Origin of the sequence: Paraglaciecola sp. MB-3u-78, from assembly GCF_002835935.1 — a bacterium.
Taxonomy (GTDB): Bacteria; Pseudomonadota; Gammaproteobacteria; order Enterobacterales; family Alteromonadaceae; genus Paraglaciecola.
In genome coordinates this window covers 173015-288357 of the sequence record NZ_PJCF01000003.1, presented here as the reverse complement: position 1 = coordinate 288357, position 115343 = coordinate 173015, and the positions used below count along the sequence as shown (strand labels likewise).

Genomic DNA, 115343 nt, shown 5'->3' with positions numbered 1-115343 from the left:
GCTTCTATCCATGGCAATACTTTTAATAACAACAACGACAAAAATGAAGGAGACTCTCGTTCTGCAAATAAAGGTCCAGAGCCTGAAGCATTAACAGTAGGGCAAGTAGGCGACAAAACCTATGCGTTTATTGGTTTAGAGCGTATGGGCGGCATTTTTGTTTACGATGTCACCAACCCTTATGCTACTAAGTTTGTGGATTATGTGATTAACCGCGGTCTTACCGAAGGTGGCAACATAGAGGGTGACAGCGGCCCAGAAGGCATGACGTTTGTTGATGCTACCAATAGCCCAACAGGTAACGCTTTAGTTATTATCGGTAATGAAGTTAGCGGTACAGTGTCGGTTTGGCAGATTACTGAGAACTAAGCAGAAAGCAACAAAAATGGGCTTGGGTAGTTTCGCATGTATAGAAAAATGAAAGTGAAAACGCCCTAGCCTATAAAACTGCAAATTTTAGTTTTTAGTGCGACACATTGAATTTTGAGAGCCAGTTTACTGAGCTAGCAGACATAGGAATTGTAGTGGTCGAACTATAAGTTTATGCCACTTGCGGAACTTGAAATGGACTGGGTTGACTGGCAGCTATGTGCCTAAAAGCGGTCAGTCGAGTGTTAAGCCTGACTGGGAAGTTTGTGCCAAAAGCCGACATAAGGTTCTAGTCTAGAAAAGGCTTAAATCGACCTAAAGCCGACGTAAGAGAATTCGAACTATCAGACTATATTGAGCGCAAAATCATCATGCGATTAATCAAACTTGGCCTCAGATAAGTCTGTTTGAATAAAAGCAGTTCATCATCATAAACAAAACTGGTTTGCACAACAGTGGGAGGTGCTTGTCTTGAATTCTGAATTATGTAGAAACAGTTGATTAATAGACGAAAAATAGCCGACTTTCACTCCCTTAAGAATATAAAATAGATGTCAATATGGAAAATATGTCGCATCATGTATTGTCATTTTATAAAAAATGACGTTTTATTCTACCTATGCTCTTCTCTTTTTTTCCTACAGATTGTCGTGTAGGCTAAGTTAATCTGATAAATTGACATAGCAGTTTAGATGCAGGCACGTTACTTCATAACATTATCATCAGCATTGCTGGCTTGTGGCATATTAGTTTTCTTCTATTACCTGCTTCCTTTATCTGATACCAGCTCTACAACCGCAAGATTAGATACAACATACCAAAACATAAGTGTAGATGGCCCGATCCAACCTATACCCACATCACTCACGTATGATGTCAATTGGGCTATATTGGGTAAGGCTTTGTTTCACAGCCCTTTGTTGTCTGGAGATAACACGGTATCTTGCTCATCGTGCCATCTGGTGGATTTCGGTGGTGACGATGGATTTCCCGTTTCAACAGGTATCAATAATCAAACCGGCTCACGTAATTCCCCAACGGTACTCAATGCCACCTTTAATTTCCGACAATTTTGGGATGGCCGTAGTCCAACACTTGCTCATCAGGCGCTCGGACCAATAACAAACCCCCTTGAAATGGGTACGTCACTGCAGTCCATTATTCAAAAATTAAAGCAGTACGACGAATTTCGCGTGGCCTTTGACGAGCTTAGTAGCTCAGGTATCACGTCTGAAAATATTCTCCAAGCCTTGACCATTTATGAACAAACATTAATTACGCCGAATGCGCCCATTGATCAATACCTTTTAGGAGACAATTCAGCGCTGACCGAGCAACAGCAAAGAGGATGGCTGAAATTTCAACAGTTTGGGTGTGTCAGTTGTCACCAAGGCCGCAATATTGGTGGTAATTTATTTCAAAAGTTAGGACGGGTAGACTCGGTACCCAGTCACCTGTTATTAGACGAGGGGCGATATGAAATCACCCAACAAGAAAAAGACAGGAATGTATTCAAGGTACCTTCATTAAGAAACATCGCGTTAACTTCCCCTTACTTTCATGACGGCTCAATCGTGAGTCTGAAAGAGGCCGTAAAGATAATGGCCAGAGCGCAACTTGGCAGACAGCTCAGTGATGAGGATGTAGACGACTTGGTCGCATTACTCCATAGCTTCACCGGTATCAAACATGAGCTGGTTAGCAATGAGTAAGGCAAAGTACGCGATAGAATTACTATTTTTGGTACTATTTGTTTTATCTTCCATGGCATTCATTGATCTTCAACGAGAAAATAAACAATCGCAGCAACATCTGGATTCTGCAGTCAAACTTCAACATGTATTGTCAGACCTAATAGTTGAAACATTACTGGCCGATTACGCTATCACTCAACATTTTGATAATCATGCAAAGCTGCAAATGCAGACTGAGCGTTTGATACTACGTTCAAGCTTATCCGTCAGCCTGCAGAATCAACTAAATGGGCTCGATGAGCTCATATCTGAATATATGCAGCTTGTCACAATGCTAAAAACCTCAGGACGCCTAATTAACGAATTTCAAAAGAACTCGGCTTTAGGCACTGAACTCCAGCAATCACAAAGCAATCGCATCGTCGCTAGTACAATGGCTTTCATGAACGAACCCGATGTGGATAGTGCCAAAAACTTGCGCGGGTTAATCGACCAATATGACAACAACCTTCGCTTGTTGGAAAGCCCCGAAATTCAATGGAACATGCTGCGAAAGCATTTTGAATTTGTCATCGATAATGAGATGCCTGCTTATCATTTACTGAAAGAGATTCAGTCTCACCCAGCCGCAGGCCAATTACTTAGCCATGTGACTTTTTCCTATACAGAAATAAAAATAAGCGAAGGTAAATACAGTCTGTACTTAATGTTAAGTATTGTTTCAATTTTTTGTATCTTCCTGACGGCATTAATTCGCCTCACATTTGCGCTAAAGCAACAGTCATCACAAGTGTTACAAGCCACAAAAACCAAAGACCAGTTTTTGGCCAATATGTCACATGAAATTAGAACGCCTATGAACGGCATCATCGGCTTAGCTGACCTGTGTTTAAGTACTAAGCTTGACTCTGTTCAAAAACATTATATTGAAAATTTGCAATTTTCAGCCAAGTCATTGCTGACCATCATCAATGATATATTAGATTTTTCTAAGTTTGAGTCAAAAAACCTCACTTTGGAACAAGTGGACTTTGTCGTTCAAGAACTCTTTTCAAACATAAAAACCATACTCTCCAAGAGTGCCGCAGACAAAAATATTGAGCTGGTATTTGATATCTCAAGTGATTTTCCGTCTCACCTCAATGGTGACCCCATAAGAGTTGGACAGGTTCTTCTTAACTTGATGTCCAATGCAATAAAGTTCACTGACAAAGGCCATGTGGTGCTTAAGGCCAATCTAATTAAATCGGCAGGTGATACACAATGGGTTGAGTTTGCTGTCTCTGACACGGGGATTGGTCTGACTGACACTCAACAAACTCGCTTGTTTTCTCGTTTTACTCAGGCTGAGACCTCTACTACTCGAAAGTATGGAGGCACAGGATTAGGCTTAGCCATTTGTAAGCTATTGACTGAAATGATGGAAGGCCACATTAATGTTAAGAGTGCACTTGGCAAGGGATCGACATTTAGTATGCGGATCCCATATCGTCAGGCAATTAACATCAATTTGGAAAACGAAAACAAAGACTTAATTCTATTGCACGGAATGACATTGCTGATAGTAGAAGACAACTCACTTACCTTAGATATAACCCAAACCATGGCAAAGAACTTGGGGCTGAAGGTTGTTGCAGTCAGCCATGCAGCAGCAGCGATAAAAGAAGTGAAACAAACGACGTTTGACTTTGCTCTTGTGGATTGGAAACTGCCGAATGTTAGTGGTCTTGTTCTCATTCAAAGCATGAAAGCTAAGCCAAACAAGCCTCAACATATATTTGTATTCACTGCCTATGATTCTAAAGATTTACGTACAGACCTTGCGAACCACCCGGATTGTCTGTGTTTGCATAAACCTATTACCCAGCAAGAATTAGCGCTCGCTCTTTTAGATAGAATAAGATGTGGCATAGATTCAGGGCCTGATAAATTGCACAACCAAGAAAAATCGAGACCCAAATTGTCCGATACTCGTATCTTATTGGTTGAAGACAATGAAATTAACCGCATTGTTGCTACTGAAATGATGTCAGTGATGTCGGTACGCGTGGATATTGCAGAAGACGGTCAACAAGCAGTAGAACAAGTTCAAAAGAACAGATATGACATGGTCCTTATGGATGTGCAAATGCCAGTGATGGACGGGTTGGAGGCGACGCGTATTATCAGACAACATTTTACGATACAGGAACTGCCGATCGTCGCACTCACAGCCAACGTCATGCAAAAAGAAATAGATCACTATCATGAGATTGGAATGAATGCGCATTTAGGAAAACCTTACTCCAGAGAATCATTGGAAGAAATACTGCTGAAATTCTGTAAGAATATAACCGGCACCTAAAATAATTATTGGTTTTCAATAGTATTTAACATGCCACCCATAATTAAATATTTTTGAGTACAACAAAGCAAGTTTTCAGTGCATGGTTGAATTGTCTATCGCTGGCATGAGGTGTTCGGTTGTTTTGGTGAAATCTAGTTGAATAATTGGGGCGTGTCTGAATTTAGGGCACGGTTATGCAGTTTAGGTATTTGGCATGATGAATTTATGAGGTTATGGCAGCGTAACAAAAAAGCAGTTGCTGAGACATCATCCTAATTTGCTAAAAATTAGGCTTCTTGCTCCTGAATCGCTATGACCACGAACGGCCGTTATTGGCACATGGACGACGGATAGAGGAAGTTGATGTTGAAGGGGTTTAGTAGCAAAATGCACCAATATAACTCTAAGTGCTAATGACCGCTATGTCGGAATTCCCGTCCTTAAGATGATTAACTTGTTTGTCTGCTTTTCGCTCAAACCGGACGAAACCACAATAAATCGCTACGTCCGCTTTCTTGGGCATAGCAGCCGTTCGACTAAGATATCTTCTATGTCTCCTGATCGCTTAAATTTACCTTGCAATGAATTTTATCGACTGCCTGTAATCTGCTAGTCCACCTTCGAATATTGCTATATCAACATAAAAAAAGAACCAGCACTGTTAATAAAAAAACGGCGTTAATTCTTCAAATAACGCCGTTTTTTTTATGCAAACTAAAAGCTAGCTGCTGCACTTAGAGTGCATATTTGTCTTTCATCAGATAGGCAAAAGCGGTGTTAAAGGCGACTTCTTGAAACATCTTTAAACCTGTGTCGGGCATAGGCACAAGCACAGGGTTGCGCTTTAATGATTCTTTGATAGCTGTGGGAGACAACACTATGACTTCTACATCATCTAATAACTCTAACGCCGCTTCTAATTTAAAACCTATGGCACCACCAGCAAACTTACCTTTCATGGGGCGTTGGCGAATGACAATTTGGTCTATTTTGTAATCTTGTACTAATTGCGCAAAGGTTTTTTGAAAATAACGTAAGTCTTTAGCTATTGCGTTTTTAGGCAGTGATAGTTTGCGCGTATGGCAATCAGGAATTTGGAATACCTCTTCAGCCAAAGATAACAAACAAATATTTGCATCATTACCACTTAATTCAACACCGATTACCCGCATAACTCTTTACCTTTACTTTTGATTTTAACTTGAATTTTGTGGATTATAACTTAATTCCTAAAAATGAGTGATACCAATACATCAATAAAACGATGTTGAGTGAAATGCTACTTTATACCAACATACACCAGCCCCAAATTACCAATTAAAAGGTTCAAAAATGTTAACTCTGTATGGTTTCGACGTCAGTAACTACTTCAATATGATTAAACTTGCCTTGGCCGTTAAAGGTATTGAATATAAAACAGTCATTCTTTACCCCAATCAATCAGCTGAATATCTCAGCAAAAGTCCAATGGGTAAAGTACCGGCTTTAGAGACTGAGCAAGGTGTGTTGACTGAAACCAATGTCATTCTTGAATATCTTGACGACACCTATCCAGACAAACCTTTGTATCCCGGTAATACGTTTGAAAAAGCGAAGATTAGAGAATTAGTTAAAATGGCCGAGTTGTATTTGGAGTTGCCCGCTAGGCGTTGCCACCCTGAAGTGTTTTTTGGACAACAGGTCGACGCACTGACTAAAAAAGAAGCCAAACGTGCTTTATGCAAAGGCATCGAAGGCTTGGCCCGCTGTGCCCAATTCAATCCTTATTTGGCAGGTGAGCAACTAACTGCGGCAGACATAGTGTTTCTGTATAGTGCTGATTTAGCTGCAGCGGTTGCTGGTAAGTTGTTTGAACTTGATTTACTCGACATGGCACCGGGTGCGAAACAACTGATGACTACGTTAAATCAGCGAGAAGACGTCATTAAAATTGCAGAAGACAGAAAACTCGGCAATATAAAATTCAAAAAATATATTGCGAGCCTCTCTTAAAGATAAAGATTGTAATAAATGATCGCTTAATAAATTATTGGCGTAAGATTGGTTAATTCATTTTAATGTTTTTTAGGGAATAAAAAATGAGTCTAACCACAAACGCTGAATTCAGTTGCCCATATTGTATGGTCACAAATGACCTATTAATTGATGAAGAAAATGATTTAAATCAGCAACAAATAGTTGATTGTCAAATTTGTTGTTCACCTATTGAGGTTGTGGTTACGGCAGGTATCCACGACAAATTTAATATTGTCGCCACAACTGACAGTGAATAAATTGCCAATAGGTCTCTGAATGATAGATGTATTTAATGCCACACCTTGGTTACAACTAAAAATCCAACAAGCAGCAAATGAAAGGTCTTTGCTGCAGTTGGTCGTCAAGCATATCCGTAGTTATGAGTTTTCTACGAAAGTAGATATCGAGGAGATAGATATTGCTTTTGCTGCCACTGGAGGTATGACTCACTGGGTTAACAGCGACAACTTAAAAATCAAATGCGATCCTGTACCAAATAGGCAGACTACCTTTGGAGATATTTTAATTGAACAACCCCAAGGTTATGTCAATTTAGCCACACCAGCAGGTTTTATTCCATTAGTCGATGTTGTCTATTCACTGGGTCAACTTAGCTTAAAACAAATTAACTAACCCATATACATGATCCAGAACCGCCAATAACACCAGCAAATTACCGTTTACGTTAAGTTGGTGATAACGTAGGCGTGTTTATACTCCTATGAGTCAAAATCATATTTATGATCAAGGTATCTCGCAATACAATAAGATGGCTTACCATAGCTTTTATGAGCGTCCATCTGCCCAGCTTTGCACAGCAGTTATCCTTTAATAAATCCAAACAAAATAAGGAAATGCATTTCAACTACACTTGGTCTGATCATCAAGATCAAACAACAGACCTAGCGTTCACATTGCCGTTGCGTCAATTAAATACCCAAAATCATAAAAAATTCATTCCTGACTTAGCCCAGCAATATGTCTATATAGAATTGCATAAAGCGGCTCGTAAAATTGATCCCAAAGAAGCCCGAGTGCAGATCCAGCATCGAGGGCAAGATCTTCATATACAAGTCACCAGCAGATCCAACAATCTCTTAGATAAGTGGCAGCGTTCAATGAACCAAAGTCAGGAAAAAGCCCTCGACCAATATCTTAAAGATAATTATTACAGTCACTTTCGTTCTTATATGGGTCAAAAAGCCATAAAACCTGATCATTTACGTTATATTTCTGAAAATACAGCGGCTCTGTTGCCTATAGCCCAAGCCGTGTATGACAAATTACCCACAAATAGTGAAACCCGTGCTTATGTCAATTTAGTACTCAGCTGGGTACAAAGCATCCCCTACAATGAATTAAAGAATCGCTTAACGTCTAACGGTGCAGGCTATTTACCGCCACTATCTGTGGTAGCCAACAACCAAGGAGACTGTGATAGCAAAACAGTATTGATGGCAAGCTTAATACGTTCGTTAATACCGGATGTGAAAATGGCCATGGTGTTTCTGCCTAATCATGCATTGTTAGGTATCGTCCTGCCCTTTAGAACAAACGAGCAAACCCTAGATATAGACGGCATGGACTATTTGCTAATGGAACCAACTGGCCCTGCAAAAATTCCCCTAGGCGAGATTGCCAATCGCAGCGCCCGAGATATAGCGGGTAATATGTATAGCCTTGAGGAAGTGCTTTAGATAGCTAAAAAAGATATTGCCGGTGCTCGATGCCAATGTCAGATGAACAGTAATGTTATCCAACAGCTTTTAATGTTTATTCTTAAATCTTCATCAAATAAAGTGTTCTCAGTAGTAAACTGGGTATTAGGTAAATCATGAGTTAAGGTTCTTTAAAATCTGAGAGATTATTTCTTCTAAAGAGTTTTCAATTAAAATAGTGATAGCCTCTGTAGGTGGTTCTAAAGTTTGTAATTGACTATCTAGTAAGGCTTCTGGCATAAAATGTGATCCTCTATTGGTCAAGCGAGAATGTAATAGGTCCTTATCTCCTTTTAAATAAATAAACTTAACCGCACCTGCAGTTGTCGATGACAAGCAATCTCGATACATTTGTTTCAATGCTGAGCACGCTAATACTGCCCCACCTGATGATTCCCACAATTTAATTTTATCCGCTAATAATGTTAACCACGGTTTTCGTTGTTGATCTGTAAGTGGGCTCCCATTCTGCATTTTTTTTATATTTTCTGGAAAATGATAATCATCAGCGTCATAAAAAGGTAATGACAACTTTTCACCTAGAATTTTTCCTACCGTCGATTTACCACAACCAGATACACCCATTACGACATATATCATATTAATTCTCTTCCATTTCAGGGTGTGACTCATCACAGGAATATACGATATCCCATCCCCATCAACACCAAAGACATGGCCAGATAAAGGTCTTAATGGGTGAATAATTTGTCTAATTGATGTTGTTGCCAGCCCTCAACTTACAAATAATATCGAGAAAGTAAGTAGAGACCACAGGCTAATAAAGCTATTTGCCTGTGGTAACTAACCTCGCTTATTTATCTACAATTGTTCTTCAGCAAATTCTGCCAACCTACTACGCACGACACCGTCTAAGTTAATGGTGGCACTGCCAGAAAAATTCTTAAATTTCTCAACTATATAGGTTAAACCCGATGTGACTGCAGATAGGTAATTACTGTCAATTTGTGCCAAATTACCACTGCAAATTAACTTAGTACCTTCGCCGCAGCGGGTAATGATGGTTTTTAATTGAGCAGCAGTGAGATTTTGTGATTCGTCCAAAATGACAATGGCATTTTGAATACTCCGACCACGCATAAAATTCACTGATTTAAATTGAATATTGGCTTTTTCCATGATGTAGCTCATTGAGCCTTTTACGTTTTCATCATTTTTATGTAGCACTTCTAAACTGTCGGTAATAGCGGCAAGCCAAGGGGCCATTTTTTCTTCTTCGGTGCCGGGTAAAAAACCAATGGATTCGGCAATTTCAGGGGTACTTCTGGTCACTATTATTTTGTCGTACATGTTTTTCTCTACGACCATTTCAAGTGCTGCCGCCAGAGCCAATAAGGTTTTACCACTGCCAGCTGGTCCAGTGAGGATCACTAAATCAATATGCGGATCGAGTAAGGCATGTAAGCCCATCGCTTGACCAATATTTTTTGGTGTAATGCCCCAAGCTCTGCGTCCCATGAGTCGTTCGTATCCTAGGTCCAAGACGTCTAAATGATCACTACTAACAGACTCAACTAAACCCGCGAAGTGCTGGCTATCATCCAGTAAAAACTCATTCACATAAGCTTCTGGTAACACTTTACGTTCGATAGTGTGAATAGTATCTCGGCCTTCAGAACGGCTATCCACCGACTTAACTTCATCCCAAAAATTACCAGAAAACTGATGATAACCCTTAGTCAAATATTTAATATCGGTAACCATCTGATCAGTGCGGTAGTCCTCCACATGTGCCAAACCCGCTCCCTTGGCCTTCAAGCGCATATTGATGTCTTTGGTGACCAATACCACTTGTTTAATATGTTGAGATTTTTGTAAAAACAGTGCGCTATTAATAATACGATTATCGTTTTCGTTACTAGTGAACACCTGTTGTGAAACAGGCATGCCATGATCAACAAAAATCGATAGACTGCCAGTAGGCGCTGACTCTCCAGCACCCATGCCTAGCATTGACACACCTTGCATCAAATCTTCAGGTGAGGCGTCGTGAAGTAAATTTTCCATGGCTCGAATAGACACACGGGCATCTCTGGCAACATCTTTTTTACTGTCTTTAATATAATCCAGCTCTTCAAGTACTGTCATGGGCACAACAACATCGTTTTCTTTGAAGGATAAAAAAGCGAGGGGTTCATGAAGGAGAATATTAGTATCTAATACGTAAATTTTTGAACTTAGTGCTTTTTTTCTAGACATCCGGCGCTCCTGTAGGACTTAGATAAAGTGCCTGCCAGTTAAATCATATTCTTTGATCTGCGTAGGTGATACGAGTAAACACTTGCGCTCAAAACATACTTAACTACAGGCTTACCGTTGTACAATAAAACACTTTCTCTAGACAAGCATCTACTTTTAAACAGTTCAAGATTAAATTTTTGCTACAATGCGCGCCCGTCGCACGGCAAGTATCAAAAGTAGTAATTCCATAGGTGAGGACAGAACAATGGCTAAGCAACAATTTTTTGCATTAGGGCAACGCTGGCTCAGTGATACTGAGACTGATTTAGGTCTGGGTACTATTATACAAATTGAGTCACGCTCAGTCACAGTATTATTTCCAGCCACAGGTGAAAGCCGTGTTTATGCTGCCCAGACTGCTCCTTTAACCCGAATAGAGTTTGTCATTGGCGAGAAGGTAAAAAGTCACGAAGGCTGGGAGTTACTAGTTGAGCAAGTACAAGAAAAAGATAACCAACTTACCTATATTGGACATCGAATTGATAACAACGCTGCGGTTGTTCTAAAAGAAACCTTCATCGATCATCACTTCCAACTTAATCAACCAGAGCAGCGATTATTAAATGGCCAGTTCGACGATCCTAAGTGGTTTGATTTACGTGAACAATGCCTATTGCATCAATTCGAACATAACATCTCACCGTTACTGGGTTTTGTTGGCGCGAGAGTCGATCTGATCCCCCACCAATTACACATTGCATCTGAAGTAGGTAGGCGCCATGCCCCTAGAGTATTGCTGGCCGACGAAGTTGGTCTGGGCAAAACCATTGAAGCTGCATTCATTATTCACCAGCAGTTATTAACAGCCAGAGCTCAACGGGTGTTGATTGTTGTGCCTTCTAGTTTGGTACACCAATGGTTAGTCGAAATGTTACGCAGAGTAAACTTGGCTTTTTCAGTGTTTGATGAAGAACGCTGTGAAGCTATGTCTGAAGACGCCGGCAATCCATTTGAAGCAGAACAATTGATTATATGTAGCCTTGACTTTTTAACCCACAATAGTCGTTACTATCAACAAGCGCTGGAAGCTGAGTGGGACTTGATGGTGGTGGATGAAGCTCATCATTTAATTTGGTCACAGGGTCAGCCTTCTCAGCAATATCAAGTTATCGAAAGCCTCGCAAATGTCACTAAGGGTGTCTTGCTGCTCACTGCCACACCCGACCAACTTGGCCATGAAAGCCACTTTGCTAGACTCAGGCTACTCGACCCTGCGCGTTTTCATGACTATCAAAGTTTTGTGGCTGAGGAAAAACAATATAGTCGATTGGCGACTGCCATAGGCCCATTACTCAGCGGTGCGCAACTGAGCGACGACAATATTCAGGCTATCAGTCAATTTGCAGCCCCTGAAATGTTAAAAGACATCAATACATCTGACTTACAAACTAAAACTAAACTGCTGCACACTTTATTAGACCAGCATGGCACAGGACGATTGTTGTTTAGAAACAGTCGGGCCGGGGTGAGTGGCTTTCCAAAAAGAAAATTGTATGCCTACTCATTAGTTCAACCCATGGAATATTCTTTATTACAGTCAGAAGATCCAAGCAACTTACAGTTACAACTGACCCCGGAAAGACATCCAGACGTGGTGAATACTTGGGTGAATTTCGACCCTAGGGTTGCATGGTTTATTTCTCAGTTACAATCATTAAAGGGCGAAAAAGTCCTGACAATTTGTGCAAATGCCAGCACTGCACTGCAATTATCGGAAGCGTTGCGAGTTAAAGCGGGCACGCGTTCCACTGTTTTTCATGAAGGCATGGGCATTGTTGAGCGGGACAGAGCGGCTAATTACTTTGCGCAGTCGGAAGATGGCGCGCAAGTGCTAATTTGTAGTGAAATAGGCAGTGAAGGGCGTAATTTCCAATTTGCACACCATCTAATTTTGTTTGATTTACCTTTAGTACCTGACCTTTTAGAGCAACGCATAGGTCGTCTTGACCGCATTGGGCAAAAGCACAATGTGTGTATCCATGTGCCTTATTTTGATATGAGTGCACAACAGGTGTTGCTCGATTGGTATCACCAAGGATTAGGCGCATTCGAACACACCTGCCCCACAGGTATGACAGTGTATGAAGAAACCCAAGAAATGTTACATGCCTGTATTCAAGCACCTACAGATATTTCTAAGTCAGAACAACTGATTAATCAAACCGCTAGCCTGCACCATGCGCTCAAGTTAAAACTTGAGCAGGGTAGAGATAAATTGCTAGAACTCAATTCATCTGGTCAAGGCCGAATCGATGTGTTTTTAGAGCAAATTTTGCAGGCAGAACAGTCACCTAAGCTCGAACTATTTATGACTCGACTGTTTGATGCTATTGGTTTACTGCAAGAAGATCATGACGAAAGCTGTTATGTATTGCGACCTACCGAAACCATGATTAGCCCTCTTCCAGGTTTGGACGAAGAAGGTATGACCATTACTTATGAGCGCACAACTGCAACGTTATTGGAGCATGTCACTTTCCTAAGTTGGGATCACCCAATGATTCAGCATGCTATGGATATGTTGACCACAGACGTGATAGGCAAAAGCTCGATCGCGTTTTGTCGAGATAAAAGCAAGCCTGCCGGTGCGTATTGGTTAGAATGCCTATTTGTTCTCTCGGCAAAAGCGGCACATGGTCTACAATTGTCACGATTTTTACCACCAACACCGGTTAAAATCTGTATAGATGCCAACTCACAATCGATAGACAAACAATTTATTCAATTAGAAGCGGTGCTACCTAAAATGGGTAATCAACTTATCAGTGCGCTCAAATCTCAGGTGGAAAAGTGTTTGGACAATGCCCAACAGGAAGCCGAGCAAAAAGCCGAAAGGGTGAAAACAGAAAGAATAAGTCAGATGCAAGAATTGTTAGGGGGTGAGTTAGCTAGATTACAAAGTTTACAACAAGTGAACCCCGCCATTCGTGATGAGGAAATTGAACATGTGGCGAATCAGATCAATAGCCTTGTAAAAATCATGGGCGAAGCGAGACTCAATCTCGAAGCAGTCAGGCTGATTGTGAATAACCCGCAATAGGAACTGACAAATGGCAATTCCTATTGCGGGTTATTCACAGTCCGCCCATGGAATTATCTGGATAATTGTTTCTCAGGATGATGAAATATTAATAAACCTAGCGGCTTGTTGAGTGTTCCAGGCAAAGAGCATGCAGATTGTTTACAAGACCAAGCATTAGAGCGGGTGGACAGCCTTAACCTGCATGGGATGTTTCATAGCTTTCGTCATCCCGTTACAGAACGACCCTGAGTTTTGAGTCTCAGGTGCCTTTTTAATCTGATAATAAACGTCCCTTTATCAGTCAAAATCCCTATTACTGTTTAACTTGCTCATTGCGTAATATGCCAAACATATTCATGTCATGAAAATCATTGTTCCAGTAGCATTTGCCGCGCAAAGTTCCCTCTAAACGAAACCCTAAATTTTTGACTAATGTTTCTGAAGGCTTATTACTAGGTAAAATGAGTGCCTCAACACGGTGCACATAGAAATGAAAACTATCTGCAAAAATAAAATTAATAATAGTCCCCACCGCTTCAGTTGCATAACCTTTGCCCCAGTAGTCTTTAGATAACTCGTAACCTACAACTGCAGTGTGATCAAACTCGTTCCAATTAGTGAAACCACAAGTACCTAGAAATTCACCTGATGTTTTATGACGAATAGCCCAACGGATACCAGTGTTACTGTCAAATCGAGCGTCAAAATACGCGATCAAACGATCTGCTTCATCAATGGATTTGAAGCGCTCTACATCATAGTACTCGATGATTTTGGGATCGGAAAATATGGCGAATAGAGGTTCACGATCATGCTTTGTAAGTCTATTAAGTAACAATCGCGGAGTTTCAATGATCGGAAATGCTAGAGTAGACATGAAGTCCCTGATAAAAATATGAGTTAACCTATTATTAACGAAATAAACTCTGGTGCAAAATTAAAGAACTACCTAATACGTTCCGATAACCTATTCATATACATTTTCAGAGGCATTATCGTTATTAAAATCCTGTTTTTCTTACTGCTCGCTTCTGTGTGCAACCAAAGCTTAGCGGCTCCTGATAATCACTTGCTAAGACAATTAGATATTCAGCGTGGGCTCTTTGCCGATACCTACCAAAGTTTTGATATTGACAATCAGCCGATTATTTATGTGTTACAAGAAAACACTACCGCTATTACTCGTGGAGTAGCAGTCATGATTGCTGATAGCGGCATACCCATAGTAGGCCAAGAAGGCTTCGCAACTTTAGCCAATGAGATGAACAAAATTGGTTGGGTCACTATTTTGATACCCGCTCCAGACATAGGTTTTATACCGACCATCGACCCACAGGGCGAGTTAGAAGATGCTGGAAAAGCAACGACTGAAGAAGAAGAGACTAAAACCTCCGCAGATACACAAGAAACCAGTGCCAGTGCAGTACTATTAGATTTAGATATCAGTAAGTCTGCGGTAACCACTATAGATGAACAGGCATTTGTAAAACACGAACAACAGCTAGTCTCTCTTTTACAAGCCGTCATCGAAAAATCCCAAGAGTATCCAGGCTTCTTTTTGGTCATCAGTAAAGGCACAAGTGCCGCTTGGCTAAGTAAAATTTATGCCGAAAAGACATTAAACTCCCCTGACGCCCTTGTGGTAATCAGCCCTTATTGGCCAGACAGAAAACACAATCAACGTCTACCAGAATGGATAGCCAATACGCCAATGCCAGTATTGGATTTGTATAGCAGTGGGGATAATGGATGGGCACGAAAGACAGTGAGTCGTCGTCAAATAACTGCAGTCAAAGCACTAAAATTGCAATTCAGACAACGAGAATTGCTTGGGTTTAATATGCATCAGCAATATAGCGCCTATATTGGTAAAGAGATTTATGGCTGGATAAGCCACATGGGGTGGTAGTCAATCGAAGGTATAAAGCCTTAAAATAGTGACATTTCAGGAATGCACATCCCAAAAAAGACGCTATTCTCTGTGAAAATAAAAATTCTAGCTATACTAAGCACATGATTCTCCACAAATTAGACGGTCCTATTAGTGTCCACAGTTAGTGATTTCGTACACAGTAAATCCAAACAACTGGCATATTATGTCCGTTTCTTTTTGCAACAAAAAATCCCTTATTCAGAACTGGATTTGTTTTTTTGGGATACCATGGAAGAATGGACACAAGTCAAAAAAGGTAAACATCTGCCTTACGAAAACACCGAGCAAATATTTTGGCATGTATTACACCAAATACATTACTGGCCTCAGCGCACACTGATTGAAGATCCGTACTTAAGAGGTGAATTAGAAACCTGCCTATACTGCCTTGAAAATGAAGGGATTTATCCATTGCCATTGGACTGTATTGGAATAAGACCCTAGACTCCTTTAATTTCGACTATTAATGCAACATCTTGAGGATTTTATAAGTTTTCCCGGCTAAGGCATTCACCTTTTTTCAAGACGATGTATATCAAAGCGTTTATTGGCCCACACAATCAATACTAATACAGGGATCCCCATCAATGCAGTGCTTAAGAAAAAGTGTTGATACCCTATTGTTTCAACAATCGTGCCTGAATAGCCACCTAATATTTTTGGTAGTAAAGTCATTAATGAGCTGAAAATAGCATATTGCACGGCAGTAAATGAAATATTGGTCAGACTAGATAAAAAGGCAATAAAGGCAGCGCTAGCTAAACCTGCCGATAAATTATCTGCCGAAATAACCACATACAACAAAGTCATATCATAGCCGACTTGAGTAAGTAACATAAATAATAGATTGGTTATCGCAGACAATAATGCGCCTAAAAACAAAATTTTCAATACACCAAAGCGTATACTCAATAGGCCGCCTAAAAACCCACCTATAATGGTCATTATTAAACCAAAGGTTTTCACAACACTGGCAATTTCAGGTTTGGTAAAACCCAAATCGAGATAAAACACATTGGCTATTACGCCCATCACAATATCGGAGATCCGGTATAAACCAATCAAGGCTAATAATAACCACGCTAATGACCAGCCATATCTTTGGAAAAAATCGTTCACCGGTTCCACATAAGTGACAAGGATTGTTTTTTGTTGCACTAGGCCGCTAGCAATTACTATTTTAGCAATAAGACCAGCAACTATTAAGGCTAAGGCTAAGCGAGCAAACTCAATCACTGCACCGGCTAAATAGCTGTTAGCAATCAGCGTACTTAATGCTGCTTTTGCCGATACTGCATCAGATGCCGTCAAATAAAAACTAGCCACAAAGCCAATAACAGCAAATATAAACAACAAGAAAAAACCTAATTGGTGGTGCTTATCTTGAGCTTGAGTGAGATAATTTGATTGCGGCTCGCTGACCACTAAGGTGGTTATCACACCGATCGACATCATCGCAGCCATAATTAGATAGGTTGTTTGCCAAGCCAGATAATCATATTCACCCATGCTCGAGCCAAAATAACTGGCTAACACCAAGGAGCCAGCTCCTGCAATCAGCATACCGATTCGGTAACCGGCAATGTAGCTAGATGACATTAATGCTTGTAGCTGAGTATCGGCAGACTCAATTCGATAGGCATCAATCACTATATCTTGGGTCGCCGATGAAAAGCCTAATAATACCGCTGCCCATGCAATAACTACTAAGGGTTGCGTGGCCGGGTCAACAAAGGCCATAGCGACAATGGCTAGCATAATCATGACTTGTGACAAAAGCATCCAGGCTCGTCGGCGGCCCAAAAAACGAGTTAAAATTGGGATCGGTAAGCTATCTACCAAGGGTGCCCAAACAAATTTAAAAGAATAACCTAAGGCGGCCCAGCTAAAATAAGTGACGGCTGCACGATCTATTCCCGCCTCACGTAACCACAAGCTTAAAGATGAAAATATCAGTAACAAAGGTAATCCAGCTGAAATGCCAAAAAACAACATTGTGATAACCCGAGGATGTTTAAACGACTTTAGGGTATCTAACCAAGTTGCTTGCGAAGTCTTAGGGATATCATTCATTAACGGGTTATTCCGTAATCGTAATTAAGGTAACAGTCTTGGTATTGGAAATATCCCATCACTAGGGCACGACTTTTGGTCAGTCTATTCAGCAAGTAAGACTTGGTTTTTGCCCGCCGCTTTTGCTTGATACAAAGCTTTATCAGCCATGTCCAACCATTGGGTACTATCTTTATAGGTGTGCTTAAAACCTGAAATTCCGATACTGACGGTAAATGAAATATTTATCTCATCATATACCACAATATATTTCTCAACTAAACGACGAATACGCTCAGCTACAAACTCTACGTTAGCTACAGGTGTATCAGGTAATATGACCGAAAATTCTTCACCATCATAACGACCGGCGATATCTGTTTCTCGGATGGTTTTTTTGATGATACCAGCCAAAGCTTTAATGACCTCATCACCTGCAGGGTGGCCATAAGTATCATTCACTTTTTTTAAATTGTCGATATCCAACATGATAAGGGCTGAAGGGCTTTCACTGCGCATATCTCTTTTGTACTCCATCACAAACTGCTCTTCCCAAAAGCGTCTGTTGTAAAGTCCTGTCAAACCGTCTATTTGACTCACTTTTTGTAACTGGCGGTTAAGTGATTGCATCCCCAGTCGGCTTACGGCTTCATCTGTCACATCGTATATCACCAAACAGACCTGATCCACTTTACCCGTTAAAGATGCCAACGGAAAAATCGTGATATTTTGATACATATGATTAGCTTTTGAAGTAATGGGACGATTGCAGTTAAAATGAAATAAATACGGACGCTGCTCCCAAATAATAAACACAGGACTCTTCAACGAAAAAGCGGGTGCTGCTTTTCGAGTAAACCACTCCCTGTCTATTTCAGGAAAAAACTCAAATACATTTTTATTTTGGATCATTCCCGGCACAATACTGCTATGGTTTTCCATAAACTGGTTCCATACCTGCACATTAAACTCTTTATCTAACACCACAATTCCCACCTCAATAGAACCGAGGAGGTCGTGTTTCCAATGCATTTCCGCCAAACTGCTATCAACTGCCATAAAATTCGACCTTAAGGATAAGATGTGACAAGTTTATCGAATACTAAGTCGATAGATTTGTTCGGGAATAAGAGTAACAAGTCAAAGTTAATATTTTGGCTCTTAATGGAATAGGCAATTTCGATCGCCAACATATCTTCTTTTCTTTGAGTGGTGTTTTTGAGGATATCGTCCAAATCGCAGTGTCGACCCAAAATAATGGGGTGATTATGGCTAAAAACCGAGTGGAGTTGTTCTGAAAGTGCTCTTAAACAAGCGCCAATCAGAATATTTGATACGTCCATCAAGGCTTCAAGCTCCAAAGAGTGGCTACTTTTATCGTCACTATATTTGAGAAGCTTAACCATATTACCGAAGTTAGAGTCGTTAAAAATAACCAGTGCTTCCCCATTGATACCCGCGCTAATGAAACCTTGAGATACGGCAGAAACACTATCGTTACGTTGAATATCAGCCATAGCCATGTGTAATTCAGTATTAGTGATCAAATTCACATTCGGGATAGGTAAATCAATAAATTCACCTAATAACGTAGCTAAACTTTCGCCCGCCTGCCCCATCGCCACATTGGCCATTTCACGATAAGCATCTAATTTTTCTGTGTGGGAATCTTTTGCAGTGGGAGTAACTTCTTCTGCGCGCTTACTGGCTGAAGCTTCACCGGAATACAAACCAAATTGTGTAAGAATTTCTACAAGCTTAGCGTTGTCGGTTGGCTTGCGAATAAATTCTATTGCCCCCAATTCCAACATTCGTGCCCGCGCCTCAGGTTGCACATCACCCGACACCACAATTACCATGGTAGGTAAATCTTCATCCTTGATGACTTGCATGGTCTGGTAACCGTCCATGACAGGCATATTTAAATCTAGAAACATCACGTCCGCTTTACCAGCTCGGATCATCTCTAAGGCTTCCTGTCCATGTTCAGCGAAGCTTATATCTACATCCCATCCATCTGGAATAGATCTTTGCATTTGCTTACGAGCAAAACTCGAATCGTCACAAATAAGTACGGGGGTAGTCATATGGCCATTGTCACCTATTTTTGGTCTGTCTAGCGAATAAATTATATAGCCACTGGTGCTTTGATGTGGTCATGTGCTTGATAGTCCTTCAATTCAAAATCATTGATGTCAAAAGCAAAGATATCATCAATACTAGGGTTGATGATCATTTTCGGCAAGGGGTAGGGTTCGCGAGTGAGTTGTAATTTTGCTTGCTCAAGGTGATTAACATATAAGTGAGCGTCACCCAGCGTATGAATAAAATCGCCCAGCTCAAGATCACAGACTTGCGCTAACATCATAGTTAACAACGCATAACTAGCAATATTAAAAGGCACACCCAAAAAGATATCGCCGCTGCGTTGGTATAACTGACAAGATAACTTTCCTTCTAATACATAGAACTGAAACATGGTATGACAAGGTGGTAATGCTTGCCTGCCTTGTTGCGCGTTTTCTTTTGGTGAATAGGAGGTATCGGGCAATACAGCGGGATTCCAAGCACTGACAATTAAACGTCTTGAGTCTGGGTTTGTTTTGATTTGCTCAACAAGCTCACTGATTTGATCAATAACTTGTCCATCTGCACCTTCCCAACTACGCCACTGTTTTCCATAAACCGGTCCTAACTCGCCAGAATCGGTAGCCCATCCGTCCCATATCTTGACATTATTTTCGGTCAAATAAGCGATATTCGTTTCGCCTTTTAAAAACCATAAAAGTTCATGAATAATGGATCGCATGTGACACTTTTTAGTCGTGACCAGAGGGAACCCTGAATTCAAGTCAAAGCGCATCTGGTATCCGAACACACTAATTGTACCTGTACCGGTGCGATCTTCTTTTTTAACGCCTGTGTCTAATACGTGGCGCATTAATTGTAAATACTGTTGCATTCTTACTCGTCTCTCTGTACTTCATTGTACTTCAAAATTTATTTTGTCTTAAATGCCAGCACGAACCAAGCCGCCTAATCCCACTGATTCAAGATAGTTATTTATTTCTTCTCGCACATCCTGCGGATTGTTTAAGGTCAATACTTTGGCTAACAATTGTTCTGCGCTACCTCGATGAATATTGCGTATGACCCATTTCACTTTGAGCAAGTTATGGTTATTCATGCTGAGTTTCCGATAACCCATTGCAAGCAATAATACAACACCACCGGGCTCTCCAGCTAGCTCACCACAAACAGTAACCGGCACTTGCAACAATTCAGAATGTTTTGCAATACTACACAAAGCGCTTAATACCGCTGGGTGATAACTATCGTATAAATCAGCCACACGAGGGTTGTTGCGGTCTACTGCTAATAAATATTGGGTTAAATCGTTACTGCCTACCGAGAAAAAGTCGACGATTTTAGACAGCTGTGGTAATTGATAAAGAACGGCCGGAACTTCAAGCATCACCCCAATTTTAGGCATCCGTAGGCTTTCGCCATGTTCTTGGGCCTCTTCTTCAACCTCATAAAAAGCTTGCCTAATAAGACGTTTAGCTTCACTCACTTCACTTACCGACGTTATCATCGGCAACATAATACTTAAGTTGTCTAAACCAATACTGGCTCGCAGCATTGCACGAATTTGCACCAAAAATATTTCGGGGTGATCTAGTGTCATACGAATTCCACGCCAACCAAGAAATGGATTTTCTTCAGAAATAGGAAAATAAGGTAAAGGTTTATCTCCCCCCACGTCTAAAGTTCGCATAGTGAATGGCTTGTTAGGTTCCGCTTCAAGTAAAGATCGATATAACTCCACTTGTTCTTGTTCAGTAGGAAATCGTTCACGCATCATAAAAGGGATTTCAGTACGAAACAGCCCTACGCCATCAGAATATGGATTATCATTTTTTTCCGCTTCAAGTGACAAACCTGCGTTGGTAAACAGGCGTATTTCGCAGTTGTCTGTAGTGATAGCCGGTAAAGTATCTTCAGAATGAATACGTGCAGATAATAATTGCTCTTCTAGAACAAGCTGGTCGAACTCACGCCTAATAGTGACATTTGGTGAAACAATGACGTCACCGGTATAACCATCCAGTAAAATTTCTTTTTCGTTCAATAAAGCAATAGGGATATTGCTCAGCCCCATCACTGCAGGCACACCCATGGCCCTTGCCATGATCGCCGCGTGGGAGTTGGTTGAACCACGCATAGACACTATACCCATGAGTTTTTCACTAGGAAACTCAGCCAACATCACGGCTGTGACTTCTTCGGCAATCAAAATAGAGTGCTCTGGGATCACACGTGTTACTTGCTTATCAGCGGTTATCCCCAATATGTTTGCCAAGACCCGATTGCCCATATCTTCAACATCTACAGCACGCTCGCGCATGTAAGGGTCATTCATGGCTTGGAATTGACGAATATAATTCTCTACCACCATTTTTAAGGATGTAGGCGCATCCCAGCCAGACTTGATTTCTTTTTCAACGTCTCGGCCTAGACTGTTGGCATCGAGTAGGTGGTAATACAGCTGGAAAATGGCACGTACATCTTCAGGTACTTCACCTTGAATTCGCTCAGACAACACTGCCATGTCCGCCTGCGTTTGTTTCACTGCCTGACGGTAATTTTGAACTTGTATCTGCTGATTTTGACTGCGCTTAGGAACATGATTATGAATACTGACCATCATGTTTTGTAAATAACCCACACCACTGGCTAATCCTGAAGAGCCTGGCACACCCTTTAGGGATTTCTGCCAATCTTTAGGGATATTTTCTTGCAAAAGGTTAATCGAACCCCGTGCTTTAGCATTGGCAATTTCAACAGCCAATTGCATCGCAAGTGTCACCAAAAACGCTTCTTCGTCTTCACTAAAACGTCGCTTGTGTTGCTGTTGAAGCGTTAACACGCCTAGTACTTTGCGTTGATGGATTATCGGGGCACCCAAAAAAGCGTGGTAGTTATCTTCTTGTACTTCTGGGTAGTGTTTAAAGCGAGGATGTCTTTGAGCATCGCTAATATTGAGGGGCTCTTCTCGTTGACCGATTAAGCCAACTAAACCTTCAGAAAAACCAATAGACACTTGACCTACAGCGGCTTTTGCTAGACCTTCAGTGGCCACCAACATAAAATGCTGATGTTCGTAATCGGCCAAATAAATACTACATGAGTCAACTTTTAAAGCTTCTATTAACCTATTTGCCAAACAGCTTAACGCATCATCAAATACGGGGATTTGATTCACTTCTTGAACGATGCGTTTGAGCGTGGTTAGCATAAGACGTATTTATCTCTCATGTATATCTGGTTCGTTAATTAAGCCTTTCTGCGACGCTTAGATTTTTGATAGTTACCTTGATTTTGCCCTAAGATTTCTGGCATTGCAGTAGCTGCAAACTCCTTCATCACACGACGATACACATCCCGCTTGAAAGAAACCACATTACGCACCGGGTACCAAAAACTCACCCAGCGCCAGTCGTCAAATTCAGGATGACCTGATTGTAGTAAATCCACATCCCCTTCTTTACAGACAAGTTGCAGTAAAAACCACTTCTGCTTCTGTCCAATACAAACAGGACTGCTTCCCTGCCTAACCAATCGCTTAGGCAGTTTGTAACGCAACCAATTCTTGGTAACAGCCAAAATCTTTACATGTTCTGGCTTTAAACCTACTTCTTCATGGAGTTCGCGATACATTGTTTGTTCGGCAGTTTCACCTTCATCGATTCCGCCTTGCGGAAACTGCCAGGAATGTTGCCCATAGCGCCTTGCCCAAAAAACCTGGCCTAACTCATTGCAAATCACTATACCAACATTGGCGCGGAATCCTTCGGCATCAATCACTTAGACTCCCGAGAACTCAGTTCTTTTAATGTTACGCATTCTTCCATAAACTACTGCGCATTCAAAGTAATAAAAAAAGTATTCCCAAGCTAACGTGCCCAAATGAAAATATTTAGTATGCCAAAGTCAGAACCTAAATCTATCCAAGAGCTAATGAAAAGAGCAGAAGCGTTGGCAGGACTTACGCTAAGTGACGTCGCCGAAACGGCACGTGTGAAAGTGCCCGTAAATTTCAAACGCGAAAAGGGCTGGACGGGCCAACTTATTGAACTGTGTCTAGGCGCCAGCGCAGGCTCTAAAACCCAACAAGACTTTGCCAACTTAGGCATAGAGTTAAAAACCATTCCCATAGACAAACACGGCAGGCCTTTAGAAACTACCTATGTATGTTATGCACCGCTTACCAATATAGCGGGCATAGAATGGCAAACCAGCAGCGTCAAAAATAAAATTCAACAAGTACTTTGGGTCCCTATCGATGGTAGAAGAGAAGTCGCACCACGAGATAGATGCATCGCTACTCCCTTTTTATGGTCCCCCGATGTATCCCAAGACGAACAATTGCGCAGCGACTGGGAAGAGTTAATGGAAATGATAGCCCTTGGTCAAATAGAAAACATTACCGCGAGGCACGGTCAATATCTGCAACTTCGCCCTAAGGCGGCCAACGGCAATGTATTAACTGAAGCTGTTGGTAAAGATGGCCAGATGATTCACACCAGACCAAGAGGGTTTTATTTAAGAAAAGAGTTTACCGGAAAAATCCTACAAGCTTTTTTTAAAGATGAAGAAGGCTAACGTTAACGACAAGCCTGAGTATTACACTCAAACTTATCGTTAAATATTTGATTGGCATCAATTGTTAACTTGGGGTCCTTAACACCATCAATCTAATCTCAGTCATATCTTCCATGGCAAAAGTGATACCTTCACGGCCTAAACCTGACTCTTTGACGCCACCGTAAGGCATGTTATCTACTCGCCAGCTTGGCACGTCGCCTATCACCACTCCACCCACATCCAATTCGTTCCATGCTTTATGAGCTTTGTAGATATCTCTAGTGAATACTCCAGCTTGCAGACCAAATTGGCTATTGTTAACTTCTTTTAGCGCTTCATCAAAATCACTAAATGAGCTGATAATTGAAACGGGACCAAATGCTTCTTCAGTATTGATAGCCGAATCATTTGGAACGTTCTCCAATAAAGTGGCTTGCAACATGTTGCCGTCGCGTTTTCCGCCACATAATAAATTGGCCCCCGCTGCAACAGCCTCTTGTATCCAGTTATTTAGCCTTGAAGCTTCTGATTCTGAAATCATCGGGCCAATAAAGGTATCTTCATGCAATGGGTCGCCGTGGACTAAGTTCGCGACTTTATTCGTATAACGTTGTTTGAACTCAGCGTAGATTGACTCATGCACAATCACTCGTTGTACACTGATACAACTTTGACCAGACTGGTAATAAGCACCGAATACGATACGTTCAATCGCATCGTCTAAGTCTGAATCTGCATCAACGACACAAGCGGCATTACCACCTAATTCAAGGATCACAGGTTTTTTGCCTGCTTTGGCTTTTAGTGCCCACCCCACTTGGGGCGAACCGGTGAAGCTTAGTAACTTAAATCTTTCATCTGTGGTAAATAAATCTGCACCGTCTCGGCTACATGGCAGAATAGAAAAAGCGCCTTTAGGAAGGTCTGTTTCAGCTAAGACCTCGCCAATAATCAATGCACCTAGGGGCGTTCTGCTAGCGGGCTTAAGAACAAAAGCACAACCTGTGGCGATAGCCGGTGCTACCTTATGAGCAGCCAAATTTAACGGGAAATTAAAAGGAGAAATAAACGAGCATGGACCGATAGGTACGCGTTTGTACATGCCAGTATAACCTTTAGCACGGGGCGTAATTTCAAGGTTAATGACTTCGCCATGCATACGCACAGATTCTTCAGCAGCAATTCTAAAGGTATCAATTAGCCGTGTGACTTCTCCCCGGGAGTCTTTGATTGGTTTGCCTGCTTCGATACATAAAGCATGGGCCAATTCGTCAAACCTTTCTTCAAACCGTTTGACACAGTGATTAAGAATATTCTGGCGCTCATAAGGTGCCATTTTATTTAATAAAGGCTGACTTGCTGCTGCAGCGGCAATCGCTTGGTCAATGACCTTAGCATCGGCAAGGGCAGTGTAAGTCGCCACTTCATTAGTGTATTTATTTGTTACCGCCAAATCTTGATTGGCAAATACGGCTTCATTAGCCAGATAGTAGGGGTAAGCTTTTGCTAACATAAATTCTCCTAGGTAATTCTGGATTAAATAGCTTCACTACGCAGGCGCAGCGTTTGATTTAATGTTTTGTCATTTAATGAATAATCCACTGGCACGTCAATTAAATGCACACCAGGCTCAGCTAAACATTTTTGCACTTGGGGTAGCAACTCATCGGCCGCGGCAATACGCCAGCCTTGGCCACCATAACTTTCTACGTATTTAACAAAGTCAGGATTGCCATAATCTAAACCGTAGTTTTCAAATTCCATATTGGCTTGTTTCCATTTGATCATGCCATAAGCATCATCACGCAGAATGATCACAACTATATGTAATTTGAGACGCACAGCCGTTTCTAACTCTTGGCTGTTCATCATAAATCCACCGTCACCACATACTGAGATAACGGGTCTGTCTGGATACACTATTTTAGCTGCCATAGCCGAGGGTAAACCGGCACCCATGGTCGCCAAGGCATTGTCCAGTAATAAGGTATTAGGCAAGGCTGCCGGGTAATTACGTGCAAACCAAATTTTATACACACCGTTGTCGAGCGTAACTATGCCCTCATCTGGCATGGCCCTGCGAATGTCTCTAACAAAACGCTCAGGTAAGATTGGGAAACGATCATCATTTTCACTTTCAGCTTTATGTGCCAGGGAAGCGTTATGGGCTTTAATAAAGAAGCTAAAATCCCAGCTGGCTTTAGTAACTATCTGCTCTTTCATCTGCCAGATAGTATTGGCTATATCGCCAATCACTTCTAGTTGTGGAAAATACACCGGATCAACCGCTGCAGGCTCAAAGTTTATGTGTATAACCTGCTGACCATCATTGTTCATAAAGAAAGGCGGTTTTTCTACCACATCATGACCAACATTGATGATTAAATCGGCGCGGTCAATGATACGGTGCACAAAGTCACCCGCTGACAAGGCTGTGTTGCCCATAAATAAATCGTCACTTTCGTTAAGTACACCTTTACCCATTTGGGTGGTGACATAAGGGATGCCGGTTTTGCTTACCAACTCTTTAAGCATTTTAGAAGGTAATTTACGGTTAGCTGCAGCTCCTATAAGCAGCAATGGTGACTTAGCCGCTTCAATCATCTCTACGGCTTTATTAATTGCTTTATATTCGGCGATAGGACGTCGACTCACGCTAGGTGTCAATAAATAAGCACTGGTGTCTTCAGCCGCAATATCCTCTGGTAATTCAATATGCGTAGCACCCGGTCGTTCGTCATGAGCTAACCTAAATGCTTCACGTACCGCTGAAGGGATACGGTCGCCACTGACGAGTTGGGTGGTATATTTGGTAATAGGACGCATCATATCGACAACATCAATAACCTGAAAACGCCCTTGTTTACTGGTTTTAACCGGTTTTTGTCCCGTTATCATTAACATAGGCATTGCGCCTAATTGTGCATATGCAGCTGGCGTAACCAGATTAGTTGCTCCAGGGCCAAGTGTCGATAAACACACCCCGACTTTACCGGTTAATCGACCATAGGTGGCGGCCATAAACCCTGCGCCTTGCTCATGGCGAGTCAAAATAAGTTTGATGGGTGACTTTCGCAAAGATTCCAATAAATCGAGGTTTTCTTCCCCTGGAATGCCAAATATATATTCCACACCTTCTGCTTCGAGGGCTTTTACAAATAAATCAGACGCTTTCATGGGCGCTCCTATGGTTTTTGTAGGGTTAACAATCAATAAGGTCATAGCCTTAATTTGTGTTTCTACAGCCAAACTTCATAAATAATTAACCTTTAAAAATAAGCTATAAAACGAACTTTCACTTACTTAATTCAAATAGAACTAAATATTAGAAGACCAAGGCCGTTCAACTAAGCATTGCACAATGTCTAATTGCAATTGAGTTGTCTGCGCTCTTACCAATACATCATGAATAGCATTTTTATCATTTTGTTGCGTTACCAAAAACCAATCATCGACTAAGGTCTTCAGTTTCATATGAATAAGCTTTAAAGATGAGCATGGAAAATGATGACTGAAACCTTCGAAATTATCGACCAAAGCATTTAATATCTGTTTGATATTAGCAGCTAATTTCAGGCTATGGTGGCGTCTTATTTCAGCTGAAAACATTTGGAAATCTTGGAGCAGGAATGTCAACAAACGGACAAATTCCTCAGCTTCAATCTGCATGTTTTTAGGTAGAATTTGTTGATACTGCTCAAACTTTTTGACTGGCGAACCATCACACAAGTTGTATCCCAGAGCTGCCTTACTGTCATTGCCAATAGTGATTGGCAGTAAACAAACAATACGTTTAGCTATATTAAAAAGTGCTGCTGTAGAGCCTTTTTTGAGTTCCAGCTCAATTTCGCAAATCGGGACACTTTTGTTTCCTGATGTTACCTCACCTAGATCCCATACCAACTCTACAATGTTGCCATCTGAGAATGTAAGCAAATAGATTCGGCGCTCAAAGTGAGTGGTGAACAGCGTTTCTATTTTAGCTTGCAGATCATCAACATCAATAGTGTTGGGCCATGCTGACAAAGGAAACAATCTAAGTGTAGGAACATCTACATTTTGTTTTTTTGACCCATCGAGTTGTACGTTATATTCGGGACGTTGATGTAATCCACCCATGGATTTTCCAGCAGTTTTTAAGGTTTGCTCAAACTTTTGGTTGTTTCCTCGAATTCTCAAGCCAATATCGTGTTGTCTTAACGTTCTATCTGGTGTATCAAAATAATGATTGGTTAATCTTTGAGTTTCTTGCGTTACGCTAGCATTCAGCTGTGACAGCAACTTTTTTTCAATAACCTCACCAGCTTTTTCATTGGTGAGTAATTTAAGTTCAATTTCGTATTCCATAAAACCTTTTCGGCTGATAAAAGTGAATTTCGGCATATTTGCCTCACCTTAGCCTTTCAAATTCGACTATTCAATGAAGAACTGTCGCAAAAGCGCATCAGTACTGCAACTCGATTGGCTTAAACACAAATAGTCCCTTGCCTTTCTTTTAGCCAAGCAATACCATTTACAGCAATTTTTTTGGAGTAAGTTTTTTTGATTATGCGCAAGCAAATAGTTTTTCTTTTTTTATGCATCGCTAGCAGTCTTTTAAGTGTCCAGTCGCTGGCCCAAGAGCCGAATGATAGTGAAGGTGAAATTCGTTATATTTCTGATGATTTATTTACTTATTTACATGCAGGGCCTGGAAGAAATTTCCGAATTTTAGGCACGGTTGTCGCAGGTACCCGTATCACGTTGTTGCAAGAGGATACTGAGAAAAATTTTGTTGAAATCATTGATGATAAACAACGAACAGGTTGGGTTGATGCACAATTTATTAGTGCCAGTAAAAGTGATAGAGCATTGGTACCTGGTCTAAAACTACAAGTAGAAGAGACTGAAAAAGCCATCAACCAACAGCGGGAGAGTAATGATTTACTCAACCAACAAATAGCGGATCTTACTTCGCAAAACACCAACTTAAAAAAGAAACTGAGTGATGCTGAAAAAGAAAATGTAAAAATAACGCAAACCCTTGCCGATTATGACCAAACAGCACAAATGGAATGGTTCACCCGCGGGGGGATAGTGGCAGTTATTAGTTTGCTTTTAGGAATTATTCTTACCTACTTGCCTAAAAAAAGGCGTAGAAACGATAATTGGATGTAGTAAAATATCGTCTGACAGAGTCTAAATCGACCATCATATTTGACCAAAAAATTGGCTAAACAAGTGTCTCGATTTCTGTCACCGATGTGGTTATTCAAGATGTATTTTTTACCCGTAAATGGTTTTGATATATAACCTCAAAAAGGCATCAGAATGGACATGTTAGCCAAACTCTTTAAAGCTTTAAATTCAGATTCTTCCCCTTGGCAGTTAGCATATGGCTTTGCCCTTGGCATGGTAATGGGCCTCACTCCAATTTTAGGTTTGCACTCACTTTTATTGCTCTTCAGCGTATTGTTTTTTCGAGTGAATGTAACGGGCTTTCTTATTTCATGGGCTGCGTTTTCGATACTGACTATTCCACTGAGTATGATGCTATCGAATTTAGGAGAAGGATTATTACTCAATGAAAATATGCAATCGTTTTGGACAGCTCTGTATAGCTCGTACTTCGGCCAATTAAGCCAGTTTTACCATACTCTTACCTTAGGCAGTCTTCTGGTCTCAGTCATTGTATTTCCCTTCGTATTGATAGGTAGTAAAAAGTTAATTGAACAGTATCGTCAAAGATTTATGCAATGGGTCAATCAATGGCGCATAGTGCAATTTATTAAAGGCACTAACTTTTACCAACTTTATCAAGCAATAGGAGCATAAATATGAAGTCTATTATTCGTTTGCCCGGCTTGATTACATTTTTTGTTATTGTTGGGCTAATTGCCGCTATCAGCTTGGTATTTATGGATTACTGGATCAAACTCTTGGCTGAAAAAAGCCTAGCAAAAACAACTGGTGCAGAAGTAAATATTACCTCAGTTGAGCATACCTTTTCACCTTTTGGAATCACCCTCAATCATATACAACTTACCGATCCAAAAGCACCACATACTAATCAATTCGAAGCCCAGTCTGTTTCGGCTAAAATTGACTTGGCCCCATTGTTATTACGTAAACTAATTATCGATAGTCTAACCATTAGCGGCGTACAATTGGGTTCTTTAAGAGAATCCGAAGGTGACGTTTACCAAGACATTGCAGAACAACCAAGCCAAACTAAAAATATTTTTGCTGACCCTAAAGCATTACCAAGCGTGGATGTCATATTGGCCAAGTCGCCACTTAAAACCACCAAAGCCATTGAGGGAACGCGAGCAGTATACGCAAAACACAATGATACGCTGCAACTGCAATATGCAACATTACCTGAAAAAGACAAACTAGCTGATTACCAAAAGCAAATTAAAACCTTAACTGAGGCAGATTATAAAGATCCTATAAAGTTAGCTGCGGCCAAAAAAGAATTTGATAAACTCAAGCAAGAAATATTACAAGATAAAAAATTGTTAAGGGATTTTAAACAATCGATTACTGCAGCTAAAAATGCATTAGCACCTCAATTGGCGGCACTTAGATCTGCGCCTGGGCAAGATTATGAACAATTAAAATCTTTGGTCGCGGGTGATGCAGATGCCATCAATGATGTGACCACTTGGGTATTTGGAGAAAAAGCAGCTGAGTGGAGTCAATATGCTTTAGCCGTTTTTGATATTGTAGGTCCAATGTTAATCGCTCAGGGACAAGCTGAAGAAGCACAAATAGGTTACGCAGGCAAATGGATAAGCTTTGACGATACGTCTACATTACCAGATTTATGGATCAAAAAAGCGCAAATATCCCTGCAATGGCAACAAGAAACCATTATCAGTGATTGGCAAGACATTACCCATCAACATGATGTGTTAGGGATCCCGACTGTATTTTCTGTGAATTCAAGCAGCAGCTCATTATGGCAGTCCTTGATACTAAATGGCGATTTCTGGTTAAGTCCATCCGGTGCTAAAGCTAATCAAAACTGGGCATTATCGGGCTTAAAGTTATCTGAATTAAACTTAGTTTCACAGGAAAAACTAACTAGCCAATTAGACTCAGGTCTCTTATCAAGTACTGGCAAAGTAGCGTTAAATGGAGAGGCGGTTTCGGGTGCGGGTAACATTGATTTAAAGAACTTAATCATCAAAGCAACTGGTACCAATAAGATAACCAATATTGTGGCTGAAACGTTAAATCAACTTAACAAACTGATTATCAATACCGATATTAGCGGAACTATAGGTAATCTTGATGTGTCTTTGAGCTCTGATCTTAACAAACAAATTGGCGGTGCATTGTTAGCTAACGTTAGTACTGAACAACAAGCCAAGCTCGACGAATTAAAGCAAAAACTGAATAAAAAAACAGAAGGTATGTTGGGTGATAACAACAGCCATTTAGCTCAGTGGCTTGATTGGGAAAAGTTAGCTGATGCAGATTTAGGCAGTTTTAACGAACTACTAAATGCGCAATTTAGTAGTGTGTTCGACGAGAAAAAAGATGAGTTAAAAAAGAAACTTTTTGACAAATTATTGAATTAGAAGAAGCACCTGATCATCATTTATATGACATCTAACTCCTGAGTTAGACCGTTTTCTCTCACCAGACGATAACATATGGTTTTGATACCACTAGCCCTACCCTCAAAACCTCTGCATAATAGGCCAATGGCGACGAATTGGAGACAAAAACTATGAAATGGGTAGTGACAGTTTTATTCACACTATTTTGTCTGCTTCAATATCGTTTATGGTTTGGTAAAAATAGCGTACCTGACTTTATGATTATGAAAAAAGAAGTGGCGTTGCAAGTTACCCATAATGCCAATTTAAGGCAGCGCAATAGTTTGTTAAAAGCGGATATCCACGATTTGAAAATTGGTTTAGAAGCGGCAGAAGAAAGAGCTAGAAATGAATTAGGCCTCATAAAACAAGGCGAAACATTTTATCGTATTTTGCCAACTGAAGATTAGTATTAATGCCCACACTTTCTCAGTATTCAGTTGTTGTCCCTGCCGCCGGTATTGGCAAACGGATGAAAACAGATTGCCCTAAACAATACCTGCATATTGCCGGTAAAACGATTATTGAACACACCCTCACTAATTTACTTGAACACAGCCAAGTGCAACGAGTGATTGTAGTATTGAATCCTAACGATATATTATTCGCTCAATTACCCATTGCTAGTCATCCGTGTATTGAGGTGGTTGTGGGTGGCCAAGAGCGCTGTGATTCGGTGTTAGCAGGGCTGAATTATCTAACTGATGATGAAGAATGGGTCTTAGTACATGATGCAGCACGCCCTTGTTTCGCTGCAACAGATTTAACCGCCCTTTTGCAATTAGCAGAACAAGGCAGCACAGGTGGCATACTGGCAACACCGGTTCGCGATACGATGAAACGAGCCGTTAATGTCAAAGTGAACGGGCAAAATATCGTTAAACAAACCGAATCTAGAGAACATTTATGGCACGCATTAACACCACAGTTTTTTAAATTGGTCACGTTAAAAAAAGCGTTGAATACAGCAATCCAGCAACAAACAAAGATCACTGATGAAGCATCTGCCATGGAACTTTTAGGCGAAAAAGTGATGTTAGTAGAGGGATGTGCCTCGAATATCAAAATCACCCAACCTGAAGATTTGTTGTTAGCTGAGTTTTACTTGACTCAAAGCAAGCTAAGTAATGAAGGAGATTTGACTGAAGTATGAGTATTCGAATTGGCCATGGCTATGACGTGCATAAATTTGGCGGTACAGGCCCTATTATTATTGCCGGAGTAAAAATCGAACATGATATGGGATTGGTTGCCCACTCTGATGGTGATGTGGTATTACATGCATTATGTGACGCATTATTAGGCGCTTTAGCCTTAGGAGATATCGGTAAACATTTTCCAGATACTGACCCAACATTGGCAGGAGTAGACAGCCGCGAGTTACTTCGTCACGTATACAAACTCATCACAGATCAGCAATATCAACTTGGCAACTTGGATCTCACCATTGTTGCTCAGGCTCCGAAGATGGCCCCACATATTGCGTTAATGCGCGAAAATATTGCAGCAGACTTGAGCGCCGATATGAGTCAAGTAAACGTTAAAGCCACAACGACCGAAAAATTAGGTTTTGCCGGTCGTAAGGAAGGTATTGCCGCTTACGCTGTGGTTCTGCTGACTCAACAATCAGTTGATACCGAATGAAAATAGATCACTGGTTACACCAATACCCTAAATTGAATATTTTGGGGCAATTTAAGTCATTTGCAGAAGACTTCCAAGTCACCGAGATCTTAGGTTATGAGCCTATTGGCGAAGGTGAACATATCTACTTGTGGGTACGTAAAACGGGTTTAAATACGGCTTATTTAGCCGAGCAAATTGCTAAGTTTACTCGATTACCATTAAGAGCTGTGACTTACGCAGGGCGCAAAGACAAACATGCGCAAACCGAACAATGGTTTAGTGTACATCTGCCGGGTAAAGGTGAGTTTGATTGGTCTCAATTCAATGAGCCAGGAGCTGAAGTACTCAAATCAATACGCCACAATAAAAAACTAAGAACTGGGGTGTTAAAAGGCAATAAATTTAATATTACTCTTAGACAACTCAGCTCAACATCTGGCATTGATGAAAGACTGCAACAGATAAAACAAAGCGGTGTACCCAATTATTATGGATCCCAGCGATTTGGAAACACTCTTCATGATCCCCGTGGCGGCAACTTAGTGTTAGCTGACAAGATGATCAACGGCGAAACTATCCGTAATCGAAACAAACGTTCAATGGCTATATCAGCTCTACGTTCATGGTTATTTAATGAAATGTTACACAGTAGATTGCTAAATGGTTGTCACAACAAACCGCTGTCTGGTGATGTGATGCAACTAGCGGGTAGTAATAGCTTCTTCTGTGCACAGCAGATAGATAATTGTATTATTCAACGCATCCAACAACGGGACATATACTTGTCAGCTCCGTTGTGGGGTAAGGGTCACTTAGCAAGCGAATCCGATGCATTGCAGTTTGAGCACGATCTAGCACAGCAACACCTTATTATCGCCCATACACTTGAAAATTTAGGCCTAAATCAAGAAAGAAGAGCCATTAACTTATTTCCCAATGATCTTGAATGGTCTTGGTCAAATGATACATTAAATTTAATTTTTTCACTTCCAGCAGGCACCTTTGCTACCTCAGTATTACGGGAATTGCTAGATGTACAAGATAACAACTTAGCTAAGGCTTAACACCCTAGAGTGAAAATTACACCCAATAAGAATAAAAATAGGCATGACATGAGATTAACATCACGTAAGGGTGAAAGCCTTGCTCAACTTCTACATAAAGAAGGTATTAAGAATACCAAGGTGCTGAACGCTATAGCCAAAACGCCTAGAGAGATTTTTTTGCCTGATGCCCTGAAACACAAAGCTTATCAAAATACTGCCTTACCTATTGGTCAGGGTCAAACCATATCCCAGCCCTACATAGTAGCGCGAATGACAGAGTTATTATTAGAGACTGACAACCCAGCCCAAACCGTGTTGGAAATAGGCACAGGCTCGGGTTACCAAACAGCAGTACTGGCGCAATTGTTCGCGAATGTATATTCAGTCGAGAGAATCAAAACGCTGCAATTTCAAGCCAAACGACGAATGAACCAACTGGACTTACATAATGTGAAAATGAAACATGGTGACGGCTGGTTTGGCTGGAGCAGCAAAGGTCCATATGATGCCATTATAGTCACGGCCGCTGCTAGCTCGATGCCAGAAACCTTATATCAGCAACTGAATGATGGTGGCCGTTTAATTATCCCTGTTGGAGAAGAAAATCAGCAGTTACATTGTATTACCAAACGCGAAGATGAATTTGAATCAAAGATTATCGAAGCAGTTAGGTTTGTGCCTTTAGTGGCCGGAGATATTATTTGAAAACCTTAAGATCAAAGAGTGGTTATGCAGGTGTGGCCGCAAAGGGCATATTAATGGGCGCTGCGGATGCAGTGCCAGGCGTGTCTGGCGGCACCATTGCTTTTATAACGGGTATTTATGAAGAACTTATATTTTCCCTTAAACAATGTGGCGTCAGTGGATTGAGAATGCTGTTTCAAGATGGCTTGAAAGCCACTTGGCAGCATATCAACGGTGGCTTTTTACTGGCACTGTTCAGTGGGATTATCATCAGTATTTTAACCTTATCCAGAGTAGTGTTGTATCTTCTGACTAATCATCCAATCTTGCTATGGTCATTCTTTTTTGGACTGATATTAGCCGCAGTTTGGTCTCTCATACGGCATATCGAAAAATGGGAAATAAGCGTAGTTGCTACTTTCTTAATTGGCACGGTTAGTGCGTTTTTTATTACGACTATCACCCCGACAACCATCGAAACCTCTCCTATCATCGTATTTTTATCTGGCATGATTGCTATCTGTGCCATGATTTTACCGGGCATCTCTGGCAGTTTCATATTGCTGCTACTAGGTATGTATGCGCCGATGTTAATAGCGGTGAAGGAATTACAATTGGCGACTTTAAGCATATTTGCCAGCGGGTGTGTAGTAGGTTTATTGAGTTTTTCCCATGTACTAACTTGGATGTTTAAACATTATAAAACAATGACCTTGGCCTTATTAGGTGGTTTTATGCTGGGCTCTTTAAACAAAGTCTGGCCATGGAAACAAACCCTTGAGTCGGTGATCGATCGCCATGGTAAAGAGATACCTCTTCTACAAAACAATATATTGCCGCACACCTTTGAAACGTTAAACACTCAACCCTCCTATATGTGGTCCGCCATGATGTTAATGATATTTGGCATGTTAATGGTTATTGCTTTAGAGAAAATAGGCCAAAAACCAGCTAATCATTAATGACTATATCTAACCAAAAAACAGCAGTATCTAAAAACATATTTATTATTATAGGTTTTCTATTTTACTGTTTAATAAATACAAGCTGTTCAAACCGCAGTCAACCCGCTCCAGTATCTGAGCTGTATCAAGGTAAAACATTTAGAGATTTTGAACGACAGGCTTATTCAGCAAAGACATATCCAGTCAAAGCCGGTGATACCTTGTATTCTATTGCTTGGTATTCAGGTAATGATTATAGAGATTTAGCAAGAATAAATAAAATTTCATCTCCCTATCAGATACAACCTGGGCAAATTTTGACTCTAGTTGAGTTACCAAAGTCAATACCGCTAAAGTCCAACAATGCCACTGGCCAGACCTCTAAAATAATTATAAATCAATCTGTTGACCCCTCTAAAAAGCAGGCGTATGGTAAAAGTGTACAAAAAACAAACAAGGATCCAATTGGATCTGCTACCGGTCAATTTCCTGATCGAGTTAAGCGTTGGCATTGGCCCTCAAATAAAACTGTTTCAAGAGGTTTTTCGGCCAAAGAACAAGGCAACAAAGGCTTGGATTTTTCAGGGATACTTGGGTTACCAATTTTGGCAGCCGCCGATGGAAAAGTAGTCTACACGGGCGATGCATTACGTGGATTTGGAAGATTAGTCATTATCAAGCATTCCGACGCTTATTTAACGGCCTATGCACATAATGACAATATGTTAGTGAAAGAACAGCAGTGGGTAACGGCAGGCCAAAAAATTGCCACTATGGGTAGAAGTGGAACCGATAAGGTTAAGCTTCATTTTGAAGTAAGGTACAAAGGAAAATCCGTTAATCCTTTGCGCTATCTACCTAAAAGATAATAATAATACATAATAAAAACATATCAGGAGAAGTTGAAGAAACACTACCGTTAAGGAATAATGATTATGAGTCAAGAAAATACTGTTGTAGTGGAAGTTAATGCTTTTAGCGATATTGAAGATGCAGTAGAGCGAGAACTTGCCAAGGCCGAAAAAAAAGCCGAAGAACAGCTGGAAGATATTCTAGCCAATAAAGAAGATAAACCCAAAAATCTCGATGCAACCCAATTGTATTTAGGCGAAATTGGATTTTCCCCACTATTATCTGCAGAAGAAGAAGTATATTTTTCACGCCGCGCCTTAAAAGGTGATGTAGCATCAAGAAAACGAATGATCGTGAGTAACCTGCGTTTGGTAGTCAAAATAGCCAGACGCTACAATAACCGTGGTTTAGCATTACTTGATTTGATTGAAGAGGGAAATTTAGGCCTTATTCGAGCCGTTGAAAAATTTGATCCTGAGCGGGGCTTCAGATTCTCCACTTATGCCACTTGGTGGATTAGGCAAACCATTGAGCGGGCCATCATGAACCAAACCCGTACAATTCGATTACCCATTCATGTAGTTAAAGAATTAAATGTCTATCTCCGTGCAGCTAGAGAGCTTTCCCAAAAGCTCGATCATGAACCTACTGCTGAAGAAATTGCTGAGTCCCTAGACAAACCTGTTCATGACGTCACCAAAATGTTGCGTTTAAACGAAAGAATCACCTCGGTTGACACGCCTATAGGTGGTGAAAACGACAAGGTTTTGCTGGATATTATTGCTGATGACAAAGGCCATGGCCCTGAGGAAGATTTACAAGTCTCAGACATTAAACTAAATATCATAAAATGGTTAGAAGACCTTAATCCGAAACAACGTGAGGTGTTAGCAAGGCGCTTTGGACTGTTAGGTTACGAACCTTCAACCCTTGAAGATGTTGGGGTAGAAATTGGCCTTACCCGAGAAAGGGTTCGTCAGATTCAGGTTGAAGCCCTGCGTCGTTTGAAAGATATGTTGGGTCACAAAGGTTTAGGCTTAGACGCTTTATTTAATAAGCTTAGTTAGGTTATATGCAAGTCCCACTAAATTCCAAAAGCCTCATTTGAGGCTTTTTTAATGATAACTTAATTATTCTGAATATTTATAATGCAGCAGTAGCCGCTGCATAATCTGGCTCATCAGTAGTCTCAGCAACCTGTTCTGTGTAGACAACTAAGCCTTTTTCATCAATCACTACCACGCTACGAGACAATAACCCAGCCAGAGGGCCATCACTAAAACTCACACCATAATCAGCGCCAAAACTTCCTCTAAAGCTGGAGCCTGTGGCTACATTGTCAATGCCCTCTGCACCACAGAATCTTGCTGCAGCAAAAGGCAAGTCAGCTGACACACATAACACTTTAGTATTATCCAGATCGCTAGCTTTTTGATTGAAGGTGCGGATTGAAGTGGCACACACCCCTGTATCCACTGAAGGAAAAATATTCAGGATCAGTTTTGAACCTGCGTAATCTGCTAATGTAGTCTCTGATAAGTCGACTTCGACTAAAGTAAAGTTAGGCGCTTTCGAACCTACTTTAGGTAAATGACCTGTAGTCTTAAACGCGTTGCCTTGCAATGTTACTGTAGCCATTTTTCAATTCCTAATGAGTTAATTCTCTATTGTAGTTCAAAAAAATAGCATAATGAGATAACAGTCGCTAGATAGTATTTATGTGAGTACTATGATTAATGATATTCACCATCACAAAATGACATCATGAACTCTACAATCAGACTAATTATTTCAGCGGTTATCTCGTTTTGTTTTTACTTTGCTTGGTCATATTGGGCTAACTCAATGGCTACAGATGATCAGGGATTAGTGCTAAGATCTGCCTTAGTACAGGGCACCCTAAGTGCAACTATTACCATCTTGTTTACCTTCATTTTAGAAAAATCAGTGTCTAAATTCGGTGAAAGTTACTTATCCCTGATGTTTGTTGTGCCAATTATCTGCACCGTGCATTCTAGGACTTCACAAAATATTGCTATTTTTAAAACCTTTAAAAAAGCGCTCGATAATTCAGCAAAATATCTAAGTAACAATGTCATCCCTGGCAGTTTGTTGGCGCCTCTGTTGCCCATTGCATTCCAATCAAGCATTGCCATCAGTGTTAACTGGGTTAACCAAACACCTAACTTATGGTTGACCGTTACACCTAGTATTTTGATTACCGCTATTTATGGTTACGCGTATACCTATACTTTGCTGTCAAAACCTAAACAGCCTGTTTTACAAGAGTAATAAAACGGTAGGCATAAGGGTTTTGCGACTCTGACTGATGCGCTTCATTTTCTAATTCTTTCCAATCATATTTGGCTGCATAATCAGGAAAAAATGTATCACCAACGACTTTCAAATCAATGTGAGTTAAATAAAGTCGATTACAAAATGCTAGGAAGTGCTTATAAATGGTGCCCCCGCCTATTATCATCACTTCTGGGTCTGCGATTTTCTGTTGACTACAAAATTCTACTGCAATGTCTATGGCCTGTTCACAACCATGCACCACAGTTGCATCTGCTAGCTTAAAATGCATATCAGAACTGACCACTATGTTTAGTCGTCCAGGTAAAGCCTTACCAATAGACTCATAGGTTTTACGACCCATAATAATAGGTTTGCCGAGGGTGATTTTTTTAAAATGTTTTAGATCTGCAGGTAAGTGCCAAGGCATAGCATTATCAGCACCAATGACTCGGTCATTGGCCATAGCAGCAATCATTGATATCTTCATTTTTGAATATTTATATCGATTATAATGCATTTAATTTTACACAACTTAACTTACAGTTGACATGGGTAACCTATGTAATGTTGATAAAATATAGTGCAAACACTTTGTGCAATGCAATGTAAAATATAACGTTAGTTGCATATATTATGGAATTCGTTAACTTGTATAGGCTAGAAAAATGCGATTGATGGCCTAAAACTCGCTTTGTCATTATTGAATTTATTTTTTGGAGATAGAATGAAATACTTAAAGTCTTTATCTTGCGCGGCCATATTAGGTTTCGCTTTGTCAGGGGCATCACAAGCCGGAGTTTATACTTCTGAGCAAGTTATTCAGTTTCAACAGTTTAATTACAATAAACAACAAGTCCTAAATATGATAGATGATGCCACTGTGCAAACTAAATTAATTGCACTAGGCGTAAGCGCGGACGACGCGCTAAGAAGATTAGATGCTTTGACTCCGCAAGAGGTAAACGAGCTGAATAGGCAGTTAAACGAAGCGCCTGCTGGGGGAATTGTAGGCACAGTTGTGACGGTACTCGTTGTCGTAGCAGTGCTTGATTTAATGGGTATTACAGACGTTTATCCTTTTATCCGACCTATATAATTGGCTTAGCTTTAATGCTTAACAATAAGTGGTGGATCGGTGCGTTAACTGGTTCACTGCTATTATTACAAGGCTGTCAAAATACACCTCAAGCTGAAAGACTTAGCGGTTCTATTTTGAATAATGTCAGCTCTAGCAAGTTGATAAAAGATGTCCCTTTTTACCCACAACAAAAATTCTTTTGCGGTCCCACAACGCTATCTGAAGTATTGAATTTTTATGGTCATTCGACAACACCAGAAACTATAGCGAAAAGTTTATTTATCCCAGGTCGAGAAGGCAGTTTACAATTAGAAATGATATCAGCCGCCAGATCATATGGGCTGTTACCTTACTCCACACAATCTGACTTCGAGACTCTATTTTCACTTATTGACAATAATGTGCCCGTCATTGTTTTCCAAAATGTTGCGACATCCTGGTTTCCAATGTGGCATTACGCCTTAGTGATTGGTTATGACCAAATACAAAAAAAAATTATCTTACATACCGGTGAGACACAAGCACACGAGATGTCCTACGAATTGTTTGAAAGAGTGTGGCAAAGAGGAAACTATTGGGTATTGGCTTTGTTAAAGTCAGGGCAAACTCATAGGTACTTAGACCCATTTATTTACACTAAAGCGGCTCATGATATGCTCAAAGTTGGCAAAAATGAAGCGGCACTAAATCACTTAACCACAGCGACCAAAGATTGGCCTCAAGAATGGTTATCTTACTTTTTGCTGGGCAATCATTATCTGAATATTTCAGACGAAGCGGCAAGTTGGTTTAGCAAAGGATACAAGTATGCTGCTGACAAGCCAGAATACCTCAATAATTATGGCTATGCATTAGTGCAACAAGGCTGTATCGACGAGGCAAAAAAATTAATAAAAGCTGCGTTGAAATTAGCACCTAATGATCAAAACTTACTCTCAACACAGATTGAATTTGATTTAATCTCGGTACCCAGTGAAACATCGCTACAAGATCATTGCGCGTCATACACAATATAGTAATGACGCGTTTATTGGTTATCTCTTGGTGTAAACCACTTCTACGCCAGAGTCATCATCATCATCAAAGTCGTCATCATCATAAGCATCTTCGATTGTATCTTTATGATAGGTATCCCATTTGAACCCCGACTCTTCATCCTTAATTTCAGGTTCAACTTCTGGTGGCAGTGCCTCAATGAAGTCCAAGGATTTCATACACAATGAATGTGTACCAATTTTCTGGAATGCTGAAATTTGGAAATACTCACCTTGCCATTCAAGTGCATCTGCAATCTGCTTGCACAACTCGTTGGCTTCATCTTCGAGCATCAAATCGATTTTATTGAAGACTAACCAGCGTGGTTTAGCGGCCAATTTCGGGCTGTATTTTTCAAGTTCCGCAACAATGGCTTTAGCATTTACTACAGGGTCTGAACCATCTGCTGGCATTAAGTCAACCAAATGTAATAACACACGGCAGCGCTCTAAATGTTTTAAGAATTGAATGCCAAGACCTGCACCTTCAGCTGCTCCTTCAATCAACCCAGGAATGTCAGCAATAACAAAACTGCGCATTGCGTCTAAACGTACAACACCTAGATTCGGCACCAAGGTTGTAAAGGGATAATCGGCTACTTTAGGTTTAGCTGCTGAAACACTGCGGATAAAAGTAGATTTACCAGCATTGGGCATACCAAGTAAACCCACATCGGCAAGCAACATCAATTCTAATCTTAGGTGTCTGACTTCACCCGGCGTACCGTCGGATTTTTGTCGTGGCGCGCGATTAGTACTGGTTTTAAAACGAGCATTACCTAAGCCATGAAAACCACCTTGGGCCACTTTCATGCGTTGCATATGCTTGGTCAAATCGCCCAATACTTCACCCGTTTCACTGTCAGTTGCACGAGTTCCAACGGGCACTTTGACTTCTAAATCAACACCGCCTCTGCCAGTACAATTAGCACTTTGGCCTTTTTTACCATGCTCAGCACGATGAAATCGTTCAAAACGGTAATCTATCAAAGTGTTTAAGTTTTCATCTGCAACCAAATAGACGCTGCCGCCATCACCGCCATCACCGCCGTCTGGACCACCATCAGGCACATACTTCTCGCGGCGAAAACCGACCACACCATTACCACCATTACCTGCATCAACGCGGATATCAGCTTCATCTACAAATTTCATTACTTAACGACACCTTGAATGTTACTCAATTGAATCCAGTATAGTCTGTTGAATCCTAAAAAGGGATTCACTTTTTACCAGTTCAACAAAAAGCCCCGCATAAAGCGGGGCTTTTAAAAAATCTATGAGTTATTGCTAATTAAGCAATTATGCTCACAAATTTACGATTTTTAGGACCTTTTACTTCAAACTGAACTTTACCATCTGATAAAGCAAATAAAGTATGATCTTTACCGATACCCATATTGTTACCCGCGTGGAATTTAGTACCACGTTGACGAACAATAATGTTACCGGCTAAAACTGACTCACCACCGTAACGCTTAACACCTAGGCGTTTACTTTCTGAATCACGGCCGTTGTTAGTACTACCACCAGCTTTTTTATGTGCCATTTGTATATACTCCTATTAAGCGCTTATACCAGTGATTTTCACTTCTGTGAACCACTGACGATGACCCATTTGGGTACGTGAATGTTTACGACGACGGAACTTAACGATTTTAACTTTATCGCCACGTCCGTGCGTTACAACTTCAGCTGTAACCTTGCTACCACTTATAAAAGGGGTACCAATTTTAATATCGTCACCATTACTTACCATTAAGATGTCATCAAATTCGATTGACTCACCTGGAGCCACTTCGATTTTTTCTAGGCGAAGGGTCTGACCTTCAGCCACACGGTGTTGTTTGCCACCACTTTGGAAAACCGCGTACATAATTAAACTCCGCACTGTGTCTCTTGACACTTATATTCAAAAACAGGCGGCGAATTGTACGTGAACAGATAACGCCAATCAAGCACATTTCCGAATTAATTTGGTTAAATATCAAACGCTTTAATCTAAGCTTAGATTTTTCGCGGTATCAAACCAAAGTGCCACTGGATACCCTGATAAATTTCTGTAAAATCCCCTTGTGGATTTACATCGCGCAACTCAACTTCATTAAAAAATGGGTAAAAATGGCAGTATGAAATTAGAAACGATTAATCAACTCGCTTATAAAGATATGCTGGCGGTAAACGAGTTAATCCAACAACAGGTTGATTCAGAAGTATCTTTGATTAACCAGTTAGGCTTTTACATTGTCAATAGTGGTGGCAAGCGTTTAAGACCCCTTTTGACTGTACTTGCTGCAAGAGCCCTTAATATTCAAACAGATCAGCATCATACCTTAGCCGCCATAATCGAGTTTATTCACACTGCCACCTTACTGCACGATGACGTAGTTGATGAGTCCACTATGCGTCGCGGTCAAGAAACAGCCAATGCCGTGTTTGGTAATCAAGCCAGCGTATTAGTAGGAGACTTTCTCTACACCCGCTCATTTCAAATGATGGTTAGCTTAAAAAGTATGCGCGTAATGCAAATTTTGTCTGATGCGACCAATGTGATAGCTGAAGGTGAGGTTCTTCAATTAATGAACTGTAACGATCCAAAAACTAGCGAAGAAAGCTATATGCAGGTAATTTACAGCAAAACGGCGCGTTTATTTGAAGCCGCTACTTTACTTGCTGCTGTATTAACGGATCAAAATGAAGAAATCGAACTCGCTATGCAAGAGTATGGAAAATACTTGGGCACCGCCTTCCAATTAGTAGACGACATGCTTGACTATGCAGCAGATCCAGAAGCAATGGGTAAGAATGTGGGGGATGATTTAGCTGAGGGCAAACCAACATTACCTTTACTTTATGCTATGTGGAACGGCTCAAAAGAACAGACAGAGACCATTAAACGTGCGATTGAAACTGGTGATGGAATGGAAAATTTTGCCAAAATCATGTCATCAATGAAAGAAACAGGCGCATTAGAGTACACAAAAAAACAGGCAATTGACGCATCAGAAAAAGCCATTCAAGCTTTAGCCATTTTACCTATGTCACATTATAAAGACGCATTGATCGGATTAGCAACCATCGCAGTTGAGCGTGCAGCATGACATAAATTATGTTTAAGAAAGACTACTCGCCAAATCAAGACAACAAAATATCGTTTGTTCAATCCTTTGAATTTAGTGGCGCTTACAGAATTCAAGATTTTACTACCAACGTACCTGCTGGCTTCGATAACCGCACCACTGACGCTGATGTTTACCAAGCAAGTTTAAAATGGGGAGTTAATAACGATTTAGCGATACGAGCCACACTTGCATCGGCCTTCCGTAACCCGTCGATTAATGAATTGTTCCAACCTGAGCAACAATCATTTATTAATGGTGCTGATCCTTGTGATAGTCGTACTGTTGGTTTAGGGCCGAATCCATCGGTGCGTAAAGCAAACTGTGAATCACTTGGTATTGATACAACTACTTTTGTATCAGATATCCAAGACGGTACTATTTCTGGTGGTTTAATATCTGGGAATCCAGATTTGGAGCCTGAAACCAACGATTCGTATTCTATCGGATTAATATATACACCTGACTATGTTGAAGGTTTGCAGATTGCTGTAGATTACTACAACCTTGAAATTGAAGACTTTCTTGTGAGCCACAGAATGCGCTGGCAGGATGCTGTGAAAATTGATTCACTAGACCAGACTTTATATTCTGCTAACTATACTGAAGATGCTGACGGTGTATATTCAGGCAGCTTTGGCAATAAAACTGATGCTCGCTTCATTCATGACTTGAGTGTTAGTTACACTATAACTGAATCTGCTTCGGTTCAGGTGAATCTTCAAAATCTACTTGATCGTAAACCAGACGGTGCTGGCACTATTGGTTTTGCAGCAGGTCACTTTGGTCTTGATGAGAGATTAGGTCGAAGATTTAGTGTTCGTTTTAACGCGAAATTCTAAACATCAATAAACTTATTTGAAAGTAATAAGCTAAACCCACAAGTTAAATTTGTGGTTTTTTTTGCTTAGTTCTTTTTGCTTAATGATTTGTATAAATAGTAATGTGCTAATTCGAACACAATTCATGTCAGCCCTAAACCTTATATAGTGCTTCTGTCCACTACACTCCCAGTCAATAGCATCATCCCCCAAAAGAAAAGTCTTACCTATCCTACTAAATGTCAGCAAAGTGATATTGACTGATATGTGCACGATGATTGGCTTTTTCCAGAGCCATATTTTTTAGATATTTATTAACCAGCACAGTATTGATAACCTCTTGACGATAAGCCTAGGAGATATGATCTTGCTGCAACACAACATTGGGGAAGTTGCTATACCATTAGACTAGGAGCAGTATTTTTAATGGTGAGGTATTTACTTAGCTTTGACTGAACAGCCCGATATTAACTATCGGACTTTTTTATATCAAATGCTACTTCTTATCCAACTTCACCCTACCACTCACAGTTGACACATTCACTTTTGCACTGCCGCCATTTACAGAGAACTTTAACCAACGATTAGGGCCATACTTCGCTTTTTGCATTTTATCAGCAGATAAATTATTAGTAATATTGCCACCAGCATGACCTTCAATATCGAATCTGGCAGATACATCGCTTTGTAAATAAAGACGAATCGAGCCACCTACTGATGACGCTTCAATTTCACCATTTTCAGCAAGTTCCAACCTCACGTCTATCGTGCCATTTACGGTATCCATATTCAACTGATTGACCTTGCCAAGCTCTAAGCCAATATCACCATTAACGGTTTCTACATTGATATCGCCACTCTCACTAAAGACTTCAATATTGCCGTTCACCGACTCGTAGGAGTCTTCTTTTCCTTTTGAACTACGGGACTCAATTGTGCCGTTAACAGTATCTATCTTTACGTCTCCCTCTAAACTAGAGGCTGTTATTCGACCATTGACTGACTCGAGACGTATACGCCCAGCCAACTCTTTTACATCAATAGCGCCGTTCACTGTTTCAACTCTTGCGCCACCGCGCACTTGTACTAGTTCAACATCAGCATTGACTGCGCTGTAGTACACTTTGCTTTGACGAGGAACAAATATTTCTAAATCGTCGCCATTATCTGACCCCCAGTTGTTCCAACCACGGTTATTCTCTACTTTGACTTTGATAAGCACTTCATTGTCGTCTTTTTCAAAGATAAACTTTTCTGTTCTGTCGCCTAAAGTACCTGTTACTTTAACTTCGGATTTATCCCAAGCAATCACCTTGGCAGAACCATTTACATGCTCAATTTGCACATAAGGGGTTTTCGATACGTCCAGTGAACGGTTAATCTTTTCATCAGCCAAAGCAGTCCAGCTCAGGCATAGAAACCCAGCAAAAATTAATAACTTTTTCATTCTTTATACTCCTAAAAATTCAGCACTTTAAATTTGTGACAGTTGTTGCCACTTCGGTGAATGCACGCGCTGAATTAAATTAATTTGTTGTTGATGCACACTTTGTAGCATCTTTAATAGGGCCATATTGTTTGGCTCATTTTCTAACGCCCTTTTAATCGCGTCTGCAGCGTCATCTAATTCCATTAGTTGGTTTTGCCAATTTTGGGTCAGTGCAGGTTGATCTTGAAATCTGACCAATAAAGCATTTTTTTGTTTTAGATGCTGTGCACTTAATGATGCAACCAAATCATCACCTGTTAACGAAACAGCCTGCTGGTTAACCGATAACCAGCCAATCAATGCAAACATAGCCACCGTAGCTGCCACCAAGTACATTTTCTTTGCCACCACGACACGTGATGGCTCTAAAGTTTCACTCGACAATGCCAACTCGATGCCCGGCCATAAATCCCTATCTGGCTGTTGCTCTTTATTTAAGTCGGCTAGCTGGTCCGCTAAGGCCTGTTCAAAATTAGTTTTACTCATATGCCATCCACTCCTTCAACAACTGCTTGGCACGGTGAAATTGCGCTTTACTCGAGCCCACTGCCATATCGGTCATAGTGGCAATTTCTTCGTGTCGATAGCCCTCAATTGCATGCAGCACAAACACAATCCGTGCTCTGTCCGGCAGTCTTGCCACATAACTTTCGATATCAACACTACTGCTCGACTCTTCAGCATGCGCATTCATAGCCACAGAGTCCTCAATATTAAACATCTTTTGCAGCCAACCTTTTTGCTTACGTATATAAGAAATCGTAATGTTAGAGGTCACAGTGTGCAGCCAAGTTGAAAACTTACTATCACCTTTAAAATTGCCAATTTTTCTCCACAACTGAATAAACACTTCCTGTGCTGCATCCTCAGCCAACATCTTTTCGCCTGTCAGTCGATAACACAGCCCATACACTTGCCCAATGTATGCTTGATACAATCGGTTATAAGCTTGTTTATCTCCGCTCTGCACAGCTTTTATTAAGTCCCACTCACTTTTTGTGGCAAACTTATGCTGAGCATCGACAACGTTTCCTTGGATAGTCAATCTAACGTCTTACTCTTGTTGTGTTATAAGATTAGTCGCAGAGTAGATCATTAAAGTTTAAAGCACCAAAAAAATAATTATAATGAGTGAAAATAATCATGAAAATCATTGGTTTATATTTGGGAAAGTTATCTAACATTGGTGAAAAGCGCAGTCCAACGGGTATCTACAAGCAACCGGTAGAACAAGTATCTGTGGATGAATTAGGTATCATAGGCGACATTCAGGCTGATAAACGTTTCCATGGCGGCCCAGAGAAAGCCTTACATCAGTATGCCTTATGCAGCTATGAAAAAATCATCAAACGTTACCCTCTTCTGTATAGAAAAGCCAAGTCAGGAGCCATTGGCGAAAACCTGTCAGCCACTGATATGAATGAGCACAATGTGTGTATTGGTGATATCTACAAAGTGGGTAGCTGCGTTTTACAAGTTAGCTCGCCACGCATTCCCTGTTGGAAAATCGATGCAAAGTTGAAACAACCTGATTTAAATCAATTTATTAGCCAGCATAGACTCAACGGCTGGTATTACCGGGTTTTGCAGGCCGGTGACATCACGCTAAATGATAAATTCCTGTTGCAGCAAAGACCGAATACAAATGTCACTGTAGATACTATGCTTAAAGTGATTCATGGTAAGGCTGAATCGCACTTTGTTCAGCTTACAACTAATGCCACAGGCCTTGATCATGAATGGCAAAAACGGCTGCAAAACAAATATCAATTAACTTAGAACATGAGCCAAGTTATGGAACAAAATTTACTACAGAAAACCGGTAAAACACTGGATCAGTGGAAGTTATTATTGTCTCAACAGTCATTTAGCAAACAAGACAATTCGCGCTTATTCAACCGTCGACCAAAAAGCGAATCGATTTAGGTCTTAAATTGAATGACACACCTCACAGTGAAAGACTGGAGAAATCAGGACCATTCGGCACAATGTGCACACATAGAGTGCAACTCACAGAATTAGACCAAGTTGATAATGAACTAATAAAATGGATTAAAGAAGCCTATGAACAAGCGAAGTAACGGTTAAAAACACCAAACAATAGACATAAAAAAACACCGCTAAGTTAGCGGTGTTTTTAGATGCTCAAAAACAAGTAGCCATTACGCTTCTTGAATTATAACCAACTTGATAGTGGCAGTAACGTCTGAGTGAATTTGCAAATCGATTTCGAATTCGCCAGTTTCACGTAAAGTACCAACAGGTAATTTAACTTCAGATTTTGTCACTTCAACACCAGCAGCAGTAATTGCAGCAGCTATATCGCGTGTACCGACAGAACCAAACAATTTACCTTCATCACCAGCAGGAGAAGCGATAGTTACTTCACCCAACGCAGTGATTTTATCTGCACGAGCCTGTGCTGCAGCATGTTGTTCAGCAATTTTTGCTTCCAACTCAGCACGGCGCTGTTCAAATTTTTCTATATTAGCTTTAGTAGCCGGAACTGCTTTACCTTGCGGAAACAAGAAGTTGCGCCCATAACCTGATTTTACAGTGACTTTGTCACCCAAGCCGCCTAGGTTAGCGATCTTGTCTAATAGTATGATTTCCATCTTTGCTACCTATGATTACTTGTGAGAATCAGTATATGGAAGCAACGCCAAGAAGCGCGCACGCTTAATTGCAGTTGACAACTGACGCTGATATTTCGCGCTAGTCCCAGTGATACGGCTAGGTACAATTTTACCACTTTCAGTGATGTAATTTTTCAACATAGCGATATCTTTAAAATCTATCGCAGGAGCATCATCAGCAGAAAAACGACAGAACTTACGACGTCTAAAAAAACGAGCCATTATTTATCCCCTTCTTCTACAGGAGCTGGAGCGGCTGTTTCTTCAACGGCAGCAACAGCAGGCTTTTCGGCCGACTTCTCAGCAGGCTTTTCGGCCGGCTTCTCAGCAGACTTTTCAAAAGGTTTTTCATCACGCTTTTCACGACGTTCTTCTTTAGCCATAGGAGACTGTTCAGTAACAGCATCTTTGGTACGCATAACTAGGTTACGCAGAACAACATCATTAAAACGGAAAGCAGTTTCTAGCTCTTCAACAGCTTCAGCAGTCGCTTCAACGTTTACTAAAACATAGTGTGCTTTATGAAGTTTATTGATTGGGTAAGCCAATTGACGACGGCCCCAATCTTCCAAGCGGTGGATAGTGCCGCCATCTTGGGTAAGAATTCCAGTATAACGCTCGATCATACCTGGAACTTGTTCACTCTGGTCAGGGTGAACCATAAATACGATTTCATAATGACGCATATATGTTGCTCCTCACGGTTGTAGCCTCGATAGCACAGTCAAGCTATATAGAGACAAGGAACTAAAAGTAGTGACTGTTTTAAGCGGCGCGGATTGTATATAAACTGGGCTTTTTGTACAAGATTTATTTGGCTTATAGCCAGTAAAAAGTTTGTTTTTCAGTTATTTAGGGGGGATTGGGTAGATTGTTCGGCGATTCATGCCTTGATAGGAGTTTAAAAGCATGCGCTTACGCTTACTGCCATCCATGGCTTTTTTCACACAGAATCCCTTCTGAATGATTTACTTTTTGACTACAGTCACAAAAAGTAAACAAAAAGGTCCGCTCGAGGGCAAAGCTCTTCTTCCACTTTTCTACTCATTTTTGCAGGTCGTAATAATTCGTTCCCGACGAGCTATTACTCAATCGCCTTTCCATGGCGATTGACCTACAAAAATGAGTAGAAAAGTGGCGAGCTTTGAGTCGAGGGTAGGTCAAGAGCATCGGCTTTGCCGACTAAAATCCGATTTATGTTACAACACACAAATGCTGCGGTAGCTCAAATTCGTTCACTCTGGTTTCACCCCAAAATTTACTAAAATATGGATGATCTTTCGCTTATGGTCTGAATCATCAATATCTACAGTTGTAGAGCCTACTTTAATACTTAGTTTATCAGTAAAGCTATCAGTTATATCATCAATATTCTTGATATTAACCTGGTACCTTTTCCACAAACCTTCAAAATTTTTAACTTTAGCGTAGGTAACTAAAAAATCATATGGGTTACCCTGTGTATTGTAGTGATTCACCACCTTTTGATAGTGGTTTTGGATGGTGTCTTTTACTGCACTTTTCAGTATCATGGCCTCTATAATACTGGCTTGCTGTCCGAACTGATCCCGCACGACCAAATCTCTTTCACCGACTCCTTTCCCCGACCCACTGAAACCTCCTCGAGATTGATCAGCAATACTAAAACCACCCGAGCGCAAAGATTCGCGCAACCGATCATTAATATCATCTTCTTGCTCATCAATAATCTTGGCACGAAGTTCGGTTAAGTTAAGTAAAACGTTGATTAAAAATTTTGTGAAATTGATTGGTTCAAATTTCTTTTCATCTTTATCTTTATATAAACCAAGCAACTCCGCGACATTGAAATCTTTATCGTCAGCATCTCCTGTTTTTGAATCTTTTATTTCCAAATTTATAGTTTCCCTTCCTTTTTCATATGCTCTTTCTATTCGTTGGTAATTGGTATATCCAACAACTTCAGAATAACTCTCATTAAATAAAGCAATTTCTTCCAAATAAGGTAAGTTATTATCTCGGCTAGCTTTAGTTTGTGACTCTTCTACCTTAGCAAGGTTAGAACGTATCCACTGTAGTAAGGTTCGGGCATTTTCATTTCGTTGAGTGAGGAATATTTCAATACTTTGTTTAGGCTCATCAGCAATGATCACTCCGTGGCAGTCGTTTAGGCAAACAAACATTCCGTGACGCCAGTACCTGCTAGTTTTTTGATCAACATAATCATGCATCCGCACGATTAGTTGCGGTAAAACGTTAAACTTTAACAATCCTTGGCGATGATAATTAAACCTAATATTAAGACCTTTTTGGTATAAAGGTTTTGCGAAAACGGGCATATCAGAACGTAACCGCATAGGAATAAGAAGGTCATTTTTTTCTGGTAAACGGAAACCCAATTCAAACTTAATCAACAGGTCTACCAGCCATTGTTGGTGAGTATGACTATATTCGCCATTCAGTACTTCACCGATTGCCTGCTCTGAATAAATTCCTGGATTATCTGATACGCTCCGAACAATTTTATATACGGCGGTAGTTACCCATTCTGGCTTTAGTATTTGGGTCAGTTTTAAACGAAAATCATTTGGGTAGGCGACTACAGTCCCTATACTATTAAGTATTTTAAGCAATGCAGTTTGAAGTGGCTTTGCCGATATTCCAGCTTTTTGGCACTCCGATTCATATACATCTTTTTCAATCACATTTTGTGTTTGCTTGTAACCTTCCATTGCATTTTTGATTTGGTGCCAGCTTTCAGGAAGTCCACGGTCAATTCCGGGTAATCTTGGCAATTGTATCGTAATGGCATTTCGAAGTTTATCTATCGATTCCCCTAAATGGTTTTTCGCTTGTTCGCTAAGAGTATTTAAATTGCAGGCACTCGTATAAAGCACATCTACAATCTGAAAATCATCATTATAGCGTTGCATGTCAAAACGATAGTTAAGGTTTTGATCCGTATGATTTACAACTACTATAATTGGGGAATTTGCACTATAACTCTTAATCGTATTTAGCCAATGTAAATCACGAGCTTGGTTATCTTCTTTCTGAGCATCTAATACATAAACATATAGACTGCGTTCGGTTAAAAAAACTGATGTGTTTGATGAGTGAGTTCTTGCCCTGCAAAATCCCAAATATTAGCTGTAAAGTCTCCAAAATCGAGCTCTGATATATCGATACCTTGTGTAGTTGTTTGATTAACATTGTGTGAATTTCCAAGTAAACGATTAATAACAGATGTCTTGCCGACCCTCTCATCACCCACCACTAAAATTTTTGCCTGTTTAAGTGGTTTTAAAATACTATTTTGGATCGCGATAAGAGTCTGGATTTTCTCTTGAGGTGTCAACTCATGAAACAACGGATCCGGAAACTGGAGTGGGTTATCTATTAGAGACAATTGCTCCAATAATTTTAATTGCTTAATACTTTCGGGCACTGAAGTAAGCTTATTATTCCCTATTTCTAACATTCTCAATTGTTTCAATTCCCCAATAGAATTAGGTAAGCTTGTCAATTGATTATTGTCTAGAAGTAAGAATCTTAGCGATACCAACTTTTTAATATTATCGGGAAGAATATCCAACTGATTACCGTTTAGAATTAAGATATTTAAGCCAGTTAATTGTTTAATAGAATCAGGTATTTGGATAAGTTGGTTCTGCGCAATATATAAACCTTTCAGTGACTTCAATTGACAAACTATATCGGGGAGTTCTGTAAATTTATTTTCATTTAAAACTAACTCTTCAATACGTTGACATTTTTTGATGGTAACAGGAAGTTTGCTGAGAGAGTTATCAGTCAAACTCAAGAATTTCAGTTTAGTTAACTTAGCTATACGGCTAGGTATTGTAGTGAGATTATTACAATCTAAACTCAAATGTGTAATTGAGACCAATTCGAAAATTATGTTTGGAAATACCTTAAATTCATTATTCCGCAATACTAATTCTTTTAATTCAACTAACTGTGACATTGTTTCAGGGATATTAGTAAGTTGATTATCTGAATAATCCAAACGTTCTAATAAAGATAACTGAGATATAGAGTCAGGGATTTTTTTCAGTTGATTATGTGAAAAATTCAATGCCTTTAATAAAGGCATGTGGAATATAAATTCAGGAATCTCTGAAAGCTTTGAGCTTATAACGCGAAGGGATTCAAGATTTCGGCACTCCTCAAGCAATAACCATTCAATATTAGGCTGTTGCTCAAGCCATAAACTAATAAGTTCACCGTCTTCATTAACAGAATAAAAATTAGATTCTTCATGATGTAAAAAAGGTCTGAATTCGATTTTGTCTAATTGTTTTGCACCAGTTACAAGCGGTAAGAATTTATCTTTTATTTTGGGAAGCGTTGTGTCGATTTGCTTACGTCTATGGCGCACTTTTTTTTCAGTTAATTTCATGAACTTCAATTTCCCTATATGAAAGAGTCTTGGGTTTCTCAGTCTTGTTGCCACAAGTAAACCCTTTTGTAGAACTTGAAGCAACTCAATAAAGAGTCAATTTATTAAATTAACAGGACACGCATATTAATTGTTGGCAACAGGCTACTGAATATCTTCGCTGGTAACTCTAACCTTTATCGGGACACACACACGTTAATTTTGACGAAGAATTAGGGGTCAAGTTGCTTGATTAATACGACTTTCGAAGAATTAGGGGTCAAGTTGCTTGATTAATACGACTTTTAAAGAACCTCTATCGGGACAATCACAATAACACCGGTTTTGAATATTTTATTAATGCGGGTGCAAGGTAAGTATTTGTAACAGAGCCAGGAAAGAGTGGCGTGTAAGCAATCGCAGCAGGTAGCGAACCAACTTGTTATGGGTTAGTTTTTCCAGAGCTACCATTTTGAAAAATCATATAACTTAAACTCTGGAACAATTTCATTTTTAGGATGCTTTTGTAATTAACAGGACACGCACGATAATTATTGGCCATAATTAACAGGACACGCACGTTAATTTTAGCGAAGCCATTCAAAACTCTTAATCGGTAATGCGCCCGCCGCGCGGCCGATGCTCTTGTCTTTTGATGTACCCTCGCATGTATGTTCGCCAATTATCTGGTGAATTTCGTAGGGCAATTTACAGGACGTAAATTGAGTTTATCCACGTCGGGAGCGTGTAGATTATCGACTTCGCCGATTAGAATGTAGGCAACCTATTTAAGAAGAGATATCAAGGCTATCCTGTTTGTTTTTTGCTCACCCAAATTTGGGTGAGCAATTTACTCTCATAGCCCAGCTACAGGTTGGAAAAAGGCCCGGCCGCATAGAACCTAGAGCAGAATCAAGAGAAGCAATAAGAGAAAATGGCCACCCTAAAAAGCTTAAGTAAGTGTCATTCCACCCTGCCCCCTTGATACACTTTGTATATACATGTTTGTTTTTTAACCCCCATTTATCAACTCTTCATAACGTATTTACGAAGACATCCTTGATAATTCGTAACTACTCAGCACATAATCTAGTTTATTTTTAACGATCAAAAATTAAAAAATGATCGACTTGCTTGATCATTTCTAAGCGTTATTATACTGTTTTATTTCGATAATTACGTGGCTAAATGAAAGTAAGCGGCATTGATATTGAGTCGAATATCAATAACATTAAAGCACAAATTGAAGCGGACAATACATTGTCACCTTCAATGCGTACTGCTATGGATTTATTGCTTCTTATTGTCACGTTACTCTGTCAACGGCTTGGGCTTAACAGTAATAACAGCAGTATACCGCCCTCGTCCGATCAAAATAGAAAGAAAAATTCAAAAGGCAACAGTACTAAAAAATCAGGTGGACAAAAGGGGCATAAAGGCACAACGCTACCACTTGATGACAACCCTGACATCACACATAAATTAATCGTTGATAGCACACTTTTACCGCCCGGTAACTATACTGATATGGGTGAAGAGGTGCGGCAAGTGGTCGATATTGAGTTTAAGCGTGTCGTCACTGAATATCGCGCACAAATACTTGAGAATGAGTTAGGTCAACGCTTCGTTGCCCCATTTCCCCAAGACGTTAATAGCCGTATTCAATATGGTATTGGGTTAAAAGCTCATGCGGTTTACCTGTCCCAATATCAATTACTGCCTTATGAGCGCATTCGTGAGTATTTCACTGACCAGCTTAATATACCTTTGAGCAGCGGCAGTCTTTTCAACTTTATCAATACCGCTTTTACCAAACTGGAAGAGACGCAAGCATTAGATATTATCAAAGCGAACTTGAGAAAAGAAAAGACATTACATACCGATGAAACTGGCATCAATATCAACGGAAAAAGACAATGGCTACATAACGCTTCGTCTCTGGATTGGACGTATTTATCAGCCCATGAAAAACGAGGCCATGATGCCATGGATGAGATTGACATATTACCCCAGTTCAACGGTGTGATGTGCCATGACCATTGGAAACCTTATTATCGTTATGAGTGCCTACATTCATTATGCAATGCGCATCACCTGCGAGAATTAACTCGAGCGTATGAGCAAGATAATCAAGCTTGGGCTGAGGAAATACGGGTGTTTTTAGTTAAGCTCAATCAAGAGGTAGATAAGGCTGGCGGGTTACTCAGTGTTGAAAGACAAGACACCTTGCGACGTCACTATCAAGCGATTTTAAAGGCAGGAGAAAAAGAAAGTCCTGCGCCGATACCAGTGAAAGGTAAGCGAGGACGGCCTAAAAGAACTCAATCACGTAACCTACTTGAGCGATTACAAAACTATGAAAGCGATGTACTTAGATTCATGACGGATGAGGCAGTGCCATTCACTAATAATCAGGGCGAAAATGATTTGAGGATGGCAAAGGTTCAACAAAAGATATCGGGATGTTTTAGAAGTGCTAACGGAGCCAAAATGTTTTTTGGATTACGTAGCTATCTGTCGAGCTGCAAAAAACAAGGGATCAGTGGGTCCACGGCATTAACGTTATTATTAAATGGCATGCTGCCTAATATCTTTATACCCGCTGAGTAGTTACGATAATTCTTTAATGGCGAAGCCATCCAAAATTCTCTGTCGGCAAAGCCGGTGCTTTTTTCTTAGGTGGCTCCGCCACTGCTGTGGTTCCCGCATTTAAAGTTTCAGCACAAAAAGGCTTATTTTAGGGGCAAATGGCAAGCGGACGCAGCGCGGGATGCCATTTGAGCGAAAGTTGGATGGACACATTTGTAGCGACAACGCGGTTGGCGCCCATAAACTAAGCCTTTTTGTGCGGTTAAGAACTTTATTAGCGAGCGGCATTTTCTGGTTACTCTTTTTTGCTGTTGAAAAAGAGTAACTGGCTCGAAGGGATTCGAGTCAAAAACTGACAAGGATGTCAGTAAGCGCTAGCGCATGCCTTTGTGGCGAAGCCATTAAAAACTCATAGTCGACAACGCGGATGCTGTTTATTTTCCTCGACTTGATACTCCCTCAAAACCTCATGTATATGTTTGACATATGCCATAAGAACACTACACTTAGCATATACACAACATATGCGAGGTTTTATTTATGGCGACAGCATCACTATTTATCAATGGCAAAAGCCAAGCGGTACGTATTCCGAAAGAGTTAGAGTTCGATGGCATTAACGAGGTGGAAATCACACGTCAAGGTGACTCTATTGTATTAACCCCAAAACGTAAATCCTGGGGCAGTTTTGTCGATGTAAACAAAGTTGACGATGATTTTATGACGCAGCGCTCAGATGTTGTTGAAAGCGGTAGGGTTAAGCTTTGAAAAACACCTACATGTTAGATACGAATACTTGCTCTTTTATTATGCGTGAACGCCCATTGTATTTATTAAAAGTGTTACAAGCTCATGTAGAGAATAAAGATCGCATTGTGATTTCAGCGATCACTTATGCTGAAATGCGGTTTGGCGCCATCGGGAAGAAAGCCTCACCCAAACATAATATTATCGTTGATGAATTTATGTCTCGCATAGACAGTGTTTTTGCTTGGGACAAATATGCTGTCGAAGCTAGTACAGTCATAAAGAAAGATTTAAGTGACAAAGGCACCCCTATCGGTGCGAATGATACAGCTATAGCTGGTCACGCGATGGCAAGCGATTGCATTTTAGTTACTAACAATACTAGAGAGTTTAAACGCGTCATCGGTCTTCAGCTTGAAGACTGGACACAGAATTAACAGCACGAATTAACAGGACACGCATGATAATTATTGGCAAAGACAATCAAAACTCTTAGTCGGCAATGCGCCCGCCGCGCGGCCGATGCTTTTGATTTACCCTCGACTCAAGGCTCGCCGGTTATTTTTTGAATTCAGTGGGGTAATTGGCATGCGGACGCCGCGCGGGATGACAGTATGCGAAGCATATGTTTAATAAGCGCAGCGCATAAAATGAACGCTATCAAGACACTCACGTTAACTTTTCCATATGCGAAGGCCAGCAGGTTCTTGACGGATTTACTAAATGTTTTAGTGTAAATCAGCAAAAACTTCTGGATGCTGTTCTGCAATACGAAGCAGCGCTATTGCAGGACCTTGAGGGCTTCTACGTCCTTGCTCCCAGTCCTGTAATGTCCGCATGCTTACACCCAGCAAACCTGCAAATGCTGACTGTGATAATTTTAGTTTTGCTCTGATTATTTTAGGTTTAGATGGTTCAGACAATTCAGTTGTTTTTAGTTGGGCATTGCCACTTTTGAATTGTTTAATCTCATTTAATCCTTCAAGAATTTCTAATCCAATATCACGATTATTCATGATCGATTGCCTCCGCTATTTGTTTTAAGACATTACCAGAAATTGTCGCCCTTTCAGATTTGCTATACATCGTTAGCATCCAAATTTCATGTTCTGATTTTTTCCAATAATAGATTGCACGTATTCCACCACTTTTTCCTCTACCAGAAGGGGCCCAGCGAACTTTCCTTACTCCGCCAGAGCCACGAACAATATCACCAGCATCAGGTTTTTGTAGAAGATACGATTGCAACCTACGGTAATCATCATCAGAAAGGTAACTGGGTAAGATTTTTGTGAATATACTAGTTTCTATAAAAATCATACAACAAGTATACGGCAATGCCGGATTAATTCAAATGTGTCGCTTGACATGTGGCAAGGAATTAAAAGGACTCTTACATTAATTCCAGGCTAAAAACCCTCACACCAGTCAAGCTTATTGTGTACAGTGCCGAAAAATGGAGAAGGCACAGTCTTCACACGTTTATAATAATGGTAAAACAAGCATTACTTTAGCTTAGGAATTTGATGCGTTTATTTAAAATCGATGCGGTAGATTGGCTCGCCACATTACCGTCAGCTAGTGTGGATTTAGTCATCATAAATTAACAGGACACGCATGTTAATTGTTGGCAACAGGCTACTGATTATCTTCGCCAGTCAATCGAGAAGTAAGTAAACCACAATGTCTCTCGCTTCATGAATAACGCCAATAACAGTTGGTTTATCAACGCCCTCAACGATATAGAAAACATAATGATGTTGGCATTTTGTCACCAATAAATCCAAACGTTTAATTGAAAATTGACGCTGAATAACGTCGTTTCTACCAATAGCATTAAAGGTACTGTTTAGCGCTTGTCGGTATGCTTCTAATTGTTTGGGTCCAAATTTACTGAGGGTATAACGTGCAATCTTCCGTAAGTCTTGCTCTGCATCTTCCGTAATGTTGTATTGGCGCATAATGGTTACTTGGCTTTCGCTAATTCTTCGCCAAATATAGAGTCAACGGAGCTAGTCGAAATTTTACCAGCTTTGGCTTTGTCTACACGCGCTCCTAGAAATGCTTCCAATTTATTCAGTGCTTCTTGATCATTACCCTGCGGTAAGGCACGTTCTAACACATAATTTTTGATGGATTGGCCTTGTAGTGCCGCTGCTGCTTTTAAATGTTGATGCTGCTCTGGGGTAATGTCGATAGATAAACGCATAACAATCTCCTGAATGAAAAAACCTATTGCTTCATCATATAGATAGTAGCAACAAACTGTCAATTTTGAACAAATGTTGTATTTCTATAAAAGTAATCAAATTACTCGATACTAAGAACATGCTTTTGATTTCCCTCGACTCAATTCCTCCACTTACTTCAGATTTCCATAAATGACCATCAACAACCATTGGAACATTTTGTACATAATGGCTATTATGTACAAAATAGTCATATCAAACATAAAAGACTAAATTATGGATTCAATCAATTCTACCGATGCTAAAAAGTCATTTAGTGATGTGGTGCTAAAAGTGCAACAAGAGCCTGTTTGGATCACCAGACACGACAAACCCGTAGCGGTGGTGATGTCGGCTAAAGAATATCAAGAGATCCAAGCGTTAAAAGAAAGGGTCTTAAAAATGGAGCTGGAAAAAGGCTTTGATAGTCTAAAGTCAGGTAAGGTGATTGATGGGCAAGATGCGATTAACAAGCTGATGCAAACTATAGATAATGTCTAACTACGCCTTTACACCTGAAGCATTAGAAGATCTTAATAATATAGTGCTATACACCCTAACAAAGTGGGGTAAATCACAAGCTAAAAATTATGTTGATGGTCTTAATTTATTAGCTAGTCGTTTAGCTGAAACACCCCTAGTTGGCAGACCAAGAAGTGAGCTACACGATGTGTTGTATAGCTTTCCTTATGCAAGTCATATTATATATTACATCTCAAGTGCAAAAGGCATAACAATCATTAGAGTCCTACATAAAAACATGGGTACGACTAAACACCTCTAAAAATATAGATTGAATTGCATTTCTTTACATTCGGTATCAATTATCAACAGAAATACTTGTCTTGGATGACTACAATCTGGATTGTTAATTTACACTAGGAAGGAAATGTAATGCTTAAGAATTCTGGAATAACTGCTGGACAACTTTGTTTGAGTTTAACAGCCTGTAACGACAACAAATTCGATTGGGAAGGCGAACAGCATGTTCGTGTATATCAAGATGACCAAGCCATTAGTTGCGACAATACTGGGGCTGTCTCAGTTAAAACTCACGGCAAGTTACTTATCGATGAAGATATCCAATTACACTGCTCGCAAAAAGGTGATGATGGTTTTATCTATACTGATTCATGTGGCTCAGCGACAGGCTCGATTAATATATTCACCATACACAATAAAGATTTAGATACGGCAGAATCGCTAGGCTTTTCACGGTTATTGATGCACAGTTTGATGCGAAATGTGAGTATAAGGTCATTTCAGACTCAAAAAAATACGCATTAATAAGCCAATTAGATGAGCAACACAGTATTTGGCAAGCTAACAAAACAGCAAATTATCAATTTAATCTAAGTTATAACGATTGCCCAACCTTTTCCCCCACTCCAGTCGTCAGCATTTCTGTCATCAATAACGCAATCAATACAGTCTATGACATCGAAGAAGAAATCTTCCTTACCAACATCACTGATTATAAAATTATAGATGAACTCTATAGTGAGTTTGACCTACAGTTAAAACTCATGCCTATAGAAGCGGGGTTAAACGTCAGTGAACCTGACAAATCACCCATTTTTAGTTCGATGGGAATACCCAAACAGTATTTTATCAATGCAGGTGGTGAAGAATGCGACGACGCTAATTACACAGTTAGTGATCTTGAATTAATGTAAAATGACTATTCAAAAAGAATAATTAACAGGCATGTAATAATAAAAGTGCGGCTCATACAGCTAGATTATGGTTTTTGTGCTATCTGAGACTCGACGTACTCATTACTCAATGATTCGCACTCTTCACAACTTTTGTTACAATAGTACACGTTAAATCACATATTTCCCTGCCACAATATAATTATAACTTTAACCTAAACTATAGGAAATCCTAAGTGAAAAAATTACTTTTAGTCACTGCTATGACCTGCGGAATCTGTTCTTTATCAATTAATGCGGCAGATTCTTTTGAAGTTGAAAAGTTTAATAGAGCAACAGAATTGAGCGCTAATGCGGTTCGAAATAAAAATTATGACAGTGCGTTCGAGCACCTTGAAGTAGCATCTAAACTTGGTAATAAAGTATCCCAATTTGCACTTGCGTTATTGTACATGGATGGCTTAGGCGTTGAGCAAAATTATGCTCAAGCTTATCTTTGGCTTAATGTCGCAGCTGAAGTTAAAGAAAAAAGGTGGCGTAAGGTAAGGGATCAACTTCACAATTCCCTGTCTAAAGAACAAGTTGCAGTTTTAAAGCCACTAGTGAGTGAGTATATAAAGAAATATGGCGCAGAAACCCAGGAAATTAGTTGCTCTAAAAGAGCGGTATTTAATTCCCATCGCAAGCAAATGGAATGTTCAAAAAATCTAACCCTATAACATTCAGAGTATTTAATTTCAGATATCAGTTATATTGCAAATTAAGCTCACCTGATATCTAAAAACTAAAACATGACGTTAAGTCTGCACAATTGACATAAAACATGATTGATCAAACATCTTAGTTGTTGGCATAGCCCATTCACAGTTCATGATGCAAAACGCCAACTATCTTGATCTTACTAACGCCCGGCTACTCTCTCTTCACTCTCCCATAATCGCCACACCATACCGACACCATAAGAGTAGGTACTTTTTTCCATAAATAGAGGGCTGTCTTCATTCGCCGCCCCCGAATGCAGAGAAGCACGGGCAAAGGTAAAAATTCGAATGTCTTCGGTGGCGTTAAATGACAGACCAACAGATAAGTCTGTGCCTAAATAACCACTTTTAGCATCGTAGGCTGAACGCGTTTCGGTGACAAAATCGCTATCAACTTGATAGAAATAATCGTGCAATTTTTCGGTTGCCCAGGTGGGTGACACGCTAACAGACAAAGCAGTTTTCTCGCTAAGCCATCCTCGTTGCCGATAGCTAAATTCGGGTTGGAACACATACCCTCGTTTATTGAAGCCCGAAAAATCAGTTGAAAATGCGGCGCGAGCTTGTAAGTTTAAGAACAACTCTGCTTTGCCATGCTGTTCAAATTCAAATTTTGATAACCGTACACTAAGCTGCGGGCCCAGCTCAAAAATAAAATCTAGATCAGGCATGCCTACCCTTGCCTCGTTATCCTCTGAATTAGCGTTAAAAGAACCTGCCAACGATAAGTCGAGTTCATACCAACTTTTATCGATTGCTACTGCCCGGGCAATTGAGCCATCGCCAATACGTAAGGTTTCACCGCGATATATAAAATAGGGGGCGGGAATAACATTCGTCTGACGTTGACCCGCCGCTGGGTATTCAGGGGAACTAAAAGCTGCAGCAAATACACCTACTTCCCATACAGTTCGCATATCATCTTCTAGGGCAATCTCCTGCTGAGATTGAATTTGGGTGCTCGCCGCCATAAACAACAATAAAACCCAATATTTTATACAGTAAAGCTTAGTATTTTTTACAACCAAAATGGATCCTCCCATAAGCAACGATTATAGATATACGGTTGTTTACTCTGTGACATCAGCAAAAGATCCCACCCCAAAAGTATTGTAAAAAGTGATTCGCTTATCCTATGTCAAATGTATCCAATGAAACATCCTATTAATTTTACTTTTTTAATAAAAAAGCCTTGAGATCACTCCTGCTAACCCCATCTCTGGACGCAGAACTAAGTTCTACTAGAAAAGAATTCTAAGCAGACGATGCGTCTTCTGCTTAATCACCGCCTTTATGTAAAAGGTACATAGCATTATTAACATTGGAATTTTCAGGAGATTTGAAAATGGCAATTCGTCCTTTAAACGATCGCGTTATCGTTAAGCGTCACGAACAAGAAAGTAAATCTGCAGGTGGCATTGTATTAACAGGCTCTGCAGCAGAAAAATCGACTCGCGGCGAAGTTATCGCTGTAGGAAATGGTCGTGTACTAGACAATGGCGATGTTAAAGCAGTCGACGTTAAAGTCGGTGACATCGTGATTTTCAACGATGGATATGGGGTTAAAACTGAAAAGTTAGATGGCGAAGAAGTGCTTATCCTTAGCGAAAGCGACATCTTAGCAGTAGTCGAATAAACCCAATCCACTAACAGAATTTTTGAGGAATTATTATCATGGCAGCTAAAGAAGTTCGTTTTTCTAATGACGCTCGCGCAAAAATGCTTGCTGGCGTAAACATTCTAGCTAACGCAGTAAAAGTGACCCTTGGTCCTAAAGGTCGTCACGTAGTATTAGACAAGTCTTTCGGTGCACCTACTATCACTAAAGACGGTGTATCGGTAGCCAAAGAAATCGAATTGGAAGATAAATTCGAAAACATGGGCGCGCAAATGGTTAAGGAAGTGGCGTCTAAAGCAAATGACGAAGCCGGTGACGGCACCACTACTGCAACGGTATTGGCTCAAGCTATAGTAACAGAAGGTTTGAAGTCTGTTGCTGCGGGTATGAACCCAATGGATCTTAAGCGCGGTATCGACAAGGCGGTTATTGCCGCAGTTGAAGCCTTAAAAAATCTTTCTGTTCCTTGTGCTGACAACAAAGCCATCGCTCAGGTAGGTACTATTTCTGCCAACTCTGATATTGAAGTCGGTGACTTGATTGCTGAAGCAATGGAAAAAGTCGGTAAAGAAGGCGTGATCACGGTTGAAGAAGGCCAGGCGCTGCAGAATGAGCTTGAAGTCGTTGAAGGCATGCAGTTTGACCGGGGTTACTTGTCTCCTTATTTCATTAATAAGCAGGAAAACGGCACCGTTGAATTAGACAGCCCGTTTATACTGTTAGTTGACAAGAAGATTACTAATATTCGCGAAATGCTGCCAACCCTTGAAGCCGTAGCAAAAGCCTCTAAGCCTTTGTTAATTATTGCAGAAGATGTTGAGGGTGAAGCCCTAGCAACATTGGTAGTTAACAACATGCGCGGGATCGTTAAAGTTGCAGCAGTGAAAGCACCTGGTTTTGGTGACCGTCGTAAAGCTATGCTACAAGACATCGCGGCTTTAACTGGCGGTACGGTTATCTCTGAAGAGATTGGCCTTGAGCTTGAAAAAGTGACTCTTGAAGACTTAGGTACTGCCAAGCGCGTTGTCATCAACAAAGACAACACCATTATCGTTGATGGCGCTGGCGAAGATGATCTGATCAAAGGACGTATTTCACAAATCCGTGGTCAAATCGAAGATTCTACTTCTGACTATGACAAAGAGAAGCTTCAAGAGCGTCTGGCTAAATTAGCTGGCGGTGTTGCGGTTATTAAAGTTGGCGCAGCCACTGAAGTCGAAATGAAAGAGAAAAAAGCCCGTGTTGAAGATGCACTTCATGCTACACGTGCTGCCGTTGAAGAAGGTGTAGTACCTGGTGGTGGTGTTGCTTTAGTTCGCGCTGCTTCTATAGTTGGCACGCTTAAAGGCGACAATGAAGACCAAACACACGGTATCAAATTATTGTTACGTGCAATGGAAGCCCCTATGCGTCAAATAGCGGCTAACGCCGGTGCAGAAGCCTCTGTTGTGACCAACGCAGTGAAACATGGCGAAGGTAACTTCGGCTTTAATGCGGCTAATGATACCTACGGAGATATGATCGAAATGGGTATTCTGGATCCAACTAAAGTGGTTCGTTCAGCGCTGCAGTTTGCTGCATCAATCGCAAGTTTGATGATCACCACTGAATGTATGATCACTGATGCGCCACAAGCTGATGCTCCTGCAATGCCTGATATGGGCGGCATGGGTGGCATGGGCGGCATGATGTAATTGCATTAGATTGCATAGCATTGCATAAGGTTGCAATGTGAAGGTTTTAAAGCCCACAGATTTTATGGTCTGTGGGCTTTTTTAATGGGTTTTGATTTGCCGATAATTTTGGATAATTACACCATAATTTTAGAATATTGAGGGATATAAATCTCGCCAGCTAGGATTTAGCTCGTTGATGAGTCGATTTTTCCAATCTCTTTTCCATAGCTTCAACCTTTTTTCTCGGGTTATTACATTATCCATATATTCAAACTGTTCAAAATATATGAGCTTATCCAAGTTGTACTTAGTGCTAAAGCCTTTCACTAGCTTATTTTTATGTTGATAAATACGTTGAACCAGATTACTTGTGACGCCAATATATAGCGTCGTATTATTGCGATTTGTGATGATGTAAATACAGGGTCGTTTCATTATTGAATTCCTTTTCAATAAATTTATGAGAATATAATTCTTTGGTTGATTTGAAAAGGACAGTTTTTTTGCATTCAGATGTTAATTGGGGGGAGGTCCTTGCCTTCGCAAGGATGACGTAGGGTGTAACAATTTCTGAGTCCAACGTCCGCAATTGCAGTATGACGGCCCTAATAAATTAGGCAGAAATAACCATTTATAGTCGCAGTGGTCTTCCCTTCAGAGGCTTTGACTAATTACATTAGGTCAATCTAAGACATGCTGCATAAAATGTGGCATTTGTACCCGTCACCTTGACCAATCATGATTCACTTTGTGTCTCCAAAAATCGATCCTAGCTTCTACATCTTTCGCTTTAAGATACTCTTTAGTTTGGCGGTGTCTTCAATCATTTCATCTTCCCAAGCGCCTTGCCCAACACAGATAACAATTTTCCCTTTTTGATAATGAGCGATGGTTTTGGGATCAGATAAATTATGCAAGTAATGTAGCGGGGAATTGAAATAAATTTGTCGAATACCGTACTTTCCGTTGAGCGCTTTTTCGGCATTGTAAATCCCGCTGAGAGCTATCACAGCATCAAACACATCGGGGCGTTTAAAGTAAAAGTTAGCGGCGTGAAATGCCCCCATGCTGCAGCCAGTCGTACAAATTTGTTGAGTTCATTGGCGGTGCTGATGAATAAAAGGCACGACTTCTTCCATCACAGCCACGCCGCTCGTGCCCACGAAAAGTAAGCTTGTAAAAGTACAGAAAGAAAAACAAAAATCTACCCTGTTTGCTTCTAATATTAGCCTCCGATATCGAGGTGTAGAAGTCAACTGCTATCAATCCACAAACCCCAGTTGGGTCGCAGCTTTGATAAAAGAGCTAGCACAATGAGAATGTTCGTCGAGCCTGAGGATATCTATTTGCATACCCGCTTCGTCGAGTTCAGGAAGTCTATCAATGGCTTACTCGCCATTAGTTTGCTCAATTTCTAACTCGGCTAAAATTTTATAAAGTTGTATTTGATGCTTTATGTTGTCGTGGGATAAGGTGAGCCTTAAAGTGTCGAGTGCCAGCGCTTTTGCTTGTTCAGCTAGAACCTAAACCCACATTCAGTTCGTTAACCTTAAACCCGGCAAAATCGACACCAGTTGAATAGATCAGGGATGTCGTTTATTCTATTTATACTCATCAGATCACTAAATTCTAAATTATGGTACTACCTAGCCTACAAACGAAGTGGATTTCAGACGAAAAAGGCTACGGTCTTTTCGCCACAGAGTTCATCCCTAAAGGGACCGTCACCTACTGCCAGGACCTACTCGATATTGTTATTTCTCCAGATGAACTCTCGAAGCTTCCTCAGGTACTTATAGATAGTATTCATAAATTCGCCTTCGAGCCACCCTGTGGGAATATGGTGCTCTCTTGGGACAATGCGAAGTATATTAACCATTGCTGTCAGCCCAATTCACTTTCTACTGGATATGAATTTGAAATTGCAGTGCGAGACGTGCAAGCTGACGAGGAACTGACTACTAATTATCGGTTGTTTTCGAAGCATAACACATTCCAATTCTTCTGTGATAATTCACAATGTCCGCGTTCACCGATGAACGAACTCCCGCTGGAGAGTATTGATTGTAGTATAAAGAGCGCACTAGCTTATTATGAAAAAGTAGTGCAACCTCTCGATTTTCTTGTGTCGCCACTTGTTGCTGAAAAACTTAAAGATTACCTCAGAGGTAATCTTTCTTATACTTCAGTAGCTGAGCAGTTACCTGTTTGAGTGAATATTTAAATGAGGAGTTAGGATGAAATATTTGACTATAAATATTCTACACCACCACCTCCATACCGAGTTTCGGGCAAAGATGTCCATCATGGCCCAATTCGCTAAATACTGGGAGAAGGAGGGGCATATAGTTAATTTCTTATTCGGTTGTGAAGAGTACATACCTGCAGATATATTAGTCATACATGTGGATCTCTCTGAAACGCCGGAGGAATACCTAACCTTCGCTAGGCAATATCCCAGAGTGGTAAATTTAGGACTAACAGATATCCGCAAGCGGGCTATCAGCCGAAACCTAGTAGAGAGAGGTGATGCATACCGTGGACCTGTGATTATAAAGACCGATCTCAACTGCGGCGGAACGCCGGAGGTGAAATTGGGAACGAGACCTGAGGCAAAGCCGCTCAGTTGGCTGCAAAGGATGAAAAAGCGCTACAAACTTAAGGATCCTGGGGTGATTCAAACACCGAGTGACTACCTTATTTATTCGCAGAAGAGGAAAGTTCCTCGTTCAGTATTTAAAAATGATGAGTTGATCGTCGAAAAATTTCTCCCAGAAAAACACGGTGAAGCATATTACCAGAGGCGTTATTACTTCTTAGGTGAGAAGGAGTATAATGAAATCCACTCAACCAGTGTTCCTATTCACGCCGTGGATTCAGATGATCACCTTATCGACTATTGGGAAGAGCAAGAGATACCAGTTCAGTTACAAGCCTACCGAAAAGAGCTGAAGGCTGATTTCGGCAAAATCGACTATGTTATCCGTGACGGCCAAGTTGTTGTGTTTGACGTCAATCGAACCCCGAGCGCGGGAAACGTCAAGGGTGATCCCGTAGCCGCAAAATGGGCGCAAACTATTGCGGAACGATTACACTCGGGGATCTACCCAACTTGAATAAGTCTAAATTTGATTAAGGGGGCGGTCGCCCCGGTCACCGGCTCGCAGAAGCGGTAATAGATTTTCTTGCGCTGATACTGGGTACTTTTTTCTAAGTGTGCGAGTATTTTCTTGATCACGGTGGGCTAGCAGGTAACCTGTCTGTGATGCAGGCAATTATCGTCACGTTGTGCCTTTGGCATTTCTCACGTTCGGTAATATCTATGTTGAAGACACGTTCTTACTAGCCGGTTACCGGTCTTTGCGCAGTCCTTGCTAGCCAACTCATGCTCCTCGCATGATAAGGCAGATTACCTGCTAGTTCGCTGATGGCTGTGCGACTGATGTAACGGCACAGGCGTTCTAATTTGTCAGGCTCGTCTGCATTGGCTGATGGTATTCACTAGCTCTACCATGTCATCATGAGAAGGCGCTTTTATTCGGGTAAAGGTGTGACCACACCATGGGCTTTCATTAATCGCGCCTTCTAAGAACAGCATGGTATACACAAATCATATAAGTCACTATGATTTAAAAATAGCAAAATAGTAAGGCATCACTGGTTGAGCCCACCTCCCAAATGGCTAATTCAATTAGCAGTAGAAGGAAGAGCCTATGCCGGTACACCAATAGGTTTGCTAGCAGACGTGATTGATTGGAAAAAAATAAAAGGACCAAACTTGATGGTGAAAAGTGAAATTTTTGACGATTTCATATTTTCACCAGACATCAGACCTAATGGAACAACAAATTATGTGGCGGGCTCAGAAACTGAGTTTTTAAAACGCCTACATCATAAGGGGCATTCAATGTTATTTGTGCCAGACGCTAGTGTAAAACACATTGTACGTAAAAAACAAAACCAACTCTCGACAGTTCTCAAACGTTATTTTCGAATAGGAAAACCTTAAACTAGAGCAAAATCAACTCCTGTTGTATAGTATAGGGGTATAATTTATTCTCCCTAAACTTTGAGTGGGAAGTGAATTGGCCTAGTTAATTTGGCTACCTATTAAGAGGTTGCATAACATTGCATAGGGTTGCACGATTCAGGGGAGTGTAAAGCGGGGTACCGATTCTCAACTTTTTTATTTTGTTATTACTATAAATGATATAGGCGTTAATGGGGGGCATGATGTAGCGCCCAAACCTATTGCACTGTATTGCATAGTGTTGCAAAAAAGCCCGAAAACCAAAGTTTTCGGGCTTTTTTCATTTTTAGGGGCTTGCATTCGGTTGCATATAACTGCAACTTCAGGGGATAAGCAGGGGTATTAATTTGCTTTGAGCTCCATGCTTAATTTATTTTTTACTGTATTTTGTATAAATGAGTTGATGCTAGCTTTGGTTTTAACCTTTCAACCAAACTTGAATTATGCGCATATCATGCTCATAATATGAGAACGAGATGATTGGAGTGTTAATTATGAATATTTCTTTAGGTAAAGAATTTGAACGAAGAATTACCGAAAAGGTATCTGATGGCTTATATACCTCAGCAAGTGAAGTGATCCGTGATGGATTAAGAATGTTATTTGAAAAAGATGATGCCAAAGACAAGCAACTTGAAATATTAAGAGAAGAAGTCGCTAAAGGATTTGAACAGCTAGCTGCTGGCGAATCATCAAAGTACAGTGTGATGGATATATTTGAACAAGCCTCCAGCGCAGTAGATGGAAAGTCTACAAGTAATGGCGTCAATGTCGAACTATAGGTTATCTCCTTTAGCTGAAGAGGATTTATTCAAAATAATTTCAACAATAATTGCATCTTGGGGGAGCACACAGGCAGAAGTATATGCTCAAACCATAGACTCAGCCTTATTCAAACTAGCTCAATACCCTGACTTCGGTAAGGAAAGAAGTGATGTTTATAATGGTGCTAGAAGCTTTCCTGTAGAAAAAAATTGATCTTTTTCTTTCATATTTTAAAGGCCGTAACGATGTTTACCCGTTTAGATGGGAATCAAAAAATGGTAGGAGTGGCTATTCACCTGCTTGCTGGAATGAATGTCAACCAAAAATTTGCAACAAACCAAAAATCGGCTGTACTGAATGTAAAAATCAGAACTTTAAAGTACCAGATCACCAAGCCGTTTATGGACATTTGAAAGGGTTTAAAACCATCGGCATCTACCCTCTATTAACTGATAATTCAACGTATTTACTTGCAGCCGATTTTGATAAAGAGGACTGGTTTGAGGCTACATCTGCATTTGCAACGACTTGCGAATCGTTAAATATTCCCTATCTATTAGAACGTTCAATAAGTGGCAACGGTGGCCATATATGGATCTTTTTCTCACAAGCTGAAGCTGCTAGTGATGCTCGGCGATTAGGTAATGGTTTACTTCGTAAAACAATGGAACGCTATCCGTTACTATCATTTTATTGCTTCAATAGACTATTTCCTAACCAAGATATTATGCCAGAGGGGGGCTTTGGTAACCTCATTGCATTACCGCTGCAGCTAGAGCCAAGAAAAAATAACAATAGTATTTTCATTAACAATGAAGGCATTCCTTATAATGATAAGTGGTCAATATTGGCAGCTACTCGAAAGGTAACTAAATCACAACTTCAATCAACTTTGAATCAGTTAAATACTTATATTGAAATAGCGCCAGAATACAGTGACAAACGATTTGCAGGTAGCCAATTAGAAAAAATCAAGTTCACTGGTAAACTTAAAAGCCAGCAGAAGAAAGCTGTGGATGCTAAATATATCCATGGTTTTACAGCAACACCTAAACGCCAAGATGGTTTAGAAAAATTAATGCACTTTCAAATCGGTTCGGTTGTTTATAAGGCAGCAACAACTATCAGTAAATGAACTTTAATAGGGAACTTTAATGAACTTTAATAGGCCACCCATAATAATTTGACTGTTTTTTGTACTGCACTAAGCTTTGATAACACCAATTGAAGTAGCACAAATTGAAAGGAGTCACTTATGCCCAAGCCTCGTTCATCTCAGGTCAGCCTCATCGACACCCCCTATTACCATTGCGTATCACGGTGCGTTAGACGTGCCTTTTTATGCGGTATTGACGAATACTCTGGTACGAGTTACGAGCACAGACGGACCTGGGTAGAAGATAAGGTATTGTGGTTATCGTCAGAATGAACTTTAATAGGCCACCCATTGAACTTTAATAGGCCACCCATAATAATTTGACTGTTTTTTGTACTGCACTAAGCTTTGATAACACCAATTGAAGTAGCACAAATTGAAAGGAGTCACTTATGCCCAAGCCTCGTTCATCTCAGGTCAGCCTCATCGACACCCCCTATTACCATTGCGTATCACGGTGCGTTAGACGTGCCTTTTTATGCGGTATTGACGAATACTCTGGTACGAGTTACGAGCACAGACGGACCTGGGTAGAAGATAAGGTATTGTGGTTATCGTCAGTATTTGCCATTGGTATCTGTGCTTATGCAGTGATGAGCAATCATGTGCATCTGGTGCTGTGTGTAGATAAAGATAAAGCCATGTCTTGGTCAGATAAACAAGTGGTAGGCCGCTGGCATCGGTTACATAGAGGTACGTTACTGAGCCAGAAATTCATGCGTAATGAGTTATTAAGCGATAATGAATGGCTAAGCCTTAAAGATACTATCGCTATATACCGCCAGCGTTTGTATGACATCAGTTGGTTGATGGCCAGTTTAAGTGAGCCTATTGCCAGGCAGGCCAATAAAGAAGACGGCTGCACAGGCAGATTCTGGGAAGGCCGCTTTAAATCCCAAGCGTTGTTAGATGATGCTGCAGTCTTATCCTGTATGGCGTATGTCGACTTAAATCCAATTAGAGCTAAAATGGCGAAAACCCCTGAAACCTCACAGCACACCAGTATTCAAAAACGAACTGAGGCAATACAACAGCACAAACGCCAACCTTATAAGTTACTACCCTTTGTCGGCAACCCCAGACAAGATATGCCCCAAGGCATTGCATTTTCGCTACAAGATTACTGTGAACTGGTTGACACCACAGGCCGAATTATCCGAGCAGATAAAGCAGGTGCTATCGACTCAGCACAAAACCCCATTCTGAGCCGATTAGGTTTATCAGAAGAGCAATGGATAACCCTGACAACTGAATTCGAACAACACTTTTGTTATGCCGCGGGCGCAGAGCAGATGATGAAAAACTTCAAAACCCATACCCACAGAAAACGAATAGGTGGGATGAGGCAGGCCAAACGACTGCTATCGTAGGGATACCCAACAAACATTTACCCTGTTTTGTACTTTTTAAATTGAAGAGGACAAAATATGCATAAAAATCAGTGTTTCACTCTAACTACCCAAAATACAGCCAACATAGCCAAAGTCTTCCTGCTGACTTTACCCATCTAATATTTCAAGTCCAAAATTAAGTAAGAAATATGTACTTTTTATTTAATTTTATTATGGGTGGCTTATTAAGTAAATTATGGGTGGCTTATTAAGTATTAGCTTATTAAGTATTACCGTTATTGCAGACAAAGGTTACTTCAGCCGCAATGATATCAAAGCCGCGCGAGATTTAGGCGCGACTGCTTTAGTGCCTCACACCGATACCTCTGGCTCAAAGAAGAAAGGCATATTCAATAAATCATTGTTCAAGTATGACAAGGATAAAGATATCTATATTTGCCCAGCAGGCGATACGCTACCACATAGACGAAACGTGGTTGAGAGTGGCTTAGAGCAGAAGGTGTATGTCAATCATATCGCATGCAGGGATTGTAAAATTCGTGCTCAATGTACTCAATCAAAAACCGAGCCAAGGAAAATGCGGCGTTGGATACATGAAGCCGATATTGACGCGATGAAAGCGCGATTAGATGCAGCGCCTGAAACCACCGTCATCAGAAAGCAGACTGTCGAGCACCCGTTTGGTACTATCAAAATGTGGATGGGGACGTCTCACTTCTTAATGAAACGTAAGAAGAATGTCAGTACCGAAATGAGTCTTCACGTGCTGGCCTACAATCTCAAACGAATGATGTCGATAGTCGGCATACCCACACTACTAGCCGCCATGCAGGAATAGTGGCTAGTTAGCTGCAAATTCCCCTTTAAAACCCAGCCATCACGCCTATTTATCATCAATTTTAGAAACACGACTAAAAAACCAACATCATTTTTTAGATTGCTCTCAACCTAAATAGCACGTCTAACTATTTTGAATTTGAGTCAAAAACGCACAAGACTAAATTTGTATCAAGGATAGGGTTTTCACACAGCCTGAGCGAGAAGCGGACCTTTTCTTTCGAATGCTTATTACAGATGATCCGACATTATAGTCACTTATATAAATGACTAATCTAATAATAATCAAACATACGCTAGTATACTCGAAACGATCCAACTTTAGATGGTTTAGCGCTATTCTCACCTCATGTGAATCACAAGAAGTTAAGCAAATATATTTACACAAAATTTACAAAGTCTATACGTTACTTTGCGTTCAAGATTATATTATGGATATTCTCTTTATATATTATTTTAAGGAACACCTGCTCATGAGTTTTTTACGAAACAAAACCGTAAAAGTGGTACTACTAAGCGCCTCGACAATTGTATTGTTTAACTGTGGAGGGGGATCAGAATCAGAATTCCCAGTGGAGGAAGTCGTTATTGCACAAGCCCCTCCGACGCCTCCAGCCAGTGCGCTGAATATAAACTTAAGCAAAATGCCGCCCTCTGAAAGTTATGATGCCTACGCTGAATTTGAATTTAATGCCGATGATGCGGCTAGTTATCTTTGTAGTATGAACGGAGATGCCTTTATTGCTTGCGACAGCCCGATGATTTACATGCCATTGGCGGTTGGTGAACATACATTTGCAGTTAAAGCGGCCGATGCAACTGGAGCACAGGGTGATGAAAATGTTTACACATGGAATACAGTCAGCGTGACGGAGTCAATTGGTAATCAGCCACATCATCCTGAATTATTAACCGAAAGTGATTATCCAGCAGTCTCAGAAGGTTGGCTCGGAATATTCAGAGTAAAATGTGACTTCTCTCATTCAAGCTACAACGACCCTATCGTTTACCCTGGTGCAGAAGGTGCAGCTCATTTACATCGATTTTATGGAAATACTCTCGTCGACCATAACACCACGGATGAAAGCTTGTTTACAAGCGGTGAAGGGACTTGTCAAGGAAACGTACTCAACAGGTCCGGCTATTGGGCACCCGCATTATTAGCGCCTTCATATGACAATTTGGGAGAGCGACTCCTAGATACCAACGGCGACCCAGCGTGGGTGGCGGTATCAGGGATAACAGGCGATCCGGATGAGTCTCATGAACTTTTTTACTATTCTGCTGCAACAACTGATCTAGCTGCTATTGAGCCAATCCCACTTGGCATGCGAATAATAGTAGGCAGTGGAATGGGTCAACCAGGACAAGAGCAGGACACATCGATAGTTCGCTGGCATTGTAACAGTTGGCGTGCTGCCAATGATGATGACGAAGTACAGTATACAACTGGTATTCCTAGCTGTGACGAAGGCGATATAGTGCGTGCGGATCTGCTTTTCCCCAACTGCTGGGATGGCGTCAACTTAGATTCAGATAATCACCAAAGCCATTTGGCATACCCTATCAAAGGCGGTGGTCAAATAGTTTGTCCCGATACTCACCCCATATCACTCGTAAGGCTAAGTTATCATTTTGGTTATGCGGTAACCGGGGGTGTTTCCCACCCTGATACTCAGAAATCAGATAATTGGAAACTCGCTTCTGATATTTATGAAGCCACTGATACTAATTCTGGCGGAATGTCTTTACATGCTGATTGGATGAATGGTTGGCAACCCGAGTTGATGCAAATGCTGCTTGATAATTGCATTAAGCAAGGCCTCGATTGTCATGATGGTAATCTAGCAAATGGTTTCCGGTTATCAGACACCAGACCAGGTACTCAAGAAGAGCCTGAAATCATCAATGGTGGTCGTGGTTAGCAAATTAATAATGACTAACCAAGACCTACCTCGTTGGGTCTTGGTTAGTTGGATTAGATACAGCTAATCATTCAAACCATACGAAACTCAAATGACGATAATTTAAAAGCTATTAGGGTCAGAACAACGTTAAATGACAGCTTTTTCTAGATTTCTTACCTCAGCAATTAGGACGATTTAAGTCTTTTGTAGACAATTAGCTTATGACCGCTTATGGCTCATTCTTCCCGTACAATTTTGAACGGCGTACGGCCGGTTTTGCCGTAATTTTGTCATTGGATATTTAATTCAAATATGTCGATTTAAGCTAATTAGTCATCCTTTGTCCCTCATTTACACTAACTGATGGGATTTATTACAAGGTTGCATAGAATTGCATGATTCAAAGGGGTATAAAGTGGGGTATAGTTTTCAGTTTTTTTATTTTATTAATAATATCAATGGCATATGTGCCAGTGGGCGGCATGATGTAATAAATCAGAAATGATTATTGCATAGAAATTCAAACGTTTATGAAGAGCCCGAATAGTAATATTCGAGCTTTTTTTTGTTTTATCACTTCTAATTATTAAACTTGAACAAGCCTCCAGCGCAGTAGATGGAAAGTCTACAAGCAATGGCGTCAATGTCGAACTATAGGTTATCTCCTTTAGCTGAAGAGGATTTATTCAAAATAATTTCAACAACAATTGCATCTTGGGGGAGCACACAGGCAGAAGTATATGCTCAAACCATAGACTCAGCCTATTCAAACTAGCTCAATACCCTGACTTCGGTAAGGAAAGAAGTGATGTTTATAATGGTGCTAGAAGCTTTCCTGTAGAAAAAAATTGATCTTTTTCTTTCATATTTTAAAGGCCGTAACGATGTTTACCCGTTTAGATGGGAATCAAAAAATGGTAGGAGTGGCTATTCACCTGCTTGCTGGAATGAATGTCAACCAAAAATTTGCAACAAACCAAAAATCGGCTGTACTGAATGTAAAAATCAGAACTTTAAAGTACCAGATCACCAAGCCGTTTATGGACATTTGAAAGGGTTTAAAACCATCGGCATCTACCCTCTATTAACTGATAATTCAACGTATTTACTTGCAGCCGATTTTGATAAAGAGGACTGGTTTGAGGCTACATCTGCATTTGCAACGACTTGCGAATCGTTAAATATTCCCTATCTATTAGAACGTTCAATAAGTGGCAACGGTGGCCATATATGGATCTTTTTCTCACAAGCTGAAGCTGCTAGTGATGCTCGGCGATTAGGTAATGGTTTACTTCGTAAAACAATGGAACGCTATCCGTTACTATCATTTTATTGCTTCAATAGACTATTTCCTAACCAAGATATTATGCCAGAGGGGGGCTTTGGTAACCTCATTGCATTACCGCTGCAGCTAGAGCCAAGAAAAAATAACAATAGTATTTTCATTAACAATGAAGGCATTCCTTATAATGATAAGTGGTCAATATTGGCAGCTACTCGAAAGGTAACTAAATCACAACTTCAATCAACTTTGAATCAGTTAAATACTTATATTGAAATAGCGCCAGAATACAGTGACAAACGATTTGCAGGTAGCCAATTAGAAAAAATCAAGTTCACTGGTAAACTTAAAAGCCAGCAGAAGAAAGCTGTGGATGCTAAATATATCCATGGTTTTACAGCAACACCTAAACGCCAAGATGGTTTAGAAAAATTAATGCACTTTCAAATCGGTTCGGTTGTTTATAAGGCAGCAACAACTATCAGTAGCTTTGACCAACACGTTGAGGCTTAGTGGAGCGCTATATGGAAAACAGTTAGCTTAAGATGATGAAGGCAAATTGTTGCAACTACAGAGAGCCTCTGTTAACTATCGCATTGCCATGGGACCTCAATATAGGCAAGTGCGAAATTAATTGAAGACACCATATCGTGATGGCACACCGGTGAACGGCTAGCCGATGTATATTTTTAATCTCATCGATTTTAAGGATAAGTTGGCGGCTCTTATTCTGCCGCCAAGACTCAGCGTGCCCAACCTTTTTGGTGTGTTTTGCCCCCAACAGCAATCTTCGAACTCAAGTAACTGCATCTCAACCAGGCAAGAATAACCATAAACGAGTCAACAGAAAAAATAATCAAGCTGATAAGCTTTATCACGCTAAAATTGTAAATATGGCTGTCATCTGCATGATGAACACCTGAAGGAACCGCTGATAACTGGGATGCGATAAACTCACTTGAAGGCGAGGCAGTGCCTTAGGCGGGCTCTGAGCAAACGGTTACATTTTCACAGAAAACTGCTGCGAGTTTGGGTATCGACCTAAGCTCGAGAAACGGTGTGTAATTAAATTATTACACACCTGGTAGAAACTCTGAGTCAATAGGGCTAGATAGTTTTAACTTCAGCGCATCAAGATCGTTAATTATATAACCTGTTGGTGACTTAACAAATATATCTTCAACACTCCATCTACGGAGTATTTGATTAACACTCTGGCGCGAGCCGAGGGTTCGTTTACTCAGGTCGGCTTGGCTTAGTTTGGTCTTAATCAAGATATGATTATCCTGACTTACGCCATGTGTTTCGACTAAGCTCAGCGCTATTAACGCCAATCTCGATTCTAGTGGGTAAAAAATCATATAACCAAACAATTGGTAAAGTCGGATGAATCGGTGTGTTTGATTTTTAAAAAGATTTCGGTATATTAAAGGAAATTCGTCGCCAATAGCATTCAACACAGATTTTGGTATAACAACGGCTTGGGTTTCCTCTTGTGCGACAACATTTAATATTCTTGGACTGTCGTTAGCGAGCGTAAACTCCCCCAACCAATAACCGGCCCCTTCATCGCAAATAGTAAATTCTTCTCCGTTATAGCTACTGATACTAATCTCCACATTGCCAGATAATATACCGAAGACATTATTGGCTTCCGTGCCTATCAGATATAAAGGCCTATTGGTAGAAAAAGTGTCCAATTTAGCAGCATTTACAAGTCTGTTTATAGCCTCCTCTGGTAGCCCTTGAAACCAATCGGCTGCTGTGATCAACTTGGTTATTTGTTGTGTAACATCAGACTTGATTGGCATTAATATTCTCATTGAAGTGATGAATTGAGTTAAACGTAAATATACCCGTTATTGTATTAATCTGTCAGGTAGCTGACACATTCTCAGACAATTATACATTAATCTTCACCTTGTATAGGTCTATGGTGCATAGAACCCTTATTTAAAAGTTCAGTGACGAAAATGTTGAGACTGATGGGCTTTGTAGAAAAGTAAATTATTAAAGAGAACATATAGATGCACAACCATAAACTCAGCTTACACTTATATCGACCAATTCTATACATGACACTGATTGGTTCTTTTAGCGCCATAGCGGCTGAACAATCAGCGATGGCGACTGATAAGGAAGCAGTGGACTCATCTCTAGCTATTGAAACGATTTTAGTCACGGCGACTAAGCGTAAAATAAGTTTGAACGACACCTCACTCGCGATTTCTGCTTATAACAGTAAAATGATGGATGACCTTGGGATAAGTACGGGGGCTGATTATCTTAACTTAACCCCATCACTGTCATACAACTCAAACCCGGCGCGTATTTTTATACGTGGCGTAGGCCTGCAAGACAATCAGCCTGGCGTTGACTCTGGCGTTGCGCTCTATGTTGATGGTATCTATTCGAATAATGCCTTAGATATAAATCGCTCATCCTTCGACACACAACGCATTGAAATTGTTAGAGGCCCACAGGGCACGCTGTTTGGACGAAATGCTACGGGCGGCGCAGTGAGTATTGTAACAAAAAGACCAACTGAAAAAACTGAATCTACATTTAGAATGGGGTTAGGTAATTTTAATACGCAAAAATTTAACTTTGCCACGTCTGGGTCCCTCTCTGACGAAATGCGTTATCGTGCGTCAATCGGAACTGAGTCGCGAGATGGTTACATCAATAATCTCGGCGGTCCTGATTTGGACTCCATGGATGCAGAAAATTGGAATGTAGGCATAGAGTATGACTTCTCAGACAACATCCAACTTTTTACTAGAGCCTATGGCTCTCGTGCCAATCATATCTCTGCCGGTGATCTTGGTTATCAGCTAAGTCCATACTATTCACAGGCTAATATTACTGCGCTTAGCGGCAGTCCAGCCGGTGTTGTTGTTGGTACGGGTGAGGGTGATCCTAATATTTCCTTTCTTTACGCCAACCTACAGGATGGTTATACAACAATTAACCCAAGTGTAAATGATCCACGCACCGTTGATCTTAATTCAGTACCAATACGCGACACTGAAACTTTAGGCTTTGTTGTTGATTTGACCTGGAATATTGGCGCCACTACTTTGCGATATATCGGCGGGTATGAAGATGCAGAAGTCGATGTGGAAGGTGAAGATTTGGATAGAACATCACGTCTATTTGATATAGATACTGATGGTAAAACAGGAGGTCAGTTAGAAATTTCATTATTAGATACAGGAGAACGAACGTCCCACGAGCTACAATTACTTTCAAACAATGATGGGCCGCTCAATTGGGTGCTAGGTGCATACTATTATAAAGAGGACCGCCAACTGGCTTATTGGCAGCGCGATGTGGCCAGCGCAAATCTAGATAGCTATGGCGATAACGCCAATCCCAGTGCAGAAACGCTTGGAATTATAAACTTTAAGCCACGAACACTTTACTATCAATACGGCGACTTGGACGCAGAGTCTTATGCATTTTTTGCCGACCTTGCATACAACATTAATGATCAGTGGTCGTTAAAAGGCGGCCTTCGTTATTCATATGATGAAAAAGTAGGGCAAGAAGAGCAGTTTATTGCAACCGATTCGGGTAATCGATTTAATGGCGCATTTGGCCCAGGTGGTCATGTATTCGCAAATAATGACCTGCGCACTCTGACTGATAACTGGGAGGATGTTTCTGGACGACTAGTGCTTGAATATACCCCTGATGAAGATACGCTAATGTATGCCAATATCTCTACTGGCTATAAGCCCGGTGGTATGTTGCTGGGTGGCTTTATTGAAGCCGCGGGTATTGACCCAATATTCGATAAAGAAACGCTGATTAACTATGAACTTGGATATAAAGTGTCTATCGATGACCGTTGGCAGATAAATACGGCCGCATTCTTTTCTGATTATAATGATATGCAAGTCAAAACAACGGTACTCAATCCCGTTACTTTGAGTAATATTGACGCTGCCTTTAATGCTGAAAAGTCTGAAATATACGGTTTGGAGATAGAGTCAACCTATCTAGTATCTGAAAACCTTCGCGTTATGGCTAGCTACTCATACAACCATTCAGAATTCGTAAAGACCGATAATTATGTGAATACATATTTTGGTCGTGCCGATGATGGTCCCGTCAGTATTGAAGGCAATTCACTTTTGCAAACTCCTAAAAATAAGCTAAGTCTGCGTGCTGACTATACCCTTTATTCATCTATAGGTGATTTGCGGTTTGCTGGGCAATTTGCGTTCGTTGATGAGCAAGAGTTCCGTATTTTCAACGAAAGCCAAGTACGTACGGATAGCTATGAAAATATTGATTTGTTTTTAACGTGGACTCAGCCTGAAAATCAGTCTTTCTGGGTTCAGTTCTATCTTAAAAATGCTGGTGACAATGATAGCGTGACAACCAAGTCGGCTGAGCGAAAGCACATCGTTCAAGGTGCTGCAAATACACCAAGAAGCTTCGGAGTGACGGTAAATTATGGTTTTTAATTTAGGCCAATACGCCAACACAGCAAGTGTGACAAGGGACTCAATGAATCAAGCGAAGGTTAAATTACAAAAAACGGTATCTAAAAATGTAATGGGCATTTTATTATTTCTCACAGTGCTTAATATACTTAATATGGTCGACCGTAACCTCATCACCAGTTTTGGTACGGACATTAATAACGAACTTAACCTGAGCGATTTTCAATTTGGCCTACTAACAGGCCTCATTTTTGTTGTCTTGTATTCTATTGCTGGCTTGTTTATGGGCGCCCTTGCTGATTGTGTGCATCGTTCCCGTCTGATTGCAGCGGCACTCATTTTTGGAGTGTTTTGACGGTACTAGCTGGTATGGCAAAAAGCTTATCCGAGATTGGCCGAGTATAGGTAAAATAAACGTCATTTTTCATAAAATGAAAATACATCTTGTAAAATTATACATGTAAGTTGGTCAGTACAAACAGAGGTTATAAATTATGGAAGATAAAAGTTTTAAAAGTGAGTTTAATGCTGATTATACTATTCAAGGCTCAGAGTCATCAGAGCCTAAGCGTCCCGTACAGAAACAAAAACAAAAACGAGTGATTGTTGATTTTCCTGAGTGGATGCTGGAATCTCTTGACATTGAAGCTAATCGGATTGGCGTTACTAGGCAATCTATTATAAAACTTTGGTTGGCTGAAAACTTGGCTGGTGAAAGAAAACTCGAAGAAAAACGACGGAGGAACATCTAAGCTTTGGTAACGGTGAAGTCTATATATCGAACTTCCAGCTCGAAGTCGAGTTAATCACAGAAGCATTTCCTTCACTTATGTAAAATGCCAGATTTAAAATACTCCTATCAAACGACTTTTATTAACCAACCATTGATAAATATCCTACTTGACAGTCAGCTATTCACATCGGCACTTGTGTTGTTGTTTTTGAAGGATCCAAAACGTGGGGCTATGGAAACATATGGCAGTGTAGCAACCGAACAACACACAAACCGCTTAATTAGCAGTGGCTGCAGCATGTTAATTCTGATTTTTTTCAGCACTTAAATATTCACCAGCTTTATGGACAATGATTGGTGCTGTTATTTTAACTTCCCCACCATGGAAGGCCATTTTACCCTTTATAAACAATTTTGAGCTGTCTAGTGGTTGTTTGGTTAGTCATTTTTGTAGATGTTTCTTCAATTCACTGAGAAATAGGAATGTTACCAAAGCGGCTGAACAATTGAATATTGCTAAATCTGCGGTGAGCAAGCGATTAGCTTCGTTAGAGCATAAGCTTGGTATCAAGCTAATTAATCGTACCACTCGAATGTCTAGCATCACTGAAACTGGTCAACGATATTACCAACGCAGCAAATTAATTTTAGATGAAGTTGAAGAGTTAAACAGTCAAACTTCTAGCAGTAAAAGGGCATTCACCGGCACATTGAATATTGCGGTGCCTTTATCATTCGCGCTAGGTCATTTGGCTCCAGCACTTGATTTGTTTATACAGCAGCATACAGATATAAAATGGAATATTAATTTTTCTGTTCAAAAAATAGATATTGTTGAACAAGGCGTCGATTCAGCCTTTCGAGGCAAAACTTAATTAGGCCACCCATAATAATTTGGCCTCCTCTGGTAGCCCTTGAAACCAATCAGCTGCTGTGATCAACTTGGTTATTTCTTGTCTATCATCATACTTGATTGGCATCAACATTTTCATTGTAGTGAGGGATTGAGTCGAAGGTTAATATACCAGTTATTGTATTAATCTGTCAGATGGCTGACACATTTTCAGACAATCATAGGTTAATCTTCACCTTGTGTTAAATACTCGTCAGATAGATTGTAAAGGATTTTAATAGAATACACGGGCAGCCAGAGATATCACGAAGGTTTGTTGCGTTACTTAATTTCGTTTAGACAACACAATGAGTTTCATGAGCAATGTGTAGAACGTTTTTATTATAATTTACAGCAGTGCAAGCCACACACGACAAGACGAACTGGATATCAACCCATTTAGTTCCAACTTCGAAGTGCCTGATCAGGACGCAAGATAAGCAACACATTAAGGTCCATAGTATGACAGCAGTTTCGCCTCATCAACAATTAATGAGTTCGCGACATTATTTAGACAAACTATCAATATTCATTGTTAATATGGCAAACTTTTATAAAGGTGCAAATCCGACATTCGACCAAGAGGTTGTTATGCTCAAAAAGCACTTGTCGGGCAAGCCCGATTATGACGCTGCTACTGCAATAATTAGTAAACTTAATGTGGTTCTAAATAAAGACACTAATTTTTTTAGACAGCGCAACCTCGACTCTGTGTTGAAGTTACAAAAAGAGTTGAAAAAACTGACCAAAATCGAGCATATGTCTGACGATGTTAAAAGGGAAGTCAACGAGTTTTTAATCTCATTATCACCGGATAAAAACAATTCGCAAACGCCCGAACAAACGTTACTGCACGATACCATTACGCAAGAATTAAAAGGGCTTATTGCCCCTTTTTTTGCAGATAATAAAAAAAACAAGCACTTACAAGAAATTTATCACAAGCTCAATACTGGGTTAAACCATAAAGAGATAATGGAGTGTTGCTTAGTAATGATCCGCTTTGTGGCCTATGATATGGTCAAAGAAGCAAGTCCAGCGAGTCGCCTGATCAATAATTTGCATAGATCACTTACTATGATCAACGATAATATTGAGACAACCATTGCCGTTTCTACAAAAAATTTCGAAGCTCGTGACCAATATAACAGTGCAATAAAAAAACAAATTGTAGTATTGGAGTCGTTCATTTCAGATAGCCAACAGTTAACCGAACTGAAAGAGCAAGCGAAGCTAAGCCTCCATAAAATGCAAGCATCACTTGAATTATCCGCCCTAGCGGATCAAAAAGAACAAGTAGTAACTATTGCGCAGATAAAAAAAATGCAAGAGCGTGTTGCTGCACTTGAATCTGAAGCAAGTACCTATAAACAAAAGCTCGATACACAGCGTAAAGCAGCGCTATCGGACCAACTCACAAAACTACCAAACAGAATCGCGTATGAAGAAAAAGCGCAATTTGAAGTTCAACAGGCTCAGAGAAATGCCACACCATTATGCATTGGCATAATAGATATTGATCATTTTAAAAAAATCAATGACGCCTATGGCCATTCTGTCGGCGACAAAACGCTTCAAGTTATCGCGAAGCACATTCGGCAATACTTACCCAAAGAAGACTTTGTAGCGCGTTGGGGTGGCGAAGAGTTTGTCATGTTGCTACCTAATAGCAGTTTAGAAGAAGCGTTTGCTAAAGTAGAAATTATGCGCAAAAAAGTATCGGCATTGCCTTACAAATTTAAAGAACAACGAGTTACCGTGACGTTGTCTTGCGGTTTATGCCAAATCACTCAAGAAAGCCCCCTCGAAGAAGCGTTCGAAATAGCAGATTCGTTCCTTTTCAAAGCAAAAGACGCTGGACGAAATCAAACAATATTTAAGGATATTTAATAACCGGCGTGCATGAAAATTTGTTCGCCGTGCTTCGCGATATGCTCTATATGGGAGCTAACACGGTACCAATTTCGAAAAATTAATAGACGCACGGACGAGCTTAACCACCCACCATGCCAAAGCCATATCACAAGACCTCGATGTGAATATGGTCTTATGCTGGGGCCACCACTCCATCAGAGAAGAAGAGTATTAATACACGAAATTAGTAGGCTATGAATTAGGCTTGCGTGGTTTTTATTATATGCACAGGTTGCGGGCCTAGAGCAATTAAAGGGCACAGCAAGAGCGTGAGTGCCTAATTATTGCTCAATTAACGTGCATCCCGCTAAAAATATGGCCTCAAGGTAGTCGGTATCCATTGCGGCCATGCGTTGTTTACGCCTAACTCTGGCTTTTCTGCTTGTATCGACCTTGTAATGGTTAATACCTGAAACTAGACCACATATATCTCAAATTTATAAGCACTTAGTTTGTGACCAAGCTAGAAATGAAATGATAGCTTGGAAAGGGATCTTAGCGCAATATGCTGGACGAATTCAGCGAGAATGGAGTACTAAAAAGGTTATTCAAGTTTACGATTTCATTGATGATTACCCAACATTACAACGTATGTGGAAGAAACGAGAGAAAGGATATAAAGCGCTAGGATATAAATTTAATGTACAATAAAATTTATATTTTTGATTTTATCCCTAACAAAATTTATTACATGAAATGATTTCATTAAAATTCAAATGGTTTGTGTGAGTGCTTAATGTTTAGGGGGATAAGGTGGGGTGCCTAAAGTATTTTCGAACAACTTAATAAAAAATTTGAATAAATACATTCATTTTTATCTCTAATATTTCACTATTCCTATGTTTTATATCAAGTAATTCATAATTATTGTTTGTTTATATCCAGTATTTCATTTATTATGATTTTTATATCTAGTTTTTACTGGTGAAGCTATGTCTCAATTAATTTTTGCTAAAGATACATCGGAGGCCAAGCGGTTTTCTAAGGCTGTTGCTCAAGGCGAATTAAAAAGAATACGGCAAGGTGTCTATACCGATGCAGCATGGGAAGATATTCCTACGTTACTGAACAATAAATGGTATCAAATAGTACAGTATCTATATCCTTCGGCAGTAGTGTCGCATGCTACAGCAGTATCATTATTGCCTGAAAATAAGGTGGTATATATCACCGCACCAGTCAAAATCCGTAAAAAAATACAAATCAGTGATCTTTTAACGGTTGAAGTGCTTCCCGGTGATGTTGAACATCTCAAGGAGCCTTTTCAACTTCACTCATTTCGAAGTTCTCCGACACGATATTTATTGGAAAATTTACAAATTAGCCATAAAGATGTAGCAGCTCCTAAGTCCTTAGGTAAGAATTGGGCTGAACAAGAGCTATGTCGATTACTTGAACGCTATGGTGAAAAAGAGCTTAATCGAATTAGAGATGAGGCGCGTGCGAATTGTTCAGTGCTTAAAATGGAGAAAGAGTTTCATGCTCTTGAACGCTTGATCGGTGCCATTTTGTCTACCCAATCTATTACGGCATTATCTACAGAAAGGGCCATTGCTGTTGCCCAAAAAGAGCCGTTCGACCCAACTAGAATTGAGATGTTTGGAAACTTGGCTAAGTATTTACGTCAATGTCAATTTGTCTCAAGACCATACCAATACAGCGCATCTAGCTGGCGAAATTTATCTTTTTTTGAGAGTTACTTCTCCAACTACATTGAAGGTACAGAATTTGAGATAGAAGAAGCGGAGCAAATTGTATTTGAGAAGCATGAGATTAGTAGTCGCCATCAAGATAGTCATGATGTGTTAGCGGTTTTTGATGTAGTTCAAGACTATACAGAAATGTCTACGCTCCCGAATAATGTCGAAGAGCTATTAGACTTACTCATGCAACGTCACAGTTTAATTATGGAAGCGCGTCCTGAAAAAAGGCCCGGTCAGTTAAAAATAAAAGCGAATAAAGCAGGTGACACGGTATTCGTATCCCCAGAACAAATAGAGGGAACATTCGCACAGGCATTTCCGTTCTATCAAAGCTTGCCTGAGGGTTTAGCAAGAGCAATTTTCATCCAGTTTCTGGTGACTGAATGCCATCCATTTGATGATGGAAATGGTCGACTTGCTAGGATAATGATGAATGCAGAATTAGTGAATGTGGAAGAAGTTAAAATTATTGTACCTACAGTACACCGAGACAGTTATTTAAATGGCTTAAGAGGCGCGACGAGAAGTAATAAATTTAGAACGATAACTAAAGTATTCTCTGACTTACATGGTTATACCCACTCTATAGAATGGGGCGATTACTCAGAAGCTAGGGCAACGCTTGAAAACCATTTTGCTCATAAATTACCCGACCAAGGAGTCGCCGTTTTTAATCGACAAATATCAAAATACCGTGTTGAATTACCAACTGGGTAAAGCATTCACGAGATATTATTTATATTTAACCGATTATAAGATTAATTATATGATCTTATCCTTTTAAATTGCTCTATCCACATGCGATGCCAGAATATGAATTGATAGCTTGAGGTTTGACACAATCCACAGTTAGCTCTTTGCTTTTTGTAGTAACTTGCTACTATTTAGCAATTATTGCAACATTTGTAGCAAGGAGGATGATATGGCAACTGCCAGCATTAGATTAGATGAAAGCTTGGTTTCCCAAGCAAAAGCAGTGGGTTCAGTTGAGTCACGAAGTGCTGCCAAACAAATTGAATATTGGGCTAAAATTGGTAAGGCGATGGCTGAGAACCCAGATCTCACTTATGAATTCGTCCAAGATGCATTAGTTGCAAAAGCTGAAGAGGCATTGGGCCAAACAGAGGAATATAAGTTTGGCTGAAAAACGCAGAGTTACTCAAACACTAACCTTCAAGAAAGCACTTAAAAAACTTAAATCTAACCAAAAGAAAGATTTAGACAAAGCGGTGAATACGCTGCTTGAAAATCCATTAATGGGGAAGCAGAAAAAAGGCGATTTAAGTGACTTAAGAGTGCATAAGTTTACAATGGCAAAGCAGCTAACACTGCTTGGTTATAAGTATGAAGATGGAGAGCTTGTGTTGCGATTAATCACTTTTGGAAGTCACAATATAATGGGAGTTTGTTAACCATACTTAAAATGTCTCTTTCAGTAGACTCAGCATGTCATCTACCGATAGTTTAGTCACGACTTCGTTACCCGATAGAAGTGTGTCTGCTAAGTTTCGTTTATGTTGATGTAAAGCGACAATTCTTTGTTCTATGGTGTTTTGCGTAATTAACCTATAAATGGTAACTGGCCGTGTTTGACCTATGCGGTGGGCTCTGTCAGAGGCTTGTTCTTCTACTGCTGGGTTCCACCAAGGGTCCATGTGTATTACGTAGTCTGCTGCGGTTAAGTTTAGTCCTGAACCGCCGGCTTTAAGGCTGATTAAAAATATATCGCCTTCCCCACTTTGAAACGCATTAACGCGTTTTTGTCGCTGTTTTTGCGGTGTGGAGCCATCTAAATATTGATAACTTAATCCTTTGGCTTCGATGTGTTGTTTTATCAATTGTAAGTGCCCAACAAACTGGCTAAAAATGAGCGCTTTATGATTATTGAGTTTCAGCTCTTCGAGTAATTCGTCGAGGGCAGCTAGTTTGGCGCTGGGTATGTCGGTCTCTGCCATGACTAATTTAGGGTGGCAACAGGCTTGGCGCAGTTTCACGAGTTCGGCAAGCATTTTAATGCGCTGTTCGCCTGCATTGGCTTGTTGGTCGTTTTGGCTGATATTGTCTATTGCATTGAGTCTCAGCGCTTCGTAAAAGTCACGCTCTTTGGGACTCATTTCTACTCGAATATTAATTTCGGTGCGGGGTGGTAATTCAGTTAATACTTGGTTTTTCATGCGCCGTAAGATAAACGGTTGGATCAGCGCTTTAAGTGCTTGGCTGGCTTTGCGCGCGGCGAGTGGGTCTTCGTTTGCGTTTTCGATTGGCACTGAAAAACGTTCCCCAAAGCGTTTTATGTTGCCAAGTAAACCAGGGTTAATAAAGCGGAATAAACTCCAAAGCTCGGTTAAATTATTTTCAATGGGTGTGCCAGTGGTGATCATTTTAAAATCACTTTTTAATGCGACGGCGGCTTTCGTACGTTTGGTTAATGGGTTTTTTAATGCTTGGGCTTCGTCGGCTACTATGCTGTGCCAGTGAACGTCTTTGAGTATTTCACTTTCTCTTTGTAACAGTCCATAGCTTATGATCACACAATCAAACGGGCCTAATTCGTTTAACAAAATTTCACGATTTTTGGTGTTAGTTGAGTCTGAAAATATTTTAATGTTCAGGGTGGGCGCAAATTTTAGGGCTTCTTGTTGCCAATTAAAACAAACCGATGTGGGTGCGATGACTAAACTGGGGCCTTGCTTAGCCCGGGACAATAAAATAGCGAGGCCTTGTAAGGTTTTTCCCAAACCCATATCGTCAGCTAAACAAGCGCCTGCGCCCCAATGTGCAAGACGCGATGCCCAGTCGAATCCTACTAATTGGTAGTCACGCAATTGCGCTTGAAAGGTCGAGGGAATTTGCGGTTCAAGGGTATTCGCTTGATGCATTTTTTGGGTTTGTTGATCCCACGCATGAATGGTTTTCATACGCATACCCGTTGTGGCTTCTTCTATTTTCAAACTAGCTAAGGGGTGAAATTTGCCGTCGTCGGTGACTTGATTGATTAACTCGAGTTTGTGGCGTAAATCATCAGACAAGGCGAGTATTTGATCAGTACCAAGCTCGATAAAACGGCCATTGCTGGTTTGTACCAATTCAAGCAGTTTTCGTAGGTCAATCACTTGCTCATTGTCTATTTGCAAGTCGCCGGTAATATCAAACCACGCATTTTTTTGACTAAACGCGAGTTGCAGATGCTCGGAGTCTAGCTTTTTTGATAGCGTGATTTTTTTGCCTTTCGGCCAACGCAGCACTAAATCAAATGGTGCTTGGTTAATGGCTATTTCTAACTGTTCTAAGGCTGCTAGCGCGGTTTGTAAATCGTCTAGTAATAAAACGTTATCTGGCATATTCAGAAAGGCTGGGCACGCTTGGTCAAGTTGATCCAATAATGTTTCTTCGCGCATTAGGTCACGTTGGGTTGCCATGCGCTTGCCGTTTAAATCGGTGGTTAAACTGGCATTACCAACTGCTGGTTTAAATGCAGGCCCTTTTTCGCCAAATGGCATCACCACGCAAGTAAATGTTAACCCGTTTTGAGTGGGCTGAATATTCACCACTAAATTGGGGTCGCATTCATGGATTGCTAACCCAGTATCAAGCTCTGTGATATCAGATTGAATATTTAAAAACGGCGCAATGGCCGCTATGCCTGCTAGCGCTTTTTGCTTGGCACTGATGGGAATTAACAAACCTGCCTCGCCAATGATGTCGGCCACTTTAAGATGTTCAGGCGAAAACACCGTGAGCTGGTATTGTGTATCAGTAATAGACTTTAAATCGTAAGCGGGCTGCCCCTCGTCACTGCTAATATCATCGGGTAAATCCGCGATACTTAAACATAGTTGGTCGCCATGCTGACTAACCAATAATTCAGGCTCGCGCTTGATGATTTCAATAACTTGGCTTAAATCATCTGATTGGTATAAGTTGTCGATTCCCACTGCTGCTTCCAGTGCCGACAATCCTTGCAGTGTGTATTCAAGTTTTGAGTAATATCCCCAACTTTGATAAGCATCGATTGCACGACAAATCTTCTTATCGCTTTCGCTTAAGTAGTCGAATAAAGCGGTTTCTTCTTTCAAACGTTTTAACGAAACGACTCGACCTTTGCTCCAACCTGATTTATTAAACTTTTGCTCACGAGCCGTTAATGTATGGCCATAACTCTTTTCAAATTCCCAAATTAAACGCACTGGCTTGATTGTTTTTTGTATATTCTGTGCCGCATTTTTTTCAGCATTTGGATTGAGTGCAATTAATTTATCTAGCGCTAAGTCCCACTGTGATTTAATTTCTATCAGGTTGCTGAAATCGATTAATATCGATTCGGATGCGAGGTCTGACTGTTTCTTTAAATCGGGATTTTCATCAGTAAAACTCGCTGCCATTTGACAACAAATTTGCGCAAATAAGGGGTAAGCCAGTTGCTCAAAATGTGCTTGGTATCTTAATGCTAATTTAGCCCATTCTGGGCCTTTGCTTTGGTTACACCAAACCTGCGCCAATAAATAATTAAAATAGCAGAGCTGGTGAGAGAAAAAATCAATATCATCATCAACGCTATTAAATTCAATATTTATAGTATATTTTTCGCATGACAGTAAGCTCTGAATCGGTTTAACAACACCTTGCCCTATATAGAAAAAATCATTATCGGATTTACGGTCGCTGTCTTCAAATTCGACTTGTTGTATGGCATGTGAAAAATAACTTACATCCTGTTGGTTGCCGTGAACCATCAATGCCAATTTATAGAAATATCCCAACACGTCATTTAAATATTGTTTTTTGCGTTTTGTCAGTTTGTTTTTTGCGAGCATGGCTTGCTCAAAATAGTCGATAGCTTGTTGGTTTTCGCCCATTAAAAAGCAATATGTACCTTGTAACTGCAAACCGTAACTACTGATATCTTGGATAACTTGTATGCGCTCAAAATCGTTAAATCGCATTTGATACAAATACTGTTCTGCCAATAAATGATGACAGTCGATATTGTATAAGGGGCTTATTCTGTCAGAATTTGCAACGCAAACTTGCTCCAATAATTGCACCGGATAAGCACAGCTTTGCCCTTCTATTTGAAACGTTCTAATCAAGGTTGTAAACGCCTGGTATTGCAGCACCTTAGGTAATGCTAAAAACGAACTTAACTCAAACGGTAAAAATAGAAGTTCAACTAAAATTCGATTTTGCTTATGATTAATAATTTGTGGGTTTTTATTGAACGCTAAGGCAGCTTCAAGCGGTTCTATTTGATTCAAATAATAGAGGTCTCGGATAACTCTGCTTCTATCGACCTCTTTGTTCTGCCAACTGTAGCTGTCTACCACCGGCACAACCTGTTCAGCGGCTGTGATGATCTCAAGTAAGGTTGAATGTGATTGGCCATGAGTTGTAAGCGCAAATAAGGCGTGAAATTGATCTATCTCAGCGGTTAAACGGTTGGCAAGCAATCTATTGAGTTGCAGTCCCTCCCGGTTAGGGATCAATAACGACAGTTGAGTCAATTGCTCTTTTTGCTGCACCATTAAACGATATTCTTTTTTTGGTTGTGGCAAAAAACCTCTACTGTCCAATATATCCATTACATGCGCTAACTTGTTAATGCCAATAGGTTTGTACACCACAGCCAAAATCATCAACGTGGTTTGTTCCACTGCATTTAGCTCTAAGAAAGCTTGATATAAAGATTCTATTTGTAGATGAATTGATGGCTGAATTAAAGCAGCAAGCTTCATAATAGTGTAGTTCTTAATGAATATTTGTTTTTCAATGACGTGAAATTAACAAAAATTGCCTTCGTAAACAATGGATCTCACAGATGCAAAATAAGATTTAAATAAACGTATGAATTTCATACAAAGGTTTTGATGTTAATAGAAATTCTGTGCTCTAACATCAAGTACTGGGATTAATGATTAAACTTCTTTAAAGCCATAGCCACATTATGAGTGGCTTGTTTAGCGCGAGCACTTAGTGCTGTCACTGATATAAAACCATGCATACAATCAGCATAGTGTTCGTGATGTGTTGATATACCTGCCGCTTTTAGCCGTTCGGCATACGCTATACCATCATCTCTTAATGGATCGAATCCTAGGGTTAAGACATAGCTGTCTGGAGACTCGCTAATGTCGTTTGTTAAAAGCGGACTTACTAATGGAAGCACGGCTTCGTCTAAAGAATTTAAATAATGTTGTCTAAAATAATCCATCAGATCCCGTGTTAGCAGTAACTGTTTATTGAAATGTCGGTAAGACTCCGTCAGGCCTTGCAAGTCGAACATGGGATATAATAAAAACTGAAATTGCGGTGTTACTTTGCTCTGCACCGGCAGCTCTGTTTGTAATGTTCTGAGTCCAATTAAACATGCTAGATACGCGCCGGCACTGTCGCCACCTACGCCGATGTATTTTGGATGGATATTCAGTGCTTTGTGATTGTCATGGATATAGTTCCAAGCATCAATCGCATCGCAAATTGGCGTTGGAAATTTATATTCAGGGGACAGTCGATAATCCACAGAAATAATATTCATGTTGCCGTGTTTGGCCAAATATCGACAAAATCGATCATGCGTATTAATACTGCCAATGACGCAGCCACCACCATGAAAATATACTAACGTTTTAATAGACGTTTTTTCTATTGGATTTATTGGATAGTAGGTACGAATTTTTATGGTTGTAACGTCACGGTTATGAGTACTAACAGGGATATTCAAATCAACAACCTGATGCATCTCAATTTTCTTAAGTCCTAACATTCGATCCATCATCGAAAATATAGGTCTGAATAATTTGGGTGGCAGCTTGTGAAGTGGCGGCATGAATGACAATAGCTTCGCAATCATTAATTGTTTGGCTTCTAACTGCTCACTCTGTCGTTTTTTACTTTCTTGGTATTTTTCGTCATCTTCGTTTTTTTCAATTTTTTTGTTGAAATCATTCATTCTGCATGACCTTTTTTATGATTCTTTCGGAGGGCAAAAAAATTCTTTATCGACTCAAAAATTTCATCACTAAACGATTGATATACGCGGGAGAAACAGTACTCAGGAAATGAAGTAAACCATAAGATACGCTGACTGCTCTATGCGTATTAGGCTGCCTTACTTGTTTATCAATCACAGCCACTACGTCTTCAGCGGTTAGATGTGTGCCTAATCGTTGCATTACTTTTGCAGTCTTTTTCTGTGAATTGAGCATATCAGTAGCAACAAATGGCGGCATAACATCACATACGCGGATGCCATATTTTTGCCATTCTAGTTCCAGCGCCTCCGTTAGGGCTTTTACTGCGAATTTACTAGCCGAATAGCTGGCTAATTCTGGCACACCATAATCACTGCTAGCTGATGACATATTCACAATGGTGCTTTTATTATTATCTTTGCCGCTATTTTTGCTATTATTTTTTAAATACGGCCATGCTGCTTGGCATAAATTTATAACCCCCATTACATTGACACTGATAACTCGCTGGTGCTGGTTGTTATTTATATCTTCAAATGCGCCTACTTCTAAAATTCCAGCGTTATTTAATAATACCGATAAGCTATTATCATTCCCATTACAGAATTCAGACATAACTTGCTGAGCTTGTGAAAAATCACTCACATCCAATGGGTATAAAGAAATTCGAGTCTTATCCCATTGTTCAGTAACGTCTTCTAAGAGGGCAAAATTTAAGTCGGCCATAGCAACCACATAACCCATTTCATGAAAATGCCGAGCCGCTGCTAAGCCGATACCAGAAGCTGCACCTGTAATAAATATGCTGTTTGTATTCATGTAAGAGGCCTCGAATTAGCTATATGAATAACTCTCATATTAACTATCAAAATGACCGTGTCTGAATATGTTCCATCTGCGGTTCGTGCATTTCATCAACCCATCGTTTCCATGTATATGGCCATAAAATGGGGTCGCCGTCGGCATCTAAATACCAGCTTTGACATCCACCCACCCAACTTGTGCCTTTCAAACCTTCTTTTATATAGGCAGTGAATTCGTCAATGGCCTCTTGCTTAGCTTCAAATTCATCAAATTCATGGTGACGCCATTTATCAATCATTTTTATAAGGTAATCAGCTTGCACTTCGCTCATGGCGATAACAGAAAAGTTACCAATAGGCGTATTTGGCCCCAACATTAAAAAGAAGTTAGGGTAACCGTTTAGCATCATTGAACGATAGGCTTTAATTTTATGTTCCCAAGCTTTATCAATATGCAAATTATTGCGCCCGATTAGGTTCATGGGACGCATAAAATTAAAGGCATTAAACCCAGTCGATAATACCAGAACGTCTAAGTCATGATGTTTACCGTCTTTGGTGATAATCCCAGTTTCGGTAACACGCTCAATGCCATCAGTGACTAACTCCGCGTTAGGCTTTTGAATAGCTTTATAAAAGGTGGTATTAATGATGACCCGCTTACAACCTACTTGATAGTTTGGTTGTAATTTTTCACGCAATGTCTTGTCTTTTATACTTAATCTTAAGTTGGCTTTGCATAAAAAATTTAATACATGTTTTTGTATAAAGTGACCTGTAACTGCTTTGGTAAAAAAGTGCTCTAAAAAAGCTTTTCCCAGATTACGATGCATTTTTGTGAGCAAAGGAAAACGGGTCATCAATTTTCTCATGGTTTTAGAAAACGTAAAATCGGGTAAGTGCATTAACCATTGTGGGGTGCGTTGAAAAACAGACACCTTAGCACCTGTATTAATCAGTTCGGGGATGGTTTGTGCGGCAGTTGAACCAGTACCAATCACACCCACACGGGTTGAGTCAGATATTTTTACGTCATGATCCCACTGTGCGGTATGAAACATAGCACCTTTGAAGTCATCAATACCTGGAATATCTGGAAACTTAGGGTGATGCAATATACCCGTCGCACAGACAATAAAATCCGCTATATAAGTTTGCTCTTTACTGGTTTTAACTGTCCATTTCCCGCTATCATATTGCGCATCGGTAACCTCCTCATTAAATCGGATGTCGCGTTTCACATCATATTTATCAGCCACGTTTTCAAAGTAGTCTTTTATTTCTGGTCCACGGGCAAAAAAACGGCTCCAGTTTGGGTTAGGTTCAAATGAATAGGTATACATGTGAGCTGGCACATCGCAGGCGGCCCCAGGATAGGTGTTTTCTCGCCATGTGCCACCCACTGAATCCTTTTTCTCTAGAACGACAATGTCGGTAATACCCGCTTTACGCAGTTTAATGACCATTAGCATACCCGTCATGCCTGCGCCAATGATGACAACTGACGGGTTACGTTTTACTTGGCTCATGAGGCACCTTAAATATTATTATCGCGGTTCGATATTGCTACTTTGACTGTGATTATGCTGTGTTTCACAACTCAAAAAGAATTAACATACTGTATACATATCTAGAATAGAAAATTATTCATCATTGATCTACGCTCTAAATAGACTTATATTTGTTATTTTAAGACATATACACCATACATTATGCCAATTCGTAACATTACTAGTGTACAAATCATTGTTGCCTATGGCGGTGAGCTGGGTATTGACGTGGACATTTTACTGCAAGGCTCGGGGCTGGTGAGCTCTCAACTAACCGCTCACGACGAGCAGGTTGAAGACAAACAAGAGTTACATGTACTTAAAAATTTAATGATGAATTCCACCAGCCCATTTAAGGTAGGAATGGAATTGGGCAGCCGTTATCACCTCACAAGTTATGGCATCATGGGTTATGCCTTGTTAGCGAGCAGCACCCCTAGAAAAGCGATTGAATTAGGTTTACGTTTTTTAGATTTAACCTATGTTTATTCAAAGATTGAGTTAATAGAGATTAATCAGAATTTATCTCTTAGGTTTTCATGTGATATTGCGGGTGAATTAGGAAAACTTATTTTAGCTAGGGACATGATGGGCGCTGCTATGATCCAAAGAGAGGTGTTTGAAAGTGGCTATTTACCTATAAACTTACAATTCACTTCACCTCAACCACCGGACTTCTCGATAGATGCTCTGCAGCAAATATTGGGGGCTGAAATTCAATTTGATGCAAATTATAACGGCATTGCTTGGGTAGCCAAGCAGATGGATCTCCCCTTGGTAAAAGCGAATGCTGCAACCGCTAACATATGTGAACAACAATGCAGTCAGTTGCTGCAGCAAAAACAAAGTTGGAAACCCATAGAGAAGCAGGTTAAAGACACTTTACTGCACCTCGGCTTAACCTCGTCTATGCAAGATATAGCCGATTATTTATCCCGAACGACTCGAACATTACATCGCCAACTACAACAAGAGCAAACCAGTTGGCGACAAGTACGTGATGGGGTGCGTATAGGCATAGCAGAAGAGCTATTATCAAACCCAATGAAATTGGATGAAATTGCCGAGCGACTTGGCTTTAGCGATGGGGCTAATTTTAGCCACAGCTTTAAGCGCTGCAGAAATATAACTCCAAGCCAGCACCGAAAGCAGTCAAAAAACAATTAAAAAGCACACAACTCCAACATCTTATAAAAAAATACTAAATAGTAATATTTGGAATTTTATACTTCCTTTACTCAGTAATTGTTGATGGGCTGTAACGTTTAAATCATCAAAAAACTTTAAAAGCTCCAGCAAACAAACGTATTTCATTAACTCCTTTTATTCGGCTTTTTACTACTTTTGAGTGTTTTTAACATTTTAATCATTTCCACTAAGCTTGGCGTTAATTGCCGTGAACGCATGCGCCACAGGCCAATATCACTGCTAATGGTAAACGGTAACTCAATAGCTGTGAGAGAACGTTGTTGCCATTCATCCCGATGTAAATCACCCGCAGCAATAGTAATCAGACCATTTTGTTCAGCCAATTCTAATGCTTGTGGCAAGTCGGTCACTTCGAAATCGGGTTTATTGGAATGTAATAAAAACGCTTGAAATTGTGGAGGTAAATGCCGGATATAACGTTGGGGGATAGGTGGTAACACCCATTTATGTTGAAACAAATAATCCAGCACTGGGGTTTGCTGATGGATGGGATGATCGTGATTGGCAACCACATAAACGGGAGCTTGTAGCAACGGGATAACTTCATAAGTCTCGGGATCATGCAGCGTGTGTAGTTCGCCCACATCATATAACAAGCAATCATATGAATGATTATCCAAACCATGTTTAAGATCCTCAAAACGCCCCGTGCTCGCATGAATTTGGATATCCACGTCACGGCTAATAATCTGATGAATTAACGGTTTTAGGATCAATTCATGGATTAACGGCCCACAACCAATATTGATAATGCCTTTTTCACCATGACTAAAAAAGCGCGCATGTGACACTAATGTTTCCATGGCTGAAATACAATCTAGCGCATCTCGATACAACGCTTTGCCGGCAGGGGTCGGCGCAACATCACGGGTATGGCGGTCAAAGAGTAAAACAGCCAACTGTGACTCAAGCTTTTGAATACTTTTACTAATATTCGACTGGGAGACCCCAATTGCACCGGCAGCTTTAGTCAGATTACGATGCTCAAAGACACTGACAAAATGTTCGAGCAGTTTTATGTTCATTGTTTCTCTTTAGCTAGATTGCAGCTTTATTATATTTTGGAATGATTATATTCTAAAATGGAATGGCCATTCAAGTTACATTGTTTTCACTTTGACAATAACGCTTCGGTTTAAATGATGCTCCAACTAAAATGGTTTACACCTGCCTTGGTTATCACGTCGCTCTTCCTTAACATTCAGATTGTGCCTGCAGCTAACTTACTTAGCCCAAGCAACGACTCTAAAGCCGTTTCTACAGCGCCGAATTTTTTAATTATTTTAGCTGATGATTTGGGGTATTCCGATATCAGCAGCTTTGGTAGTGAGATCGATACCCCAGGAATCGATTCGCTGGCACAAGGCGGCGTTAAATTTTCAAATTTTCATGTGGCAGCTACCTGCTCACCTACTAGGAGCATGCTGCTAACGGGGGTAGATAATCATCTCAATGGCCTAGGCAACATGGGGATCATCATGGATGATAATCAATTTGGGCAACCAGGTTATGAGGGAGTACTCAACAATAGTGTAGAAACAGTTTCGAGTATTCTGCAGCGCAATGGCTACAGTACTTATCTATCCGGAAAGTGGCATTTGGGCATGCAGACGGATAATTTACCGGTTAACCGAGGTTTTGATCAATCCATTTCGTTAATGGAAACCGGCGCCGATAACTGGGAGAAAAAACCCTATTTACCTCATAACAAAACCGTGCATTATTTTGATAACGCCAATGAAATAAATTTACCGGAAGATTTTTACTCTTCGGATTATTACACCGATAATATCATGGGCTATTTACAACAACGTGATCCCAACAAACCATTTTTTGCATATTTGGCTTTTACAGCCGTGCATTACCCCCATCAAGCGCCAAAAGCATTAACTGAAAAATACCTCGCTAATTACCAAGATGGCTGGGATGTTATTAAATCCAAACGCTACGCCCGTTTAGTGCAACTTGGTTTGATGCCGCCAGGATTAGAAGCGTTACAGTTACCGACTGTTGAAAAGTGGAGCGAATTGTCCAAAGAAGACCAAGCGTATCGCACCAAACAAATGGCCGTATATGCTGCCATGATCAAACGTATGGATTATAATATCGAGCGGTTGTTATCCTATCTCAAACAAGCGGATTTATTTGATAATACCGTTATCATGTTCATGAGCGATAACGGGGCGGATAACAATGAAATAGAAAAAATATTTCCTGATTACATTCAGAATAATTTTACGACTGATATCGAAACCCTTGGTGAAAAAGGCAGTTATACCAACTATGGTCCAAGTTGGGAAAATGTGTCGATGACCCCCTTAAGTTGGTACAAAGGTTCAGCATCCGAAGGCGGGATGCGCTCGCCATTAATCGTACATTACCCAAAACAATTACAACAAGATGTGGTCACCCATAGTTTTAGTTACATCACGGATATTGTGCCAACAATTTTGGATTTAGCGGGTTTAACCAACGCGGTAGATAAAAACAAAGTACCGATTGTGGGGCGCAGCCAAGTTGGGGTGTTAACAGGCGCAAACGAGACCGTCTATACTGACCAAGATGTGGTTGCTTATGAACTTGCTGGAAGCGCAGCCTTGTTTAAAGGGGATCACAAATTAGTACGTAATTTTCCTCCATTTGGCGATAAACAATGGCGTTTGTTTAACATTAAAACCGATCCTGTGGAGCGTTATGATTTAGCCACCACACAACCCAAACGCTTCCAAAAAATGTTGCTTGATTATCAGGTGTATCAGGGCAAGGTTAATATGGTCGAAGTCACTGATGATTACAATGTGATTAAGCAACTTGGTAAAAATCTAAAAAGAAACCAAGACCATCACCATTAAAAAAAGCAACCATCAAAACGAAGTCTGAATGGCTGCGGTGTTGTGTTAATGATGTAAACCAAACGGATTATCAATACTGTCACTTGGCTCAGTAAACCAGCGTGCTCCATTGTCGGTCATATAAAAATGGTCTTCCAAACGTATACCAAACTCATCGGGTACCACCAGAGGCTAATCTAGACAACCATTGTAATAAAGCCCCAATCTGGTCAGCTTTTTTAACTTTTTTTTTGCAAGTAATCTACAACTATCTACCCCAGTCTCAACAGGTATTAGGACTGGCTAGCATTAGCTAAATCAGACTGGCTGACTATTATTGTCTGTAATCTACAAGTCATATTTATTTTGGAACTTGAAAATTTGTGCAGAGAAAACTAAATTATGCTCCAATTAAGTTAAATCAATTACTTTAATTTTGCAGTTGAAATTACTTTATTTCTGTCCTTGAGGTTTGTATGAAAAATATATTGGTTGTTATTGAAAGTGTAGTCAGTGCTAAATTAATGCTGGAAAAGTCAATGATGTTTTCACCTGAAAAGCTCCAAGTTGTGCTTTTGGGCCAAGGTGACGCCGAAAGTATTCGGAGCACACTTAACCAATTCAGCAATAAACACTGCAAAGCCGAAATGATTATGAATTCGGGCAAAGAGTCACAATCGGTATCTGAAACGATATCGCAAATTGTTAAGCAAACAAATCCCGACATGGTAGTAGTTCACAGACCAAATGTTGGCAGGGATAAACAAGAATATACCTTAGCTAAGGCCGTTTTAAAAAGTGCAGGTCAAACAACGGTTTTGTTATGCAGCGATAACAGTTGGCATTCCAAAATGAAAATTATTGCCACCCTCGACATGGTTGACGAAAGCCCAGCACAAAAGTTACTTAATACCAAAGTACTTGATGTCGCTATGGATTTACTAAGTCGTACTCCAGCAAAGTTAACCCTAATGAGTGTACTTGAAATATCGAGAATTCGAGATGAGCTAGAAATTGCTGTTTCGACTGATTTAATGGGCACCAAAGGCAAAATCATTACAACCAAATTGGAAGATATGATTAAGGCCAAAGACAAAGATATCGATGTTTCCACTCATGTGTCTATTGGGGTTCCGTCTAAAGAAATTCCGCTAATGGCGAAAAAATTAAAGGCAAATATGGTGATAATGGGTAACGTTGGAAGAACCGGTATTAAGGGGTTAATAATTGGAAACACTGCAGAAAAAATTCTTGAGCAACTCAGAGTTGACACTATAGTGGTTAAAACTTAATAAATTTGTCGACTATCGAATATTCAACACTTTAGGTGGGCCCCATAATTAAACCAAATAAAACATTAATCTGTTTCGCACTTTTACTCTTAAATGGAGGTCGCTAGAAATGTTCAAAAATATTCTGTTATTTATCGAGCCTAATATAGCCAACGAAAATATGCTGGAATGTGCATTAGGCATCTCTAAAAAATTTGGTTCACAAATTTCATTGACTGCTGTGGTACAGCCTATTCCATCAGTAATCAAATTGGCACTGCAGAAAAAATATGCTCAGGAAATATTTGATGCCAAACGATCTGAAGCCTCAGAAGCATTAACTTTAGCGAATGATTTTTTTAACCGTCATAACCTTAATGTAAATAGCAAGGTAGCCGATGGAATTCCCTTTGTTGAGATTATCAATCAAGTAGTACAACAAGATTACGACTTGATTATGATAATGACTGATAACAATCAAAGTGGTGTCTTAGAAAAGTTTTTTGGCAGTACTCAAATGCAATTGCTAAGAAAATGCCCTTGTCCTGTATGGGTGATAAAACCGGATTCAGGACCTGTATTTAAAAGGGTATTAACGCCAGTTGATACCAAAGAGCTTGATGAACCCCATGCCAATTTGAATCAAACACTGGTCCAAGCAACAAGAGCGACTATTGAACTTGGTAATAAATCTATTAATTTTGTACAAGTTTGGTCGGTATACGGAGAAGGATATCTTGCAACCAGAGCAGGAGTATCTGAAGAAACAATTAGAGAGCTTAGAAGAGAAACATTAAAAGAAAACATGCAGAGGCTAAGAGACGTTGTAGCACAAGAAGACTGGGGAACAACCAAAGTAAATACACATTTTCCACGTTCAGATTATCCAGCAGAAGAAATTATACAATTAGTTGCGAAAGAAAAAATTGATTTACTTATTATGGGGACAGTTTGCCGCACTGGTATCGAAGGTTTTATTGTTGGCAATACTGCTGAGAAAGTACTCAATGAAGTATCATGCTCAGTACTTGCATTTAAACCTGAAGGCTTTATTTCGCCAGTGGTTGTGCCTGTAAAACAGTCATGAACCATGGAATAGGAAAGGTATTTTTCTACTAGCCGAATTCGATATTTATACCACGCATATTACTAGTGATCGTGCTCACTTTGGCGTTTCTCGCCAATGACGTGGTGAAACCTCGCAATTAATTATCTCAATAATGTTGGTCACGAATTAGCCTTAAATTTTGATTTGCATCAATATATTAAGGGTAATATAAGTATTTAATTAGCACATCTGACAAGGTAATCACGGCTCTAGAAAACTGCGTTGGCAAAGGGGCGAGTGGTTGCTCTGCTGGTGCTATTCAATTGAGGTAATGTCTAATATGAAAGCAGCTATCGTTAAGCAGTTCAAAGAAAAGCTAGAAATCAAAGATGTCCCAATCCCAGACGTTGGCGCAAAAGATGTTTTAGTAAAAATACATGCCTGTGGTGTATGTCATACCGACCTGCACGCTTGTCATGGTGATTGGCCGGTTAAACCTAAACTTCCCTTAGTACCAGGGCACGAAGGGGTAGGAGAAATCGTTAAAATAGGCGCCGAAATTCACCATTTAGAGTTGGGTGATAGAGTCGGTATACCCTGGTTATATTCAGCTTGTGGTCAGTGTGATTACTGTCTGGAGGGTAAAGAAACACTGTGCCTGGAGCAACAAAATTCCGGTTATTCGGTAGATGGATCCTATGCAGAATACTGCGTGGCAAATGGTGAATATGTTGTAAAAATCCCCGATGAAGTGAGCTATGTAGACGCCGCGCCTTTGTTCTGCGCCGGTGTGACCACATATAAAGCGCTTAAAGTCGCCGAGGTGAAACGGGGCAATGGGTGGCCATTGTCGGAGCGGGAGGATTAGGTCATTTAGCCATCCAATACGCGGTAGCAATGGGGATGAAGGTGATTGCCGTTGATACGGGCGCCGAGAAAATGGCCCTCGCAAAAGTGCTTGGAGCTTTGCACTGCATCGACTTTAAAAAGGATAAGCCCTCAGAGAAAATCCAGGCACTGGTCGGCGGTGTACACGGTGTAGTATGCACCGCAGTTTCTAAAGTTGCCTTCAATGAATCCTATCAGTCATTGAGCCGGGGAGGGACATTTGTTCTGGTCGGTTTGCCACCAGAGGACATGTCCATCCCAATTTTTGACACCGTGTTAAACGGAGTGAGAATAGTTGGCTCTATTGTCGGAACCCGCAAAGACCTGAAAGAATGTCTGCAATTCGCAGCCGATGGCAAAGTAAAAGCGATAATTGAAGTTAAACCCTTAGAGCACATTAATGAGATATTTGAGGATATGTTAAAGGGCGAAATAACAGGCCGTATTGTGGTGCAAATGAGTAGCTAAAACTAAGTTAACCTGAACTCGGGAACAAATAACAAATTGTTTGAAATTGCCAATTTATGGGGCTCTAGTTTGCATGACAAAAATTCAAAACGAACACGTCTGGCACGAAATGCCAGGCACAGTGGTACTCCAGACACTTAAAGCCACATCAGCAGGTTTAGACGAAAGTGAAGTAAGATCGCGACTTGAAATCTATGGTGCGAACCTCCTGCCAGAGCCACCAAAAAGTAATGTCTTCATTCTTTTTCTACTCCAGTTTCATAACATCCTGATTTATGTATTACTCGGTTCTGCAATTATTACGGCCTTTCTGGCCCATTGGCTTGATACCTTTGTGATTTTGGCGGTGGTGGTGGCCAACGCCATTATCGGCTTCATTCAGGAAGGAAAGGCAGAAAAGGCGATGGATGCCATACGTCATATGTTAGCCCCCCGAGCTGCAGTTCTACGCGACGGAGAACGTCACAGTGTCGAAGGTAAAACGCTTGTCCCCGGGGATATTGTGCTGCTTGAAGCTGGCGATAAGGTGCCGGCTGATATCCGTTTGCTTTCGGCTTACGGTATGTTGCTACAAGAGGCTATTCTTACCGGTGAATCCTTAGCAGTAGAAAAAAACCTCAATCCTGTTGCCGCTGCTGCGCCGCTTGGAGACCGAAGCTGTATGGTTTTTTCTGGCACGCTAGTTGCCTCCGGGCAAGGCAAAGGTGTGGTAGTCGCAACAGGTAAAGATACTGAAATTGGTCACATTAGTGGATTGCTTTCAGAAGTGCAGATGCTGACAACGCCCCTTGTCCAGCAAATGGGTATTTTCGCCAAAAGGCTGACTGGCCTGATTATTTTAATCGCCGCACTTTTATTGTTCTATGGCACTTTCGCTGGGCATCATGATTTTCCTGAATTGTTCATGGCAGTGGTGGGGTTGTCTGTAGCGGCGATACCGGAAGGGCTGCCAGCGGTACTCACTATTACATTGGCGATCGGGGTGCAGGCGATGGCGAAGCGTAATGCCATCGTTCGACGCTTACCTGCAATAGAAACACTAGGCTCTGTGTCAGTCATCTGTACTGATAAAACCGGTACCCTGACACGCAACGAGATGATGGTAACCAGCGCGGTGACACACCTACATTTGTTTTCTCTGGATGGGACAGGTTACGAGCCTAAAGGTACTTTGCGGCTGGCGGAGGCACAAATCAATGGTAAAGAGCATGCCGTCCTGGAAGAGTTGGCGCTCGCTGCTGCATTATGTAATGACGCAAGTTTGAAGCATCTTGACGGTGTATTCATGGTTGAGGGAGATCCCATGGAGGGTGCATTGTTGGCATTTGCGGGTAAAGTTGGCATTGATGCACCGCAACAGTTGGCGGCGTGGGTGCGCACCGATGCTATTCCCTTCGATGCCAAGCACCGCTTCATGGCAACCCTGAATCATGATCATGAGCAGCATGCTTGTGTGTTCGTAAAAGGTGCGCCGGAACGTATCCTCGGAATGTGTAAAGATCAACGAACCGAAGGCGGTATTGAAGCGCTCAACATGGCCTATTGGCACGAGAAAGCCGACAGCATTGCAAGTCTCGGTCAGCGGGTGCTGGCCTTTGCGGTAAAATCTACAAGCCCGGAACATACCGTACTTGAATACACCGATGTGGAGGGTTCACTGACGATGCTAGGGCTGGTTGGCATGATTGACCCGCCGCGCATCGAAGCAATTTCTGCGGTAAAAGAGTGCCACACAGCGGGTATTCGCGTGAAAATGATAACCGGCGATCATACAAAAACTGCAACTGCGATAGGCAAGCATATTGGCCTGCAAAATTCTGACTCAGTTCTCACGGGAGTTGATTTGGACAAAATGGACGATGCAGCACTCAAGCTCGCTGTGCTTGAGTGCGATATATTCGCCCGCACCAGTCCGGAGCATAAATTGCGCCTGGTTATGGCCCTGCAGTCTCATGGCATGACAGTGGCAATGACCGGTGACGGGGTGAACGATACGCCGGCACTCAAGCGTGCCGATGCAGGAATTGCAATGGGCGGAAAAGGCAGCGAGGCTGCAAAAGAAGCGGCAGAAATTGTGTTGGTAGATGACAACTTTGCCTCAATAGTAGCGGCCGTGCGTGAGGGGCGTACAGTCTATGACAACATCAAAAAAGTGATTAGCTGGACACTACCTACCAACGCTGGCGAAGCGATGACAATTATTGTGGCGCTACTATTTGGCATGACACTTCCGATGACAGCTATTCAGATCCTGTGGATAAACCTGATTACTGGTATTACATTGGGTTTGGCACTTGCATTTGAACCGACGGAAGAAAACACAATGCGTCGCCCACCGCGCCCAAGGGAAGAAGCGCTAATTAATCTTGAATTACTTTGGCATATCGTACTGGTTTCCTTCCTGATCCTGTGCGGTGTTTACGGTATCTATACCTACGCGATGAACCAGGAATACGGTATTGATCTGGCGCGTACCCTTGTGATTAATTTGTTAGTCGTGATAGAGATTTTTCACCTGTTTTTCATTCGAAACATCTACAGCACATCACTGACATGGAAGGCAGTGCGCGGTACCAAAGTAGTATGGACTGTGGTGATTATTGTCACTTTGGCGCAATTTGCCATAACTTATACGCCATTCCTTCAGGGAATATTCTCCACACAGTCCGTGTCTCTGCTACAGGGCATGCTCATTATTGGCATTGGTGTAGTGTTCTTTATCATCGTAGAGACTGAGAAACAAATTCGCCTTCGCCTATTTAATCAAAGTGATCAGTCGTGATTCAATTTTCGGAAGTCTGGCTTCCGCTAGTAGGAATGGAAATGGCTAATCAAACAGGATAACCCTACAAACCAAACGGATTATCAATACTGTCACTTGGCTCAGTAAACCAGCGTGCCCCATTGTCGGTCATATAAAAATGGTCTTCCAAACGTATACCAAACTCATCGGGTATCACCAGCATAGGTTCGTTACTAAAACACATACCTGTGGCAAGAAGTGTTTTATTACCACCCACTAAATACGGCCACTCATGAATGTCTAAACCAATACCATGACCGGTACGGTGCGGGCAGCCGGGAGTTTGGTATTCTGGTCCTAATCCTTGTGAGGCTAAGTAAACACGGGCTGCTGCATCGACGGCTTCGCAAGGCACACCAATTTTGGCAGCATTAAAAGCGGCAAGTTGTGCGGCTTTTTCATGATCCCAAAACTGCTTTTGCCTAGTGGTTGGCTCACCAAATACATAGGTACGCGTTATGTCGGATATATAGTCGTGCACTTTGCAGCCGGTATCAATTAACACCATGTCGCCTGCTTTGAGGATTTGTGGGTCTTTCACACCATGGGGGAAAGACGTAGCCATCCCAAAAAGTACAATACAAAAATAGTTGCCGGTTGTGCCTACTTTTTGGTGTGCCTGTTGGATAAAGGCTTCGACTGCTGTGGTGCTAATTCCTACATACAGCATACTTGCAGTCGCTTGATGCACGGCAAGTGTCATGTTCATTGCTGCTTGCATTAGCGCTATTTCATTATCAGATTTGTGCATTCTGCAATGGGCTGTCACCTCTTGTGCATTGATCAGGTTTAAGCCGGTTTGGGCTTTATTGATACCGTCGAAGATAAAAAACTGCGCGCTTTCGTCAATGCCAATGGTGGCGGTATCTGCTATTTTTAATTGTTTTAATACCTCAACAAATAAGCTGTATGGACTTTGATGTTCTTGCCAGCCATGTATTGGCCCATCTATAACCTTAAAGCCATTTAGGCTACCAATCTCAAAATGAGGCGCAATATATTGCACTTCACCCTTTGCCGGTAATATCGCGCCCACCAAACGTTCACTGGCATACCATTTCATGCCCGTGAAATAGGTAAGGTTTGTGCCTGCATTCAAATAAATGGCATCTATGTTATTGGCTTGCATATACGCTTGGGCTTTAGCTATACGGGATAGATGTTCTTCAGGTTGAATGGGGATCAGCGTTTGGGTCATATCCCTTAATGAGTCTAATGCTTGCTCTGGTGTTTGGGTGCCAATACCAATGGTTTTCATTTTGTCTCCTTTTTGGATACCTGTAAAATTCAAACTTAGGTACCCTGTTATACACTTAATAGAAGGTATGATATCACCCACATCGCTAAGATAGATCATGATGGCGCTTTGGGTAGCCTTATATTTATAATGACGGTATTATTTTTATTGATTATGCCAAATATCAATCTACATCTGAGGATCATATTTATGCCTAAGCACTTTTACGAAAATATCAAACCTCATGTTGAGCAAGAATTAGCACTGGCAAAACAGGCAAGAAAACAAGGTAATGCGGGTGTTGAGTTTACACATTTAGAAAATGCCCATGTGCTTGGGCAGGCATCCACCTTTTTACACACTAAAGTTCATATATTGATGTTGTTTTGGGCAGTCAGGCAGGTCAATATTAAAGAGGGCTTAGGTCAAGTCATGCGTATAGTTGGAGCGGCAACAAAAACCGCCATCGGGTTTATTCCCGCAGGTAATACTGGAGGGACGAATGTGAGTCCTTTTAAGGTGTTACCTGTTTCACCTAAACTCGCTTCTATTTTAGCTAGGGCCAACAGTAGCGCACAGACTCATTAACTCAGAGCCAACCACACTCCTACACCTATCAGCAATGTGCCAGAAATACCGTTCATCCAGCGTATATTGTTGCCTTGGTTCAGTAGGGTTTTTAACCCCTTGCCACCTGTTGCATAAATCAACATACAAATAAATTCGCTAAGCATAATGATAATCACCAGCGACAACAGCTGAAAAGTAATTGGCTGAGTCCCATTGATAAAAGGTGGCAAAATAGACAACATAAATGCCCAACCTTTAGGGTTAGCGATGGCAGTTAAAAATCCTTGGGATATTAGGGCATAACGGCTAAGTGTTAAATCTTGCTCAGCAGTTAAAGATACTCGCCTGCTTACCCAAAACATTTTGCATCCTAAGTAAATCAGATACAGCCCACCAATCCACTTAAACCAAACGAACAAAGTAGGATAATTCAGCATAATTGCCGCAGCACCCATTACGGCAGATACAGCGACTATTGCCACACCGCAGACTTCACCTAGCATCATCCACATAGTTCGGCGCAAACCAATCTTTAGCCCCAAGGTCATCGCCAAAGTCATACACATACCTGGCGTGATCGAGATAAAAAACATAGTAGGAATAAATACGGCTAAAGTGGCGAAAGTGGGCATAGATGCAATTCAAGAGTAAAACAGGCCGTATCTTACGGCCCAGATGATCTTTTGGGAATGTAAAAAGTGTGGGTCTTATATTTTTCTATTTTATATAGCTAAGTATGTTGATACTCACTCCACTCTAATGTGTGAGGGTCAAATGTCTCACTTAGGGTGGGTTTGATGATATTAAAATAGGGAGACAAATCGAAATCTCTGGGCACATACTGGCTGTGATGGCGTATTTGTAACACTTCATCGTAATACGCTTTAGTGTGGGGTTGTTTGGCTTTTTCAAAAAAAACATGGGGCAATATGGGATAACGAATTGATTGAAATGTCTGAGCAATAAAGGAACTACAAATGGCGCGGGTTGGATCACCGCTGCCAAGCACAAGCATTTTTCTGCGCCAACGAGTTGGCACCGGTGGGGTTTGCACTAGGTAACGCATTAGGTCAAACACATTTTTCATATCGTACTGATATCCAACTTGAGCCGCAGCGAACCCAATAGCACTGTCTATTTCTTCGTCATTCAGCCCTACCGGGCGACATATCCTTGTGTGTAAGTGTTCATAATGACTCAGCGCTATTGTCCTTATACCGTCGAGTACGTCGGCTTCGACTAAGGTTACGTTGTCACAACTGGGGTCTGCACTCTTGCTGTCATCGGCGATGCACAAAGCGGCATGAGACCATGTGGATTGAGTGAGGTATTTAATCGCTGTGCTGATCCGACTGGAGCCATCAACTAACAATACATCGCCCACCCTTATCGTTGAGGCCAACAATTCGGGTTTGCAGGTTGATGGTTGAATAGACCCACTCGGTTTTTCCAAATATGCAGCTAGCATTCGGCCAATTTTATTCAATAAACTCATTCAACCCTCAGTCCCATGTTTGTATAATTCATCATTCAATTTTAAATATCAGCTTCAAATTTACCGTCGACTTCATCAATAGGATAGTTTGTGATTCTGTAAAATTTCATGATATCGTAAATTGTTAGGTTTAGTTTGCACCGTATTTTTGCAACCCGCCTCTAGATACACCAACTTAAAAAAAGTGAATAGACATTGAGCACAGTGTCAGCCCTAGTTTAGTGACTCATTATCCGGTATATTTATAACATCCACCTCTGATAGTCCTATGTACAGAGGAATTCAGGAAAAACATGCCCATTTCAAATCTCCATTTACCAACAATGATTTCCATATTATCTCCATCCTTAATCTCTTTTAATAAAGGCTGGAATAGTTTGTGCTGAAGGACAGTTCACTTTTTTTCTTAGGTAATTGGCAAGTTAACCCAAGTACTAATACTTTACGCCGTGGTGAGCTAATTAAGCAGCTTGAACCTAAGGCAATGGATGTGTTGTTGTTGTTATGCAAACAACAAGGTGATGTATTAAGCGCCGACGCTATCGCGACCCAATGTTGGGGAGGTATGGATATTGGTGACAATCCAGTACATAAAGCCATCACCCAATTACGTAAAGCACTGGACGATAAACCCAGTACACCCACTTATATAGAAACCATCCGCAAACGCGGCTATCACATTATTGCCAAGCTAGACTTTCCCCTTGATGACGAGTTTAAAGCCGAACAAAATAGCTGGCAGGGAGCGTCACCTTTCCCAGGTTTAGTGGCCTTTGAAGCCAAAGACGCTCAAGTCTTTTTTGGCCGAAATACACAAATAGCTACCCTTTTAGAACAACTAGCAAACCAAGTCAGTGACAAACATACTTTTTGCTTAATATTAGGCCCCAGCGGCACCGGTAAATCATCTTTAGTCAATGCTGGTTTATTACCAGCATTAACCGGCCCAAATGGGTATAACGGCATTGGTGTGGTATCAGATACCAGTATCGATTTTGCCGATGTCATCCCTGAACGATTGTTTATAGATTTGGCCTCAGCCATGCTGGACTGGGATGTAAACGACCAGCCAGTATTTGCTGGTATGAGTGCTGAAAGTTTGGCGCAGCAGCTGCAAGGTGACTCGAATACCTCGATAGAACAATGCATTCAGTCTCTTAAACAAACACATAAAAGTTATAGCAAACCGCAGTTTTTGTTATTTATCGACCGACTTGAAGTGTTGTTATCGTCAGCTGTTTTTAGCAACGATACACGAGGGGCGTTTTTAGACTTAATCCAAAAACTCGCCACCAGCGGTGCCATTATGGTGCTCAGTGCCTGCCGCAATGATTTTTATCCTTTGGTTGTGAATCATCCAAGTTTAATGGCAAATAAAGGTAACGGGGGACATTTTGACTTACTCGCCCCGACTCGGGCTGAACTGATGCAGATGATCAGATTACCAGCGAAAGCCGCGAACTTAACATGGTCAGTCGATGCAGATTCAGCCACACCTCTTGATCAACTGTTATGTGCTGAGGCAGCGAATAACCCCGACGCCTTGCCCATGTTGCAATACACCTTGCAAGAGTTGTATTTGCAGCGAAGTGAATCTGATGAATTGCAGGTGTCAGTATATAAAGCTCTTGGTGGTATTGAAGGGGCTATTGGTAAAAAAGCGGAGGAAATTTATCAACAATTACCTGAAGAACATCAACCACAACTGGCCGCGGTGTTATCACACCTTGTCACATTAAACCCAGACGGCGAAACCATTACGAGTCGCACTGCGCGTTGGTCAGAATTATCCCAAGCCAGTGACACCTCTTTTGTGCAGGCTATGGTCAACAGCCGTTTATTTGTGTCTCACTTACAAAACAACGAGCCTTGTTTTAGTTTGGCTCACGAAGCTTTATTAAGACGTTGGCCTAGAGCCAGTGAATGGATCTCTGTTCACAAAGATAGCCTTACGATCAAAAGTCGCTTGCAACAGTTAACAGAACGTTGGCTCAAGGAAGATAAAAGTTCGGCGTATTTACTGCCTCAAGGCAAACCCTTAGAAGAAGCTCTTAGCCTGCAAAATATGCCGGTGTTTACGTTAGATGCCGATGAACAGGCTCTTTTGAACGCCTCACAACAAAAAGTTAAAACCAAACGCTGGCTAACTCGATCCACTATCAGCCTATTATGCTTGTTAACCTTTACCGCCATATTTATGAGCGTGAAAAGTCAACAATCTGAAGCCTTCGCCCAGCAAAAACGCCTCGATGCGGAAAGTTTATTGGGCTTTATGGTGGGTGAATTTGCTGACAAGTTACGCAGCGTTAAACGTATGGATTTGTTGGATGGGATCAGTAATAAAGCCTTGGAGTATTTTAGCCAGCAAGAGGATGATGATAATGGTTTGTTTTTTTTATCTGACCCCGCGCTTAACTTTAAAGCAAGGTTTCAGCATGCTCAAACATTAGGGGCTATGGGGGAAGTAGCTTATTCTAGGGCGAAAACTGATGAAGCTAAGCAGGCTTTTGTTACTGCGAAAGTGATATTGGATAAGTTGTATGTTGAACAGGCTGATAATCTGGAGTTACTAAAAACTTTGGGCGCGAATGCGTTTTGGTTAGGGCAGCTTAAGTATGATGAGAGTGATTTTGATGGGGCGCAGCCGTTATTTGAGTTGTATCGGGATTATAGCCGGAAGATGAATCGGTTAGAGCCAGAAAATATTGATGGTCATATTGAGCTGTACAATGCTTTAAGTACACTTGGATCACTCTATTTACAACAGCTTAGATATAATGAAGCCAAAGAAGCATTTCAATCATCATTGAACATGACGAATCAACTCCTACTAACGTATCCCTCGGATAACTTAATACATTCCGACAAAGCCGACTCTCTTTCATGGCTAGCTACCATTGAACAACATTTAGGTAATTTAGATAACGCGTTATTATTTCAAAAAAAAGGACAACAAGCTGTAGAAGCCGTACTCTCGTCCGAGCCAGATAATGCGACTTTTTTAGAACGTTTAGCCTATTCTTATTGGCTGCAAGCAAAAATAAAAAATTACTTAGGTGCCTATTCACAAGCACACGAATATATATCTAAAGCTATGGTGATTTTACAAAAACTCATCGAGCAAGACCCACACAATGAAGTATGGAATGGAGATTTACTTGGAATTTCTATTTCTGAAATTCTATATGCCGAAAAAAGTGGGATTCATGAGAATGACGATTTTATATACCTGATCGATCCTCAAAGCGTATTACGGCCATCGACTATATTAGAGATAATTAGATATTATCAAGCTAAAGGTAACTGGAAAGAAAGTGCGGAATTGATTGAGTTGTCCTCAGTTCATCTAGCATTTCCCCCCTCAAATGTTATTGAACCTAATGATGTTTTAGCCTATGCGCAGTTAAAATTGTTAGAGTCATACCAGCACAACTATGACAACAACATAGTTAGTAAGATTAAAGCATGTAAGCAAATCATCCAACTTCTTGCTCCTCTCATTGTAAAAAGTCACAACGTTGAATATTTACTACCTTATGTCCAAGCTCATAGTTGTATTGGTAAACTATCTAAGGTTTCGGTGGAATTAGAGTATTTAGATAATATGGGAATCAACCTGAAAATAATAATTAACCAAATCAAGGAAAATTAAAAATGAGCAATACAAGTACCAATATTATTGTCACAGTTAATATAATAGAAGGTGTGCCGACATTTCTCTATGAACCTAGTGGTACGATACATGTCACTGAAGCGACAGATGTTACTTTTACACTGAGTGATGCATGTAGTCCACGTCTGACATTTGAACAGCCATTAATTGCTTATGTCCCAGTGAACGAACAGCGTGACATTACACCAAGTGTTGAGTCAGAAGGACAAGTGTTAAGATTAATCGACACAGATGTAGACGAAGAAACTATTTGTATACAATTGGTAGTGACGGATGAATACAGTAACAGTTACGCAAGCCCGGACCCTAGAATAGTTAATAAGCCACCCCAATAGTTTATAGGGACATCCACCATAATTTGACTATATTTTGAACTGGGCTAGCCTTCATTAAGAGATTGGTAACAATTAATTTTCATAGGCTACAAGACTCAGTAACGAGTCAGTTTGATTTGTTTGACGGATACACCATAGGCGCTGAGCGAGTGATGAATAAATTCAAAATCCATACCCAGCACCGAAGAATACGCGACATGGGTAAAGCCAAAATATTACTATGTAAGGCTTAAGATCAATCCGTATAATACCTTATCTTAAACAGCAAATAGTACACGCCACTCACTCTGAAAAGTTTACATAATTTAAATAAATGACGCCTGTCGTTCAAGCATTTGTCGAACTAAGTGCATTTTTTATACCTACAAGAAACTTGAATCTTGATACTTTATTTTACAAGTTTGAAATCCCGTCAATAAATCTCTTAAAATCAATTGTAAAAAAATTAAAATAAATACAATTAAAACAATAAGTTAAAAACAGAAGGTTACCAGAAGGTAGTGGAATGATTTTTTCTTTAGAATGTTTGACATCAACTTGATGCCGTAAACTCACTAAGGATTTATTGATGACTCCAGCTAACAATTCAAGGCAGGATTACAGTCATAATCTGGACTTATGTTCAGTGATTGAAAAATTCTCTATTTCCCTTTCCAACGAAAAAATGGGTGCATTTATCAACATGATAAATGTTATCGCGGAAGGGATTTTTGTAGTAAACGCTGATGGTGTCATCGAAGTCATTAACCCAATGGCCGCGAAATTTTTTGGCAATTCCCAAGACGCTTTAGTTGGGCAGCGGTGGTTTCACTTTTTACACGATCGCCACCGGGAACAGTATGAATATATCTTCCTAAACTGGAAAGATAATAAAAAGCAGCCATTAAGTCATGGTCCCAAAGAAGTGTTATTAACCCGTGCGGATAGCACTTGGTTGGAGGCGGATTTATCGATTTCTTGCTTACCGTAATCATTGACTGAAGGCAGTCCGATGTTTGTTGGTGTGTTGCATAACTTAACAGCACATAAGGCCGAATATAGTGAGCTGCGTAGGCAAGCCAGTACCGACCATTTAACAGGTTTGGCGAATCGGTATAATCTTGAAAAAACCCTGAATAAAAGCTGGAATGAGAACATTGTGAGCGGCCAGCCTATTAGTTTTATCCTAATAGATGTGGATTACTTCAAACACTTCAACGATCAATTTGGCCACGTTAATGGTGACAAATGTTTGCAAAAAATAGCGAAGGTCATAGATGATTGTTTACCCTCGAGCGATAGTTTAGCGGCACGTTATGGTGGGGAAGAGTTTGCCGTCATTCTGCCTCGCAGTCATAAAGCAGATGCAGAGTTAATTGCCAAACACATTCAGCAGCAGATAAACATCATCAATTTTAGCGACTTAGGTCTGTCCTCAACTCTACGAGTGAGTGTTAGTCAAGGCATCTCATGTGAATATAGTGGCCAATACCGTACACCTGAGGCCCTTATTTGCTCAGCAGATACAGCTTTATACCGCGCTAAAGCAGAAGGAAGAGACCGAATTAACATCAGTTTGTAACAGTTGACGTTCTTTGGCCAAGGGACAGAATAGATTCTTAATCTGTCCCTTGGTCTTTTTTAAACCCACCTAAATAATCCTAAAACCAACCACAAATAGTTTAAGTGTATTGGCTTACATAATGTTGTAATTGCTGCAAATACCCGTTTTGGGTCGCATTGTCTAACCAAGCGACTTTAAAGGCATTGCCGACTAGGGTCACTATCTGCTTCTGATTAAACTTACCTTCTTTTTGTAACTCAATCAGGTTCTCATTTAAATATGCCCTAAAATAAGCAGGGTCGTCCGAGTTTATGGTGACTAACATGTCTTTTTTGAGCATTTGATGAATTTCATCTGAGGTAAGTGACTGCACCACAAATTGATTGGATACTGGACACACGGTAAGTCCTATTTTTTTGTCTTTGATTAGGTCACACAACGCTTCGCTTTCTAACGAATTAACACCGTGGTCGATACGATCAACTTGAATATCATCAATGCACTGTTTGATATGCACTAAGGTATTTTGTTGATTGACATCGCAATGCATAGTCAGCTTTAACCCCATTTCTTTTGCTTCGGCAAATACTTCAGCAAACTTTATTGGCGGGTTATTTCTCTCATCAGAATCAAGTCCCACCCCTACTAACCAATGGCGATAAGGCTTGGCTAACGCTAAATGTTGCATGGCAGACTCAGCGCTCATCTCTCGCAA

109 protein-coding genes and 6 pseudogenes (2 of these 115 running past the window's edge) are annotated in these 115343 nt (G+C 40.6%); 72 read left to right on the top strand and 43 right to left on the bottom strand.

Annotated features, from left to right (window positions below; all coding sequences use genetic code 11):
* The 3 genes and pseudogenes from CXF95_RS05225 to CXF95_RS05215 form a co-directional block, all read left to right on the top strand.
* Window positions 1-369: pseudogene (locus tag CXF95_RS05225) on the top strand (choice-of-anchor I family protein) (its annotated part extends 780 nt beyond the left edge of the window); the annotation flags it as partial.
* A gap of 692 nt (window positions 370-1061) precedes the next feature.
* Window positions 1062-2081 carry a cytochrome-c peroxidase gene (locus CXF95_RS05220; RefSeq protein ID WP_101197706.1) on the top strand — a complete coding sequence of 340 codons (1020 nt, stop codon included), beginning with the start codon at window positions 1062-1064 and terminating at the stop codon, window positions 2079-2081.
* Window positions 2059-4407, top strand: coding sequence for a response regulator (locus tag CXF95_RS05215; RefSeq protein WP_101197705.1), 2349 nt, complete (start codon window positions 2059-2061; stop codon window positions 4405-4407). Before CXF95_RS05220 ends, CXF95_RS05215 begins: the two co-directional genes overlap by 23 nt.
* 716 nt (window positions 4408-5123) lie before the next feature.
* Here CXF95_RS05215 and CXF95_RS05210 read toward each other — a convergent pair.
* The gene (locus tag CXF95_RS05210) at window positions 5124-5561 is read right to left on the bottom strand and encodes a DUF3010 family protein (protein WP_101197704.1); all 438 of its coding nucleotides are present in this window, start codon (window positions 5559-5561) and stop codon (window positions 5124-5126) included.
* Between the two features lie 160 nt (window positions 5562-5721).
* On the opposite strand from CXF95_RS05210, the gene CXF95_RS05205 reads away from it, so the two are divergent.
* The 4 genes from CXF95_RS05205 to CXF95_RS05190 all read left to right on the top strand — a co-directional run bounded on the left by CXF95_RS05205 (window position 5722) and on the right by CXF95_RS05190 (window position 8102).
* Window positions 5722-6381 carry a glutathione S-transferase family protein gene (locus CXF95_RS05205; RefSeq protein ID WP_101197703.1) on the top strand — a complete coding sequence of 220 codons (660 nt, stop codon included), beginning with the start codon at window positions 5722-5724 and terminating at the stop codon, window positions 6379-6381.
* A gap of 86 nt (window positions 6382-6467) precedes the next feature.
* Entirely contained in the window at window positions 6468-6662 is a 195-nt protein-coding gene (locus CXF95_RS05200; protein ID WP_101197702.1) for a CPXCG motif-containing cysteine-rich protein, read from the top strand.
* Window positions 6663-6681: 19 nt separating this feature from the next.
* Window positions 6682-7038, top strand: coding sequence for a hypothetical protein (locus CXF95_RS05195; protein ID WP_101197701.1), 357 nt, complete (start codon window positions 6682-6684; stop codon window positions 7036-7038).
* Window positions 7039-7193: 155 nt separating this feature from the next.
* Window positions 7194-8102, top strand: a complete 909-nt coding sequence (locus tag CXF95_RS05190; RefSeq protein WP_232787659.1) for a hypothetical protein — start codon at window positions 7194-7196, stop codon at window positions 8100-8102.
* A gap of 135 nt (window positions 8103-8237) precedes the next feature.
* Here the strand turns inward: CXF95_RS05190 and CXF95_RS05185 are convergent, their stop codons facing one another.
* Together CXF95_RS05185 and CXF95_RS05180 are read right to left on the bottom strand one after the other, a co-directional pair.
* Entirely contained in the window at window positions 8238-8723 is a 486-nt protein-coding gene (locus CXF95_RS05185; RefSeq protein WP_101197700.1) for a gluconokinase, read from the bottom strand.
* Between the two features lie 222 nt (window positions 8724-8945).
* Window positions 8946-10343, bottom strand: coding sequence for a PhoH family protein (locus CXF95_RS05180; protein WP_101197699.1), 1398 nt, complete (start codon window positions 10341-10343; stop codon window positions 8946-8948).
* A 247-nt stretch (window positions 10344-10590) separates the two neighbouring features.
* On the opposite strand from CXF95_RS05180, the gene rapA reads away from it, so the two are divergent.
* Window positions 10591-13425, top strand: coding sequence for an RNA polymerase-associated protein RapA (gene rapA, locus CXF95_RS05175; protein ID WP_101197698.1), 2835 nt, complete (start codon window positions 10591-10593; stop codon window positions 13423-13425).
* Window positions 13426-13720: 295 nt separating this feature from the next.
* Here the strand turns inward: rapA and CXF95_RS05170 are convergent, their stop codons facing one another.
* On the bottom strand, window positions 13721-14284 hold the full coding sequence (locus CXF95_RS05170) for a GNAT family N-acetyltransferase (protein WP_101197697.1): 564 nt from the start codon (window positions 14282-14284) through the stop codon (window positions 13721-13723).
* Window positions 14285-14476: 192 nt separating this feature from the next.
* Here CXF95_RS05170 and CXF95_RS05165 point away from each other — a divergent pair, with 192 nt between their 5' ends.
* Entirely contained in the window at window positions 14477-15316 is an 840-nt protein-coding gene (locus CXF95_RS05165; protein ID WP_232787658.1) for a DUF3530 family protein, read from the top strand.
* A gap of 135 nt (window positions 15317-15451) precedes the next feature.
* Window positions 15452-15784, top strand: a complete 333-nt coding sequence (locus CXF95_RS30365) for a hypothetical protein (RefSeq protein WP_232787657.1) — start codon at window positions 15452-15454, stop codon at window positions 15782-15784.
* A gap of 66 nt (window positions 15785-15850) precedes the next feature.
* Here the strand turns inward: CXF95_RS30365 and CXF95_RS05155 are convergent, their stop codons facing one another.
* From CXF95_RS05155 to rppH, 6 genes are all read right to left on the bottom strand, one after another.
* Window positions 15851-17413 carry an MFS transporter gene (locus CXF95_RS05155; RefSeq protein WP_101197695.1) on the bottom strand — a complete coding sequence of 521 codons (1563 nt, stop codon included), beginning with the start codon at window positions 17411-17413 and terminating at the stop codon, window positions 15851-15853.
* Window positions 17414-17497: 84 nt separating this feature from the next.
* Window positions 17498-18451: a sensor domain-containing diguanylate cyclase gene (locus CXF95_RS05150; protein WP_101197694.1), complete on the bottom strand. Its 954-nt coding sequence runs from the start codon at window positions 18449-18451 to the stop codon at window positions 17498-17500.
* A gap of 11 nt (window positions 18452-18462) precedes the next feature.
* Window positions 18463-19479, bottom strand: coding sequence for a response regulator (locus tag CXF95_RS05145; protein WP_101197693.1), 1017 nt, complete (start codon window positions 19477-19479; stop codon window positions 18463-18465).
* Window positions 19480-19520: 41 nt separating this feature from the next.
* The gene (locus CXF95_RS05140; protein WP_101197692.1) at window positions 19521-20354 is read right to left on the bottom strand and encodes a thymidylate synthase; all 834 of its coding nucleotides are present in this window, start codon (window positions 20352-20354) and stop codon (window positions 19521-19523) included.
* A gap of 48 nt (window positions 20355-20402) precedes the next feature.
* Entirely contained in the window at window positions 20403-22691 is a 2289-nt protein-coding gene (ptsP, locus tag CXF95_RS05135) for a phosphoenolpyruvate--protein phosphotransferase (protein ID WP_101197691.1), read from the bottom strand.
* A gap of 38 nt (window positions 22692-22729) precedes the next feature.
* Window positions 22730-23260, bottom strand: a complete 531-nt coding sequence (gene rppH / locus CXF95_RS05130; RefSeq protein WP_101197690.1) for an RNA pyrophosphohydrolase — start codon at window positions 23258-23260, stop codon at window positions 22730-22732.
* A 102-nt stretch (window positions 23261-23362) separates the two neighbouring features.
* Here rppH and mutH point away from each other — a divergent pair, with 102 nt between their 5' ends.
* A complete protein-coding gene (mutH, locus tag CXF95_RS05125; protein ID WP_101197689.1) occupies window positions 23363-24058 on the top strand; it encodes a DNA mismatch repair endonuclease MutH in 696 nt (231 codons plus the stop codon).
* A gap of 64 nt (window positions 24059-24122) precedes the next feature.
* Here mutH and CXF95_RS05120 read toward each other — a convergent pair whose 3' ends face one another.
* The 3 genes from CXF95_RS05120 to CXF95_RS05110 all read right to left on the bottom strand — a co-directional run bounded on the left by CXF95_RS05120 (window position 24123) and on the right by CXF95_RS05110 (window position 28423).
* Complete coding sequence (locus CXF95_RS05120) at window positions 24123-25553, bottom strand: aldehyde dehydrogenase family protein (RefSeq protein WP_101197688.1); 1431 nt, start codon at window positions 25551-25553, stop codon at window positions 24123-24125.
* 23 nt (window positions 25554-25576) lie between these two features.
* A complete protein-coding gene (locus tag CXF95_RS05115; protein ID WP_101197960.1) occupies window positions 25577-27217 on the bottom strand; it encodes an acetolactate synthase large subunit in 1641 nt (546 codons plus the stop codon).
* A gap of 141 nt (window positions 27218-27358) precedes the next feature.
* Window positions 27359-28423, bottom strand: a complete 1065-nt coding sequence (locus CXF95_RS05110) for an inorganic triphosphatase (protein ID WP_232787656.1) — start codon at window positions 28421-28423, stop codon at window positions 27359-27361.
* A 165-nt stretch (window positions 28424-28588) separates the two neighbouring features.
* On the opposite strand from CXF95_RS05110, the gene CXF95_RS05105 reads away from it, so the two are divergent.
* The 11 genes from CXF95_RS05105 (at window position 28589) to rpoS (ending at window position 37848) form a co-directional block, all read left to right on the top strand.
* Complete coding sequence (locus tag CXF95_RS05105; RefSeq protein ID WP_198556503.1) at window positions 28589-29197, top strand: TIGR04211 family SH3 domain-containing protein; 609 nt, start codon at window positions 28589-28591, stop codon at window positions 29195-29197.
* 153 nt (window positions 29198-29350) lie between these two features.
* Window positions 29351-29854, top strand: coding sequence for a TIGR03546 family protein (locus tag CXF95_RS05100; RefSeq protein ID WP_101197686.1), 504 nt, complete (start codon window positions 29351-29353; stop codon window positions 29852-29854).
* Window positions 29855-29856: 2 nt separating this feature from the next.
* Entirely contained in the window at window positions 29857-31608 is a 1752-nt protein-coding gene (locus tag CXF95_RS05095) for a TIGR03545 family protein (RefSeq protein WP_101197685.1), read from the top strand.
* 152 nt (window positions 31609-31760) lie between these two features.
* Entirely contained in the window at window positions 31761-32039 is a 279-nt protein-coding gene (gene ftsB / locus CXF95_RS05090; protein WP_101197684.1) for a cell division protein FtsB, read from the top strand.
* A 5-nt stretch (window positions 32040-32044) separates the two neighbouring features.
* Entirely contained in the window at window positions 32045-32782 is a 738-nt protein-coding gene (ispD, locus tag CXF95_RS05085; protein WP_101197683.1) for a 2-C-methyl-D-erythritol 4-phosphate cytidylyltransferase, read from the top strand.
* Window positions 32779-33273: a 2-C-methyl-D-erythritol 2,4-cyclodiphosphate synthase gene (gene ispF, locus CXF95_RS05080; RefSeq protein WP_101197682.1), complete on the top strand. Its 495-nt coding sequence runs from the start codon at window positions 32779-32781 to the stop codon at window positions 33271-33273. Before ispD ends, ispF begins: the two co-directional genes overlap by 4 nt.
* On the top strand, window positions 33270-34319 hold the full coding sequence (gene truD / locus CXF95_RS05075) for a tRNA pseudouridine(13) synthase TruD (RefSeq protein WP_101197681.1): 1050 nt from the start codon (window positions 33270-33272) through the stop codon (window positions 34317-34319). The genes ispF and truD overlap by 4 nt, the downstream gene beginning before the upstream one ends.
* Window positions 34320-34367: 48 nt before the next feature.
* Complete coding sequence (locus tag CXF95_RS05070) at window positions 34368-35006, top strand: protein-L-isoaspartate(D-aspartate) O-methyltransferase (RefSeq protein WP_101197680.1); 639 nt, start codon at window positions 34368-34370, stop codon at window positions 35004-35006.
* A complete protein-coding gene (locus CXF95_RS05065) occupies window positions 35003-35947 on the top strand; it encodes a DUF368 domain-containing protein (RefSeq protein ID WP_101197679.1) in 945 nt (314 codons plus the stop codon). Before CXF95_RS05070 ends, CXF95_RS05065 begins: the two co-directional genes overlap by 4 nt.
* Window positions 35947-36798 carry a peptidoglycan DD-metalloendopeptidase family protein gene (locus CXF95_RS05060; protein ID WP_101197678.1) on the top strand — a complete coding sequence of 284 codons (852 nt, stop codon included), beginning with the start codon at window positions 35947-35949 and terminating at the stop codon, window positions 36796-36798. Before CXF95_RS05065 ends, CXF95_RS05060 begins: the two co-directional genes overlap by 1 nt.
* Window positions 36799-36864: 66 nt before the next feature.
* Complete coding sequence (gene rpoS / locus CXF95_RS05055; RefSeq protein WP_101197677.1) at window positions 36865-37848, top strand: RNA polymerase sigma factor RpoS; 984 nt, start codon at window positions 36865-36867, stop codon at window positions 37846-37848.
* A gap of 76 nt (window positions 37849-37924) precedes the next feature.
* Here the strand turns inward: rpoS and tpx are convergent, their stop codons facing one another.
* Complete coding sequence (gene tpx / locus CXF95_RS05050) at window positions 37925-38419, bottom strand: thiol peroxidase (protein WP_101197676.1); 495 nt, start codon at window positions 38417-38419, stop codon at window positions 37925-37927.
* A gap of 207 nt (window positions 38420-38626) precedes the next feature.
* Here tpx and CXF95_RS05045 point away from each other — a divergent pair, with 207 nt between their 5' ends.
* Window positions 38627-39073, top strand: a complete 447-nt coding sequence (locus CXF95_RS05045) for a hypothetical protein (protein ID WP_101197675.1) — start codon at window positions 38627-38629, stop codon at window positions 39071-39073.
* Here the strand turns inward: CXF95_RS05045 and folA are convergent.
* Window positions 39048-39554, bottom strand: coding sequence for a type 3 dihydrofolate reductase (folA, locus tag CXF95_RS05040; RefSeq protein ID WP_101197674.1), 507 nt, complete (start codon window positions 39552-39554; stop codon window positions 39048-39050). The two genes, CXF95_RS05045 and folA, sit on opposite strands and share 26 nt — an antisense overlap.
* 249 nt (window positions 39555-39803) lie before the next feature.
* Here folA and CXF95_RS05035 point away from each other — a divergent pair, with 249 nt between their 5' ends.
* Together CXF95_RS05035 and CXF95_RS29485 are read left to right on the top strand one after the other, a co-directional pair.
* Entirely contained in the window at window positions 39804-40175 is a 372-nt protein-coding gene (locus CXF95_RS05035) for a PA2779 family protein (RefSeq protein WP_101197673.1), read from the top strand.
* Between the two features lie 14 nt (window positions 40176-40189).
* Window positions 40190-41173, top strand: coding sequence for a PA2778 family cysteine peptidase (locus CXF95_RS29485; protein WP_157828072.1), 984 nt, complete (start codon window positions 40190-40192; stop codon window positions 41171-41173).
* An 18-nt stretch (window positions 41174-41191) separates the two neighbouring features.
* Here the strand turns inward: CXF95_RS29485 and cgtA are convergent, their stop codons facing one another.
* The 3 genes from cgtA to rplU all read right to left on the bottom strand — a co-directional run bounded on the left by cgtA (window position 41192) and on the right by rplU (window position 43067).
* Complete coding sequence (gene cgtA / locus CXF95_RS05025) at window positions 41192-42346, bottom strand: Obg family GTPase CgtA (RefSeq protein WP_101197672.1); 1155 nt, start codon at window positions 42344-42346, stop codon at window positions 41192-41194.
* Window positions 42347-42485: 139 nt separating this feature from the next.
* Window positions 42486-42740 (bottom strand): 50S ribosomal protein L27, encoded by a 255-nt coding sequence (gene rpmA / locus CXF95_RS05020; protein WP_007642966.1) that lies wholly within the window; start codon window positions 42738-42740, stop codon window positions 42486-42488.
* 15 nt (window positions 42741-42755) lie between these two features.
* Window positions 42756-43067, bottom strand: a complete 312-nt coding sequence (rplU, locus tag CXF95_RS05015; RefSeq protein WP_101197671.1) for a 50S ribosomal protein L21 — start codon at window positions 43065-43067, stop codon at window positions 42756-42758.
* Between the two features lie 253 nt (window positions 43068-43320).
* Here rplU and ispB point away from each other — a divergent pair, with 253 nt between their 5' ends.
* Together ispB and CXF95_RS05005 are read left to right on the top strand one after the other, a co-directional pair.
* Complete coding sequence (gene ispB, locus CXF95_RS05010; RefSeq protein ID WP_101197958.1) at window positions 43321-44292, top strand: octaprenyl diphosphate synthase; 972 nt, start codon at window positions 43321-43323, stop codon at window positions 44290-44292.
* Between the two features lie 8 nt (window positions 44293-44300).
* On the top strand, window positions 44301-45152 hold the full coding sequence (locus CXF95_RS05005) for a TonB-dependent receptor domain-containing protein (protein WP_101197670.1): 852 nt from the start codon (window positions 44301-44303) through the stop codon (window positions 45150-45152).
* 475 nt (window positions 45153-45627) lie between these two features.
* Here the strand turns inward: CXF95_RS05005 and CXF95_RS04995 are convergent, their stop codons facing one another.
* Genes CXF95_RS04995 through CXF95_RS04985 form a run of 3 tightly spaced genes read right to left on the bottom strand, consistent with a single transcriptional unit; the run spans window position 45628 to window position 47665 of the window.
* Window positions 45628-46578, bottom strand: coding sequence for a hypothetical protein (locus CXF95_RS04995; RefSeq protein WP_101197668.1), 951 nt, complete (start codon window positions 46576-46578; stop codon window positions 45628-45630).
* Window positions 46579-46605: 27 nt separating this feature from the next.
* Complete coding sequence (locus CXF95_RS04990) at window positions 46606-47106, bottom strand: hypothetical protein (RefSeq protein ID WP_101197667.1); 501 nt, start codon at window positions 47104-47106, stop codon at window positions 46606-46608.
* A complete protein-coding gene (locus CXF95_RS04985; RefSeq protein WP_101197666.1) occupies window positions 47099-47665 on the bottom strand; it encodes an RNA polymerase sigma factor in 567 nt (188 codons plus the stop codon). Before CXF95_RS04985 ends, CXF95_RS04990 begins: the two co-directional genes overlap by 8 nt.
* Before the next feature lie 98 nt (window positions 47666-47763).
* On the opposite strand from CXF95_RS04985, the gene CXF95_RS04980 reads away from it, so the two are divergent.
* On the top strand, window positions 47764-48399 hold the full coding sequence (locus tag CXF95_RS04980; protein WP_101197665.1) for an MOSC domain-containing protein: 636 nt from the start codon (window positions 47764-47766) through the stop codon (window positions 48397-48399).
* 155 nt (window positions 48400-48554) lie between these two features.
* The gene (locus tag CXF95_RS30360) at window positions 48555-48701 is read left to right on the top strand and encodes a DUF5655 domain-containing protein (RefSeq protein ID WP_232787655.1); all 147 of its coding nucleotides are present in this window, start codon (window positions 48555-48557) and stop codon (window positions 48699-48701) included.
* Between the two features lie 81 nt (window positions 48702-48782).
* On the opposite strand, the gene rplI is transcribed toward CXF95_RS30360, so the two are convergent.
* From rplI to CXF95_RS31370, 4 genes and pseudogenes are all read right to left on the bottom strand, one after another.
* On the bottom strand, window positions 48783-49235 hold the full coding sequence (rplI, locus tag CXF95_RS04970; RefSeq protein WP_101197664.1) for a 50S ribosomal protein L9: 453 nt from the start codon (window positions 49233-49235) through the stop codon (window positions 48783-48785).
* 15 nt (window positions 49236-49250) lie between these two features.
* Complete coding sequence (gene rpsR, locus CXF95_RS04965) at window positions 49251-49478, bottom strand: 30S ribosomal protein S18 (RefSeq protein WP_101197663.1); 228 nt, start codon at window positions 49476-49478, stop codon at window positions 49251-49253.
* Entirely contained in the window at window positions 49478-49942 is a 465-nt protein-coding gene (rpsF, locus tag CXF95_RS04960) for a 30S ribosomal protein S6 (RefSeq protein WP_101197662.1), read from the bottom strand. The genes rpsR and rpsF overlap by 1 nt, the downstream gene beginning before the upstream one ends.
* Before the next feature lie 549 nt (window positions 49943-50491).
* Window positions 50492-53407: pseudogene (locus tag CXF95_RS31370) on the bottom strand (COR domain-containing protein).
* A 1418-nt stretch (window positions 53408-54825) separates the two neighbouring features.
* On the opposite strand from CXF95_RS31370, the gene CXF95_RS04945 reads away from it, so the two are divergent.
* From CXF95_RS04945 to CXF95_RS04935, 3 genes are all read left to right on the top strand, one after another.
* Window positions 54826-56247 (top strand): IS66 family transposase, encoded by a 1422-nt coding sequence (locus CXF95_RS04945; RefSeq protein ID WP_101197251.1) that lies wholly within the window; start codon window positions 54826-54828, stop codon window positions 56245-56247.
* 519 nt (window positions 56248-56766) lie between these two features.
* Entirely contained in the window at window positions 56767-56994 is a 228-nt protein-coding gene (gene vapB / locus CXF95_RS04940) for a type II toxin-antitoxin system VapB family antitoxin (protein WP_101197659.1), read from the top strand.
* On the top strand, window positions 56991-57410 hold the full coding sequence (locus CXF95_RS04935; RefSeq protein WP_232787654.1) for a PIN domain-containing protein: 420 nt from the start codon (window positions 56991-56993) through the stop codon (window positions 57408-57410). The genes vapB and CXF95_RS04935 overlap by 4 nt, the downstream gene beginning before the upstream one ends.
* Before the next feature lie 291 nt (window positions 57411-57701).
* On the opposite strand, the gene CXF95_RS04930 is transcribed toward CXF95_RS04935, so the two are convergent.
* The 4 genes from CXF95_RS04930 to CXF95_RS04910 all read right to left on the bottom strand — a co-directional run bounded on the left by CXF95_RS04930 (window position 57702) and on the right by CXF95_RS04910 (window position 59182).
* Window positions 57702-57989 carry a DNA-binding transcriptional regulator gene (locus tag CXF95_RS04930; protein ID WP_101197658.1) on the bottom strand — a complete coding sequence of 96 codons (288 nt, stop codon included), beginning with the start codon at window positions 57987-57989 and terminating at the stop codon, window positions 57702-57704.
* Window positions 57982-58293, bottom strand: coding sequence for a type II toxin-antitoxin system RelE/ParE family toxin (locus CXF95_RS04925; protein WP_101197657.1), 312 nt, complete (start codon window positions 58291-58293; stop codon window positions 57982-57984). The genes CXF95_RS04930 and CXF95_RS04925 overlap by 8 nt, the downstream gene beginning before the upstream one ends.
* A gap of 338 nt (window positions 58294-58631) precedes the next feature.
* Window positions 58632-58934 (bottom strand): type II toxin-antitoxin system RelE/ParE family toxin, encoded by a 303-nt coding sequence (locus CXF95_RS04915; RefSeq protein WP_101197656.1) that lies wholly within the window; start codon window positions 58932-58934, stop codon window positions 58632-58634.
* Window positions 58935-58939: 5 nt separating this feature from the next.
* The gene (locus tag CXF95_RS04910; RefSeq protein ID WP_101197655.1) at window positions 58940-59182 is read right to left on the bottom strand and encodes a DUF1778 domain-containing protein; all 243 of its coding nucleotides are present in this window, start codon (window positions 59180-59182) and stop codon (window positions 58940-58942) included.
* A gap of 256 nt (window positions 59183-59438) precedes the next feature.
* Between CXF95_RS04910 and CXF95_RS04905 the strand changes: the two genes are divergently transcribed.
* From CXF95_RS04905 to CXF95_RS04890, 5 genes are all read left to right on the top strand, one after another.
* Complete coding sequence (locus CXF95_RS04905) at window positions 59439-59702, top strand: type II toxin-antitoxin system Phd/YefM family antitoxin (RefSeq protein WP_101197654.1); 264 nt, start codon at window positions 59439-59441, stop codon at window positions 59700-59702.
* Window positions 59695-59985: a type II toxin-antitoxin system RelE/ParE family toxin gene (locus CXF95_RS04900; RefSeq protein WP_101197653.1), complete on the top strand. Its 291-nt coding sequence runs from the start codon at window positions 59695-59697 to the stop codon at window positions 59983-59985. The genes CXF95_RS04905 and CXF95_RS04900 overlap by 8 nt, the downstream gene beginning before the upstream one ends.
* Window positions 59986-60095: 110 nt before the next feature.
* On the top strand, window positions 60096-60488 hold the full coding sequence (locus tag CXF95_RS04895; protein WP_101197652.1) for a hypothetical protein: 393 nt from the start codon (window positions 60096-60098) through the stop codon (window positions 60486-60488).
* 239 nt (window positions 60489-60727) lie between these two features.
* Window positions 60728-60877, top strand: coding sequence for a hypothetical protein (locus CXF95_RS29475; RefSeq protein ID WP_157828070.1), 150 nt, complete (start codon window positions 60728-60730; stop codon window positions 60875-60877).
* Between the two features lie 215 nt (window positions 60878-61092).
* Entirely contained in the window at window positions 61093-61575 is a 483-nt protein-coding gene (locus CXF95_RS04890; protein WP_101197651.1) for a tetratricopeptide repeat protein, read from the top strand.
* Window positions 61576-61757: 182 nt separating this feature from the next.
* On the opposite strand, the gene CXF95_RS04885 is transcribed toward CXF95_RS04890, so the two are convergent.
* A complete protein-coding gene (locus CXF95_RS04885; protein WP_232787653.1) occupies window positions 61758-62645 on the bottom strand; it encodes a MipA/OmpV family protein in 888 nt (295 codons plus the stop codon).
* Between the two features lie 317 nt (window positions 62646-62962).
* Between CXF95_RS04885 and CXF95_RS04880 the strand changes: the two genes are divergently transcribed.
* Together CXF95_RS04880 and groL are read left to right on the top strand one after the other, a co-directional pair.
* A complete protein-coding gene (locus tag CXF95_RS04880) occupies window positions 62963-63253 on the top strand; it encodes a co-chaperone GroES (protein WP_101197650.1) in 291 nt (96 codons plus the stop codon).
* A gap of 38 nt (window positions 63254-63291) precedes the next feature.
* Window positions 63292-64929: a chaperonin GroEL gene (gene groL, locus CXF95_RS04875; protein ID WP_101197649.1), complete on the top strand. Its 1638-nt coding sequence runs from the start codon at window positions 63292-63294 to the stop codon at window positions 64927-64929.
* A gap of 129 nt (window positions 64930-65058) precedes the next feature.
* On the opposite strand, the gene CXF95_RS04870 is transcribed toward groL, so the two are convergent.
* Together CXF95_RS04870 and CXF95_RS04865 are read right to left on the bottom strand one after the other, a co-directional pair.
* On the bottom strand, window positions 65059-65346 hold the full coding sequence (locus CXF95_RS04870) for a GIY-YIG nuclease family protein (protein WP_101197648.1): 288 nt from the start codon (window positions 65344-65346) through the stop codon (window positions 65059-65061).
* A gap of 341 nt (window positions 65347-65687) precedes the next feature.
* Entirely contained in the window at window positions 65688-65978 is a 291-nt protein-coding gene (locus CXF95_RS04865) for a hypothetical protein (protein ID WP_101197647.1), read from the bottom strand.
* Window positions 65979-66547: 569 nt separating this feature from the next.
* Between CXF95_RS04865 and CXF95_RS04860 the strand changes: the two genes are divergently transcribed.
* Both CXF95_RS04860 and CXF95_RS04855 read left to right on the top strand, forming a co-directional pair.
* The gene (locus CXF95_RS04860) at window positions 66548-67123 is read left to right on the top strand and encodes an SET domain-containing protein (RefSeq protein WP_101197646.1); all 576 of its coding nucleotides are present in this window, start codon (window positions 66548-66550) and stop codon (window positions 67121-67123) included.
* 25 nt (window positions 67124-67148) lie between these two features.
* Window positions 67149-68027, top strand: a complete 879-nt coding sequence (locus CXF95_RS04855) for a hypothetical protein (protein ID WP_101197645.1) — start codon at window positions 67149-67151, stop codon at window positions 68025-68027.
* A 353-nt stretch (window positions 68028-68380) separates the two neighbouring features.
* On the opposite strand, the gene CXF95_RS31100 is transcribed toward CXF95_RS04855, so the two are convergent.
* Complete coding sequence (locus tag CXF95_RS31100) at window positions 68381-68509, bottom strand: hypothetical protein (RefSeq protein ID WP_255418886.1); 129 nt, start codon at window positions 68507-68509, stop codon at window positions 68381-68383.
* A gap of 63 nt (window positions 68510-68572) precedes the next feature.
* On the opposite strand from CXF95_RS31100, the gene CXF95_RS04845 reads away from it, so the two are divergent.
* The 11 genes and pseudogenes from CXF95_RS04845 (at window position 68573) to CXF95_RS04800 (ending at window position 76753) form a co-directional block, all read left to right on the top strand.
* Window positions 68573-68920 (top strand): hypothetical protein, encoded by a 348-nt coding sequence (locus CXF95_RS04845; RefSeq protein WP_101197644.1) that lies wholly within the window; start codon window positions 68573-68575, stop codon window positions 68918-68920.
* A gap of 515 nt (window positions 68921-69435) precedes the next feature.
* Window positions 69436-69723 (top strand): type II toxin-antitoxin system ParD family antitoxin, encoded by a 288-nt coding sequence (locus CXF95_RS04840; RefSeq protein ID WP_101197955.1) that lies wholly within the window; start codon window positions 69436-69438, stop codon window positions 69721-69723.
* Window positions 69683-69919 (top strand): type II toxin-antitoxin system RelE/ParE family toxin, encoded by a 237-nt coding sequence (locus CXF95_RS31365; protein WP_101197643.1) that lies wholly within the window; start codon window positions 69683-69685, stop codon window positions 69917-69919. Before CXF95_RS04840 ends, CXF95_RS31365 begins: the two co-directional genes overlap by 41 nt.
* A 32-nt stretch (window positions 69920-69951) precedes the next feature.
* Window positions 69952-70119 (top strand): hypothetical protein, encoded by a 168-nt coding sequence (locus tag CXF95_RS04830; RefSeq protein ID WP_157828068.1) that lies wholly within the window; start codon window positions 69952-69954, stop codon window positions 70117-70119.
* Window positions 70116-70841 carry a hypothetical protein gene (locus CXF95_RS04825; RefSeq protein ID WP_101197641.1) on the top strand — a complete coding sequence of 242 codons (726 nt, stop codon included), beginning with the start codon at window positions 70116-70118 and terminating at the stop codon, window positions 70839-70841. The genes CXF95_RS04830 and CXF95_RS04825 overlap by 4 nt, the downstream gene beginning before the upstream one ends.
* A 120-nt stretch (window positions 70842-70961) precedes the next feature.
* Window positions 70962-71129, top strand: a pseudogene (locus CXF95_RS04820) (transposase); the annotation flags it as partial.
* Between the two features lie 125 nt (window positions 71130-71254).
* Window positions 71255-72232: a transposase gene (locus CXF95_RS04815; RefSeq protein ID WP_101197640.1), complete on the top strand. Its 978-nt coding sequence runs from the start codon at window positions 71255-71257 to the stop codon at window positions 72230-72232.
* 247 nt (window positions 72233-72479) lie between these two features.
* Window positions 72480-73052, top strand: a pseudogene (locus CXF95_RS04810) (transposase); the annotation flags it as partial.
* 472 nt (window positions 73053-73524) lie between these two features.
* The gene (locus CXF95_RS04805; RefSeq protein ID WP_157828069.1) at window positions 73525-74976 is read left to right on the top strand and encodes a DUF1996 domain-containing protein; all 1452 of its coding nucleotides are present in this window, start codon (window positions 73525-73527) and stop codon (window positions 74974-74976) included.
* 866 nt (window positions 74977-75842) lie between these two features.
* Window positions 75843-76010 (top strand): hypothetical protein, encoded by a 168-nt coding sequence (locus tag CXF95_RS29470; RefSeq protein ID WP_157828068.1) that lies wholly within the window; start codon window positions 75843-75845, stop codon window positions 76008-76010.
* Window positions 76007-76753: a hypothetical protein gene (locus CXF95_RS04800; RefSeq protein WP_101197638.1), complete on the top strand. Its 747-nt coding sequence runs from the start codon at window positions 76007-76009 to the stop codon at window positions 76751-76753. The genes CXF95_RS29470 and CXF95_RS04800 overlap by 4 nt, the downstream gene beginning before the upstream one ends.
* Window positions 76754-77313: 560 nt before the next feature.
* Here the strand turns inward: CXF95_RS04800 and CXF95_RS04795 are convergent.
* The gene (locus CXF95_RS04795; protein WP_157828067.1) at window positions 77314-78051 is read right to left on the bottom strand and encodes a Crp/Fnr family transcriptional regulator; all 738 of its coding nucleotides are present in this window, start codon (window positions 78049-78051) and stop codon (window positions 77314-77316) included.
* Window positions 78052-78267: 216 nt separating this feature from the next.
* On the opposite strand from CXF95_RS04795, the gene CXF95_RS04790 reads away from it, so the two are divergent.
* The 10 genes from CXF95_RS04790 to CXF95_RS04740 all read left to right on the top strand — a co-directional run bounded on the left by CXF95_RS04790 (window position 78268) and on the right by CXF95_RS04740 (window position 87348).
* Window positions 78268-80715 carry a TonB-dependent receptor gene (locus tag CXF95_RS04790; protein WP_101197636.1) on the top strand — a complete coding sequence of 816 codons (2448 nt, stop codon included), beginning with the start codon at window positions 78268-78270 and terminating at the stop codon, window positions 80713-80715.
* 43 nt (window positions 80716-80758) lie between these two features.
* The gene (locus tag CXF95_RS04785; protein WP_157828066.1) at window positions 80759-81049 is read left to right on the top strand and encodes a hypothetical protein; all 291 of its coding nucleotides are present in this window, start codon (window positions 80759-80761) and stop codon (window positions 81047-81049) included.
* Between the two features lie 139 nt (window positions 81050-81188).
* Complete coding sequence (gene brnA, locus CXF95_RS04780; RefSeq protein ID WP_101197634.1) at window positions 81189-81446, top strand: type II toxin-antitoxin system BrnA family antitoxin; 258 nt, start codon at window positions 81189-81191, stop codon at window positions 81444-81446.
* Between the two features lie 331 nt (window positions 81447-81777).
* Window positions 81778-82302: a LysR family transcriptional regulator gene (locus CXF95_RS04770; protein ID WP_255418885.1), complete on the top strand. Its 525-nt coding sequence runs from the start codon at window positions 81778-81780 to the stop codon at window positions 82300-82302.
* 291 nt (window positions 82303-82593) lie between these two features.
* Window positions 82594-82722, top strand: a complete 129-nt coding sequence (locus CXF95_RS04765; protein ID WP_369809283.1) for a hypothetical protein — start codon at window positions 82594-82596, stop codon at window positions 82720-82722.
* Window positions 82723-82781: 59 nt separating this feature from the next.
* Window positions 82782-84209 carry a GGDEF domain-containing protein gene (locus CXF95_RS04760; protein WP_101197632.1) on the top strand — a complete coding sequence of 476 codons (1428 nt, stop codon included), beginning with the start codon at window positions 82782-82784 and terminating at the stop codon, window positions 84207-84209.
* A 498-nt stretch (window positions 84210-84707) separates the two neighbouring features.
* Window positions 84708-84884, top strand: a complete 177-nt coding sequence (locus CXF95_RS30355) for a hypothetical protein (protein WP_232787651.1) — start codon at window positions 84708-84710, stop codon at window positions 84882-84884.
* Between the two features lie 281 nt (window positions 84885-85165).
* Window positions 85166-86653, top strand: a complete 1488-nt coding sequence (locus CXF95_RS04750; protein WP_101197631.1) for a Fic family protein — start codon at window positions 85166-85168, stop codon at window positions 86651-86653.
* Window positions 86654-86858: 205 nt separating this feature from the next.
* Window positions 86859-87080, top strand: a complete 222-nt coding sequence (locus CXF95_RS04745; RefSeq protein WP_101197630.1) for a hypothetical protein — start codon at window positions 86859-86861, stop codon at window positions 87078-87080.
* A complete protein-coding gene (locus CXF95_RS04740) occupies window positions 87073-87348 on the top strand; it encodes a type II toxin-antitoxin system RelE/ParE family toxin (RefSeq protein ID WP_101197629.1) in 276 nt (91 codons plus the stop codon). Before CXF95_RS04745 ends, CXF95_RS04740 begins: the two co-directional genes overlap by 8 nt.
* Window positions 87349-87354: 6 nt before the next feature.
* Here the strand turns inward: CXF95_RS04740 and CXF95_RS04735 are convergent, their stop codons facing one another.
* The 4 genes from CXF95_RS04735 to CXF95_RS04720 form a co-directional block, all read right to left on the bottom strand.
* A complete protein-coding gene (locus CXF95_RS04735) occupies window positions 87355-91668 on the bottom strand; it encodes a DEAD/DEAH box helicase (protein WP_101197628.1) in 4314 nt (1437 codons plus the stop codon).
* A 173-nt stretch (window positions 91669-91841) separates the two neighbouring features.
* Window positions 91842-92882 carry an alpha/beta hydrolase gene (locus tag CXF95_RS04730; RefSeq protein WP_101197627.1) on the bottom strand — a complete coding sequence of 347 codons (1041 nt, stop codon included), beginning with the start codon at window positions 92880-92882 and terminating at the stop codon, window positions 91842-91844.
* Between the two features lie 46 nt (window positions 92883-92928).
* On the bottom strand, window positions 92929-93723 hold the full coding sequence (locus CXF95_RS04725) for an SDR family oxidoreductase (protein ID WP_101197626.1): 795 nt from the start codon (window positions 93721-93723) through the stop codon (window positions 92929-92931).
* A 46-nt stretch (window positions 93724-93769) separates the two neighbouring features.
* The gene (locus tag CXF95_RS04720) at window positions 93770-95236 is read right to left on the bottom strand and encodes an NAD(P)/FAD-dependent oxidoreductase (RefSeq protein WP_101197625.1); all 1467 of its coding nucleotides are present in this window, start codon (window positions 95234-95236) and stop codon (window positions 93770-93772) included.
* A 183-nt stretch (window positions 95237-95419) separates the two neighbouring features.
* Between CXF95_RS04720 and CXF95_RS04715 the strand changes: the two genes are divergently transcribed.
* On the top strand, window positions 95420-96424 hold the full coding sequence (locus CXF95_RS04715) for an AraC family transcriptional regulator (RefSeq protein ID WP_101197624.1): 1005 nt from the start codon (window positions 95420-95422) through the stop codon (window positions 96422-96424).
* A 146-nt stretch (window positions 96425-96570) separates the two neighbouring features.
* Here the strand turns inward: CXF95_RS04715 and CXF95_RS04710 are convergent, their stop codons facing one another.
* Complete coding sequence (locus tag CXF95_RS04710) at window positions 96571-97491, bottom strand: LysR family transcriptional regulator (protein ID WP_101197623.1); 921 nt, start codon at window positions 97489-97491, stop codon at window positions 96571-96573.
* Between the two features lie 117 nt (window positions 97492-97608).
* Between CXF95_RS04710 and CXF95_RS04705 the strand changes: the two genes are divergently transcribed.
* The 5 genes and pseudogenes from CXF95_RS04705 (at window position 97609) to CXF95_RS04685 (ending at window position 105754) form a co-directional block, all read left to right on the top strand.
* Window positions 97609-99318, top strand: coding sequence for an arylsulfatase (locus CXF95_RS04705; protein ID WP_232787650.1), 1710 nt, complete (start codon window positions 97609-97611; stop codon window positions 99316-99318).
* 455 nt (window positions 99319-99773) lie between these two features.
* The gene (locus CXF95_RS04700) at window positions 99774-100589 is read left to right on the top strand and encodes a universal stress protein (protein WP_101197622.1); all 816 of its coding nucleotides are present in this window, start codon (window positions 99774-99776) and stop codon (window positions 100587-100589) included.
* A gap of 109 nt (window positions 100590-100698) precedes the next feature.
* Window positions 100699-101655 (top strand): universal stress protein, encoded by a 957-nt coding sequence (locus CXF95_RS04695; protein ID WP_101197621.1) that lies wholly within the window; start codon window positions 100699-100701, stop codon window positions 101653-101655.
* A gap of 301 nt (window positions 101656-101956) precedes the next feature.
* Window positions 101957-102972: pseudogene (gene adhP, locus CXF95_RS04690) on the top strand (alcohol dehydrogenase AdhP).
* Between the two features lie 73 nt (window positions 102973-103045).
* Window positions 103046-105754, top strand: coding sequence for a cation-transporting P-type ATPase (locus CXF95_RS04685; RefSeq protein ID WP_101197620.1), 2709 nt, complete (start codon window positions 103046-103048; stop codon window positions 105752-105754).
* Window positions 105755-105818: 64 nt separating this feature from the next.
* Here CXF95_RS04685 and CXF95_RS04680 read toward each other — a convergent pair whose 3' ends face one another.
* The gene (locus CXF95_RS04680) at window positions 105819-107033 is read right to left on the bottom strand and encodes a Xaa-Pro peptidase family protein (protein WP_101197619.1); all 1215 of its coding nucleotides are present in this window, start codon (window positions 107031-107033) and stop codon (window positions 105819-105821) included.
* A 189-nt stretch (window positions 107034-107222) separates the two neighbouring features.
* On the opposite strand from CXF95_RS04680, the gene CXF95_RS04675 reads away from it, so the two are divergent.
* Complete coding sequence (locus CXF95_RS04675; protein ID WP_101197618.1) at window positions 107223-107600, top strand: DUF3703 domain-containing protein; 378 nt, start codon at window positions 107223-107225, stop codon at window positions 107598-107600.
* Here the strand turns inward: CXF95_RS04675 and CXF95_RS04670 are convergent.
* Entirely contained in the window at window positions 107597-108214 is a 618-nt protein-coding gene (locus tag CXF95_RS04670) for a LysE family translocator (protein WP_101197617.1), read from the bottom strand. The two genes, CXF95_RS04675 and CXF95_RS04670, sit on opposite strands and share 4 nt — an antisense overlap.
* A gap of 98 nt (window positions 108215-108312) precedes the next feature.
* A complete protein-coding gene (locus CXF95_RS04665; protein WP_101197616.1) occupies window positions 108313-109077 on the bottom strand; it encodes a YiiX/YebB-like N1pC/P60 family cysteine hydrolase in 765 nt (254 codons plus the stop codon).
* 379 nt (window positions 109078-109456) lie between these two features.
* Here CXF95_RS04665 and CXF95_RS04660 point away from each other — a divergent pair, with 379 nt between their 5' ends.
* From CXF95_RS04660 to CXF95_RS31360, 3 genes and pseudogenes are all read left to right on the top strand, one after another.
* Window positions 109457-112729 (top strand): winged helix-turn-helix domain-containing protein, encoded by a 3273-nt coding sequence (locus CXF95_RS04660; RefSeq protein ID WP_101197615.1) that lies wholly within the window; start codon window positions 109457-109459, stop codon window positions 112727-112729.
* A 2-nt stretch (window positions 112730-112731) separates the two neighbouring features.
* Window positions 112732-113085, top strand: a complete 354-nt coding sequence (locus CXF95_RS04655) for a DP-EP family protein (RefSeq protein WP_101197614.1) — start codon at window positions 112732-112734, stop codon at window positions 113083-113085.
* 682 nt (window positions 113086-113767) lie between these two features.
* Window positions 113768-114646 (top strand): annotated as a pseudogene (locus CXF95_RS31360) (GGDEF domain-containing protein).
* A gap of 100 nt (window positions 114647-114746) precedes the next feature.
* Here CXF95_RS31360 and add read toward each other — a convergent pair.
* On the bottom strand, window positions 114747-115343 hold the 3' portion of the coding sequence (add, locus tag CXF95_RS04640; protein WP_101197613.1) for an adenosine deaminase. It continues 411 nt past the right edge of the window; 597 of the gene's 1008 nt are visible here — the last part of the coding sequence; its start codon lies off the right edge, out of view; the stop codon is at window positions 114747-114749.

Bases quoted from the DNA above. Each gene is read 5' to 3' on its own strand.
- CXF95_RS04750 (WP_101197631.1), top strand. From the start codon at position 85,166: ATGTCTCAATTAATTTTTGCTAAAGATACATCGGAGGCCAAGCGGTTT.
- CXF95_RS05045 (WP_101197675.1), top strand. From the start codon at position 38,627: ATGGCTACAGATGATCAGGGATTAGTGCTAAGATCTGCCTTAGTACAG.
- CXF95_RS04735 (WP_101197628.1), bottom strand. From the start codon at position 91,668: ATGAAGCTTGCTGCTTTAATTCAGCCATCAATTCATCTACAAATAGAA.
- CXF95_RS05110 (WP_232787656.1), bottom strand. From the start codon at position 28,423: ATGCCGAAATTCACTTTTATCAGCCGAAAAGGTTTTATGGAATACGAA.
- CXF95_RS04730 (WP_101197627.1), bottom strand. From the start codon at position 92,882: ATGAATGATTTCAACAAAAAAATTGAAAAAAACGAAGATGACGAAAAA.
- rplU (WP_101197671.1), bottom strand. From the start codon at position 43,067: ATGTACGCGGTTTTCCAAAGTGGTGGCAAACAACACCGTGTGGCTGAA.
- CXF95_RS05105 (WP_198556503.1), top strand. From the start codon at position 28,589: ATGCGCAAGCAAATAGTTTTTCTTTTTTTATGCATCGCTAGCAGTCTT.
- folA (WP_101197674.1), bottom strand. From the start codon at position 39,554: ATGATTGCTGCTATGGCCAATGACCGAGTCATTGGTGCTGATAATGCT.
- CXF95_RS04865 (WP_101197647.1), bottom strand. From the start codon at position 65,978: ATGGGGGCATTTCACGCCGCTAACTTTTACTTTAAACGCCCCGATGTG.
- CXF95_RS04860 (WP_101197646.1), top strand. From the start codon at position 66,548: ATGGTACTACCTAGCCTACAAACGAAGTGGATTTCAGACGAAAAAGGC.
- CXF95_RS04685 (WP_101197620.1), top strand. From the start codon at position 103,046: ATGACAAAAATTCAAAACGAACACGTCTGGCACGAAATGCCAGGCACA.
- CXF95_RS04760 (WP_101197632.1), top strand. From the start codon at position 82,782: ATGACAGCAGTTTCGCCTCATCAACAATTAATGAGTTCGCGACATTAT.
- CXF95_RS04870 (WP_101197648.1), bottom strand. From the start codon at position 65,346: ATGAAACGACCCTGTATTTACATCATCACAAATCGCAATAATACGACG.
- CXF95_RS05200 (WP_101197702.1), top strand. From the start codon at position 6,468: ATGAGTCTAACCACAAACGCTGAATTCAGTTGCCCATATTGTATGGTC.
- CXF95_RS04705 (WP_232787650.1), top strand. From the start codon at position 97,609: ATGCTCCAACTAAAATGGTTTACACCTGCCTTGGTTATCACGTCGCTC.
- CXF95_RS04830 (WP_157828068.1), top strand. From the start codon at position 69,952: ATGTTTACCCGTTTAGATGGGAATCAAAAAATGGTAGGAGTGGCTATT.
- CXF95_RS04770 (WP_255418885.1), top strand. From the start codon at position 81,778: ATGATTGGTGCTGTTATTTTAACTTCCCCACCATGGAAGGCCATTTTA.
- CXF95_RS31365 (WP_101197643.1), top strand. From the start codon at position 69,683: ATGGAAAGTCTACAAGTAATGGCGTCAATGTCGAACTATAGGTTATCT.
- CXF95_RS05190 (WP_232787659.1), top strand. From the start codon at position 7,194: ATGAGCGTCCATCTGCCCAGCTTTGCACAGCAGTTATCCTTTAATAAA.
- CXF95_RS04815 (WP_101197640.1), top strand. From the start codon at position 71,255: ATGCCCAAGCCTCGTTCATCTCAGGTCAGCCTCATCGACACCCCCTAT.
- CXF95_RS04720 (WP_101197625.1), bottom strand. From the start codon at position 95,236: ATGAGCCAAGTAAAACGTAACCCGTCAGTTGTCATCATTGGCGCAGGC.
- CXF95_RS04930 (WP_101197658.1), bottom strand. From the start codon at position 57,989: ATGAATAATCGTGATATTGGATTAGAAATTCTTGAAGGATTAAATGAG.
- CXF95_RS05215 (WP_101197705.1), top strand. From the start codon at position 2,059: ATGAGCTGGTTAGCAATGAGTAAGGCAAAGTACGCGATAGAATTACTA.
- CXF95_RS04670 (WP_101197617.1), bottom strand. From the start codon at position 108,214: ATGCCCACTTTCGCCACTTTAGCCGTATTTATTCCTACTATGTTTTTT.
- CXF95_RS05120 (WP_101197688.1), bottom strand. From the start codon at position 25,553: ATGTTAGCAAAAGCTTACCCCTACTATCTGGCTAATGAAGCCGTATTT.
- CXF95_RS04655 (WP_101197614.1), top strand. From the start codon at position 112,732: ATGAGCAATACAAGTACCAATATTATTGTCACAGTTAATATAATAGAA.
- CXF95_RS05180 (WP_101197699.1), bottom strand. From the start codon at position 10,343: ATGTCTAGAAAAAAAGCACTAAGTTCAAAAATTTACGTATTAGATACT.
- rapA (WP_101197698.1), top strand. From the start codon at position 10,591: ATGGCTAAGCAACAATTTTTTGCATTAGGGCAACGCTGGCTCAGTGAT.
- CXF95_RS05060 (WP_101197678.1), top strand. From the start codon at position 35,947: ATGACTATATCTAACCAAAAAACAGCAGTATCTAAAAACATATTTATT.
- CXF95_RS05095 (WP_101197685.1), top strand. From the start codon at position 29,857: ATGAAGTCTATTATTCGTTTGCCCGGCTTGATTACATTTTTTGTTATT.
- CXF95_RS05220 (WP_101197706.1), top strand. From the start codon at position 1,062: ATGCAGGCACGTTACTTCATAACATTATCATCAGCATTGCTGGCTTGT.
- CXF95_RS04855 (WP_101197645.1), top strand. From the start codon at position 67,149: ATGAAATATTTGACTATAAATATTCTACACCACCACCTCCATACCGAG.
- CXF95_RS29475 (WP_157828070.1), top strand. From the start codon at position 60,728: ATGCCTATAGAAGCGGGGTTAAACGTCAGTGAACCTGACAAATCACCC.
- CXF95_RS05185 (WP_101197700.1), bottom strand. From the start codon at position 8,723: ATGATATATGTCGTAATGGGTGTATCTGGTTGTGGTAAATCGACGGTA.
- CXF95_RS05035 (WP_101197673.1), top strand. From the start codon at position 39,804: ATGAAATACTTAAAGTCTTTATCTTGCGCGGCCATATTAGGTTTCGCT.
- rpsF (WP_101197662.1), bottom strand. From the start codon at position 49,942: ATGCGTCATTATGAAATCGTATTTATGGTTCACCCTGACCAGAGTGAA.
- truD (WP_101197681.1), top strand. From the start codon at position 33,270: ATGAAAATAGATCACTGGTTACACCAATACCCTAAATTGAATATTTTG.
- CXF95_RS04925 (WP_101197657.1), bottom strand. From the start codon at position 58,293: ATGATTTTTATAGAAACTAGTATATTCACAAAAATCTTACCCAGTTAC.
- CXF95_RS04790 (WP_101197636.1), top strand. From the start codon at position 78,268: ATGCACAACCATAAACTCAGCTTACACTTATATCGACCAATTCTATAC.
- CXF95_RS04665 (WP_101197616.1), bottom strand. From the start codon at position 109,077: ATGAGTTTATTGAATAAAATTGGCCGAATGCTAGCTGCATATTTGGAA.
- CXF95_RS04695 (WP_101197621.1), top strand. From the start codon at position 100,699: ATGTTCAAAAATATTCTGTTATTTATCGAGCCTAATATAGCCAACGAA.
- CXF95_RS05115 (WP_101197960.1), bottom strand. From the start codon at position 27,217: ATGAAAGCGTCTGATTTATTTGTAAAAGCCCTCGAAGCAGAAGGTGTG.
- CXF95_RS04700 (WP_101197622.1), top strand. From the start codon at position 99,774: ATGAAAAATATATTGGTTGTTATTGAAAGTGTAGTCAGTGCTAAATTA.
- CXF95_RS05070 (WP_101197680.1), top strand. From the start codon at position 34,368: ATGAGATTAACATCACGTAAGGGTGAAAGCCTTGCTCAACTTCTACAT.
- rpoS (WP_101197677.1), top strand. From the start codon at position 36,865: ATGAGTCAAGAAAATACTGTTGTAGTGGAAGTTAATGCTTTTAGCGAT.
- rpmA (WP_007642966.1), bottom strand. From the start codon at position 42,740: ATGGCACATAAAAAAGCTGGTGGTAGTACTAACAACGGCCGTGATTCA.
- ispB (WP_101197958.1), top strand. From the start codon at position 43,321: ATGAAATTAGAAACGATTAATCAACTCGCTTATAAAGATATGCTGGCG.
- CXF95_RS05205 (WP_101197703.1), top strand. From the start codon at position 5,722: ATGTTAACTCTGTATGGTTTCGACGTCAGTAACTACTTCAATATGATT.
- CXF95_RS04905 (WP_101197654.1), top strand. From the start codon at position 59,439: ATGGATTCAATCAATTCTACCGATGCTAAAAAGTCATTTAGTGATGTG.
- CXF95_RS04895 (WP_101197652.1), top strand. From the start codon at position 60,096: ATGCTTAAGAATTCTGGAATAACTGCTGGACAACTTTGTTTGAGTTTA.
- CXF95_RS05100 (WP_101197686.1), top strand. From the start codon at position 29,351: ATGGACATGTTAGCCAAACTCTTTAAAGCTTTAAATTCAGATTCTTCC.
- mutH (WP_101197689.1), top strand. From the start codon at position 23,363: ATGAAAATATTTAGTATGCCAAAGTCAGAACCTAAATCTATCCAAGAG.
- CXF95_RS05170 (WP_101197697.1), bottom strand. From the start codon at position 14,284: ATGTCTACTCTAGCATTTCCGATCATTGAAACTCCGCGATTGTTACTT.
- CXF95_RS04795 (WP_157828067.1), bottom strand. From the start codon at position 78,051: ATGCCAATCAAGTCTGATGTTACACAACAAATAACCAAGTTGATCACA.
- CXF95_RS04840 (WP_101197955.1), top strand. From the start codon at position 69,436: ATGAATATTTCTTTAGGTAAAGAATTTGAACGAAGAATTACCGAAAAG.
- CXF95_RS05210 (WP_101197704.1), bottom strand. From the start codon at position 5,561: ATGCGGGTAATCGGTGTTGAATTAAGTGGTAATGATGCAAATATTTGT.
- CXF95_RS05005 (WP_101197670.1), top strand. From the start codon at position 44,301: ATGTTTAAGAAAGACTACTCGCCAAATCAAGACAACAAAATATCGTTT.
- CXF95_RS30355 (WP_232787651.1), top strand. From the start codon at position 84,708: ATGATAGCTTGGAAAGGGATCTTAGCGCAATATGCTGGACGAATTCAG.
- CXF95_RS04980 (WP_101197665.1), top strand. From the start codon at position 47,764: ATGAAAATCATTGGTTTATATTTGGGAAAGTTATCTAACATTGGTGAA.
- ispF (WP_101197682.1), top strand. From the start codon at position 32,779: ATGAGTATTCGAATTGGCCATGGCTATGACGTGCATAAATTTGGCGGT.
- CXF95_RS29485 (WP_157828072.1), top strand. From the start codon at position 40,190: ATGCTTAACAATAAGTGGTGGATCGGTGCGTTAACTGGTTCACTGCTA.
- CXF95_RS04945 (WP_101197251.1), top strand. From the start codon at position 54,826: ATGAAAGTAAGCGGCATTGATATTGAGTCGAATATCAATAACATTAAA.
- CXF95_RS04680 (WP_101197619.1), bottom strand. From the start codon at position 107,033: ATGAAAACCATTGGTATTGGCACCCAAACACCAGAGCAAGCATTAGAC.
- ftsB (WP_101197684.1), top strand. From the start codon at position 31,761: ATGAAATGGGTAGTGACAGTTTTATTCACACTATTTTGTCTGCTTCAA.
- CXF95_RS04900 (WP_101197653.1), top strand. From the start codon at position 59,695: ATGTCTAACTACGCCTTTACACCTGAAGCATTAGAAGATCTTAATAAT.
- rplI (WP_101197664.1), bottom strand. From the start codon at position 49,235: ATGGAAATCATACTATTAGACAAGATCGCTAACCTAGGCGGCTTGGGT.
- tpx (WP_101197676.1), bottom strand. From the start codon at position 38,419: ATGGCTACAGTAACATTGCAAGGCAACGCGTTTAAGACTACAGGTCAT.
- CXF95_RS29470 (WP_157828068.1), top strand. From the start codon at position 75,843: ATGTTTACCCGTTTAGATGGGAATCAAAAAATGGTAGGAGTGGCTATT.
- ispD (WP_101197683.1), top strand. From the start codon at position 32,045: ATGCCCACACTTTCTCAGTATTCAGTTGTTGTCCCTGCCGCCGGTATT.
- rpsR (WP_101197663.1), bottom strand. From the start codon at position 49,478: ATGGCTCGTTTTTTTAGACGTCGTAAGTTCTGTCGTTTTTCTGCTGAT.
- CXF95_RS05195 (WP_101197701.1), top strand. From the start codon at position 6,682: ATGATAGATGTATTTAATGCCACACCTTGGTTACAACTAAAAATCCAA.
- CXF95_RS04725 (WP_101197626.1), bottom strand. From the start codon at position 93,723: ATGAATACAAACAGCATATTTATTACAGGTGCAGCTTCTGGTATCGGC.
- CXF95_RS04990 (WP_101197667.1), bottom strand. From the start codon at position 47,106: ATGAGTAAAACTAATTTTGAACAGGCCTTAGCGGACCAGCTAGCCGAC.
- CXF95_RS04805 (WP_157828069.1), top strand. From the start codon at position 73,525: ATGAGTTTTTTACGAAACAAAACCGTAAAAGTGGTACTACTAAGCGCC.
- CXF95_RS04675 (WP_101197618.1), top strand. From the start codon at position 107,223: ATGCCTAAGCACTTTTACGAAAATATCAAACCTCATGTTGAGCAAGAA.
- CXF95_RS04910 (WP_101197655.1), bottom strand. From the start codon at position 59,182: ATGCGTTTATCTATCGACATTACCCCAGAGCAGCATCAACATTTAAAA.
- CXF95_RS31100 (WP_255418886.1), bottom strand. From the start codon at position 68,509: ATGCTGTTCTTAGAAGGCGCGATTAATGAAAGCCCATGGTGTGGTCAC.
- vapB (WP_101197659.1), top strand. From the start codon at position 56,767: ATGGCGACAGCATCACTATTTATCAATGGCAAAAGCCAAGCGGTACGT.
- brnA (WP_101197634.1), top strand. From the start codon at position 81,189: ATGGAAGATAAAAGTTTTAAAAGTGAGTTTAATGCTGATTATACTATT.
- groL (WP_101197649.1), top strand. From the start codon at position 63,292: ATGGCAGCTAAAGAAGTTCGTTTTTCTAATGACGCTCGCGCAAAAATG.
- CXF95_RS05150 (WP_101197694.1), bottom strand. From the start codon at position 18,451: ATGGCAGTTGATAGCAGTTTGGCGGAAATGCATTGGAAACACGACCTC.
- CXF95_RS04715 (WP_101197624.1), top strand. From the start codon at position 95,420: ATGCCAATTCGTAACATTACTAGTGTACAAATCATTGTTGCCTATGGC.
- CXF95_RS04880 (WP_101197650.1), top strand. From the start codon at position 62,963: ATGGCAATTCGTCCTTTAAACGATCGCGTTATCGTTAAGCGTCACGAA.
- CXF95_RS04710 (WP_101197623.1), bottom strand. From the start codon at position 97,491: ATGAACATAAAACTGCTCGAACATTTTGTCAGTGTCTTTGAGCATCGT.
- CXF95_RS05145 (WP_101197693.1), bottom strand. From the start codon at position 19,479: ATGACTACCCCCGTACTTATTTGTGACGATTCGAGTTTTGCTCGTAAG.
- cgtA (WP_101197672.1), bottom strand. From the start codon at position 42,346: ATGAAATTTGTAGATGAAGCTGATATCCGCGTTGATGCAGGTAATGGT.
- CXF95_RS04915 (WP_101197656.1), bottom strand. From the start codon at position 58,934: ATGCGCCAATACAACATTACGGAAGATGCAGAGCAAGACTTACGGAAG.
- CXF95_RS04995 (WP_101197668.1), bottom strand. From the start codon at position 46,578: ATGAAAAAGTTATTAATTTTTGCTGGGTTTCTATGCCTGAGCTGGACT.
- ptsP (WP_101197691.1), bottom strand. From the start codon at position 22,691: ATGCTAACCACGCTCAAACGCATCGTTCAAGAAGTGAATCAAATCCCC.
- CXF95_RS04785 (WP_157828066.1), top strand. From the start codon at position 80,759: ATGAATCAAGCGAAGGTTAAATTACAAAAAACGGTATCTAAAAATGTA.
- CXF95_RS04745 (WP_101197630.1), top strand. From the start codon at position 86,859: ATGGCAACTGCCAGCATTAGATTAGATGAAAGCTTGGTTTCCCAAGCA.
- CXF95_RS05140 (WP_101197692.1), bottom strand. From the start codon at position 20,354: ATGCAACAGTATTTACAATTAATGCGCCACGTATTAGACACAGGCGTT.
- CXF95_RS05155 (WP_101197695.1), bottom strand. From the start codon at position 17,413: ATGAATGATATCCCTAAGACTTCGCAAGCAACTTGGTTAGATACCCTA.